Raw genomic sequence first — 115343 nt, forward strand, 5'->3', positions numbered from 1 at the left:
TCCACGAAACCCGGTGTGATTCAGACTGGACCTGCGCGCCTGAATGACTTCCGTGATTCCCGAGCCAGCGGACCGCGTCAAAAAGCATCCTGACGCTCTGCTTATCCTCCGCGAGCATTTCAATCCTCTTAGCAAAAGGTACGTAGCCGTTTCCCGACTGCCGTCGCAAAGGAACCTGTAGTGCACTCAAAATCTCCTCGGCTGCTGCCCTAATGCTGTTGCAGCACACCGCTGGACTTGAAAAATAAAGCGCAAATGCCGTCCTCAAAGGTGCTATGACCTCTTCCGGACAAGCATCAGGAAAATCAAGCAACTGTAGCGCAGGATGAAAATACGAGGGGCGATAATACTCTAAATAGTTCCTATCCACCTCACCATCCGGGCGCTCGTAGTACTCCTCTTCGACCCACCCGTCCCCGACGACAAATACGAGTTCGTCGCATGATGAGCATTTCAAACTACAACTAAAAACAAGCCGGACAAATGTTAGGTCCCAGTACTCTTCATCGTGCTCAGCCTGCGAGGCAATAGTTTCTCTTGAATTTATACTCCCATCTAAACGGAGTTCGCCATTACCGCAGTAAGGACACGAATATTTATTTACCGATGCATTCGTGAAGACCGATATGAGGTTATTTTTGTTCACTTCAAATTCCTTACCTGCTGAGGCCCGGAGCTAGCTGCCGATTCGGAGGGAGCGTCAGAGAAAAGATAAGCCGCATCAGATAGCAAGGCAACCTGATAGCTAACGCAGTCGTGGCTCGATAGCTTCCCCCACCCTCGCCAGGCTAGCCGAGGACAGACAGGGGTGGTTGGCTAATTTCGGAGGACAGGCCGTCGTTTTCTCTGCCTTGGTAGGTTGTGCGATTTTTGTTTCCCGACTATTCGCTCTCCCTTGATTGGCAAGCTCAAGCTCCCTCACGAAACCATCTTGGAGCTCATGCCCAATGTTGCCAAACCGGCAGGGCAGGTCAAACGCCTTCTACTTCAATTCCATGCTCGGCTAACCATGACTTGCGTTGCGCATAGTCGGGCATGGCGCGCTCTAATCGGCGCCAGAACTCCGGCGTGTGATGCGGCTCGTGCAAGTGCGTCATCTCATGCACCACCACATACTCGGCGATGTGCTTGGGCAGCAGAATGGTCTTCCAATGGAAGTACAGCTGCGCGCCTTTACCGCATGATCCCCAACGGTAACCCAGATCCTGCACCCGCACCCCGCCGGGCGCGACGCCCATGCGCGCCTGATAATTTTTGACGCGCACCGCTAGCCAGTTCCGCGCATGCTCGCTATACCAGCGAATGAAATGCTCACGCGCCGCCCCCACTTCGCTGCGAAGCAGACGGAAGCGACCGGCTATCAGTTTCAGTGGAATATCCTGTTCATCGACTAGCTTGAGGCGGTAGCTGCGGCCGAGATAGAGGAAGCCTTCGCCATCCACATACTCCTTGGTCGGGATAGCACGCTGCAGGCGCTCCTTCTCGGCGAGCCGCGAGTAAATCCAGAAGCTCTTTTCTTGCACAAACTGCCGCAGCGTTCCCTCCTCTACCTCAGGCGGGGTCGACAGAATCAAGCTGCCATCGCGCTCGACAGTGATCTGCATCGTCTTGCGTCGAGTGCTGCGCCGAACCGTCAGGTGCAGACCGTCCACTGTCAGCGTCATTTTGCTCACACCGTCATCAACCTCTCGTGGCTGGCCCTTGCCTGATCGATCAACCGGTCAGCCAGCAAACCCGCCGTATCGGTATCCACCAGCGGTGGCCGCAAGCGCATCAGATGATCAAAGAGCTGTCCGGCCAGCTCTTCCTGGGCTGAACGCTTGCGTGGACTCCAGATATCGCGGTGGCTTTGCAACTCATCCACTAACAGATCAACCAGTTCAACTGTCACGTCCTTCAAGCGCAGCAATTCACTGGGCTGCGGGGTCGCATCGGCGCACACCACGTCCAAGAGACTGCGTAGGAAAGGCGCGTAGTGCTCGGGCAAATCCAACGGAGTGTCGTCGTCGCTCAACTGACCGCTACGTAGTTCGTCGATGATTTTCTGCATCTGCACGACCAGTTGATCCCACTGATCGCCCAGCGACTTGAGCAATTCATTCAAGCGTTCGGACAACTTGCGAAACAGCACTGGGTCTTCATCGGCATGCTTGCGCACATGCGAGCGAATGGCGTGTTCCATTTCCGAGGCTTTTGCGCGGTCGTTGACGTTGCGTGCCAGCTGATTCTCAAAATCCGCATCAGTAAGCTGGATCGGCGGGATCTTCGGGTCGATGCCCAGCGAGATAACGTGATCGTCGATCAGCTTGCGCACCTTGGCCCCAACATCCTTGCCCAGTTGCGGCAGGTCTTTATAGAGGCCGCGCGCACGGGCATGAATGTAGGCCAGGCGCTTGGCATCCTTTACGAAGGGCAACCCCTCGGGGCGTGGCAGAACGGTATCCAGGGAGTTGAGAAAGGCTTTGAGTTTCACTGCAAATTCAGCGCGTACTTTCTCCGAAGCGAGCGCCACAATGCAGGCCTCGGCATCCTCCAGCGACTCGACACCTTGGCGGCGCAACACGTCCACCACACGTAAGTGACGATCACGCAGCACCGGTACCTCGTCCTTGATGCTGCTCAGCGCGCCTTCGATATCCTCATCGGCATAAGCGGCCAGCGCCTCGCGCAGATGGTTGGCGACCCCGTAGTAATCGACAACCAGGCCGCAGCGCTTGCCAAAACCCGTCCGGTTGACCCGCGCGATGGCCTGCAGTAATTCGGCCTCCTTGATCGGCCGGTCCAGATACATCACCCCCTCGATGGGCGCATCGAAACCGGTCAACAACATGGATTTGACGATCAGAAAGGCCAGCGGGTCAGCCTTGCTCGGCTGCTCATGGTACAGGGGCTTTTTGAAGCGCTTAATCAGCTGCTCATGCTTGGTGCCATCGGTCCAGGCCTTCCACTCGGATGGATCGTTATTGGCCCCGGAAATGATCGGCGCAAATTCCAGCTTGCTCAGCGTGTCGCGGTAGCGCCAGGCCTGGACCCGCGCCTGCACTTTCGGCAAGCGCTGGCACAGGGCTTCGTCGTCGAGCCCCTTGTCTGTTACTGACAAGGCGTTGGCTTCGGCCAGCAATTCGTCACGAGCAACCTGCAGCGCGTGGAAATAGCGAATCGCCGCGATCCGACTGTAAGCCACCACCTGCGCCTTGTACCCGTTGGGCAAAATATTGGTGACGTAATGGCGAAGGATATCGCGCGCCTTCTCGGCAATCAGCGCCGGTGCGTCGAAGATATGCCCCTTGGTGGCGTACTTCGTCTTGATCAGCTCCAGCTCTTCCTGGCTGTGGTCGCGAAACAGATCCTCGAATAACTCGTCCAGACTGGCGCCGTCTTTTATCGCACCTTGGGCCGTCCGTCCCTCATAGAGCACCGGCACCGTCGCGCCGTCGGCCTCGGCTTCCTTGATGGTGTACTTGTCGATAAAGGCGCCAAAGATCTCATGGGTGCGCTTCTTCTCGCCCATGATGATCGGCGTGCCGGTAAAGCCAATACGTGCGCAATTGGGCAAGCCAGCCAGCAGATTGGCGTGCAGGTCGCCGGCCTGGGTGCGGTGCGCCTCATCCACCATCACCAGAATGCTCTCGTCGTTGTTGAGTACCTCGAAGAGCTTGCTCGCCTGGTAGGTTACGCGCGGTTCCGCCGCCTTGGGTGGAGCGGCGGTTGCCGTTGATTCGGCGATCGTGCCCTCTTCGTCCTGCTCTGGATTGCGGTACTTCTGGATGGTCGCAAACACCAGTCCCGGCCCTTTGCGGCGGGCCAACGCCTTCACGCCTTCGATATTGGCGGCTATTTCCGGAGGCTCGCCGCTCAAGGTCGCCGTGGCGGCCAACTGGTTCTGCAGGTCCTTGCGGTCGGTGACCACGATTACCTTGAAACGCCGCAGTTGCTCGTCGGTGCGCATCTTGCGCACCAGAAACACCATGGTCAGACTCTTACCCGAGCCTTGGGTGTGCCAGACGATGCCGCCCCGCTGATCGCTCTCGCCGTGTTGCGCGCGGGTCTGCCCGCGCTTGAGGCGTGCGATCGAATGGTTTACCGCACGGTATTGCTGATAGCGGCAGACCGTCTTGATGGTCTGCCCGCCTACCTGCATGTAGAGCATGAAATGGCGGATCAGATCGAGTAGATGCGCAGGCGCCAACATTCCCGCCACCAGGCGCTCCTGCTGGGAGAGCTTTGACATGCCCAGCGCCGCAGCGACGGATTGCTCGCTGCCGCTGCCATCCGGGCCAACCACCGTCTTCCACTGGTTGAAATGCGCAAAGCCGGCACCAATACAGCCAACTCGGGCCTCGTCGTAGCTGCTGGCAATCAATAGCTGCACGCTGGCGAACAGCGCCTCGTTACCCTCGTTTTCTTCGACCTCAAAGGCCGCCTTGCGCTGGTTGCTGTAGCGACGCAACTGGTCTACCGCCTCGGCTAGCGGCTCGGGAATGGACGGGCTCTTGCACTCGACCACTACCAGCGGGATACCGTTCACCAGCAACACCAGATCCGGGACGATGAATTTCTTGCCACTGTCGAACCCGGCCGGGCAATCCACCCGATACTGATTGATCACGCTGAAGTGGTTATTGGCTGGCGCATCCCAATCGATGAACTGAATGGTCTGCCCCCGTCCGCCATCCCAACCGGGAAGGCCATCGACGGTGATGCCTTTGAGCAATAGCTCGGTGGCTTTCTGGTTGGCTTCCATGAGCTTCGCTGCACCCAAGCGGGTAATAGCCGCCAGCGCTTCGGCGATGCGCTCATCATCCAGCCAGGGCTGGCCATCGCGTAGATTGATAGCGCGTAATTGTGCGCGCAACACATCGCTCTGAATGACCTCGGCAAAGCTGCTTCGACCGGTTACGGCCGGAATGTCCAGGCTCCCTTCGGTATGTGCCCAACCCAGCGCTTGCAGCTGCGTTACAAAGGGCTTTTCGACATCTTCCAATTCCCATCCCACAGGTTTACTCCTTTAATCCGGTCGGATTTACATCCAATTCAGGCGTGTATGGGCTCATACAGGCTCATAGCGGCTCATAGCGGCTCATAGAATCTTCAGCTGAGCGTATAGACCGCCCAGCGTCTCTCGCCTTGCTGTATCAACGCGCCTTTATCTTTCATTCGTGTAAGCAATTTTGCCGCCTGATCAGGTGAGAGCCGGCACAGGTCCATCACCTCGGCTCGCTTGATCTGTCCATGCTGTTGCACGTAGCTCAGCACCATCTGCTCATGTTGAATCGGCGTAAAGCCAGCCTGACGGGTGTAAGCAGCCTTGTCACCCGAAGCCTGATACAAACTGGCCGACAGCGTATAACTACGCGCCCGTGTTGAGCCGTGCGCTTCCACCAGCCCGGCTTCAGTCAGGGCTTCCAGGGTGCGCTTGGCACTCGCAGTATCGCGCTGTATCTGACCGGCCAGCTCATCGGCAGTCACCCGCTTGGTCGAGCGCAGCGCCGCCAGCGCAATCAGGCTGTCGATAGGCAGTTCAGCGTTGGTCGCCCGTTCATGCTCGACCACCAGGCGCCGGAACTCCATGTCCGCCTCGGCGGTGGGCAGGCGCAGCACCACACTTTGCGCGGTGGTGTAGCCATAATCCGGTGCGGGCCGGCCAAACTTGAGCATGCCGCGGAAGATCTTGTCCACACCACGCCCGGAGCGCTCGACCACACCGATGCGTTTCATGGCGTCCGCCAGCGCAGGGTTGCGCGGGCGCGGCTCGGTGACCAGCAAGTTGGCCAGGGTCACGCCATCCACCAGTCCTCCGGGGTTGCTAACCACCAGCGCCTCGTCCTCAAGGCGCACGTGCACCGCGCCGAGACGGTGATAGTCACGGTGGATCAGCGCGTTGGCCACCGCTTCGCGGTAAGCGCCCATATCGACCTTGGGCACTGGCACGCGGAACAGGCCGACTTGTAGTTCTTCCTCCGGGTTATAGGGGCGGAAGTTGGTTTCGAGCCAGTCTAAGGCCTTGAGCAACGGGAAGCGGCGGAACTCGTTAAAGCGCACCGCCTGCTGGGCCAGCACCTGGAAAGCGAATTCGTGGGTGGGTACTAGCTGGCGTAGCGAGGTTTCCCGGCCAACCAGCAGCAGGCCGGTAAGCGTTGGTACACGTGAACCATCCGGATGGCGCACGGTAAGCATCAGCGCGCCGTCGAGGGCTTCGTCGTCGAGTTCCAGCAACACACGGTCACCGCCAAACTGTTGCACAGCCTGGCGCAGGCGCTCGCGCTCCAACGGGTCAAGGTCTGCCAGAGTGGCGCCGGCCACCGGCTGAGCCGACACGTCGATCAGGCCAAAGCTGGAGGCCCGGCTGGACCGCTCGTGGGGCAGCATGGCCACGCATTCGGGCGTGCCGTCGTGCTTCACGCGGCGGCGCAGGTAAACACCACTGGTGGTCGCTACTTCGCTATGCGCTTTGGGTACCTGAATACACGCCACGGTCACCCCGTTCACCTCAACCGCCTCGGCCTGCACCGACAACGACGGCGAAGTCCGCGCCGCTACCATACCGGCTAGCCCACTCAGCATACGATGTTCGGCATGCAGGCCGGTGGCCGTGCCGTCGTCCTCAACGCCCAGCCACAGCTCGCCGCCTTCTGCATTGGCCAGACAGATCAGCGCTTCGATCAGATCGGTATCGGACAGCTTCTTGCGGTCGCTCTTGAACTCGACGGTGAGGGTTTCGCGGGGCGGCAGGCGCTGGGTCATATCAGGCTTCCGTTTGTGCAGCAGGCTGTTGGACGATTGGTGTAGAGGCTTGCTGCAAAGACTCCAACAGCAGAGTGACGCGGACGCGGCCGGTTAGCAGGTCGTCCATTAAGCCGGATTTTTGCTGACGTAGCTTTTCCAGCTCTGCATCATGCGCGGCCAAACTCAGCTCAGCTTCCATCAGAATGGAGGCCGCCCGGTCTTGCTCCTGGCGTGAAGGAGCTGCAATCTTATAACCCTTGAAGAATGGCAGTCCGATGGTTTTGATCGTGCTTCCCATCGCAATTGCTTCGAACTTAGGCTTTTCTCGCTGTAGGTAGAAGTACAGGAAAAGGTTGTTCAACCCTTCCCCGCAGCGCCATGCCATGAAGTGTTGGCTAACTGCCATTTCACAGCCGAGGATTGCACTTTTCCCGATTCCTGCATCGCGGGACAGGATGACAGTCCCCCCGGGATGAAGAACAGCCGATGAGTTGGCGATGCCAAGCTCGCTGATTTCTTTGTCTGTCTCGTAGATATAGATCTTGTCGAGACGGTGCGAGTCGGCCAGGGAAACCCATTTGATGCCGCCATTCCAGTACGAAGAGACATTCTTACTTGGCGTGTGGCCGCTGCCGCGCACCGCAACAGTATCGAGTGGCAGCGCATCCCACTCCCTCGGAATCCACCCCAGCGGCGACTCCTTGTAGAACTGCGGCGCTTCGCTCTGCGGCGGGCGCAGTTGGCCGTTGGCGTCGATGCCGCGGGTCAGCAGGTCGTGCAGCAGGCCCTGCTTGACGGATTTGAGCTTGCTGATCAGCGCCTCGGTTTCGCGGATGGCGGTGTCGAGGGTGTCGAGGATTTGGGCGATTTTACTCTGCTCAGGCACATCTGGAACTGGCACTGAAACCTTCGCGAGCTCACCTAGGTACAAACCAGCTTGGGCGGTTGCATTGCTTCTGCGAGCAAGCTCTGCAGAAAACCATGGATGCCCCATCCAGTGGAAGAGAAACCGGCTACCGATCTTCCGCTGCTGAGGGCGGATATAGGCCACACTGCGCTGAAACGTGACTCGTTGACCAGAGTAGATTGCCCTTCGACCGAGTGAGCCAACAATTGTGAGTAAGAGGTCGTTCGGTTCCAGCTGAAACGAACGAGTCAAATCCTGATATTCGGCTTCAGAAATCAGGTCATCAGTCTCATCAATTGCGATCTCGCCATTGGCCGTGATGTTCTTCGCACTAAGAAGAGGGACACCTTCGGTTACTCGACGATGCGTGCCGTGCGTGCCGTCTCTGATTGCTGTCACCAGATCAGACAGCGGCTTTATGGGAAATCGCACCTCAGACATACCCCAAACCCTTCAAAAACCCCTGCAACGCCACCGCCGCCGCATCGCGTTTGTGCTCAATCTCGTTCAGCGTCATCCGGTACTTGTCCCACCAGTTCTCGAAGGAGGCGACTACTTGCTTGCGCTGGGCAGCAACATAATGCTCGACGATGGCCTGCATATCGTTGTGTAGGATGGTCAGCAACAGCTCGGCGGCCTGGGGCTCGTCCAATGCATCGACGGCCTTGTTCAGGTGGCTGGCAAAATCTTCCTTGCTGGTCTTGAGCTGCTTCTTCACCTTGGCCAGTTCGGCTTTCCATTCCTTGAGCTGGGCCTCGTCTACTGCGTTTTCCTCGTCGTCGCCGACTTCCGCCTCGCTGTCGGCGTCGTCGCCATCTCCGCGTTTGGCTGGGGTGGCCGCCTTAATCTGGCTCTCCAGTTCGGCTTTCTTCGCTTCCAGCTCGGCCAGCGTGCCAACGAAATCATCGAGCAGGAACTTGACCAGTTTGTGTTCCAGCGGGCTGTGCTTGCTGACCTTGTCTTCCATGGCGGTAACGATGCTGGTGCGCCAGGCGTCCATCACGCCCCGACTGCCGCGTGCCATCAGGCCGAGGAAGTCATATTTACTCTGGTACCAGAAGCCGGCAACGATACCGCGCACCTGGAAGGGATCGAGCAGACCTATGCGTTCCAGCGTCGAGCTGAAGCTGGCCAGCAGCTCGGCGCGCAGATCAACCAGCGCGGCGCTGTCGTCCACCCGCCCGGCCAGGGCGGTGATCCGCGGGCTGTGCTCGCTCCACCATGTCTCGAACGCGTCACGAATCGAGGCCTCCTTGCTCTGCAGACCAGCATTGCCTTCAATGGCTGGCTTGAGGTCGGCGCGGCAGGTCAGCTCATTGCGGAAGTCGAAATACTGCGCATCGCGCTCCACGAAGAGGTCTTGCGGATCGAGACCGTGGGCATTGAATAGAACGGCCTTGGCCTGCACTTCAGCCTTGGGCACACCGCCGAGCAGGTGTGCACGCACATCGTGGGGCTCGGGGGGCGGTGCGTTGTCCACATAACGGCGGATGTTCAGGTTGTAATCGTTGTCGCGCAGGGTAGCGATGTCCACCACGTCGCTGAGGCCGTCGATCTGGCGGAATTCGTCGAATGCAGTGGAGATCTTCTCGATGTGTTCGGGCAGCAGGAAGTTCTGCGCCCGACCCTCGAAGTATTCACGGTCGGCGTTGATGAACAGCACCTTGCCCTGGCGCGCGGCCGACTTGCTGCTGACGCGGTTGGCACCGTCCTGTTTCTGCTGGCGCAGGATCAAGATGCAGGCGGGAATGCCAGTGCCATAGAACAGGTTGGCCGGCAGGCCGATGACCGCTTCGAGCAGGTCTTCCTCGATGATGCCTGCACGGATGCCCTTTTCCTCACCGCCACGGAACAGCACACCATGCGGCAGTACGGTGGCAACCATGCCCTCGTCGTGGCATACGGCGAGCATGTGCTGAAGGAACATCAGATCAGCCTTCTTCGAGCCCAGCGGCACCTCGCCGAAACGGAAACGCTCTTCACGAAAGGACGGAGCCCAGGCCAGGCTGCCATCGGGACTTTTCTCGGTATGCCCCCAGTTGAGGGAAAACGGTGGATTAGTAAGGATGCGGTCGAAACGGCGCAGCTCACCGCCTTCGATATGCCGGGGATCGGCCAGGGTATCTTCGTTCTCCAGCCAGGCATTGCTGATGCCATGCAGCAGCATGTTCATCTGCGCAATGGACCAGACAGTACCGTTGAATTCCTGGCCGAACAGGTTAGCCTTGCGGCCGTCTTCGCCGTGTTCGTCGATATATTCCTTGGCGGCAATCAGCATGCCCCCCGAGCCGCAGCACGGGTCGTACACGTCGTGGGCCAGGGTCGGCTTGAGTAGATTAACCATCAGCCGCACCACCGAGCGCGGCGTATAGAACTCTCCGCCTTTTTTACCGGCAGAGTCGGCGAACTCGGCAATCAGGTACTCGTAGGCCGCACCGAGCAGGTCGGGGAATTCGAAATCACTGTTGCGCAGGCGCACATCGCCGAAGTGGGTGATGAGCTGGCGCAGCTTCTGGTCGGAGATCTTGCTCTGACCAACCTTGCGGGTGAAATCGATATGCTCGAGCACCCCTTCCAGGGCGGCATTATTTTCCTCGATTCCGCCCAAGGCCTTGTTCAGCAGATCGCCGACATTAATATGCGCTTCATTAACCAAGTGCCTGAAGCGCGACTGGCCGGGCACCCAGAAACTGCCGTCGCGCTTGTACCAGCGTGGGTTTTCCGCTGTCAGGAAAGCATCGGCCTGGCTCTTGCCGGCCTTCATCTCATCAGCAACCACCTGCTCGTAGCGTTCCTCGAACACATCGGAACAGCGCTTCAGAAACAGCATCCCGAAGATGTATTCCTTGAATTCCGAGGCGTCCATTTTGCCGCGCAGAATATCGGCGGCCTTGAACAGGTGGCGTTCCAGTTGTTGCAGCGTGAGAGGCATTGCGAATCCCTATGGGCACCCATCGCGGGGGCCTGTCCTGATGGCGTAAATGCCGTCGATTCTACCCCACATTCACGGACAGGATGCTCGATAGGCTGCGGATTCAGCGGAGGGATTGCACACGCCGTGGGTGGGGGGACCGGCGTGGAGCAGTGCGGAGACCCAGTATGCGCATCGGGGTGCCGGTTATACTGTTCTCATTGTGCTCCAAGCCCATCGAGAAGCTGTAACCGAATCGAAGAAAAATAATTCCCTGGTTGCAACCAACCACAAGCTGACTTTTCTGAGACCGACTCAGAATCCATCCAAAGTAGACAGTATTGCTGGGGCCGCTAAGCGCTCACATTCACGTCGAGAAGACCAGAACAGTAATCGACACACTGTGGGGCTTGCCATAACACAGCCGAACAGCAAGGGACCGGCCGGCGACTAGATAGTTACGGCAGGCCGTTGTTGGACAAACAACTTAATAGCCAATCGTCTCCCGTCAATGAATCAAACGTCCTCAACTGCAGCCTCCGTCTCGAGCAAATGAACAACAAAGCCCGGCGGGGGCAAGTTGCGCGGTGGTTTCCGCCAGATCAGCTGCAAGTGCTTTTCCAGCCCCGGAATAGGCAGCGCGACGAGGGTACCGCTCCGAACTTCGTCACACACTGCCGAGGCCAATACCAGCGAAACGCCCAGACCCGCCCTGACTGCCTGCTTGACTGCTTCGGTGCTGCCTAGTTGCATCCCGCTGCGGGGCACGCCCAGCTCACCGAAGTATTCGGTCAAGAGCCGACCGGTTCCGCTACCCGGTTCGCCTCCGAGCATGGGCAACTCGACCAACCTGGCTCGTTCGATAGACTCAGCACCGGCAAGCGGGTCATCCGGACCTACGATTAACACCAGCGGCTCGACCCTCCATTGGCGCTGCTCGAAGTCAGGATGCGGTATCCACCATTCCATCACCGCGGCGTCCAGCTGCCCCGCCAGAAGTTGGTCGGCTACGTCGGGGTTGGCTGCGATGCGCAAGTCCACCTCTCCCCCTTCGGCCCCCGTCCCCAAATAGCTGCGTAGAAAAGGCTGCAGCAGATAGGTGCCGATGTTGGAGCTGGCCCCAACGCGCTGGCGTCTGCCGTGCAGCGCGTCCAATGCTCGGTCGTGCATGTCCAGCAGAGCAGTGGCGTGGCGCATGAAAGCCAAAGCGCGCGTGGTGGGCTGGCAGCCGCTTCGGCTGCGGTGTACCAACGTAACGCCAACCTGCTCTTCGAGCTTCTGTAAGTGTTGCGACACCGTCGGCTGGGCGAGTCCCAACATCCGGGCCGCGCTTTGAAAGCTGCCGGTTTGAACGATCGCCACCAGGCTTTTTAGCCATACCGGATTCAACATGGAGCAGGCTCGGCCTGAGGTAAACGATTCGCAGCGTTAACCGGTAGCTCGCCTGCCAGCGCCTGGATGATATTTTGCGCAGCACAACGTTCGATCTCCAATCGCACGCGATGCACCGCCGACCCTATATGTGGTGTGAACAGGGTCTTGGGATGCTGCAACAGAGCAGGATCGATGCGTCGAGGCCGGTCTGCACGCGCCCAATCTTCCATCTCAAATACATCTGCCGCATAGCCGCCGAGCTGGCCTCGCTCAAGCGCATCAAGCACCGCGCTTTCATCCACTACCGACCCTCGACAGGGATTGATCAGCAAGGTGCCGGGGCGCACGCTGCCAAGCATCTCCGCGTTTACCACATGTTCGGTTTCAGGGTTCAGCGGAAGCGCCAGCAAGATAAAATCCGAACTGGCGAAGAGCTCGTCATACGCCACTTTGCGTAGGCCGAGCCGTTGCTCGACTTCTGCATCCACAGTTTTCGTCTCGTAATACTGGATCGTCGCTCCCCAGCCCTGTAGGCGCTCCGCCATGGCCAGGCCGATGGCACCCATGCCGACTATACCCACTGTCGCACCGTTGAGCCCAGTGCCGTAGAACTGCGGTTGCCAGCCCTGAAAAGCGCCGGAACGCACGAACGCATCCGCCTCCCGCAAATGGCGCCCCAGACCGACCGCGAGGCCAATCGCCAGCTCAGCGGTGGGGACGGTCAGCAGGTCGGGCACAAAGGTCAGCCAGACTCCGCGGGCAGTACAGGCATTCACATCGAAGTTGTCGAACCCCTTCAGCGCACAGCCGACCACGCGCAAGTCAGGACAGGTGTGGAGGAATTCGGCATCAACCCGGTCGGGCATGAATGCCATCATCGCCTGTGCATCACGGCAGCGCTTGCGAATTTCCTCTGGCGGCAGCGTAAGATCGGTCTGATTGGTGATCAGCTCGCAGTGAGGCGCCAGCAGCTGCAGGATTTCATCGTGTACGCGGTGAGTTATAACTAGTTTCGGCAGCATGATATGTCCTATTTGAAGCGTTTGCGCAGAACGCCGCTGAAGGCGTCCACTAGAGTGACCATGGCCAGGATGACCAGCAGAATTGCTGCTACTTCCTGATACTGCATGATGCGCAATGAGCCCATGAGTTCGAAGCCGATACCACCGGCACCCACCATGCCCATCACGGTGGAGGCACGGAAGTTGTATTCCCAGCGGTAGATGGCTACGTCGGCAAACTGCGGCGTCACCTGCGGCAGTACTGCGTGCAGCAGTACCTGCAACGATGTGGCCCCCGCCGCGCGAGCGGCTTCCACCGGCGCTTCATCGACATGCTCGATGGCCTCGGCAAAGAACTTGCCGACCATACCGATCGAATGCAGCCCCAGCGCTAGCACGCCCGGCAAGGCACCAAATCCCACCGCCGCTACGAAGATGATGCCCATGATCAGCTCCGGCACCGACCGCAACGCATTCAGCAACACCCTTGCTATGCCGAAGACGAGGGGATGCGGCGACGTATTGCGCGCCGCGATGAACGCAATCAGTAACGAGAACACCACCGCGATAGCCGTGCCGGCGATGCTCATTGCCAACGTATCGATCAACGGGCTGATCCAGCTGCGATAGCCCGAGAAGTCCGGCGGCATGGCCTCCCCTGCCAGAGTCGCGATGGAAGGAAGGCCGTTCAGCAGTGTCGTTGCGTCAAGCAGCCCAACGTACCAACAGGCCAGCACAACTACCCCGCAGAGGATTGCCACCTGCCCCAACTGGCGCCACCAATTGAGGCCGAAACCGCGCAGTATTCGCTCCCTTTGCTCAGCAGGTAGCGCCTGCACATCATAGTGAGTAGACATCTCGGTCCTCACAGCGTGGCGAAGTCGAGGCCGAGCAGCGATCCCATCTGGCGGATCACGTCGTAATCAGCATCTGTAATGGGTGCGAAGGCTTCGGCTTTGAAACTGCTCAGCACTTCAGGGTCGTCGATACCGACGAACACATCCCGCACCTTCCCCTTGAGCTCGGGGCTCAGGTTGGAGCGCATAGCCCAGGGATACTGTGGATACTCGCCGCTATAGCCAAGTACCTTCACTTTGCTTGGATCAATCAGGCCACGCTCGGCCACGTGATTGAAGATCACCTCGGACAGCCCGCCCGCATCGGCGTTGCCGTTTGCCACGTTGACCGCAACCGAGTCATGAGTACCAACGAAATGCTGCTCATAGTCCTGCCCGCCTGAGAGGCCGGCCGTCTCGAGCAGAACGGTCTTGGGAATCAGATGGCTGGAAGTCGAAGCGCGGTCACCGTAAGCCATCTTCTTGCCCCTGAGGTCGGCATACTCGTTCACGCCCGAGGCGACGTTGGCAATAATCACAGAGCGATACGTGGGCTTGCCATCAATGACCATGGCAGCAAAGGGCTCGATATCGCTTTTACTCTTGGCCATGACATAGGACAGGGGACCAAAGTACGCGAGGTCGATACGGCCAAAGCGCATCGCCTCGATCATCGAGGAATAGTCGGTCGTTACGATCAGCTGTACCTTTTTTTCAAGATGCTTTTCCAGATAATCCTTCAGCGGCTGGTTACGCTTGATCAGCTCGGAGGCGTTCTCGTCCGGAAGCAGCGCGACCTTCAGGACATCCGGATCAGCGTCCGCCGCTATGGCGGATAGACTTGAGACAGCGGCCAGCAAACAAGCGAGTAACATCGTAGTTAAACGTTTCATCGAGACATCTCCAGTGAGGGTGCAAACATTGCGGTAACTTCGGCCGACGGAGTTACTGGCCGAATCGTGGTGCGGCCCGCATAAATGCGGTCGAGTTGTGCATCAGTGAGTTCCGATGGTGCTGCGTCGAAAACGATCTTAGAGTCGGCTAGCCCGACCACCCGATCGGCAAAGCAGCGGGCATATTCGAGCTGATGCAGCGAGACGATGGCGGTGATGCCGTCTTCCTTGCATATGTCGCGGAGCAAGCCGAGAACCCGAACCGAGGTGGCGGGGTCAAGACTGGCTACCGGCTCGTCGGCCAGGATGATCGCCGGTTGTTGGGCCAGCGCACGAGCGATGCCCACCCGTTGTTGCTGACCGCCGGACAGTTTGTCCACCCGGCTCAGTGCCTTGTCTGCCAGACCTACCCGTGCAAGGCATTTGAGCGCAATCTCCTGATCAGCGCGCGGCAGCGGAAACAGTGACCTGAGGGTACTGTGAAATGCCAACCGGCCAGTCAGCACATTGGCCAGCGCGCTCTGACGCTCGATCAATTGATGATGCTGGAAAACCATGGCGGTACGCCGACGGTGCTGCCGGAGGGTGGAGCCACCACCAAGCTCGCCGAGCTCGCTGGATACAGTGCCGTCCGTAGGCATAACCAGTCGATTGAGACTGCGGAGCAGGGTCGACTTGCCTGCACCGGAGAGACCAAGCAGCACCGTAAATTCGCCACGCCGGAAAGCCACCGACGTATCGCGCAGCGCGGTTACCCCGCCTGGATAGACCACACTAAGCCGGTCTACACGCAGCACAGCGTCCTGTATCGGATGGGGTGTCATATGATCACCTTTCGCAATTTTGAAAGCCGCAGGATTGCGGTTCGCAATTCAGAAAGGTACGCAGGGCGTGTTAAAGCATCGCTGCAAGAATGTGACAGCGAGGTGAAGGCTGAGGCTCTCGAGTGTCATGGTGGTCACGCGGAACCGCAGTTCGAGCCGAGCGAAGATATGCTGCGAAGCAGGCTATCACGTGACGAAGCAGCAGTTGGACAGCTCGAACTTTTGATATCGGGAAGCAAACGTTATGGGGACGTGATGAGCCGAGGGACTTGGCTAGGTAGCTTGATCTTCTGGCGTGCGCCGGAGGGCATCTCCCTCCGTGGATGATGTCCTCAAGAGTTATCACTTACCGAGTCACCTGGAGTTGAGCCATCCTATCAGCTCTTTCTCAGACCAACGCGTTAACCGGCCGATCCTGACTCTTCCTGGAAGGGATGGATTGTCTTTCGTCAGTCGCCAAAGAGTCTGACGGCTGACACGTAATATGGCGCAAATTTCATTGGTGGTCTTAAGCACCTCGCTAGTACTCATTGGTCATCTCCGTTTGTGGCTACCTTAGCTTTGAATCCCCGTTTTCTCAGCCTGTCCTGCAGCTGTTCCAGGTGGTACTTGCCAACTTCGCCGCCAGATGCCACCCCTGAAGACTTTCTTTCTTTTGTTAATTCTTGGGGCGACACCCATGCTGTCACCCTCGAGAGTGACAAATCCGACCCGTTGCCGGCTATGCTGGTCTCAGGGGCGGAGGCTTGAGACACCGCGGGAAGCAAAAGATAAAAATTTGATGTCTGACGGCCACCTGCAGCCGTACGAGGGATAATTTCCAACAACCCTTGGGCGACAAGACGCTTAAGTCTTCTTTGTGTCGACCGCAGGGACTGGGAAATTGCCTCCGATATACGAGCCACTCCGGGCCAAGCCAACCCATCTGCATTGCTGCGAAACGCTAAAAAAAGCATTAGGTTCTTGTCGCGGGGGTCACACTCCAGGGCAAAAACGGCCGACATGAGCTCGATATTCATACATGTCCACCTTTGCAAATCGAAATAAAAGTCATCGCCTTCGTCTCCTACGTGAATTGGCGATACCTATGAAATACGAAAGCGAGATGGAGAATGTGCGATAAAACACCGAGTTTCGGTATTTTTTGGCGAAAGGTGTTAGAAGCGGGAAGACGCATGATCGCGGAGAGAAGTGGTACCCAAAGTGGTACCCAAACGCCAGAAACGAAAAAGGCCCGCTTTTGAGGCGGGCCTAAGTCGTTGATTTTGCTGGTGCCGGCACCAAGAGTCGAACTCGGGACCTACTGATTACAAGTCAGTTGCTCTACCAGCTGAGCTATACCGGCGCGGGGTGAATTATATAGATGCGTGCTGAACTGTAAAGCCCTGTGGTGGGTTATCCACTGTTTTTTTGCCGGTGCGGCCATTAATCGCACTTGTGCATGGTTTCTGTCGCGGCACTTGACAAAGCGGGGTTAACCCCTTGTTTTTGTGAAACTATCCACTCCGGTTATTTTTTGATCGGAAGCCTGCAGGCCGCGCAGATCAAGGCTCGCCGCGGTCTATCAAAGTGTCGTCAACATGATTATGCACAGATGCCGGGGATAACAATCCCCAGAACAAATCTGTGGATAACTCTGTGTGCAACCCGTTCACAGGCTGGTGGTGAGCTGTTCAGTTTATTTATGCCCAACGAGCATGAGGTTGCGGGGCGTAAGGCTTGTGGGGCAAAACTGGCCGAGTTGTACACAGTAGCCGGATTCCTGCAGAAACAGGGCGCGGTCCAGCAGCAGCCAGATTTCCAATGGGCGTCGGAACAGCGCTCCAACCAGCTCCAGGTTGCGTACCTGAGCCAGTCGCTGCCAGCCGCGTTTTTCCAGCGCGCTCCAGCTCGCCGGCTCGGGAAGTTGAAGCTGGTGATGCGCGGTGAGAAAGCGGCAGAAGTCTGCGATACCTACATTCAACGCGCTCTGTGGTCTTGCAGGCGTAGGAAGGTAACTATCGACGCCGCGTGCTTCGCGCTGCCATAAATCAAAGGCCAGCCGCCAGGCCATGGATTGATCACGTAGCCGCCGCACCCGCTGGCCGGCTGTGACGCTTTCCAACAGCGGCAGCGCGAGGTCGTCCTTGCTGAGTATGAGTTGCGCGCTTCGGCCGGCGGCGGACAGTGGCTGATAGCGCTCGGACTCGATCCGGTTGTAACAACATGGCGACAGCACCAGTTGTTCACAGCCGCGCGCGACACTCTGGCGCAGCAGGGTCATGTGCAGGTCACCACAGGCGTGCAGGGCAACCGGGGTGTGATGCGATTGCAGAGTCTGCCAGGCCTCATCGCGGAGTACATCCATATCCACATGCGAGGCGGCGACGCTGCACTGCTGGCTGAGCGCCCTGCCCTGCTCATTTAATGCGGGGTCGTATTCCAGACAGGTAAGCGGCTGCCCGCCGCTGAAGCTCAGCAGTCGGCCCAGATGGCCCTTGCCAGCACACCAATCCAACCAGTGTTGCGCGGGCTGCGGCAGGCGTTGCTCGGCAATATCGGCAAAACGGGTAATCTGCTGCCATTTGCGTCCCGGCACATGGCGGGTCAGCAGCTCCGGCCGTTGATTAAGCGGCTCACGCGACCAGTCTTCAACCTGACTCAGCGCCAGCGATTGCTTGGCCAGATCGGCAAAGGGAGCGGGTGCATTGACCAGATGGGGCTGGTTGTGGCTTTGCTCGGCCTGCTCCAGTGAGCGGCCGCGCAGGAAGGCTGCAAGCTCCGGCCACTGGTGTTCCCAGGGCAGGTGCAGATGAGTGAAGGGCCGCACCCGCCAGAGCGCCTGGTGTTGATTCAACCAGGCGTCCAGCTGCTGAAAGCGTTGCAGGTAGTCCATGACTCAGCGCTTGCGGCTGGCCTCGATCTTCAACCAGCGCTCGACGAGCTTGAACACCTGGGTAAACAGGATGGTGATGGTCAGATAAATCAAACCGGCGACCAGAAAGAACAGCTCGAACTGGTAGGTACGCGAGTTGATGGTTCGCACCACGCCCATCAGGTCCATCAGGGTAACGGTGTAGACCACCGCGCTGGCCTTGAGCATGAGGATGACCTCGTTGCCATAGGCCGGCAGACCGATACGGATCGCCCGCGGCAGGATGATGTATTGCAGCGCCTGGCTACGCGACATGCCGAGCGCTCTGGCCGCTTCGACCTCGCCGGGCGGGACCGCCTGGATCGCGCCGCGCAGGATCTCGGCAATGTAGGCGGCGGTGTGCAGCGTCATGGTGATCAGCGCGCACCAGTAGGGCTCGCGCAGGTAGGGCCAGAACATGCTGTCGCGCACCACCGCGAACTGCGACAGCCCGTAATACACCAGAAACAGCTGCAGAATCAGTGGCGTGCCGCGGAAGAAGAAGATGTAGGAATACGGGACGGCGCGTATGTACCAGTGTCGCGATGCCCTGCCCAACCCCAGCGGGATGGCGAGTATCAACCCGATCAGTACCGCCAGCCCGACCAGCTCCAGCGTGACCAGCGTGCCTTCCCAGAGCTGCGGCAGCCAGGGTTGGATCATTGTCCAGCGTTCAGCCCAGGTCATAACTCGGTCCTTGCGTAGCCCTTGTTCGCCCGGCGCTCAAACCAGTGCAATGCGGCCATGATGATGACGGTCAGACCCAGATAGATCAGCGCGGTGGTGAAGTAAAAGGTGAAGGGCTCGCGGGTCGCATTGGCCGCGACCTGAGCCTTGCGTAACACTTCTTCCAGAGTGATCAGCGATACCAGGGCCGTATCTTTCAGCAGGATCAGATACAGATTACCCAGACCCGGCAGGGCGACTCGCCAGAGTTGCGGCAGGGTGATGCGCCAGAATATCCGCAGGTTGGACATGCCCAGCGCCAGCCCGGCCTCTCGTTGCCCAGGGGAGATCGACAGCAGCGCGCCGCGGAACACCTCTGTGGCGTAGGCACCGAAACAGAGCCCCAGCGCCAAGGTGCCCGCCAGGAACGGGCTCAATGTCAGATAGGGATTGCCGAAGTAGCTCCCCAGCAAGTTCATCAGGGAAACGGTACCGAAGTAGGCCATCAGCACCCACAGCGTCTCGGGGATGCCGCGCACTACCGAGGTATAAAAGCCGCCAGCGCCGCGCAGCAGTACGTTGCCTGAAATCTTGGCGCTGGCGCCAAGCAGACCGAGCAACAGTCCCAGCGCCACCGACGCCAGGGACAAACGAATAGTCATCCAGGTCCCTTCGAGAAGGGCTGGACCAAAACCGTGCAAATCAAACATGGGCATCTATCAGTCGCGCCAGGCCCCGCAGGGCCCGGCCGTCGGGTCAGCGAATGCTGAAGGGAAAGTATTTAGCGTTGATCTCTTCGTAGGTGCCGTCTTCGATGATGGCCGCCAACGCTTTGTTCAGACGCTCGCGCAGTGGATCACCCTTGCGCACGGCAATGCCGATCTCGTCATCATCAAATACGGGCTCGCCCTTGAATTCGAAGGCCTGGCCCGCTTCAGATTCCAGCCAGTCATGCTGAACGAATTTATCCGCCAAGGCGCCATCGATACGGCCCGAGTTCAGCTCGAGATAGACGTTTTCCTGGGTGTCATACAGGCGAATGGTGACGACATCACCGAGGTTGTCTTCCAGCCACTGGCCCGCAAGAGTGGCGCGCTGGGTGCCGATGGTCTTGCCTTCGAGGCTGGCTTTATCGACCTTGAAGTCAGACTTTTTCGGCGCCACGAACTGCAGCTTGTTGGTGTAGTACGGCTCAGTGAAATCGACCGCCTGCTTGCGTTCGTCGGTGATCGACATGCCGGCAATCAGGAAGTCGAATCGGCGCGTGTTCAATGCTGGAATCAGACCGTCCCAATCGGAGGTGACCACCGTGCACTCGACGCCCATCTCTTCACAGAGCGCCATGCCGATATCGATATCGAAGCCGACCACCTCACCATCACTATTGATCATGTTGAAGGGCGGATAGGCGCCTTCGGTGCCGATGCGCAACGTTTCCGCCATTGCCGGGACACTCATGAACAGGGACGCCGCAGCGGCCAGCAATACCTTTTTGTAGCTCTTCATGGATACAACTCCTTACCTGTGGCTGGACATGAACTGTTTACAACGTTCGGAAACAGGGTTGTCGAATACCTGTTCGGGCGTACCGATTTCCTCGACCTGTCCCTGATGCAGAAAAACGATCTGACTGGACACATTCCGGGCAAAGCCCATCTCGTGGGTAACCAGCAGCATAGTACGTCCTTCATCGGCCAGCGCACGGATCACGCTCAGCACCTCCTGGACCATCTCCGGGTCCAGGGCAGAAGTAGGCTCATCAAACAAAATAACGCGCGGCTGCATGGCCAGGGTACGGGCAATCGCAGCGCGCTGTTGCTGGCCACCGGACAGTTGTGCGGGGAACGCGTGGCGCTTGTCAGCGATGCCGACCTTCTCCAGAAACAGCTCGGCGGCGGCGATCGCATCGGCCTTGCGGTGACCCAGCACGCGCCGGGGCGCCTCGATGATGTTGTCGAGGATGCTCATGTGCGGCCAGAGATTAAAATTCTGGAAGACGAAACCGATGTTGGCGCGCAAGCGATTAATCTGCTTGTTGTCGGCGGCAACCAGCGCGCCGTCGCGACCGGGCTTGAGTTTCATCTCTTCGCCAGCCACCAGAATCTGCCCCTGATGGGGATTCTCAAGCAGGTTGATACAGCGCAGCAGAGTGCTCTTGCCTGATCCGGAGGTGCCCAGAATGGAAATAACATCGCCGTCACGGGCAGTAAGGTTCACACCCTTGAGTACTTCAAGGTCGCCGTAGCGCTTGTGCAGGTCACGCACTTCCAATGCTGGCGGTGTCACGTAGGGCCTTCCAAGTCGTGCGCCCGCAGACGCGTATACATTGAGCTCGGGGGGCAATATCCCGAACAGATCATTCAGTTAATCAGCAATCATTCTGTTATGCGCGCAAAACTAGCACAGCTCGGTGGCATGACCAAGAGCGCTCATCGGGTCATGTATGGAATATTCATGCAAAAGTCTTTCCATAAAGAGCATGGCTTGCTCAGTTTTACTGCGCCAGGAATCAACAGGGGAGGCTTACCTGATCTCACCGGCGGCGCTCGAACACCACCAGCGTAACGCCGACAACCACCACCCCTGAACCTATTACCTGCACCAGGGTTATTGGCGCGCCCAGCCACCAGAATCCACCAGCCATGGTGACCAGCGGCAGCAGATTCAACAAGACGGCCGAGCGTGACGGACCGACCAGCAGCACCGCCTTGTTATAAGCGACAAACGCGACGAGTGAGGGGCCCAGGCCAAGGTACAGCAACGCCATGAAAGCCTGAGAATCGAGTGTCCAGCGTGGCACGAGGAGCAGATTTTCAACCAGCGCCAGCGGTGCCAGGACCAGCGCCGCGATGGCCATCAAGGGCACCAGGGTGGCGTATGTCGGTAGGCCAACCATCCAGTGTCTGATCGTGAAGGAATAGCCGACCCAAGCGCACACCGCCAGCAACATCAGCACATCGCCGCGGTTCGCCTGCTCAAGCAGCTGGTTCAGGTTGCCGGCGGAGACCACCCATGCCGCACCAGCCACCGACAGGACGATACCAAGCCACTGCCGTCGCCGCAGCCGTTCACCGAAGAACGCGGCCATGCATAAAGCGGTAATCACCGGCACGCCCGATTCCAGCACCGCTACGTTGGTGGCGCTGGTGTACTTGAGAGCGGAATAGACGAAGACATTGAACAGCGCGACGCCGGATACGGCGATCGCCAGCAAACCACGCCACTGCTGCATGAGCAGTGCGCGCTGTCGGTAGGCCGCCGGACCGAACAGGCAAACCACCGCGATCAGCGCCACCAGCACTCGTCCCAGCGCCAGGGTAACCGGCGGCAGACTGCCGGCCACCGCCTTGCCAACCAGAATATTACCGGCGTACAGGATCACTGCCAGCAACAGGTAAATATACGCGCGGATAACCAGCACTCCGGATCGGGGTCAGCATGACCAGATTGTTTCAGGCAATCCAAGCATGCCAAGCGCACCCAATTGGGGCAATGGCGATCTGGTAGCTACGCGAACGCGCCGACGCGATAAGCGTTCTGGTCAGGTGCTCCGTTCAGCGTCGTCTTTAGTGCAACATCGTCGCTCTTCCGGTTCGCGGCAGGAGGCTAAAGCCAGGTCCTGATGCTCTACGCAATAACGATTGAAGGTCAGCCCGGCACATCGAGGCCAAGCACAGGGTTTGAGTTTGTTTTTATCAGTCATCCCGGCCACTACTGCTTAAGGGTGGTTATTCCAACGTACACCACAAATAGGTGGTTCGCTGTGACAGAAACACTTTGAAATATTTAAGAAGCCGGCTAGAACCCGCGTACTAGACACTTCAACACAGTTTCTGCGTACCGCATAGCGGAATTACCAAAATAAGCGGAACTTCCATGGGAGCAGACAACAAAAAAGGCCCACCACAAGGTGAGCCTTTTTGTCTAAATAATGGTGCCCAGAGACGGAATCGAACCGCCGACACGAGGATTTTCAATCCTCTGCTCTACCGACTGAGCTATCTGGGCAACGGGGCGCTATTAAACGGTTTCAGAGGGTATGTGTCAAGCGCGGCCAGGAAAATAATTCCATTTTTTCAGCCGCTTACCAGACGGTCATTGCTCCGGAGGCACGTAACCCTCGGCCTGGGCGTAATCTTCACCGGCGAGGAATTTTTCCATCTCGGCCTGCAGGAAGCGCCGATCCTCGGCATCCATCATGTTCAGGCGACGTTCGTTGATCAGCATCGTCTGATGCGCCTGCCATTCATCCCAGGCCTTTTGCGATACATCGTTGTAGATAGCTTCGCCCTTCGGGCCCGGATAGGGCGGACGCTCGAGACCTGGAAGCTCCTGCTTGTACTTGCGACACATCACCGTGCGGGACATGAGCTACTCCTTCAGAATGAATTGGGAAATCGGCTAGATGATCAGTTCGGCCCGCTTGAGCAACTTCTTGACCGGCGCGGCCAGGCCAAGGCGGGTGGGTTGGCGCAGGTTATACCAGACCTGCCCCGCTTCGGTCACGGCATGACCGGGCTCGACCCGCACTACCAGTGGCTGGATATCCAGATGGAAGTGACTGAAGGTGTGCCGCAGCGGCTCCAGCACCTGTGGCGCCTCTGAATGCCAACCCAGGCGTTCGAACAGCTGCTCCAGCCCCATCAGGTCATCCAGCTGCGGCGGACACCACAGGCCGCCCCAGAGGCCGGAGTCAGGTCGCCGTTCAAGCCAGATATCGCCGTCCGGATTAACCAGCATCGGCATCACACACTGGCGTACGGGTAACACTTTGCGCGGCCTGGCATTCGGATAGCGGGTCGGCTCGCCCAACTGCCGCGCTTCGCATCCCACTTGCAGCGGGCACACCAGACAACTTGGCTTGCTACGCGTACAGAGCGTGGCACCCAGATCCATCATGGCCTGAGTGTAGTGGTTGACGCGCTCAGTGGGCGTATAGCGTTCGGCCATGCCCCAGAGCCGGTCATGCACGGCGCGCTCGCCCGGCCAGCCTTCGACGGCGTGATACCGGGCCAGCACGCGCTTGACGTTACCATCGAGAATGGGCGCGCGCAGGCCCATACTCAGACTGGCGATGGCACCCGCGGTTGAAGGACCTATCCCCGGCAGTTGCGTAAGCCCTTCAACACTGGCGGGAAATACCCCATCAAATTGCTCGACAACGGTCTGCGCCGCCTTGTGCAGATTGCGTGCGCGGCTGTAATAACCCAGCCCCGTCCAGAGGTGCAGCACCTCGTCGGCGGGCGCCTCCGCCAGCGCCTGCACGCTGGGCAAGGCCTGCATGAAGCGCTGGTAATAGGGGATGACGGTGGCCACCTGGGTCTGTTGCAGCATGATCTCCGACACCCACACACGGTAGGGCGTCATATCCTGCTGCCAAGGCAGATCCTTGCGGCCGTGGCGGTCGTACCATTCAAGCACCGCCTGCGAAAAGGCTACAGGACTCACCGGCCTAACAGACCCCGCAGCGCATCACGGACGGCCGGAGCCTGCTCGCCCAGCTTGTCTTCCAGTTTCTCTTCGACCTTGCGCTTGGCTTCATCACCAATCAGGCGCCCGGCAATCTTCGCCACGCCATCACCGTCGACGCCACAGCTGCTGGCGGCGTTGTGCAGGTAGCCTTCACAGCGAACTGGCCATTCGATACCGACATAGCGCTCGTTAACCTGGCAGGCGGGATCCGGCATTTCACGGGTGTCGCCTTCAATCAGCAGACCGAGGCGATAATCCATTGTCTGCTGCGGCAGGTTCACATCACCGCGCCCTTTGACGGCGATGCCCGGTAGCGCTACCACCAGATCATCGTTACGGACCTGGCCGTTTTCAATGTTGAAGCTGCCCTGCAGGCGGCGGAAGGGGGTGTCTTGCGCGCCGCGCGCCTCGGACAGTGCCTTGCGGTTGGCCAGAGCAATGGCGCTGCACAGCTGTTGTTCGAGGTTCACGCCGATCAGCGCGCCGTCATTGACAGTGAAGCTGGCGTTGCCATCAAGCGTGTCCATCCAGCGATTCAGACTGTTGCCCTGAGCCTGCAGGTCGGCATTCAGATCAACCAGACCGCGTATCTGCGGCGGCTGCTCGTAGGCCTCCTGCAGCGCCAACGAATCAATACCGGTGAGTACGGGTTTGATGCTGACGGTAGCAGGTGTGCTGCGGGTGTTGATCTCACCCTCAGCGGTAAACTCGCCGCCAAACACACCGCCACTCAGCTGCCGGAGCTGAACCACGCCGTCATTGGCCAACACGCTGACCTCGAAGGGGCTGATAGTCAGGTCGGTGACGATGACTTCCTGCAGGCTCAACTGACCATCTACGTCCAGGCTGGCCAGCGTTTCCAGCGGCAAAACGGCCTCGTCACTCCAGGCGGGTGGTGCGACGCCCGTGCGGCTACCACCCGAAGGCAATACTGGCTTAGGCGCCGCGTCTTCGGTCGGTTCTTCTTCAGCAGGAAGATACTTGTCGATATTCAGGCTGTTGCCGGTGAGATCAAAGCGCAGTGCCTGACGTTCAAAGTTTGCCAGCCCGGCACTACCGGTCAGCTCGCTACCATCCAGCACCAATGTCAGGTCGTTCAGCATCAGGCTGTTAGCCGTGCCATTGATATTGGCGGACAGCGCGACGGCTTCCAGCGCACGGGGATCGGAAGTTTCCGGCAACTCCTGGCCCAGCGAGGCGATGAACTTGCGACCGTCGAATTCGGCGGCGTCCAGGTTACCGACGAGCTTCATATCGCCATCTAGCTCGGTGGCCTTGAGCTGGCCCGTTGCACGCATATCGGCCACTGTCAGACGCATTTCGTTGAGTTCCGCGATCTGCGCAGTGAGGTCAACCAGGGCGTTGCCCTGCAGCTCCAGATTGACCGCACGCCCGGAGAACGGTGTGCCGCTGGCATCGATCTTGAGATCGATGGCTTCCAGCTCATATCGGTTCAGATCCAGGTCGAAACGCGCGACGCTGTTCAGATCCAGGCGCACCCGCAGCGCCGGATCATCCACAATCAACAGACCCAGAAATTCGACATCAAAGGATTCGCCCTCGATCAGCGCACCGGTGGTCAGGTTTATGTCTTCCATCTGGAGGCTCTGGCCCGCCTGCTCATCGGTGTAACGCACGTTGGCATTAGTGATCCGCACGCTCTCAATGGCAATGTCCAGATCCGTTCCGCCCTGATCCGGCTCCGCCTCGGTGGTTGCGCCTTCTTCCTGAACCTCCTCTTCGCTGGCGCCGATCGACTCCCAGTTACCGACGCCCTCCTGGTTACGGACCAGGTTGAGGGTGACGCTGTCGAGAATGACATCATCCATACGCAGCTGCTTGCGCAACAGCGGCAGCACCTTGACGCCAAGGCCCATGGAACCCACCTGTGCAAGCTGCTGATCAGGCTGCTCGATCGGTGCCACACCCACCTGCTCAAGCTCGATGCCCAGCCAGGGAAACAACGACCAGGCGATGTCGCCATCCAGCGTCAGCTCGACATTGGCGTGCTCCCGGGCGGCCTGCTGGATATTGTCCTTGTAATCATTCGGGTCGAAAATGCGAGTCAGGAAAAACAGCAGCCCCACCCCCAGCACCAGTAAGCCGAACACCACCAGACCAACTATTTTTAGCGCTTTCATGGGTACCCCTTGTTATTCATGCCCGGACCATCGGCCCGCTGTATGTATCGTAAAATGCATCACCTTAGAGCCTGTCCATCCGCCTGGCTACTTCGGCGGCCAGAGCGAGGCTCGAGGTCAGGCCAGGCGACTCGATGCCGAACAGGTTGATCAGCCCGCTGACACCGTGCAGCCGCTCGTCCTGCAGAGTGAAATCGCGCGCCACTTCGCCCGGCCCGCTGAGCTTGGCACGAATGCCCGCATAACCGGGCACCAGACGCTCTGGCTCACACTGCGGCCAATAACGGCGAATGGCTTTGGCAAAGTGGGGCGCCAGAGACGCGTCGACCTGATAATTCAGATCGTCCTGATACAGCACATCCGGCCCAAAGCGCAGCTGACCGCCCATATCCAGCGTAGCGTGTACGCCAAGCCCTGCGGTGTTGGCTTCGGGCATAGGATAAACCAAATGCCGGAAGGGTGAAGGCCCGCTATAGGCGAAGTAGCTGCCCTTGCAGTAATGCATGGGCGGAATAGCCGAGCGGGGATACCCGCTGACGTTGGCCGCCAACTGCTGCGCAAACAGCCCACCGCAATTGATCAGCCAGGCAGTGCTCAGCTCGAAGGATTCGCCTGCGCTGTGACCTGTGACGCGCAAGCCGTCCGCGGTCGGTTCGACAGCTTCGATACGCGCGTTGCAGACCAGCGTTCCGCCATGGGACTGCAGCGCCGCTTCGTATGACTGCATCAGCGCATGACTATCGATGATCCCGGTCAGCGGTGAGAACAGCCCGGCCACGGCGTTGACCTCCGGCTCCAGCGCATGCACCTGCTCGGCATCCAGCCACTGCAGCTCCACACCATTGGCGGTAGCGTTATCATGCAGCGCCTGTAGCGCCGCCATCTCCCCATGTTCGACGGCCACCAGCAGCTTGCCAATACGCCTGTGCGGTACGTTGTGGCGTTCGCTCCATGCATACAGCAGGTCGCGCCCCTGTTTGCATAGCGCCGCCTTGAGCGAGCCCGGCGGATAATAAATGCCCGCGTGGATGACTTCACTGTTGCGGCTTGAGGCGTGCTGCCCCGGCCAGCTTTCCTGTTCCAGCACTATTACAGAGCGGCCCGCTGCGGCCAGATGCTGCGCTATTGCCAGACCGACTACGCCGGCCCCCGCTACCACTACGTCAAAATCATTCATTGCTGTTCCCTTGCTGGAATTACCCTGTTCCACATTCCTGACCCCTGATGTAGCCCGCGCCCCACGCTGTACGTATAATGCTCGGCCTTGATCGTATTACTGGAGAACTGCCATGGCTGAGCGCAAGGCAAGCGTCGAGCGCGACACGCTGGAAACGCAAATCAAAGTCGACATCAATCTGGACGGTACCGGCCAGGCAGACTTCGATATCGGCGTTCCCTTCCTTGAGCACATGCTGGACCAAATAGCCCGGCATGGCCTGATCGACATGAAGATACACTGTCGCGGCGATCTGCATATTGACGACCACCACACCGTGGAAGACGTCGGCATCACCCTGGGCAAGGCTTTCGCCAAAGCCCTTGGCGACAAGAAAGGCGTTCGTCGTTACGGGCATGCCTATGTTCCGCTCGATGAAGCACTGTCGCGCGTGGTGATCGACTTCTCCGGACGCCCCGGCCTGCAGATGCATGTGCCCTTCACCCGTGCAACTGTCGGTGGCTTCGACGTCGATCTGTTCCAGGAGTTCTTTCAGGGCTTCGTAAATCACGCATTAGTGACGCTGCACATCGACACGCTGCGCGGCACCAATACGCATCACCAGATCGAAACCGTGTTCAAGGCCTTTGGTCGTGCGCTGCGCATGGCCATCGAAGAGGACCCGCGTATGGCCGGCATGATGCCCTCCACCAAAGGCTGCCTGTAATCCATGGCGAATACTCACGTAGCAGTTATCGACTACGGGATGGGCAATCTGCACTCGGTCGCCAAGGCGCTCGAGCATGTAGGCGCGCGCCATGTCGAACTGACCAGCGATCCTCAGATCATCCTTGCCGCCGACCGGGTGGTATTGCCCGGCGTCGGCGCGATCCGCGACTGCGTCAGCGAGCTGCGCCAGCTTGGGCTGGATGAAGTGGTGCGTCAGGTCGCGACGCAAAAGCCGCTGCTGGGCGTGTGCGTGGGCATGCAGATGCTGCTTGAGCACAGCGAAGAAAATGGCGGCGTGGACGGCCTTGGGCTGTTTCCCGGCAAGGTCAAATTCTTCGGCAATGAGTTGCAGGAAGAGGATGGCACGCGGCTGAAGGTTCCGCATATGGGCTGGAACCAGGTCAAGCAGACGCTTGATCACCCACTGTGGCACCGCATCGAGCAGGACGCGCGCTTCTACTTCGTGCACAGCTATTACGGTGTGCCGACCCGGCAGACGCAACTGGCCGGCCGTTGCCACTACGGCGTTGATATAGCCGCGGCGCTGGCCCAGGACAATGTCTTTGCTACCCAGTTTCACCCCGAGAAAAGCCACACCAACGGACTGCAATTGCTGCAGAACTTCCTGGCCTGGGATGGACGCTGGTAATCCCGAACATACCGCTTGAGGCAGCAGGCGAGAAAACCGACTCGGTACCTCGCCTGCCAGCCTTGAGCCTTTTGTCTACCGCGATGCCGCACACCAAGGAACATATTCCATGTTGATCATTCCCGCTATCGACCTCAAGGACGGCGCGTGCGTACGTTTGCGCCAGGGCCTTATGGATGACGCCACCGTATTTTCCGATGACCCGGTAGCCATGGCTGCCAAATGGGTGGAGGCCGGCTGTCGCCGCCTGCATCTGGTCGATTTGAACGGTGCCTTTGAAGGCAAGCCAGTCAACGGCGAGGTGGTCACCGCTATCGCGCGCCGTTACCCGAATCTGCCAATCCAGATTGGTGGTGGCATCCGCTCGCTAGAGACCATCGAGTATTACGTTCGCGCGGGCGTCAACTACGTGATCATTGGCACCAAGGCGGTCAAGCAGCCGGAGTTTGTCGGCGAAGCCTGCCGCGCCTTCCCCGGCAAGGTGATTGTCGGGCTGGACGCCAAGGACGGCTTTGTCGCCACCGACGGCTGGGCAGAAGTCAGCAGCATCCAGGCCATCGATCTGGCCAAGCGCTTTGAAGCCGACGGCGTATCGGCGATCGTCTATACCGATATTGCCAAGGACGGAATGATGCAGGGCTGCAACGTTGAAGCCACTGCGGCGTTGGCCAATGCGACCTCCATACCGGTGATCGCCTCCGGCGGTATCCACAATCTGGGCGACATCCAGAGCCTGCTGAATGCCGGCGCACCGGGCATCGTCGGCGCCATTACCGGGCGCGCGATCTACGAAGGCACGCTCAACGTCGCCGAAGCCCAGGCGCTCTGCGACGACGCGCAAGGCTAATCGCCGGCAGCCGGCTTTGTTTTAAGTGAGGATCGGAAGATGGCACTGGCAAAAAGAATTATTCCCTGCCTGGACGTGGAAAATGGCCGGGTAGTCAAGGGCGTGAAGTTCGAGAACATCCGTGACGCCGGCGACCCGGTGGAAATCGCCCGGCGCTATAACGAACAGGGTGCGGATGAGATTACCTTTCTGGACATTACCGCCAGCCACCAGGAACGCGACACCACGCTACATACCGTCGAACGCATGGCCAGCGAAGTCTTCATTCCGCTGACCGTGGGCGGCGGCGTGCGTACCGTCAGCGATATCCGCAACCTGTTGAATGCCGGCGCAGACAAGGTCTCGATCAATACCGCCGCAGTGTTCAATCCGGAATTTGTGGGTGAGGCGGCTGATCGCTTCGGCAGCCAGTGTATCGTTGTCGCCATCGATGCCAAGCGCGTCTCAGCTGACGGCGAGACGCCACGCTGGGAAATCTTCACCCATGGCGGCCGCAAACCCACCGGACTGGACGCCGTCGAGTGGGCGCGCAAGATGCAAACACTCGGCGCCGGCGAGATCCTGCTGACCAGCATGGATCAGGACGGCATGAAGAGCGGCTTCGACCTCGGCGTCACCCGCGCCATCAGCGATGCGCTGCATATCCCGGTTATTGCCTCTGGCGGCGTGGGCAACCTCCAGCATCTTGCTGATGGCGTGCTGGAAGGCGGCGCCGATGCGGTGCTGGCGGCGAGTATTTTTCACTTTGGGGAATACACCGTCGCGGAAGCCAAGGCGTATATGGCTGAGCGTGGGATTGAGATGCGGTTGTAGAACCAACCCCGGGGCGCCCTTCGGCCGCTAATCGCGGCGACGGTTCGGCGCCCCGATCGCCCCTCCCACAGGATTAACCGTCGTAAACGATTGATCTTTTGCTTGGGTCGGGCAGTGGTTAGCTACAAGGCCATCTTCTCGGCTCGGGTGCGCACAACTGTAGTGCCTGACAACAAAATTAATTTGTGGGAGGGGCGACTCGCCGCGATCGGCGGCCGAAGGACGCCTTGTTTTGGGTTCACACCGTCACACCCACTCAGCGCTTACCCTGCCCCACCAACTCTCCAATTGCCACCACCTGCACCCCTTCCCGCTGCTCCAACCCCGGCAACACCTGCTCCAAAAACGCCAGCGTCTGCTCATGCGGATGTCCGATCAGTACCGCCACGCCATTCGTTCGCGCCTCTACCAGCGCCCGATCAAAAGCACTCTGCAAGGCCTGAGGCGTCAGCTCGTTATCCAGAAAAACGTTCCGCGATACATGCGCAACGCCGTGCTCCTGGGCGGCAACGGCGGCCTGGGTCTGCGCTGACGTCCGGCTGTCTACAAAGAACAAGTCGCGCCCGCGCAGCTCCTCCATCAGCCAGTTCATCTGTGGTCGCAGCGTCGTTAGCAGACTGCCCATATGATTATTCACACCGACAATTGGTCCGAAATCATCCAGATTGCCTCGCAAAGTGGCGCTGAAGGTCTCGCGATCCATGTCAGCAAAGAGCGCACCCGGCCCTGGCGACAGGTTGGCGCCGTTCTGCATGGGCAAGTGCAATATCGCAATACGCCCGGCTGCGTTGGCTTCCTTCGCCAGTCGGGCCGCCACGGCGGTGTGCGGCAGGATCGCCAGCGTGACGGGAGCTGGCATATCAATAACCCGCCGACCACGCGAATAGTTATGCCCAAGATCGTCAATGATGATGCCCAGCGTCGGCCTATCACTCGCCTCAGCTGATTCGCTTGCTAGCGCTGGCTTATGCTCGGCTTGCCCCCAACCCCCATGCTCGATACGCATCCACTCAACGCGCAGACGGTCGGCATCCGGAGTCGCCGGCCGGACAGCAGGCGGCGCATCGGCTGATTCACTGACAGGGTCGGGGCTTTCATCATTAACGGCGGTTTCAGGCGCAGGGTCGCTGCAGGCTGCGAGCATCAATGCCAGCAGCCCCAACGCAATGCGTTTCATTGTTTGGCGCGGGTGATATTCAGACCTTTGAGCAGGTTGAGCGCCTGGCTAAGCTGATAGTCGGCTTCTTCCGGATTATCGCCCTGGGTAACGGGCGTTCGGATGGTCGGCCGCTCGTCGCCGTTTTCATTACTCAGATGGCCTTCCAGGTCAGCCTCACGGTAACCGGCTTCCTGCTCATCGCGTATCAGACGTCCGCGCTCGACGCGGATATCCGGAACGATGCCCTGGGCCTGAATCGATCGCCCATTTGGTGTGTAGTACAGCGCCGTCGTGAGTTTGAGCGCGCGGTCATTATTCAGCGGCAGCACCGTTTGCACCGAGCCCTTGCCGAAACTGTCTGTTCCCATGATCACAGCGCGGGAATGGTCCTGCAGCGCGCCGGCGACGATCTCTGAAGCCGAGGCGGAGCCGCCGTTGATCAGGACCACCACGGGCACGTCTTTGCTTGGATTGTTACTGGTCGCGTTGAACCGCATATCGGAGTTACTCAAGCGCCCCTTGGTGTAGACGATCAGGCCCTTATCCAGGAAGCTGTCGGCCACTTCCACGGCGCTTTGCAGCACACCGCCGGGGTTGTTACGCAGATCCAGCACCAGCCCCTTGAACTCGTCGTTCTTGGTCAGAGTGTTGAGGGTGCGGCGTACTTCGTCACCGGTATTGTTCTGGAACTGGGTGATGCGCAGGTAGGTGTAGCCCTTGCCGAGATCTTCGGTGCGCACGCTGGCCACCTTGACCACTGCCCGCTCGAGCTCGACATCAAACGGCCTGCCCTCGCCCCGTACCAGCGTCAGCACCACCTTGGTTCCAGCTTCGCCGCGCATGAGCTCGACGGCTTCCATCAGGCTCATGCCTTTCACCAGCCGGTCATCGATCTTGACGATCAGGTCGCCGGCCTGGATGCCGGCCTTGGCCGCGGGCGTGTCATCGATCGGCGAGATCACCTTGATCATGCCATCTTCCTGACCGACCTCGATGCCGAGACCTCCGAACTCGCCGGTGGTGGTGTCCTGCAAGCCGCGAAAGGCCTCCGGCTCCATATAGGAAGAGTGTGGATCCAGGCCTTCCAGCATGCCCTGTATCGCGTTCTGCAGCAGCGTCGCGTCGTCCACCGGCTCAACATAGGCGGCGCGGATACGCTCGAGCACTTCAGCGAATGTGCGCAGATCGTCGAGGGGCAAGGGTGCAGCTGGCGCCTCGTCCTGGCGCTGGGCATGAGCCGGAACGACAGCCAGAGCAAGGCTCAGGCAGATAGCGGACAAGGTACGCGCAGCGATCATCTAACTCTCCGAACACAGGTTTTATTTGATCTGAGGGACCGCTGGAAAACACCTGCGCCATATCGGCCCGGCTCTTCCGAAACGTCCTTCATTAGCTCGACAGCATACACCAGGCTAACGGGTCCAGCGCACGGCCCTGTTTGCGGATGGAAAAATACAGTGAGGAGCTGGAGAGGCCGCCACTGGTGCCAACGGTGGCAATAGCCTCGCCGGGCTGCACCCAGGTGCCAACGTCGGGCAACAGCGTCTGGTTGTGGCCATACAGGCTGAGATACCCATTACCGTGATCAAGAATCAGCAACAAACCGGAGCCGCGCAACCAGTCGGCAAAGACCACTCGACCACCATGAATAGCATGAACCGTGGTGCCAGCCTTGGCACTGATGACCAGTCCGTCCCACTTCAAGCGCGCGTCATCGCCCCGCTGACTGCCGAACTTGGCCTGAATGGTCCCTTTGACCGGCAAGGGCAACTTGCCCTTGGCATTGGCAAACGGCAGGCTGCCGGCTGGAGTCGGAATGCTGGTGATGGCTTCGTCGAGCTTCTTGATCAGTGCGGCCAGTTCCGCTCGCTCGGACTGACGCTGTTTCAAATGCTGCTCGCTGGTGCGACTTTCGCTTTTCAGACTGGCCAGCAGCTGCGCACGCGTTTCTCGCTGCGCCTCGACGCCCTGCTGCCGCTCCGCCAACTGCTCGCGATGCTCATGCAGCTGCGCCTGTTCACGCACGATCGCCGCGCTGGCCTGCTGGATCTGGGCCAGGGTGTGGTTGTAGGTGGTGATTTCTTCCATGCGCGCGCGACTGACATATTCGTAATAGCGCATCATCCGCGCAACGCGGGAAGGATCATCCTGATTCAATACCAGCTTGAGATAGTCCTGCTGACCGGCCATATAAGCCGAACGGGCCTGCCGGGCAATCTGCTCTTCCTGCTGCTCGAGGGCGGCCTGCAGGGACTCAGCCTGGTCCCGTAGATCATCAATGCGGGACTCGCCTTCTTCTATCTGTTGTTCGAGTGTTTCACTTTCCTTCTGCAGGCGACCAATCTCGGACTCGCTTTGCTTGAGCTCCTGCTCGAGTCCGGACATATCCTGCTTGAGGTCACCCAGCATTTTCTTCAGCCTGGCAATTTCCTGCTCGGTCTGCTTGAGTTCCGCCTTGGCTTCGCGTGAATCCTGCGCGACAGCCGGCGCGGCCAATGCAGCGCCGAATGCCATCAACAATAGCAGCAGGCCGATCCGCATGCCTGACCGCCGGCGCTGGCCGAGTCGCATCGCTGTGGCTCCCTCAGGACGCCAGGCTAGCAATGGAGCGACCTGTCATTTCTGCAGGTTGTTCGAGCCCGAGCAGAGTCAGCATGGTTGGCGCCACGTCGGACAGGATGCCGCCGTCACGCAGGCTGACGTTACGCGGACCTACATAGACGAAGGGTACCGGCTCGCAGGTATGCGCGGTATGTGCCTGTCCGGTGCTGTCATCGGACATCTGTTCAACATTGCCATGATCAGCCGTAATCAGTGCTTCGCCACCGACCTTGGCGAGAGCCTGGGTGATACGGTCGATGCACACATCCAGGCACTCGACCGCCGCTACCGCCGCCTCGAATATGCCGGTATGCCCCACCATGTCACCGTTGGCGTAGTTGACGATGATCACGTCGTAGCGCTGCTGCTCGATGGCTTCGACGATGCGATCGGTTACTTCCGGCGCGCTCATTTCCGGCTGCAGGTCGTAGGTCGCTACCTGGGGCGAGGGAATCAGAATGCGTTCTTCACCTTCGAAGGGCTCTTCGCGCCCACCGGAAAAGAAGAAGGTGACGTGGGCGTACTTCTCGGTCTCGGCGATGCGCAGCTGGGTCTTGCCCTGCTTGGCGAGATACTCGCCCAGCACGTTGTCCAGCGAGAAGGGTGGGAAGGCGCACGGAGCAGGAATGTCTGCCGCGTACTGGGTAAGCATGACGAAACCGCCGAGCTTCAGCTGACGCTGGCGAACAAAACCATCGAAACCGGGTTCGACGAAGGCGCGCGTCAGTTCACGGGCACGGTCAGCACGGAAGTTCATGAAAATCACCGCATCGCCGTCTTCCACCCGCACCGGAGTACCAATGGTGGTGGCCTTGACGAACTCGTCATTCTCGCCGCGCTCGTAGGCGGCTTCGAGCCCTTCGGCCGCGACCACAGCGGAGAAACTTGCCTGCCCTTCGACGACCAGATTGTACGCGGCCTCGACGCGCTCCCAACGGTTGTCACGGTCCATGGCAAAGTAGCGGCCAATCAGGCTCGCGGTTCTGCCCTTGCCCAGTCGACGATAGGTTTCTTCCAGCAGCTCAAGCGACGGTGCCGCGCTCCGGGGCGGCGTATCGCGGCCGTCCAGAAACGCGTGCACATAGATCTGCTCGGCGCCGCGGCGGGCAGCAAGCTCCACCATTGCCACCAGCTGCTGCTCGTGACTGTGCACACCACCCGGTGAGAGCAAGCCCATGACATGCACTGCGCGCTCGGCCTTGACCGCCGCGTCCACAGCCTTGCACAGCTCGGAGTTCTCATAGAAATCGCCGTCCATGATGGACTTGGTGACGCGGGTAAAATCCTGATAAACGACGCGACCGGCGCCCAGGTTCATGTGGCCGACTTCAGAGTTGCCCATCTGACCATCCGGCAAACCGACATCCATGCCCGAGCCCGATACCAGCGTGTGCGGGCAGGTCGACCAGAGTCGATCCCAGACCGGTGTTCTCGCCGCCATGATGGCGTTGGATTCGGGTGATTCGCTATAACCGAAGCCATCGAGAATCATCAGTACCAGAGGTTTTGGGGCAGCTGTCATACGGAGTAGGCTCACAGGTTGTCTTCGTGGAAAGCGTACCCGCCGGCGGCCTCGCAGGACCCGACAGGCGTCTTGGCCACAGTTTACTTGCACCGCACCGGACTGTCATGCGCGGGGGAGGTACTGTGACCCAGACTGGCTGTGTATACTGGCGGACTTTATCGACCCGGAACACGTCCAATGCAGGCTCTTTTGCAGTTCATCCAAAAATTTACCGAGTTTCTCGGCAACCATTATCTGCTCGCCCTCGCGTTTCTGGTGGTAGTGACTTTGCTGATCATCACTGAAGGTCGCAAAGCTGGAAAATCCATCACCACGCAACAGGCGACCAACCTGATTAATCGGGAGAATGCCCAGGTCGTCGATATCCGCCCCAAGAAAGACTATGCGGCTGGCCATATCGTCGATTCGATCAACATTCCCCATGACAGTCTGCCGACGCGTCTGGTAGAACTGGACAAGTACAAGGACAAGCCAATCATCCTGGTTTGCGCCAGCGGTCAACATGCCGGGGCTTACTCCAAACAGCTCAAGGCGGCGGGACACAACAACGTGCACAGGCTTGTCGGGGGCATAAGCGGATGGCGAGCCGACAACCTCCCACTGGTGAAATAACATGCCTGAAGTAACTATCTATAGCAGCAATTACTGTCCATTCTGCATCCGCGCCAAGCAGTTGCTGGACAGCAAGAAAGTCGAGTACAAGGAAATCGTGGTTGACGGTCAGCCAGCGGTCCGCGCCGAGATGTCCCGCCTCGCTGGCGGGCGCACCTCGGTGCCGCAGATCTGGATCAACAAAACCTATGTGGGCGGTTGCGACCAACTGCTTGCACTGGAACGCTCCGGCAAGCTGGATTCCTTGCTGAGCAAATAGCTCCAGCAACCTATACCAGTCATCACAACATTAAAAAACAACATACTTAAGGACCGAATATGGCCGACGATAACCAGAACAAACCCGCTGCCAACGGCGCAGACGACCAACCTGCCGTGCAGTTCAGCCTGCAGCGCATTTACGTCAAGGATCTCTCCTTTGAGTCGCCTAAGTCACCGGCGGTTTTCCAGACTCAGTGGAGCCCCAAGGTCAATCTGGACCTGAACACCCGGCACACCGCGCTTCAGGAAGGCATTCATGAAGTGGTGCTGAGCCTGTCTGCTACCGTGACCAACGGTGAAGACGAAGTCACCTTCATTGCTGAAGTCCAGCAGGCCGGCATCTTCGCCATCACTGGCCTGGACGAAGCAGCGATGCGTCATACCCTCGGCGCCTTCTGCCCGAACATTCTGTTCCCCTATGCCCGCGAAGCGATCGATAGCCTGGTTGGCCGTGGCAGCTTCCCTCCCTTGATGTTGTCGCCAGTCAACTTCGACGCACTCTATGCGCAGAATGAACAGCGTCGTCAGCAGGAAGCCGCCGGTACTGCCTGAACTGGGACCTGGGCACTTATCGCGCACCGCGCAGGTGGGTTACCGCCCACCTCACTCACGGCCGCGATAAACCGCACCAGGGCCGCTCTGCGACCGCTAGGCGCTGTCGCAGTGTGCAGCCAGCACGTGCTTCGCTTGTCAGCCCCCATACCTTGTTCTAAGGTAGGCCACCGCCCGATGCTCTGATGGATTCAAGCATGACCCAACCTGCCTCACGCCCGCTTTATCTGCTGTCTTTCATTCTCTGTCTCGTATTGCTAGCGGTTGCCTTGTACATGGAGCACGTCATGGGGCTTGAGCCCTGTCCGCTGTGCATCGTGCAACGCGTGGTATTCATCGTCCTCGGTCTGATCAGTCTTGCCGCGATGCTGCATAATCCAACGCCCGCCGCATCGCTCAAACGGCCCATCGCCTCGCGTGTATACGGCCTGCTGATCACCCTGACTGGCGCCTTTGGTGTGGCTATCGCGGGCCGCCAGGTCTGGCTACAGCACCAGCCGGCCGATCAATTGCCGTCCTGTCTGCCGAGCCTCGACTACATGATGGATGTGCTGCCCTTTCAGGAAATGCTCCGCCTGGTATTCAGCGGCACCGCCGATTGCGCAGCGGTCACCTGGACGTTCCTCGGTTTGAGCATCGCTGAATATACGCTGATCGCCTTCATCGGCTACGTGGTGTTCGGTCTGCTGCAACTGCTGCGCCAAAATGATTAGCCTCGCAAGCCTGCACACTTTTCTTGACACGCGCGCGCAGCGGCAGAACATACCGACGGATCTCTGGCAGCTTCACCTCTTGATGACGGAGACCGGAGTGGCCTATTCTGTTGGCACAACACGAAACAAGCACTCCGGATCTCGGTCGCCGGTATGACGATCGCTCACTGAAGAGGTGTAAAATGCTGGACAGCTGCACTACAGCCCAGGAACGTTGGGGCGGTGTTAATCAAATGGTCGATCGCTGGCTGGCCGAGCGCAAGCAGGTTGTTCTGGAATTCACTGCCCTGCGTAACCGAGATCCGGCAACTGCTCAGCCGGAGCAGGCACTTGGCTCCTTCTGCACCATTCTGATCGATTATGTCTGTGCTGGTCATTTCGAGATCTATGAGCAGCTGACCCGCGAGGCCGAGGAGTTGCAGGATGTCCGCAGTCTGGATCTCGCTGGCCAGGTGTATCCACGCATTGAGACCACTACCCAGGCCGCGCTGACATTCAATGACCAATATGGCGACACCAGCGATTTCGACGAAGAAACTATGCAGAAGGAACTCAAAGTGCTGGGCGGCTTGCTGCATGAACGTTTCGAATTAGAGGATTGCCTCATCGAAGTGTTGCATAACTGCCATCAGGATCTGCTCAGCACCCCTGAAAAATCGGAGTAATTGTGACAGCCACTTCCCCAGGCAAGAAATCTTCACGGGTGCCAACTCCCCTGCACCTGCTACAGACGCTGACCCGCACGTTGAATGAACAACTGGCCGAGGCATGCGAACAAGCTGAACAGGATGCCGTCAAGGCACTGGAGAAGCTCGACCGCCAGAAAGCCAAGCTCGATGAAAAGCTGAGCGAAGCGCGGGGAAAACTGGCCGCACGCCAGAGCGGTGAAGAGCACAAGTCGGTCAGCAAGGCTCAGGCCCGGGTGGATGAGCTGGAGGCGGCGCTGGTCGAGCTAAGCGACGCACGAAACTCAGCGGATGCCTACGTCAAACAGCTGCGCCTTGATATCCGCCAGACATTGCGCCTGGCCAAGGGCTTTGAGCGGATTGACGGCCAGGTCAGCCAGGCGATTGATAAGCGTGACAATCCCGACCAGGCTCCAGCGCCCCGGCCACGCAGCGGGCCGCGCAGAAGTCGCGCCAAAAGTGCCAACCAGAAGCCAACTACCACCGCCAAAACCGCCTGAGCAACGGGCTGGCGACGCTACCTTCGCGTCGCCAGCGCCGCCAGCCGATCAAGCCGCTCACGCAACCCTGCGCTGGAATCGATGCTCTGCGCATCGCAACAGGCTGCCAGCTGCTCTTCAACCGAATTGTCCAGCCTGATATCCATCGCAATCCCGCGATCATGCCTTTCCAGCCGCTCAAGCTGTAGCCGCTCAGCTTCCAGCTCGCAGCCCTTCACGTTCTGATACAACTCGGCCGAATCTTCTCGTCCCTTCAGAAAGCGCCGCGCACTGCGCAGCGGCGTAACCACTTGCGCCTGCCAGGTCCAATGCCAGTCGGTAACAGCCTCCCAGCGTGCGAAGCAAGCCGCCTCGCGCCGCTGTCCCAGCCAGCAGGCATAGAGCAGTAACAGCACATCGCAGCCATAGTTATCCTGCAGATCGAGCAGCAATCGCTCGACGCCGGGCTGCTCATAGAGTGTTTCTGCGAACCGGCGTAACCCGGCGCCTGATTGAGTCGGTACTGATTCGTTCACGTTCGCCCCCTGCTGGCAGCTCACAGGCCGCCAGTGCGCTGATATACTCCCGCGCATGATCAAAATTGAATCCCTGACTCTTCAGCGTGGCGCCTTGCGCCTGCTGGAAAACGCCGACCTGACCCTCCACCCGGGTCAAAAGGCTGGTTTGCTCGGCACCAACGGCGCCGGCAAATCCAGCCTCTTTGCTTTGCTCCAGGGCGAACTCACGCCCGATGGCGGCAGTTGCACCATACCTGCCGATTGGCGCATTGCCCATATGCGCCAGGAAATAGACAACCTGGATCGCTTGGCGGTGGATTATGTGCTTGATGGCGATCAGCGCCTGCGCCAGATCCAACAGCGGCTGCGTCGCGCCGAAGACGAGCATGACAACCATGCCCTTGGCACGCTGTACGCCGAACTCGAATCGCATAATGGCTTCAGCGCCGACGCCCGCGCCCGCGTGTTGCTCGCCGGCCTGGGCTTTACCACCGAACAGTGCGAATCGCGAGTGGGTGATTTCTCCGGTGGCTGGCGGATGCGACTCAACCTGGCGCAGGCGCTGATGTGCCCGTCGGATTTGTTGTTGCTGGATGAGCCAACCAACCACCTGGATCTTGATGCCATCCTCTGGCTGGAAGACTGGCTCAAGGCCTATCAGGGCACCCTGCTGCTGATTTCCCACGACCGCGATTTTCTCGATGCGGTGGTTGAATATATCGTTCATGTCGAAGCCAAGCAGCTGACGCTGTACCGCGGCGGCTACACCCAGTTTGAGCGGACCCGCGCTGAGCGCCTGACCCAGCAGCAAGCCGCATTCGAAAAGCAGCAGGCGCAACGTGAGCACATGCAGAAGTACATTGCGCGCTTCCGCGCCCAGGCGACCAAGGCCAAGCAGGCTCAGAGCCGACTGAAGGCCCTGGAGCGTATGGAAACGCTGAGCCCGGCCCACCTTGACTCACCCTTCTCCTTCAGCTTCCGCGAGGCCGACAAGCACCCTAGCCCGCTGATCGACATGCATGAAGGTGTGCTGGGTTACGGCGAGCAGGCGATTCTGCGTCAGGTGAAATTGCAGTTGGTGCCCGGGGCTCGTATCGGTGTGCTGGGGCCCAACGGAGCCGGCAAATCCACCTTGATCAAAACCCTCGCTGGGAGCCTGAAGTTGATGGGTGGCGAGATGAAAGCCAGCGAGCATCTGGCGATCGGCTATTTTGCCCAGCACCAACTGGACAGTCTGGATCCCAAAGCCAGCCCCTTGCTGCACCTGGCGCGTATTGCCCCCCAGGAACGCGAGCAGTCGCTGCGCAATTTTCTTGGCGGGTTCGACTTCCATGGCGCGCGGGTGGAAGAGCCTGTCCTGAACTTTTCCGGCGGTGAGAAGGCCCGCCTGGCGCTCGCACTGATCGCCTGGGAGAAGCCCAATCTGCTGCTGCTCGACGAGCCGACCAACCATCTGGATATGGAAATGCGTCATGCGCTGACGGTCGCTCTGCAGGCCTTCGAGGGGGCCATGTTGCTGGTGTCCCACGATCGCGCATTGATCCGCGATACCACCGACGAACTCTGGCTGGTTGCCGACGGTAAACTGGAGACCTACGAAGAGGACCTGGATACCTATACCCGCTGGTTGGCGCGGTTCCGCCAGCAACAGGCGGACGAACTTCGCGCGGCCAACGCGCCAGCAAATGCTGAAACCGAAGGGGAACGGATTGATGCCAAGACCCAGCGACGCCTCGCAGCAGAGGAACGCAAGCGTCTGGCGCCCTTGAGAAAAAGCGTGGAAAAGCTCGAGAAACAAATGAGCGAAGCGCAGGCCGAGCTGCTCCGCATCGAGGCCGAGCTGGCGGACAGCGACATCTATTCCGCAGCCATGAAAGATCAGCTCAAGGCATTACTGAGCAGACAGGCCGCTTGCCGGCAGCAGATCAATCAACTGGAAGAGCAATGGCTGGAAGCAAGCGAAGAACTCGAGAGCCATTCCGTCTGAGCTGCTCAACTGACAGGAAATCAAAATGACGCTGTGGATTGATGCCGATGCCTGCCCGCGCCCGGTTCGCGATATCGTGGTGAAAGCTGCCCGTCGCCGGCAAATCGAACTGGTGCTGGTCGCGAACAGCGCACAACAACTCCCCCCTGGGCCAGGTGTTCGGCAGGTGATAGTCCCTAGCGGGCCGGATGTTGCCGACCAGTACATCATTGATCACTCGCGACCCGGCGATCTGGTTGTCACCGCCGACATTCCGCTGGCGGCCGGTCTGGTTGAGCGCAAGGTGACCGCGATCAACCCGCGAGGCGAGATCTATGATGAGTCGAGCGTTGGCGAACGGCTGGCCGTTCGCAATCTGATGGATGAGCTGCGCGGCGCCGGCCTGGCCGGTCGCAGCGGCCCTGCCCCCTACAACGATCGAGACAAGCAAGCCTTCGCCAACGCGCTGGATCGCCTACTCTCCAGGCTCTGATTGTTCGATGTCGCACAGGCAGGACACCGTATCCTGCCGCGTGATATCGACCTGCCGGCCAGCCAGCAACGCGCGGATCACCGGCTCGACAAAACTGCTGTCCTCACTGCAGCTGGCGCCATCGCTATAGGGCCCGACATAAGCGAGACGCCCGTCGGCTCCCCAGATTGCTACAGCAGGCGCACCCGGCCAGGCAGACCAGGCTGTCGGCATTGGCCAGTAAGGCAACTGACGCAACGCCTGGGGCAAGGCATCCAGACCCCGCTGTCCTGAACGCGCAAAGAGCACCCCCTGCTGTGCAAAGCGCTCGGTCATCTCGTTTACGTAAGCCTGATGTCCGCCATTACAGGGACAGCCAGCTTGCCAGACATGCAGCACCTGTACCGCGGCAGCCTCAAACGGCGGCGCCACCGAGACACCATCGAACAACGCCGGACGCTCAAAAGGCTTTATATAGCGGCTCTCGTACCATGTCAGCGCCCACACCAGCCCCGCCACCCAGCACGCCAGCAATAACACCACCCAAACATTACGATGAACTTTATGCATGCTCCGAGTATCTCAAAAGGCCAGCACTGGAAGTTGATGCCAGGCTCCACCTCACCCGCTTGAGCGAGGCACGGGGAGCACCGGCACAAATCACTACCTCCAGGCCAGATTAACTGCCGACTTGACCACAGTTCCAAATGGAACCGATCCAGCGCGCAATGGTCTGCTGGTATGGTTGTAACTCCAAACAGATCCTAATTTGGATATCCGAAGTAGCACCCGGCCACCTCCGCCGGACAAGGACGATAGTCTCACATGCCCGCAGAACTTGACCTCATCACGCTAGGCGTAACCCTGTCTCTGGTTACGCTATGCATGACGCTGCTATTGTCGATAGCGGCGTGGCACGCGGGTCCCGATAAAGGGCTGCGCCACTGGGCCGTGGGCAATTTCGCGTTGATGCTTGGTCTGCTGCTCAGCGCTAATCTCGACGTCGTCAATGATAGCCTCTCGGTGATCATTGCCAATGCTCTGATGGCGCTTGGCATTGGTATTTCCTGGCTCGGAATTCGCGCATTCAAGGGTTTGAGTCAGCCGCAAGCTGGCCCCATTGGCGCGGCCGTCTCGATGATCGTGCTGATGTCGATCTTCAGCTTTCAACAGGAAAGCTACGCTGCGCGCCTTGCCGTCTCGTCGATCATTCTCGCCGGCATGAGCATGCTCTGCGCCTGGGAGCTACTGGTTCCCGCGGAGCGCCCTCTTCGCACCGCCTACTGGTTCACCGGGGGTGTTGCCCTGTTCTGCGCTGTCGGCCTCACCCTGCGCGCCCTGTCCAGCTTGAAGCTGGGCATTGACGGAAATGCAGTCCGCACGCCAATGCAAACCGTTACCCTGCTTGGCGCCATGGTCGCGCAGATAGGACTGGTTAGCGGTTTCATTCTCATGACGCACTATCGCACTACGATGGCGCTGCACACCCTGTCTCAACGCGATGCGCTGACGGACACCCTGAACCGTCGCAGCCTGCAGGAGCAGGCGTCCCGTGTATTGCAGGTGGCCAACGAGCAATCCTATCCTGTCACCCTGCTGATGCTGGACGCAGATCACTTCAAGCGTATCAACGATGAGTTCGGCCACCAGACCGGGGATGCCGTGCTCTGCCATATGGTTGCGCGTATCCGCCAGCAAATGCGCTCGAACGACTTGCTCGGCCGTTTCGGTGGAGAAGAATTCATTCTGATATTGCCCGGGCTGGATACTGAGAGCGCGCGACAGGTAGCAGAGCGCATCCGCCTCGGCCTGTGCCGCGAGCCCTGGCAGTCGGCGAGCACCCCGGTCAAGCTGAGCGCAAGCCTGGGCGTCGCTTGCACGGACCAGCAAGGCTTCACCTTTGATACTCTGGTTGCCGCCGCCGATGCTGCCTTGTACCGGGCAAAGGCGCTCGGCCGGAACCGTGTCGAACTGGCCCCTGAGCCAGCCGAAAATCTACAAGACCAAATGGCATTACGCTTACTGTCGCAATTCCGTCATAATCTGGACGTATAAATGTAACCAGATGGGCGCTTTGTTTGCGCCACGGGAGTCTACGTGAGTTTTGCCAATACCAGTCGTCAGTATCCACTCAGCCGTCCTCGTCGCCTGCGCCGCGATGATTTTTCGCGCCGCCTGGTACGTGAAAATCAGCTGAGCGCTGATGATCTGATCTACCCGGTCTTTGTTCTTGAAGGCACTCAGCAGCGTGAGCCCGTCGCCTCCATGCCCGGAATCGAGCGACTGTCCATCGATCTGTTGTTGGAAGAAGCCGCTGAAATTGTTGAATTGGGAATCCCCGCCATTGCACTGTTCCCAGTCACCCCGGTTGAGTCCAAATCGCTGGATGCGGCCGAAGCCTGGAATCCCCAAGGCCTCGCGCAGCGTGCGACGCGCGCGCTCAAAGAGCGCTTTCCGCAGCTGGGCATTATCACCGATGTAGCCCTGGACCCCTTTACCACCCATGGTCAGGACGGAATCATCGATGCCAACGGCTATGTACAGAACGACATCACCATCGAGGCACTGGTAAAGCAGACGCTGTCGCATGCTGAAGCCGGTGCCGACATCGTCGCACCTTCGGACATGATGGATGGCCGCGTCGGCGCCATGCGCCAGGCACTCGAATCGGCCGGCTATGTGCACACCCGGATCCTTGCCTATTCTGCAAAATACGCCAGTGCCTACTATGGCCCCTTCCGCGATGCGGTGGGCTCTGCAGGCAACCTCGGCAAGAGCGACAAGGCTACTTACCAGATGGATCCGGCCAACAGCAACGAGGCCCTTCAGGAGGTTGCTCAGGATATGGCCGAAGGCGCGGACATGGTAATGATCAAGCCGGGCATGCCCTACCTGGACATCATTCGTCGGGTGAAGGACACCTTCGGCGCGCCTACCTTCGTGTATCAAGTGAGCGGCGAATACGCCATGCATCAGGCCGCCATCGCCAACGGCTGGCTCAGCGAAGCCGTGATTCTTGAGTCACTGATTGGCTTCAAGCGCGCCGGTGCCGACGCCATCCTGACCTATTACGCCAAAACCGCAGCACGCCAGTTACGCGAGCGCAACTAACGAGGAAATAATGCAGCAGCCCAACAGCGTACGCGAAGACGACCCGATTGCCGCGTCCGATCATACCCCGCAGGACAGTCTCATCATCGCTGAAACCGAGAGCAGCGAGACGCGACTGATGCCTGTCGTGCAGCCGGCGGTGCCGACACCCTTCGCCGCTGACATCAACGCGCCGGAGCTGTTTATCCATCGCGAGTTGTCGCAACTGCAGTTCAATATCCGCGTGCTGGAACAGGCGCTGGATGAGTCCTATCCGTTGCTGGAACGGCTGAAATTTCTGCTGATCTTCTCCGGAAATATGGATGAATTTTTTGAGATTCGCGTGGCGGGGCTGAAGAAGCAGATTACTTTCGCCCGTGAACAGACGGGTCCCGATGGCCTGCAGCCGCAGCAGGTATTGAGCCGAATCAGCGAGCTGGCCCACGAGCAGGTCAGCCGTCAGTATTCGATCCTCAACGACGTGCTACTACCTCAGCTTGCTGCTGAGGGCATCCGCTTCGTGCGCAGGCATCAATGGACCCACAAGCAGACCATGTGGGTGCGCCGTTATTTTCGTCAGGAAGTAGCACCTATCATCAGTCCCATCGGGCTGGATCCCACGCACCCCTTCCCGCTGCTGGTGAACAAGAGCCTCAATTTCATCTGCCAGCTAGAGGGTACCGACGCCTTCGGCCGCGATTCGGGCCTGGCGATCATCCCGGCCCCGCGCTCCCTGCCCCGGCTGATTCGTTTGCCGCAGGAGCTATCCAGTGGCGAAGACGACTTCGTGTTCCTCTCCTCGGTGATTCACGCACACGCCGACGACCTGTTCCCCGGCATGAAGGTGCTCGGGTGTTATCAGTTTCGTTTGACGCGTAACGCGGATCTGATTGTTGATCCCGACGAGGTGGATGACCTGGCGCGCGCTTTACGGGGCGAGCTGTTATCGCGTCGCTACGGTGATGCGGTGCGCCTGGAAGTCGCCAGCAATTGTCCGAAACCGCTGACCGACTTCCTGCTCAAGCAATTTGGTCTGAGCGATCAGGAGCTATACCAGGTCCAGGGGCCGGTAAACCTCACGCGACTCTTTTCGGTCACGGCGCTCGAGAACCACCCGGAATTGCAGTTTCCGCCGTTCAGCTCTGCTCTGCCGAAGGTTCTGTCTAACTCGGACAACCTGTTCCAGGCGATCAGCAAGCAGGACATCCTGCTGCTGCATCCCTATGAGTCCTTCAGTCCGGTGACGGATCTGTTGCGCCAGGCTGCCCAGGATCCGAACGTTCTGGCGATCAAACAGACCCTGTACCGCACCGGGGCCAACTCGGAGATCGTCAACGCCCTGGTCGAGGCAGCGCGCAACGGCAAGGAGGTCACGGTGGTGATTGAATTGCGCGCGCGCTTTGACGAGGAATCCAACCTGCAGCTGGCAAGCCGCTTACAACAGGCCGGCGCGGTGGTGATTTATGGTGTGGTCGGCTACAAGACGCACGCCAAGATGATGCTCATCCTGCGCCGCGAAGATCGCATCCTGCGCCGCTATGCGCACATGGGAACGGGTAACTATCATGCGGGTAACGCCCGCCTTTATACCGATTACAGCATTCTGACGTCGGATCTGGCGATGACCGAGGATGTGCACAAGCTGTTCAACCAGCTGATCGGCATGGGCAAGATGCTGCGCATGAAAAAACTGCTGCAGGCGCCCTTCACCCTCAAGAAGCGTCTGCTGGAGCTGATCAACCGCGAAACGCTGGCGGCACAGGCTGGCAAACCTGCGCATGTCATTGCCAAGGTCAATTCGCTGACCGATGCCAAGATCATCAAGGCGATGTACAAGGCGTCGCAGTCCGGCGTGAAGATCGACCTGATCGTGCGCGGCATGTGTTGCCTGCGCCCCGGCATTCCCGGGGTGTCGCATAACATCACGGTGCGCTCGATCATCGGGCGCTTCCTTGAACACAGCCGCGTGTATTACTTCCTCAATGGAGGGGTCGAACAGGTGTGGTTGTCCAGCGCGGATCTGATGGAGCGCAACCTGGATCACCGTGTGGAGACCTGCTTCCCGCTCGAGGGCAAGAAACTCATCTCCCGGGCCAAGCAGGAACTGCAGGTATTTCTAACCGATAACACCCAGAGCTGGATTCTGCAGCCGGACGGCACCTATGTGCGCAGCACCCCAACCGGTAACCAGATCCCGCGCAGTGCACAGAGCGCACTGCTGGAGAAATTGAGCAATTCGCCTCAGCGCACCGTCAGCGTGTAGCCGACCTTGGCCCAGAACTGCGCTTCCTGATCGAAGTCAGCCTGGGTCAACGGATTGCGATCCAGCCAGCCAGACGGAAATTCGAGCACCAGAAAATCATCCCCTGCCTCAGCCTTGAGCGCGGGCATTTCCTGATAACCGCGGATATGGTGATAAAGAATCGCCAGTCGCAGCAGCATGCACAGCCGCAGCATCAGCACGCTTTCCTCACCAAACTCGCTGAGCCGTTCCTTGCCCGGCAAGCCACGCTTCTGCGCGCGGATAAGCAGAGCCAGAGCATGCTGCTCCTGCCGAGAGAATCCAGCCAGATCAGAGTGCGCCAACAGGTAGGCGCCGTGCTTGTGATATTGGTTGTGCGCGATGCCCTTGCCCACCTCGTGCAGCCGCGCCGCCCAACCCAGCAAATCGGCATGCTTGCCGTCTTCGAAGCCCCAGGCTTCAGCCACCTTACCGTGCAGACTCAATGACTTGCGCTCGACACGGCAGGCCTGACCAGGGTCCACATGGTAACGCTCTGCCAGCGCGCCAAGCGTGCGTTCGCGGACGTCTTCATGGCGGTGCCGACCCAGCAGGTCATAGAGCACCCCTTCGCGCAACGCACCTTCGGAGTGTCCCATGCGGTCAACATCCAGCGCGTCGAAGATCGCCTCGAGAATGGCTACGCCAGCGGGCAGAATAGGACGACGATCTGTCTTCAGTCCCGGCAGTGACAGCTTGTCGACCGAGCCAACCTTGATCAGTCTGCGCTTGAGGCGCTGCAACCCTTCACGGGTGACTTCGCCTTGCCCCTGGCCGGCGGCCTCCAGACATTGGCCGATGGAGCGGATGGTGCCCGAGGCGCCAACTGCTTCGCGCCACCCCAGGCGTTGAATACTTTGCTCGATCTGCATCAAATCGAGGCGTGCCAGCGTATAGGCGCGCGAATAGTTACTGGCGGATATATTGCCATCGGCGAAAAATTTGCGGGTGTAACTGACACAACCAATCGGCAAGCTTTCACGCAGTAGCGGCTCGAAACGTTCACCTACTATGAACTCAGTACTGCCGCCCCCAATGTCCACTACCAGGCGTTTGCCTTCATCATCCGACAGGGTATGCGCAACGCCGAGGTAGATCAGCCGCGCCTCTTCACGTCCGGAGATCACATCAACCTGATGTCCGAGCAGCTGCTGCACCTGATAGATGAATTGGCTGCGGTTGCGCGCGTCACGTAGCGCACTGGTGCCAACTATTCTCACGGCGCCAACCGGCAGACCATTGATCATCTGGGCGAAGCGTCGAACGCAATCGAGCCCCCGCTGCATGGAGTCTTCGTCGAGTTCGCGTTCCTCGCTCAGCCCCGCAGCCAGCTGGACTTTCTCGCCCAGGCGTTCGAGGATTCGCATCTCGCCGTGTTCAACCCGGGCCAGTGCCATGTGGAAACTGTTCGAGCCCAAATCAATCGCGGCCACCAGCGGAAAATCGGACCTTTGCTTGTTCGCCATGCGGCACCTCGGATTGTCGTCTGCGAATTCTAGCATCCCAAGCCTCGCTTATGCCCGGCCAGCGATCGTGTCACGCGATGAATACCACCGGCTTTTGCTATGCTGCGCGGTGGTGCTATCATGTCTGCCATTCCTGCCTGCTTACTACAAAACTCCCTGGAGAGACTCATGAGTGATTCGATCGTGCATGTCACCGATAGCAGCTTCGAGACTGAAGTGCTGAAGGCAGATAGCCCTGTATTGGTTGACTACTGGGCTGAATGGTGTGGCCCATGCAAGATGATCGCCCCGGTCCTGGACGAAATCGCCAAGGACTATGCTGGGAAACTGAAGATCTGCAAGCTGAACATCGACGAGAATACGGACACTCCGCCCAAGTATGGCGTGCGCGGCATTCCTACTCTGATGCTGTTCAAGGATGGCAATGTAGAAGCGACCAAGGTCGGCGCCCTGTCCAAGTCTCAGTTGTCGGCATTTCTTGATAGCAACATCTAATACTTACACTCCCTGGACTTTTCGTTCGGGGAGCGTTTTTTCTCGGCGTTTTCTCTAGACGCAACCGCATTGCAGTGCTAGATTTGCATTCCAACTCCCTGTCGCCCCCCGCGGCAATGGCTTCCCTACTTCAGCCAAATCCATCGCCCCATCCTCACGTGGCGGCCTATTACTAACCGTCCTGCCGAAAGAATCATACTCATCGAACCTATGAACCTGACCGAACTCAAACAAAGACCAATTACCGAACTGTTAGAAACTGCAGACCAGATGGGCCTTGAAAACATGGGCCGATCGCGGAAGCAGGATGTGATTTTTGCCATCCTGAAGAAGCACGCCAAAGGTGGAGAAGATATCCACGGCGACGGTGTTCTGGAAATTCTGCAAGACGGTTTTGGCTTCCTTCGATCGGCTGACTCTTCTTATCTCGCCGGCCCGGACGATATATATGTTTCCCCCAGCCAGATTCGCCGCTTCAACCTGAGAACAGGTGATTCGATCGCTGGCAAAATTCGCCCCCCCAAGGATGGTGAACGGTATTTCGCGCTGCTCAAGGTTGATTCGATCAACTTCGATCGGCCGGAAAATACCAAGAACAAGATCCTGTTTGAAAACCTCACGCCGCTTTTCCCTGATGACCGATTGAAGATGGAAGCCGGTAACGGTTCCACTGAAGATCTTATGGCGCGGATCATTGATCTGTGTGCGCCTATCGGCAAGGGTCAGCGGGGCCTGTTGGTAGCGCCACCGAAGGCCGGTAAGACGTTGATGTTGCAGAACATCGCCTCCAACATCGCGCGGAATAATCCTGAGTGTCATTTGATTGTTCTGCTGATTGACGAGCGTCCGGAAGAAGTGACCGAGATGCAGCGCACCGTGCGCGGCGAAGTGGTTGCCTCCACCTTCGACGAGCCACCCAGCCGTCACGTGCAGGTCGCCGAGATGGTGATCGAGAAGGCCAAGCGCCTGGTCGAGCACAAGAAGGATGTCATCATTCTGCTTGACTCCATCACCCGTCTGGCGCGCGCCTATAACACCGTGATTCCGAGCTCCGGCAAGGTCCTCACTGGTGGTGTCGATGCCCATGCCCTCGAAAAGCCCAAGCGTTTCTTCGGTGCTGCGCGCAACATCGAGGAAGGCGGCAGCCTGACCATCATCGCCACGGCACTGGTGGATACCGGCTCGAAGATGGACGAAGTGATCTACGAGGAATTCAAGGGCACCGGTAATATGGAGATCCACCTGGATCGCAAGATTGCCGAGAAGCGTGTATTCCCTGCCATCAATATCAACCGTTCCGGTACCCGTCGCGAAGAGCTCCTCACCAGTGAGGACGAACTGCAGCGGATGTGGATTCTGCGCAAGATTCTTCACTCCATGGACGAAATCGCTGCAATCGAGTTCCTGCTGGATCGTCTGAAGGACACCAAGACCAACGACGAATTCTTCCAGTCGATGAAGCGCAGCAAGAACTAAGCTGCCGTACTGCTTCAGGCGGAGCCTTTGCGGGCTCCGTCTGAAGCTGCCTGGCACCCTCCCACGAGCAGCAACATCACCTCCTTAGATTGCCGCTTGCAGATTGAGGCATAAAGCTCAGATGCAATATTCCGACCTCCGTGATTTCATCAAGGGCCTGGAAGAGCGCGGTGAGCTCAAGCGTATCCAGACCCCTGTATCCCCCGTTCTCGAGATGACCGAGATTTGCGACCGCACCCTGCGCAAGGCCGGCCCCGCTCTGTTGTTTGAAAACCCTACCGGTTTTGACATGCCCGTGCTCGGCAACCTGTTCGGTACCCCCAAGCGTGTAGCGCTGGGCATGGGTGCTGAGGATGTCAGCGAACTGCGCGAAATCGGCAAGCTGCTGGCGTTTCTCAAGGAGCCTGATCCGCCAAAGGGTTTGAAGGACGCCTGGTCCAAGCTACCGATATTCAGAAAGATCATCTCCATGGCGCCCAAGGTCCTGCGTGACGGGCCCTGTCAGGAAGTAGTGCTGGAAGGCGAGGATGTCGACCTGGGCACCATACCCGTACAGACCTGCTGGCCCGGCGATGCGGGCCCGCTGATCACCTGGGGTTTGGTGGTCACCAAGGGGCCGCACAAGGATCGCCAGAACCTGGGCATCTATCGCCAACAGGTCATCGGCCGCAACAAGGTCATCATGCGCTGGCTGAGCCATCGGGGTGGTGCGCTGGATTTCAAGGAGTGGTGCGATAAGCACCCTGGCCAGCCATTCCCGGTGGCCGTGGCGCTGGGCGCTGATCCGGCGACCATTCTTGGCGCCGTCACGCCTGTGCCAGACAGCCTCTCCGAATATGCCTTTGCCGGCCTGCTGCGCGGCCAGCGCACCGAACTGGTCAAATGCCGCGGCTCTGAGCTGCAGGTCCCGGCGGGTGCCGAAATTGTTCTGGAAGGGGTAATTCATCCCGGCGAAATGGCCGAAGAAGGCCCCTTTGGTGATCACACCGGTTACTACAATGAGGTGGACCGCTTCCCGGTATTTACCGTCGAGCGTATTACCCGCCGCGAAAAGCCCATTTACCACAGCACCTATACCGGCCGCCCGCCGGATGAGCCTGCGATTCTGGGCGTGGCACTGAACGAAGTGTTCGTGCCCATTCTGCAAAAGCAGTTTCCCGAGATCACCGACTTCTATCTGCCGCCCGAAGGGTGCTCGTATCGAATGGCTGTCGTCTCGATGAAGAAGCAGTACCCGGGCCATGCAAAACGGGTCATGCTCGGCGTCTGGTCCTTCTTGCGCCAGTTCATGTATACCAAGTTCGTTATCGTTACCGATGATGACATCAACATTCGTGACTGGAACGACGTGATCTGGGCCATTACCACGCGCATGGATCCCAAGCGCGATACCGTGATGATCGACAATACCCCTATCGACTACCTTGATTTTGCCTCGCCGGTATCCGGTTTGGGCAGCAAGATGGGCCTTGACGCCACCAACAAGTGGCCCGGTGAAACGACCCGCGAATGGGGTGTCGCGATCAGCCAGGACCCGGCTGTTGTGCAGCGCGTTGATGCAATGTGGGCCGAGCTGGGAATTGATTCATGAAAGTCACGCTACAACCCTCCGGGCATATACTCGAATTGATGCCCGGCGAGCGCATTCTGGATGCGGCCAAACGTTTGGGCTTCGATGTCCCGCAGAGTTGCCGCAACGGAAACTGCCATATTTGCGCAGCCAATCTGATCAGCGGCTCCGTTCGCCAGACTGGTGACGACGCGGTGCAGCACAGCGGTGAACTCTATACCTGCGTTACCGAACCGCTCAACGATTGTGAGCTGTACTGGGAGAATGTGTTAGGTCCGGGGGAGCTGCCACTGCGCAATCTGGCGTGCCAGCTGATCGATGCAGAACTGATTGGCGCCGACGTCTGGCGGATCCGCCTGCGCCCGCCGGCGGGCAAGCCGCTACGCTATCACGCTGGCCAGTATCTTCTGCTGGAGCGCCCGGACGAGCAGGCCTCGGCCTTCTCGATCGCGTCCGATGTGGGCGAGGAGCGCGTCATCGAACTGCATATCTTGGTGCGCGAACACTCCGCGTGGACGCTGGTGGAACATATCCGCCGCGAACGCATGGCGCGCGTCAGGATGCCCTTTGGTGACGCCCACCTGGGAGACCTGCCAGACCGGCCGTTGGTGATGATTGCTGCCGGCACCGGCCTGGCGCAGATGCAAAGCATGATTCAGCACGCCATCCGCACCGGCTTCACACATCCGATTCATCTGTATTGGGGTGTGCGCAACGGCGCCGACTTCTACCAGGCGCCGTACTGGAATGATTGGCAGGCCGCGCCGAATGTCTACCTGCACAAAATCGTCAGCGATGACCCGGGATGGTCCGGGCGTCAGGGTTTGTTGCCTGAGGCAGTGTGTGAGGATCTGTCTGATCTGGAATGCTACGAGTTCTACGTCAGTGGCTCGCCCGGAATGGTCTATGCCACGCTGGACGCGCTGGTAGCAGCAGGGATGCCGGAGCAGCAGATGCACTCCGATGTATTTGCCTACGCGCCTCGGGACTGAAACATCAGCTGCAGCGCCTGCGCCGCAGCCACGTCAGCGCCATCAGCACCAGCAGAGCCACTATCAGTAAAACGGCAGTCGCCAGCGTCAACGGATAGCGCTGGGTCAGATGGTTGAAGATGGCTTGATGTGGCTCCTGTGGATCGAGCAGCACCTGTACCTGACTCCCTTCGGCCAGCTCGTTGAGCCCACTCAGCCTATCCAGTGCTCCCACCGGAATAAAGACCAGATACTGACTGGCCTGCCAGCGGTAACGCACGCCCAGTTCACGGACCTCGCCGAACAACGCACCAGGGCCCAGGCGCTCCGTCACCACCGTTGCTTCGGCTGGCTGATAACCAATGCGCTGGCGGCTTTCCCACGAGCCGATCAGCAGCAGGAACACCACCAGAATAATCAGGCCACGCCGCACTGCCCGCCGCAGAACGACATTTGATCCATGCGTCTGCACCCTGCCTAGTCCGCAGTGCTGGTGCCCAGGCGCGGCAAGGGCAGCGCTGGCAAATCATGCATCATCAAACCAAAACCCTTGCGCTGGGCCAGCCGGCTAGCTGCGTCATCGCCCATATGCTCGAGTAGACGCACCAGTTCTGCACAGGTCTGGATATCCGGCTTGCTGGCGAAACTTGCCTCGAGGTAGGTTCTCGCCTTGCCCCACAGGTTATTGCGCAGCGCCAGCCGGCCCAGCGCAAGCAATAGCGTGGCATCGTGCGGATGTTCGTTCAGCCACTGCTCAGCCGTCGCCAGCTGGCGCGCCGGATCTTTCCCAGCCACCAGACCATAGTGGTGTACCAGACGATCGCTGAAGGCGTGCTTCAGCGCAGCGCGCAGAATCTCTTCCGCCTGAACACCGTTACCGATGGCGTGCAGCTGCAAGGCGTAGACCTCCACCAGCCTCGGATCCTGGCGCAGCGGCTTGGGCATCTGATTCCAGATTTCGTTGAGCGGGTTGTCCTTGCCCGGCTCATAGTGAATGCCACGCAGACCTGCCTGGGTGAGCAATTCGGTATAGACGCGGTATTCAAGCAGCTTCAGCTCTTCAGGACGCAACACCTCGTGCTTGCGCAACTCGGGTAGCAGCTGCTGCAGGCGCTCCCAGTCCTCGAGCCGGGCATACAGCTGGCTCATCAATTTGAGCGCATAGAGATGACGCGGATGGTCCTTGCGCACGCGCGTCAGGGTAGCCAATGCCTGCTCCAACTGTCCGCGCGCCATTTGCAGCTGGGCTTGAGTCACGGCAATGGCGACGTCCGCCTGGGGCGTTGTCTCATGCGCTTCGCGCAGTAGGTTGTCACATTCGGTAAAGTCTTCCAGCTCATTGGCGGCGCGGGCGGCAGCGAGGTAATTGATCAGCGGCTGCTCGGCGTGGGGTGCGGAACGTTTGAGCAAACGCAGTGAATTGGCCCAATGCCCCTCAGCGAACTCAAGCAGACCACGGGTGGTCACCACGCCGGCTCGGCGATGCCGATTCTGTCGCGACCAGGGATTGATCCGCCTGCCAGAGGCGCTCAGCAGCCGGAATACGGAGCGCAACAACGCAACGAGTAACCAGAGTCCCACGATGAACGCGACACCTACCCAGACACTGGTTTCAATCGACAGGTTGCGCCAGGCGATCAGCAGATAGCCGGGATCTTCGGCAACCGCCATGCCCAGCACGGCGGCCACCAGCAGAACGACCAGAATGGCAATGTAGCTCTTACTCATTGCCGCTCTCCCCGGCGCTATCGCCACGCTCGCCATTGCCGCCATTGCCGCCGCGCTCACCGTTGGACTGACTCCGGCGGCTATCCATATAACTCGCCAGGGCTTGCTGCACGGGCGCGACATCCGGCGGTGTCAGCGCTACATCCTGTTCGGCAACCGCTGCGAGCTGCTCTCGCAGTGTGCTGACTTCCGGATTATCCAGCTCGAAGAAGCGCTCCAGCACCGAATCGGCCTGTTCAAGACTGGACTGGAAGATCTCGGCTTCGCCACGAAGTGCAGCCCATTGCGCTTGCTCGATAGCCAGTTGAAGTGTGCGCCGGACCCGGTTCATCTCGGCGGCAGTAAGCTGAGGTGTGATGACCTTGCCGCGCTGGAAATCAACCCGCACATACCGCTCAAGGCGCGCCATCACACGGTCAAACCGGCTCTCCCCGTTGATTGAATCCTGCTCAGCGGCTGCCTCCTCAGGGCTGAACTCCCGAACCGGCAGCGCGACAATCTCATTGACGCGATCATGCAGCGCTGCCAGACGCAGGTAGATGCCTGGGCGGTCAATCTCGGGCAGGTTTTCCAGCTGCGCCTGGAATCGCGCGAGCTCTTCACGCACAGCAAAAACGCCGCTGTCAGGCTGCTCGCGGAGAATCCGGTCTACCAGCTGCAACAGCTCACCGGCGGACTTGACGTCCTGCGCCGCGAGCAGCCGCAGCGATGCCAACCGCAACATGTATTCCGCTTCATCCAGCTTCCAATTGGCGTCGGCATCGCCCTGCATCTCCTCTAGCTGCTGGGACAGGGCCTGCTGGCTGCGCTGCAGATCAGCCGCCAGACGCCGCGTTTCGTCAACCTCAGCGCTGGATGGCACATCCTGCAACTGCTTTTGCGTTTGCTCGCGCAGCTGTCGGAGCGACTGCTCCTGATCGGCGGCGAGCTCATCGAACCGTGAGTCCAGGGTCGCGGACATATCCGGCTCTGCTCGATCCTGATACCACTGCCAGCCACTCAGCCCGAGCGCACTCAAAGCGACCAGCAACGCCAGCGCGGAGAGACCGCGACCGCCACCGGAGCCAGACGTTGAGGTATCCCGGGGTTTGACCGGCGGCGGCTTACCCGCGCCACCGTCCTTGGCCTTGACGCTTGGCTCTGCGGGTTTGGCTGCGGCGGTTTTTTCCGCTTTGGAGGCATCGTCCTTGGCAGGTGCGGCGTTAACAGGATCTGTTTTAACAGGGTCTGTTTTGACAGGGTCTGTTTTGACAGACTCTGTCTTCGCGGCCGCCGTGACAGGGGGTTCGGATACCGCTGAAGACGCTGGCGAGTTGCTCGGAGCGGATACCGGGGGTGAACTGGTTCCGGTTGCAGCCTGCTCGGGTTTGCCGGCAATCGTTGTTTCCGACACCTGTGGTTTTTTTGTCCCGGCTTCATCGCTCCGGTCGTTCTTGTTAGGTCCTGTCGGTTCCACGCTTGTTCCCCTTATCGCGTCAGCGGATGAGCGGCTACTGCCGCCAATACTGCGGAATCGTCCGCGCCGTCGCATACTATGATGTCGTTGCAGCCAAGTGTTTGTGCCCGGTCGGCAACGCGTTGGCTCGGCACCCAGCAACGCCAGGTGCTCTGCTCACGCCAATGCTCGCCCGCCGCCGTGTACCAATGTTCAAGTCCTTGCCCGCTCGTCAACACGATGCCTCGTGCGCCAGCCTGCTCGGCAGAAGCAAGCGCCGCGGCCAAGCCGTCCGGCGACTCGCGTCGATACAATTCAAGATAATCCACTTGTCCGCCCGCTGCCCGGACATGATCGGCCAAATGTTCACGGCCGCCGACGCCGCGCCAGACAAGTACTTTGAGTCCCGGGCGGGCCAGCAATTCATTCCAGATGGGCAGACGCAGCAAGGCTTCGCTGTCCTGACCTGCTTCGGGAGTATGCACCGGCATACCATAGGCGCGCAGGACGCTGGCAGTGGTCTCACCGACAGCGAACCATTCGATCCCTTCCGGCAGCTGCGGCCAGCAGGCATCGAGCCGTTCCAGACCCAGACGGGCCGCGACCGGACTCACCACCATCACCGCCTGATAGCGGTCGATGTCGAGCATCAGTCGCTGCTGATCCGGTGTCTCGTCCAGCGCGTCGATACGCAGCAAAGGCACGCTCAGCGCAGGAATACCAAAGCGTGCAAGTTTGCTCGCCAGACGCTGATTGTCAGCGTCCGAGCGGGTCAACAGCACCGCTGCGCTCACTCCGGCGCAGCCCCCAGATAGACCGCATCAAGAATGGCCTGGGCGCCCTGGGACAGCAGATCTTCCGCGACGGCTATGCCCAGTTCTTCCGGCGTACCCTCCGGGCCGCGAGCCTCAGCGGTCAGCAGCTGCGTGCCATCCGGATCACCGACCATGCCTCGCAACCAGATCTCGCCGTTCTGACGCTCTGCATAACAGGCGATCGGGACCTGACAGCCGCCGTTCAAGCGGCTGTTCAGCGCGCGCTCAGCACGCACCCGCAGTGCGCTGTCTTCGTCGTTGAGCGGTGCCAGCAGCGCGTGCAGCTCGGTATCATCGGTACGGCATTCGATACCCACCGCGCCCTGACCACCTGCTGGCAGGCTCTCTTCCGGCGGCATGGCATACCGGATGCGATCGTGGAAGCCCAGCCGCATCAGACCTGCAGCGGCAAGGATAATGGCGTCATAATCACCGGCATCCAGCTTGGCCAGACGGGTATTCACGTTACCGCGCAGGAAATTTACCTTCAGATCCGGACGCCGCGCCATCAGCTGTGCCTGGCGGCGCAGACTGGAGGTGCCGACGATGCTGCCATGCGGCAGGCTGTCGACGCTCTCATGATGGTTGGAAACAAAGGCGTCGCGGGGATCTTCACGCTCACAGATGACGTACAGGCCCAGCCCCTGGGGGAACTGCATAGGAACGTCTTTCATGGAATGGACGGCAAGATCGGCTTCGTTCGCAGTCAGCGCCGCTTCGAGCTCCTTGACGAACAGGCCCTTGCCGCCAATCTTGGCCAGCGGCGAGTCCAGCAGTTTGTCGCCGCGACTCACCATGGGAACCAGCGATACGCTCAGTCCGGGATGTATTGCTTCAAGACGTGCCTTGACGTATTCGGCCTGCCACAGGGCCAGTGCGCTCTTGCGGGTGGCGATTCGCAGTTGTCGACTCATGGGATTCTCTTTCAATGCCAGCCTGCATGATACGCCATGGCTGTACGGGCATCCATGCAGAAGGGATCCGCGTCACAGCTGCTCCATCAATTTGCGCACGCCCGGCACATGTCGCCGGCTCACGGTAAGGGTTTCGTCCGGCAAACCTTTCAATTGAAGATGGAAGTGGCCCATGGCACTGCGCTGCAGCCGCTCGATACGATTGCGCGCGACCAGTGCGTTGCGGTGGATGCGCACAAAGTAGTCGCCGAACTCGTCCTCAAGGGACTTCAAGGGCTCATCCAGCAATACCTCGCCCTCGAGGTGCCGCAGGGTTACGTATTTGTGATCGGCAATGAAATACAGCACGTCTTCGATGGGCACCAGCTCCACACCGCGGCGCGTGCGCGCACTGATATGACTGCGCGCCTGATGGGTCGCGTCAGTCACGGCAGCCTTGCCCAGGTTGGCCAGCTGCAGCCGGTTGGGCTTTTGCGCCTTGGCCAGGGCATTGGCCAGATCCTCGCTGCGCACTGGTTTGAGCAGATAGCCGACGGCACTGACCGCGAATGCATCCAGCGCGTACTCACCGTGGGCCGTACAGAACACCACAGCTGGCGGATCGCTGAGCTCGCACAGTTTCGCCGCCGTTTGCAGCCCATCCAGTCCAGGCATCCGGATATCGAGCAGCGCAATATCCGGGTGATGCTCTGCGATGAGCTTCAGCGCCTCCTGTCCATTGGCGGCCATCTCGGGCACCACACTGTACTCCGGCAGCGCAGCGACCAATCTGGCCAGACGCTCGCGGGCTAGGGGTTCATCATCGGCGATAAGTACTTTCATGCCTTAATGACTTCTCTGGTGAGTTGGCGTTTGGTTAATACAAGGATAGACCAGCTTGCTGAAGAAGCGCGGACCGTCTCGCCAGATCTCGACTTGGGACTGAGGACCAAAGAGTGCAGCGAGACGTGCTCTTATATTCTGTAGTGCCATGCGCGCCCCCTGGTGGCTATCTAGTACCTCTGGACAACTATTGGAGACTTCCAGTTCAACCCGACCATTGACATAGGCCGCATAAATACTGATGTCACCGCCCTCCAGACGGGGCGATAACCCGTGCAGGATGGCATTTTCCAGTAACGGTTGCAGTGTTAGTAATGGCATCGGCGTGTCCAGCGGCAGCGAGTCGGTGCGCCAATGCACCGCCAGGCGCGGCCCCAGGCGGTACTTTTCGATGCGCAGATACCCTTCACACAGACGCTTTTCCTGCGCCCAGGTGGCGACACCCTCGGCCTCGGAAAGGTTGGCACGGAACAGGTCAGCGAGGTCCAGCACGGCATTCTCCGCCTGCTGCGGCTGACTACCGATCAGGCTGACAATGCTGTTGAGGCTGTTGAACAGAAAGTGCGGCCGAATGCGCGACTGCAAGGACTGCAGGCGCGCCTGCAATTCCGCCTGCACCTGCAATTGCCGCTGCTGATGCAGATAGAAATAACGCAACAGCAGGCTGGTCATGATCAGGGCAATCAGACCGTGGCGAAGCAGCAGATCGACACGCAGGGGTGGCGCACCGGTCATGCCGTGCTGCAATACCCATTCGGCCAGCACAGTGAACAGCAAAGTCAGACCAATCACCACTGCGTAGCAGGCAGCAATCGCCAGCCACAACGGGCGTCGTTGCATCCAGGGCCGCAGCCGACACAGCAGCGCAGCGGACAGCAGCACGATCCACTGCACGAACAGCGACGCCATGGCCAGCTGCAACCAGTCGAACCCGCCCACCCCCGGTTGCGCCAGCACCCAGAGCATCACCACCAATTCGGCCAGTACCACCAGGGTGAAGACCGCCATCGATGAACAAAGGTCCGGAAGGAAGAAATCATCCCCCCCGTGGGGCTTTTTCAGCAACGACCAGATTCCATTCTTCATTTGGCGCGTCTCCATTAGCAACCAACAACCATCAGCCGACCGGCATCGTCCAAGCCTGTGATGGTATGCTATGCGTCTTCAAATTGTCAGCGGATCGATCCGACACATGAGCCAAGATCAGACTACCAACCAATCCTGGGGTGGCCGTTTCAGCGAACCGGTCGACGCCTTCGTGGCCCGTTTCACCGCTTCGGTGGATTTCGACAAGCGCCTCTACAAGCACGACATTCAGGGCTCCATTGCCCACGCTACCATGCTCGCCCGCGTTGGCGTGCTCACCGATGCCGAGCGCGACACCATCATCGAGGGTCTTGAGGCGATCCGCAGCGAAATCGAGGCCGGTGAATTCGCCTGGAGCGTCGAGCTTGAAGACGTGCACATGAACATCGAGGCCAGACTGACGGCCCGTATCGGCACCACCGGCAAGAAACTGCACACTGGCCGTTCACGCAACGACCAGGTTGCCACTGACATCCGTCTCTGGCTGCGCGATGAGATCGACTCGATTCTCGGGGAACTCAAACGTCTGCAGACCGGCCTGCTTGATCAGGCAGAAAAGCATTCAGCGGTCATCATGCCGGGCTTTACCCATCTGCAGACTGCCCAGCCGGTCACCTTTGGCCATCATTTGCTGGCCTGGTACGAGATGCTGGTGCGCGACAGCGAGCGCCTGCTCGATTGCCGCAAGCGCGTCAACCGCATGCCTCTGGGCAGCGCGGCTTTGGCTGGCACCACCTATCCGATCGACCGCAGCGTCACCTGCGAGCTGTTGGGCTTTGACGCCGTTTCCGGTAATTCGCTGGACGGCGTGTCTGATCGCGATTTCGCGATTGAATTCTGCGCTGCGGCGAGCGTGGCGATGATGCACCTGTCGCGCTTCTCCGAGGAACTGGTGCTGTGGACCAGCTCGCAGTTCAACTTCATCGACCTGCCGGACCGCTTTTGCACCGGCTCCTCGATCATGCCGCAGAAGAAGAACCCCGACGTGCCCGAACTGGTGCGCGGCAAGACTGGACGGGTGTACGGCCACCTGATGAGTTTGCTGACGCTGATGAAAAGTCAGCCGCTGGCATATAACAAGGACAATCAGGAAGACAAGGAGCCGCTGTTCGACGCAGTGGACACTCTGCGTGACAGCCTGCGCGCCTTCGCCGACATGATTCCTGCGATCGAGCCCAAGGCAGACGTTATGCGCGAAGCGGCGCTACGTGGCTTCTCCACGGCCACCGATCTGGCTGACTATCTGGTTCGCCGCGGTCTGCCCTTCCGCGATTGCCACGAGATTGTCGGGCATGCCGTGAAGTACGGCGTGGACAACAAAAAGGATCTGGCCGAGATGAGTCTGGACGAGCTGCGCCAGTTCAGTGACCAGATCGAACAGGACGTGTTCGAGGTGTTGACACTGGAAGGCTCGGTGAATGCCCGCGATCATATCGGCGGCACCGCACCGGCTCAGGTATTGGCAGCAGTTCAACGTGGCCGGGAATTGATTGGCCGCTAACCTGTCTCAAGACCATACAGCCCCTGGAGGATGTGTCATGTCAGAACAGGACCGACCACGTTATCGCGTCAGCGCCGACCGGGGCTCAGCCAGCCGGCGCGTACGTTACGTTGAAAGTAGCCATCCGGATGATGGTGCCTGCACTATCTGTCAACTGGATGAGCTGGCTGAAGCTGAAGAGCAGGAAGCGAAAGCCGCCAGTAAAAAAAGCGATACAAGCGGCTCCAAGGCTCCTGGCACGAAATCCGAGCCCTGAAAAACAACTGGCGCTAACGCGCCGGTTGCTGCTGGGTGATGCAATGCACATTACCACCGCCAAGCAGAATTTCCCGCCCGGGCACCATCACCACCCGCCGCTCCGGAAACAGCTCCTGCAGAATGTCCAGTGCGGCCTGATCCTCGGGCTCATCGAAACCGGGGACCACTATCCCATCGTTCACGATCAGAAAATTAACGTAGGATCCGGCCAGGCGAATGGACGGATCGCGCGGCTGCGTACCCGTTACCCGATCAACGCCGACACATTCCTCAGCGGTCGCATATAGCGGACCGGGAATCGGCATGCGGTGCACGACCAGGTCTCTGCCCTGCGCATCACGGCTGGCTTGCAACACTTTAAGCGCCGCGTGGCAGCGCTGATAGTTCGGATCATCCTCATCGTCAGTCCAGGCCAACAGCACCTCGCCGGGGCGTATAAAGCAGCAGAAGTTGTCGATGTGGCCGTCGGTCTCGTCATTGAACAGGCCATAGGGCAACCAGATGACCTTTTCGATATTCAGATAATCCGCCAGCATGAGCTCAATTTCCTGACGCGCCAGCTCGGGATTGCGGTTGGAATTCAGCAGGCATTCCTCGGTGGTCAGTACCGTTCCTTCACCGTCCACGTGAATCGCGCCGCCCTCCAGCACAAAGCCCTCAGTGCGGTAACGCGGGCAGCGCTCCAGGCCGAGGATCTTGTCCGCCACCTGATCATCGCGCTGCCAAGGCCAGTACAGCCCGCCGTTAAAGCCGCCCCAGGCGTTGAACGTCCAATCGACGCCGCGTAAACCACCCTGCCCGTTAATGACAAAGGTCGGACCGGTATCACGCACCCAGGCGTCATCCGAGCTGATTTCGATCACGCGGATACCGGGATGATCCAGCTGCAGACTGGCATTTTCATACTGCGCCGCGGACACACAAACGGTAACCGGCTCGAAACTGGCGATAGCCCGTGCCACCTCGGCAAAGGCAGCCTGCGCCGGCTTCGCACCCATACGCCAATTGTCGGTGCGCTCCGGCCAGACCATCCAGGTCTGTGCATGGGGCGCCCATTCGGCGGGCATGTGAAAGCCATCGTGACGCGGCGTGCTGTGCAAACTGTACATAAGCGATCAGGACTCCAGTGAACCATCCAGCGACTTGATGGGCCCGTACAGATTCGGGCGGCGGTCGCGGTATACACCCCAGGCGCTGCGGACATGCTCCAGCTGGTCCAGATCGAACTGCTGCACCAGCACCGCTTCGTCCGTCTCGTTGGCTTCCTGGACCTTCGCGCCAAACTGATCGGCAATGAAGGACGAGCCATAGAAGGTAATGTCGTAGCCGTCCTGTTCTTCCAGCCCGATGCGGTTGCTGGCGACCAGCGGCATCAGGTTGGCGCCAGCGTGACCCTGCTGCACGCGCTGCCAATGATCGCGCGAGCTGATGGTCGGATCATGTGGCTCGCTGCCGATCGCGGTCGGGTAAAACAGAATTTCCGCGCCCATCAGCGCCATGCTGCGGGCCGTTTCGGGGAACCACTGATCCCAGCAGATCCCCACACCAATAGTGGCATAGCGGGTCTTCCACACCTTGAAGCCGGTATCACCGGGATTGAAGTAATACTTCTCGTGATAGCCGGGACCATCAGGAATGTGGCTCTTGCGGTACACGCCCAGATTGCGACCGTCCGCATCAATGATCGCGATGCTATTGAAACGCGCGCGACCAGCCAGCTCGAAAAAGCTGATCGGCAGCACCACTTCCAGCTCCTTCGCCAGTGCCTGGAAATGCGCGATCGCAGGATTCTGGTCGACTTCTGTCGCAAGTTGCAGGTATTCCGGATTGGGTTTCTGGCAAAAATAGGGCGTCTCGAACAATTCCTGAATCAGAATAATCTGCGCGCCCTTGGATGCGGCCTCACGAACCAGGCGCTCTGCCTTGGCAATATTGTCCTGGCGATCCCAACTGCAGCTCATCTGGGTAGCGGCGACGGTAACAAGGCGGGACATGGCTTTCTCCGGCAAATGACTGAATGAACAAAGCATAACTCATCGGGCTAGCCAGGACCGAGCGATCGGACGCGCCATTGGCGATTGTCCGGCTGCTTGGCGCAGACGCCGCAAGCGCTCGTTACCCGGGAAATGCTGGGCACCGCGTCACACCCAGACGTCAAACGGATTGTTCACTTCCAGCAATGTCCCTAGGGTCTAGCCTTCTGCAGTAATACCCGCCAAAAGGAGCTTGGCATGTCAGGCAAACCCGCCGCCCGGATGGGCGACCCCACCCAGTGCCCAAAAGACGGTCACGGCAGCAATGCCATTGTCACCGGCTCGACAGATGTACTCTTCGACGGCCAGCCCGCCGCCCGCCAAGGCGATCAGACGGCCTGCGGAAGTGCCATCGAAGGGGCAGTGATTCCCTCAGTGTTAATCAACGGGCGTCCGGCTGTGGTGCTGGGCAGTACCGGCAGTCATGGCGACGTGGTAATTGGCGGCTCCGGCACCGTGATCATAGGGGGCAATGTCACTACGACAACCGCTACCGGCGTGAGCGACGCAACCTCCGCTCCATTGGCCGCTGCGGGTGCTGCCAGCCTGCTCGCCCCGGACCTGAACGACACCGCCGGGCCACTCAGAGAAGACACGCTCATCGACGGCGTACCCTACTCTCGGGATGAGGAAGAAGAGGCGGAAGAACGCGAGCTTCCCGTGCAGCAGCGCATCACCTTACGCGTGGGCATGTTTTTCGACGGCACCGGCAACAACCTTGGCAACGCGGCGCTCACCGCAGAGTGCCGACGCCAGGATCTGCAGGAATTCGACGAACAGACGCTGAGCCATATCCGCCAGCTCTGCGAGACTTATGACTACCGTGACACCACTGGTGACGGTCGCTTCGACCAGTTACCCGGTAGCAGTTACGGGAACGAGCAGAGCAATGTGGCGCTGTTGTATGACCTGTATGAGGACCAGAGCGATGCGGTGGTGGAGCCAACCGCCGTACAGGCAAACCTGAAGGTCTATATCGATGGAATTGGCACCAAGGGCGGCAGTGAGGATTCCACTTGGGGATTAGCCTCTGGGAAAGGCAAGACGGGCATAGTCGCTCGGGTTGCGGAAAGCCCTTCTTTGGTGACCGGAACGTTGCGTAGATTAGTCAATGGCAACCCGAATCTCCTGATTGAGAAGATCGAGTTCGATATTTTCGGATTCAGCCGTGGCGCCGCCGCGGCACGGCATTTCGCAAACGAAGTGCTTAAACCCAATGGCGGAGTACTCGCCGCCCATCTGAATCATGACTTACCAGCCCTGGCTCCCGAGTTCGGCTGGCCGACCCACGCCTGCATTAATTTCATCGGTCTTTTCGATACGGTAGCAGCCATCGCCGATCCACTGCGCGGCAATATAAGCGTGGGGGACAGCCGTAACCCCGGAGTGAACCTTTATTTGCCACCCGGTTGCGCCCGAAAAGTAGTGCATCTGACTGCAGCCGATGAACATCGCCACAATTTCAGCCTTAACCGCGTGAATGACGCGCATGAGGAATTGGCACTGCCCGGCGTGCATTCTAATCTCGGTGGTGGCTACCCACTTCTAATTCGGGAACGTATCTTGATCGGCAGGCCCCGTCTTTTTCGCGATGCCTATTATTCAATGCAAAGCATCGACAAGGCGAGGCTTGAACGATCTAGAGAGTGGCGGGCTCGCGCAGAAGAAGAGCGTCAGCTTCTAGAGAGAGGATTGCCTGGAGAAGGTGAACTGATTCCTCTGAATGTTCGTTTGCCAGTGCCTGGAAATGGCCGTAACAGCCAGGGATCAGAAAATATGCTTCTGGCGTTAGGCCTTGATAGACCAGTACATGGAGAATTATCAAGAATTGCGTTGCGGGTAATGCATGCGAAAGCCACGCAGAACAACGCACCGCTGGGTGCTATTGATGACGACGACCAACGAATGACTATACCCAGCGACTTGCAGCATATAGCCAACAAGGTGATGGCTTCAGTAATCGCAAGTGAAAACGTGCTTTTGAATGACTTAGAAAAGCAACTGTTGCACAGCAAATATATTCACTGCTCTGCCAATTGGACCCCTGTCAGCGGGTTACTGGTGAATAAGCCAAGAAAGCAGAACAAGCGGGCCGTCTATCCAGACCGGCCACAGAGGGGCTACCCGGCATGAGGAAGATCCTGATTGTAGTTGGGCTCCTGATCAGTTTGACCGCCTGCGCCAGTAAACCCGCACCCAACCCTCTGCGGCCGCCAGCACCTGAGCTGCCATACCGGACCTGGGAGATAGGCTTGTTAGCACCCAATTATATGGAGGTCTGGGCCGAAAGCGTGGATGTGCTGGATCAGCGCGGGTTGGCCTATTTCCGAGTGCACGGGGGCGTTTCGGCCATTCAGAACCCTCCGGGTAATCGTGGCAATCCAAAGGGTTGGCCAGCCAGACCAGGAGCCGGAGCAACCCGCCCTATGACCGGCATCGATCTACCAGAAATCGTCTTTGTACGCTGGCAATCATTAGCCGAACCGCAAACCTACCGCGTAGCAATTCCTATCTCTGAAGAAAATCGACAGGAGATGCTCACCCCCTACACCGCTTTCTGCCGCTTTGATGGCAAGCACATTCAGGATTACAGGAAAATCATAACTATCGGCCTGGCTCCCGGAGGCATTGCCAAGGCATGGTTGAGCGGTGATTGTCTTGAGCCTCTAGAACTTGGCCGATTCACGGGTTCAATCCACCCGGAGGGCCCCTATGATGGCACATCAAACGGACGACACCGACCCCTTTCGCCCATAGCGAAAGATTACGTTGATACTCATGAAATCCCGTTCGGCAGCTGGTAAATCACAAGCGCCATATCACCAACCAGCTGGTGCTCGGCAAGCCATCGCTGATCAACGTCTGCAGCCGAACGGCGAAAAGATTCTGCTAAGTCAGCTCCAACGGGTTCTGACGATAAAACGCGACCAGATGGCCATACACCGCCGGCCAGGCAGATTGCAGTGAGCGCGGTGACTCGAAGAAGGTTTCGGAGAGCACAGCAAAGAATTCGGCGGGGTCTTCCAGTGCGTAGCTGTCTATGGGCAACCGCTGGCCGAGTTCGGCACGGTGCGCCAGGTCATTCCAGGCGGCGGACAGGTCGCACTTCCAGGCTGCAGCGTCCATATCGGCATGCAGCGGTGGCGCGCCATTAGCGGAGGCGCTGCGCATGTCGAGGGTATGCGCCAGCTCATGAATAACCACGTTGTAACCCTGGTGTCGGCCGGCGGCCAACACATCCTGTAGAGACAGCACGACCGGCCCGCGTTGCCAGGCTTCACCGCTACGCGCGCTGGTCTCTTGATGAACGATGCCAAATTCATCCTGCCAACTGTGATCGGCCACGAACGGGCCGTCGTAGAGGATCAGGGTCTGCCAGCCGTCGTACCACTCCAGACCCAGCCCCAGAACCGGTACCGCAGCCATGCCTGCGATCCGAAGACGCATGACGTCACTGATTTCTACTCCACCCACCCCTACCAGATGTTTGCGCAGGAGCAGTCGCAGCGCCGTTTCACGCAACCAGTTACGTTCCGATTCCGAATAACGGCGGTATACGGACCAGTCCCCGAGCGCTTCGTGCCAGAGGTTGGCGGAGATATCCAGAAGCCTGAGCTTTCGGTCCTCGCGCCACTGGCTCAACCGTCGCCACACGCCTGGTGGTGGGCGCTGCGCCAATGCCATGTCTTTGATAATCAAGGTTTCAACCGTCCGGCCTTTATCGCAGAGACCATAGCACGCGCATACAAAAATCCCGCCACGGAGGCGGGATTCAGGTCGCGATGTTCAGCGCTCAGACGGTGTGCAAGTACCACATGTATTCAAGGTCTGAGATAGTCCGCTCGAACTCCTCCTGCTCGCTTTCCTTGCACAACACGAACACATCCAGATACTCCTCGCCGATGTATTCCTGCATGACCTTGGAGTGCTCCAGCAAGCGCAACGCGTCGCGCAGGTTGGTTGGCAACGAGGCCTCGTGCTGATCGTAGGCGTTGCCTTCGGTCATCGGCGGCGGCTCGATCTTGTTGGTGATGCCGTAGTGGATCGCCGATAACAGTGCTGCCATCAGCAGATACGGGTTGGCATCAGCGCCAGCCAGACGATGTTCAATACGCATGTTCTCCGGATCGCCGCCGGGAACGCGTACCGCTACGGTACGGTTGTCGACACCCCAGGTCGGCGCGCAGGGCACGAAGAAGCTGGGGCTGAAACGTCGGTAGGAGTTCACGTTGGGGCACAGGAACGCCATGTACTCCGGCAGCGTTTGCAGCAGGCCACCAATTGACCAGCGCAGCCTGTCGCTGAGGCTGCCATCGGGGTTCGACGCAAAGATATTCACACCATCCTCGTCGATAAGGCTGACGTGCACGTGCATGCCGTTGCCGGCCTGATCGTAATACGGCTTGGCCATGAAAGTGGTGTCCATCTCATGGTCATAGGCAACGTTCTTGATCACGCGCTTGAGCAGAACGTTGTAATCACAGGCCACCACTGGATCGTCGACGTGGTGCAGATTGACCTCGAACTGGCCCGGTGCGGATTCGGCCACAATGGCGTCAGCGGGGATGCCCTGTTCATGGGCAGCTTCGATGACGTCCTGCAGGAATTCGGCGTACTCGTCCAGGTCATCCATGGAATAAACCTGTACCGAATTCGGCCGCTTGCCAGACATGGGCGAGCGCGGCGGCTGCGGCCGACCGGTAATGTTCTCCTGATCGATCAGATAGAACTCCAGCTCGAAGGCCGAAACCGGCTTCAGGCCCAGCTCGCTGAAACGCTTGACGATGCGCTGCAGCACATAACGCGGGTCTGCGAAAAACGGCGTCTTGCGGTCCAGCTCATACATGGTCATCAGCAGCTGGGCGGTCGGGCGCTTCTGCCAGGGTTCCATATACAGCGTGCCGGGGATCGGCAGACAGATGCGGTCGGCATCGCCCATCTCCAGTCCGAGTCCGGTTTCCTCGACGGTCGTGCCTTGGATGTTCAGGGCGAATACAGAGGCGGGTAACGCGATGCCTCTTTCAAAGGCTTTCATCAGAGCAGAGCGATCAATACGCTTGCCGCGGACGATGCCATTCATATCGGCAATCAGCAGATCAATAAAGTGGACTTCCGGATGCTCGGCAAGAAATGCCTCAGCTTCCTGGATACTGGTTACCGTTTCAGTTATCGGCACCAAAGTATCCGCTCCGGGTTGGGGTTGCATGGGTTGTCACCTGTTGTTTGTAAAATATATCAACCACAGTGGTTATAGGGTCAGAGTAAATCCGAAAGGCCAGATCGAGTCAAGCGAGCCAGGGCCTTGTAATCAGGGCGTGACACCCTGTTTTCCCCGCTATTTATGCGGGCTGGACGGGGTGTTTCGGGTAACGAACAAAGGTGCTGAGAGGGCTTTTGTACCGGCTACTTTTGTTGCTATTGTATGAAAAATTGAACAACAATCCGCACACGGCCACCAGCTCAGAGCCTAACCATGTCGCCTCAGCACAAACCTCTTATCGGTATTTCCTGTTGTACAGACAAGACGGGGCTGCATCCATTCCATATCGCCGGAGAGAAGTACATCCTCGCGGTAGTCAATGGAGCCGACGGCCTGCCCCTGCTGATACCCGCACTCGGTAGTCGCATTGATACCAGCCAATTGCTGGACACCTTTCATGGCCTGCTGTTTACCGGCTCGCCGTCCAACGTTGAGCCGCATCATTATAAGGGTGCTCCGAGTGCCGAGGGTACCCATCATGATCCGCAGCGCGACGAAACGACACTGCCTCTGCTGAGGGCTGCGATTGAACGTGGCGTACCAGTGCTCGGCCTGTGTCGGGGCTTCCAGGAAATGAACGTCGCCTTCGGCGGCACCCTGCATCCGCGCCTTCATGAGGTGACGGGCTATATTGAACACCGCGAGGACAAAAGCCAGCCGGTGGACATGCAATATGCTCCGGCACATGACGTGCGCATCGAGCCGGGGGGCCTGCTTCATCGAATCTCCGGCTGCAGCACGGCTCAGGTCAACTCCCTGCATACACAGGGCGTGAAGGATCTGGCGCCCGGGCTGCGGCCTGAAGCATTCGCACCCGATGGCCTGATCGAAGGCTTCTCTGTCATTGACGCGCCCGGCTTCGCGCTGGGTGTGCAATGGCATCCGGAATGGAAAGTAACCGAAAACCCTTTCTACTCCGCTATATTCAATGCGTTTGGCGACGCCTGCCGGGCCTACGCTGCCCGGCAACTCTGAGGATTTTATGGATCACATCGAAAGCTGGTTGAAGGAACGCAAGATCACCGAAGTCGAATGCATGGTCAGCGACCTGACCGGCATTGCCCGTGGAAAGATCGCACCGACACTCAAGTTCATTTCGGAAAAGGGCATGCGTCTGCCCGAAAGCATTCTGTTGCAATCGGTTACCGGCGACTACGTCGAGGACGAGATCTATTACGACCTGCTGGATCCCGCCGATATCGACATGATCTGCAAGCCGGATCACACCGCTATCTATCTGGTGCCCTGGGCCATCGAGCCGACCGCGCAGATCATCCACGATTGCTACGACAAGAAAGGCGTACCGATCGAGATGGCGCCGCGTAACGTGCTGAAAAAAGTGCTGAAACTGTACGAAGAGAAAGGCTGGCAGCCTATTGTGGCGCCGGAGATGGAGTTCTATCTGACCAAGCGCAACGAGGATCCGGACCTGCCGCTGCAACCGCCAATCGGCCGTTCCGGCCGCCAGGAAACGGGCCGCCAGTCATTCTCCATTGATGCGGCCAACGAGTTCGATCCGCTGTTCGAGGACATGTACGACTGGTGCGAAGCCCAGGGGCTGGATCTGGATACATTGATCCATGAAGAAGGCACCGCGCAGATGGAAATCAACTTCCGTCATGGCGACCCGCTGCACCTGGCTGATCAGATACTGGTATTCAAGCGCACCATGCGTGAGGCGGCGCTCAAGCACGATATTACGGCCACCTTCATGGCCAAGCCGATCACCAACGAACCCGGCAGCGCGATGCATTTGCACCAAAGCATTCTTGACCTGAAAACCGGCAAGAACGTGTTTTCCAATGCTGACGGCTCGATGAGCAAGCTGTTCCTGTATCACATCGGCGGCCTGCAACGGTACATACCCGAAGTGCTGCCGTTGTTTGCGCCTAACGTGAATTCCTTCCGCCGCTTCCTGCCCGATACCTCCGCGCCGGTTAACGTCGAATGGGGTGAAGAAAACCGAACTGCCGGGCTGCGCGTACCTGACTCGGATCCGCAGAACCGGCGCGTCGAGAACCGCCTTCCAGGCGCGGACGCCAACCCCTATATCGCTATCGCCGGCAGCTTGCTGTGCGGCTATCTGGGCATGATTGGCAAGATGGAGCCGTCCGCGCCGGTCAAGGGCCGCGCCTACGAGCGACGCAATCTGCGTCTGCCCTTTTCGCTCGAGGCCGCGCTGGAACGCATGGAGCAATGCACGGAAATATCCGAGGTACTGGGTGAGAAATTCTGCCGTGGTTACGTATCGGTCAAACGCGTGGAGCATGAGAACTACAAGCGGGTCATCAGCTCCTGGGAACGTGAGTTTCTGCTATTGAGTGTCTGATGAAATCAACCGCTGCAGCCACCACCATGATATCGCGCGGACTCCCCAGATCAGGGCCGCGCCAGCACGCAGTAGAGGATTTTGCATGAGCTCTGAGAGCACTTACACCACCGCGCAACTTCAGGCGCTGGACACCGCGCATTACTTGCACCCCTTTACCGATCACAAGGATCTGGGAGAGCGCGGCACGCGGATTATCGAGCGCGCCGAGGGTGTCTATCTATGGGACAGCGAGGGGCGTCAGATACTGGACGCCATGGCTGGCCTGTGGTGCGTCAATATCGGTTACGGCCGCCGGGAGCTGGCCGAAGCCGCCTTCAAACAGATGATCGAGCTGCCCTACTACAACAGCTTCTTCCAGTGCGCCAATCCGCCCGCGGTAAAGCTTGCCGCGGCGATCGCCGAACTCGCGCCGCCGCACATGAACCACGTGTTCTTCACTGGTTCAGGCTCGGAAGCCAACGATACCGTGCTGCGCATGGTGCGCCGTTACTGGGACCTCAAGGGCAAGCCCGGCAAGAAGACCATCATAGGCCGGATCAATGGTTATCACGGCTCCACCGTCGCCGCTGCGAGCCTGGGCGGCATGGCGCCGATGCATGCCCAGGGTGATCTGCCGATCCCCGGAATTGTGCATATCGCGCAGCCCTACTGGTTCGAAGAAGGCGGCGACATGACGCCAGACGAATTCGGCATCTGGGCGGCGCGGCAGCTGGAGGAGAAGATTCGCGAGCTGGGCGAAGACAAGGTCGCGGCTTTCATTGCCGAACCCATTCAGGGCGCCGGCGGCGTGATTGTTCCACCGGCCACCTACTGGCCGGAGATCAAGCGCATTCTCTCCGAACACGACATTTTACTGGTTGTCGACGAAGTCATCTGCGGCTTCGGCCGCACCGGCGAATGGTTCGGTAGCCAGTATTTCGACCTGCAGCCTGACCTGATGCCGATTGCCAAGGGCATGACCTCAGGCTACCTGCCCATGGGCGGCGTGATCGTTGGCGACCGGGTCGCGCGTACCCTGATTGACGAAGGCGGCGAGTTCTTCCACGGCTACACCTATTCCGGCCATCCGGTGGCTGCTGCAGTGGCGCTGGAGAACCTGCGCATCTTGCGCGACGAGAAGATCGTCGATTACGTGAAAAACGAAGCGGCACCCTATTTGCAGAAGAAAATTGCCGAGCTGGCCGATCACCGGCTGGTGGGTGAAGTGCGCGGCGTAGGGTTGCTCGGTGCGATCGAGCTGGTGAAGAACAAGGCAACCCGCGAGCGCTTTGCCGAAAAAGGCAGCACCGGCTCGCTGTGCCGCGACATCTGTGTCAGTAATGGCCTGGTGATGCGGGCGGTAGGCGATACCATGATCATGTCGCCACCACTGGTGATCAGTATTGCCGAGATTGATGAGCTGGTTGCCAAGATCCGGCTGTGCCTGGACCTGACCGCAGAGCAATTAGGGGTCTGACACACGCATACGAGTATCGGAATACAGGCGCGTCGCATAGAATCCTCAGCCCGGCGCTGCACGGAAAAAAGGCAAAGAACGGCTAAGCTGCTCATTGCCGGTTCGGTTTGATACCGACACCGTAGGAAAGGAATTGATAATCGAGGTCGGACGCGTGTCCGGCTTATAACAAGGCAGGCAACATACTGTGGCTGGAGCCTGCACAGGAGGCGCTATGAAAAACCCGATGCAAAAAACGTTTCTGGCCCTGGCTACGGCTGCCCTGTTTGGCGGCGCTGCGACTGCGCAGGCGGACGGACAACTGAAGATCTTCAACTGGTCTGACTATATCGCTGAGGACACCATTGCCAATTTCGAGAAGGAAACCGGCATCGATGTGACCTACGACGTCTACGACTCGAATGAAGTGCTCGATGCACGCCTGTTGACCGGCCGCTCCGGGTTTGACCTGGTGGTGCCCTCCAATCACTTCCTCAGCAAGCATATCGCTGCCGGCGTCTACATGGAGCTGGACCACGACAAGCTGCCGAACATGAAGAACCTTGACCCCCAGTTGATGAAGCAGGTAGAAAGCATCGATCCGGGCAGCAAGCACTCCATTCCCTACATGTGGGGTACTAATGGCATCGGCTACAACGTCGAGAAGGTAAAGGCCGCGCTGGGTGACGATGCGCCGACCGATTCCTGGGATTTGGTGTTCAAGCCCGAGGTCGCCAGCAAGCTGGCCAGCTGCGGTATCACCATGCTGGATTCCGGCGACGACATGATCACTTCGGCGCTCGGCTATCTGGGGCTGGATCCGAACAGCACCGACTCGGCTGACCTGAAAAAGGCCGAAGAGTTGTTGTTGAGCGTGCGCGAATCGGTGCGTTACTTCCATTCCTCGCGTTATATCAGCGACCTTGCCAATGGCAACATCTGCGTGGCAGTCGGCTTCTCCGGTGACATCTTCCAGGCGGCTGCCCGCGCCGAGGAAGCGGAAAACAACGTCGAGATCGCCTACACCATCCCCAAGGAAGGCACACAGCTGTGGTTTGACATGATGGCGATCCCGAAGGATGCGCCCAATCCTGACAACGCCCACGCCTTTATCAATTACGTCCTGCGCCCCGAGGTGGTTGCGCCGATCACTGACTACGTTGCCTATGCCAATCCGAACAAGGCCGCCAACGAGCTGGTCGATCCCGAAATCCTCAACGATCCGGCGATCTATCCGACCGAAGAAGTCATGAGCAAACTCTATGTTGCCGAGCCGCGGCCGCTAGCGGCGCAGCGTATCGTTACCCGCTCCTGGAACCGGATTAAATCCGGCCGCTGAGCACCACAGGACCTGTTGAGGCGTCGTAGCCTTACGTCACCTCAACAGCTCGCTGCGCCCCTTCATTGAATACCGAGCACGGAGAACACTATGGTTGGCGCTGCAGGAGCCATGAAGCAGGCGATGGCCAAGGCCAAGCCTGACGAATTCGTCAAGATTGAGCGGATCAGCAAGCGCTTCGACGATGCCCTGGCGGTTGACGATGTCAGCCTGACGGTCAACCGGGGCGAGATTTTTGCCCTGCTCGGCGGGTCCGGCTCCGGCAAATCCACCTTGCTACGTGTGCTTGCGGGCTTCGAGCGGCCCAGCGAAGGCCGAGTGCTCCTCGACGGCCAGGACATCACCGATCTACCGCCGTACCAGCGACCGATCAACATGATGTTCCAGTCCTATGCACTGTTTCCGCACATGACGGTCGAGCAGAATATCGCCTTCGGTCTCAAACAGGACAAAATGTCGAAGGCTGACATCAGCGCGCGGGTGGCGGAAATGCTCAAGCTGGTTCGCATGAGTGAATTCGCTCGACGCAAGCCACACCAGCTCTCCGGTGGCCAGCGCCAGCGCGTGGCCCTGGCCCGTTCCCTGGCAAAAAGCCCCAAGTTACTACTGCTCGATGAACCCATGGGCGCGCTGGACAAGAAGCTGCGCTCGCAAATGCAGCTTGAGCTGGTCGAGATCATCGAACGCGTCGGCGTGACCTGCATCATGGTGACCCATGATCAGGAAGAAGCCATGACCATGGCCCAACGCATCGCCATCATGCACCAGGGATGGATCGCTCAGGTCGGCACACCCATGGATATTTACGAAAGTCCGGCCAATCGTCATGTGGCGGAGTTTGTTGGCAGCGTGAATATCTTCGAGGGCGAACTGGTGGTCGACCTGGAAGACCACGCCATTATCGAATGCCCGCAACTGGACCGCCCCATCTATATCGGACACGGCATCAGCACACGCGCAGAAGACCGGCATACCATCTTCGCCCTGCGTCCGGAGAAGGTCTGGGTCAGCCCTGACAAACCCGACCAGGAATACAACTGGGCGCATGGCGAAGTGCATGACATCGCCTACCTCGGCGGGCACTCGGTGTACTACATCAAGCTCGACAGCGGCCTTATCGTGCAGGCGTTTTTCGCCAACTCCGAACGCCGCATGCCGCGCATGACCTGGGACGACAAGGTCTACATAAGCTGGGAAAACGACAGCGGAGTAATCCTGCCCTCATGAGCAAGCTGACATCTCGCCTTATGCCGAGCGGACGCTTTTGGGTAATCAGCGCGCCCTACCTGTGGCTGTTTCTGTTTTTCCTGGCGCCCTTTGCCATTGTGCTGAAGATCAGCTTCTCTGAAGCGGCCATCTCCATTCCGCCCTATCAGCCGCTACTGGAATACGCCGAACAGTCGCTGAGCATTGCCATCAACCTCGGCAATTACATTTTTCTCAGCGAGGACACGCTCTATTACGCGGCCTACCTCGGCTCGCTGAAGATCGCGCTGATTTCAACGCTCGTCTGTCTGCTGTTGGGCTATCCCATGGCCTACGCGATCAGCCGCGCGCCGCGTGACAAGCAGCTGATCTATCTTCTGCTGATCATGATGCCCACCTGGACCGCCATACTGATTCGCGTCTACGCCTGGATGGGCATTCTAAGCACCAACGGCCTGCTCAACTCCGCGTTGATGTGGATCGGTCTGATTGACACGCCGTTACAGATACTCAACACCGATACCGCGGTGTATATCGGCGTTGTCTATGCCTATCTACCCTTCATGATCCTGCCGCTGTACGCCAATCTGGTTAAGCATGACGATACCCTGCTGGAGGCGGCCATGGATCTGGGCGCCGGCAAGATCAAGGCGTTCTGGAAGATCACCGTCCCGCTATCGAAAAGCGGCATCATTGCCGGCTCCATGCTGGTGTTCATCCCGGTGGTCGGCGAGTTTGTGGTTCCTGAGCTGCTGGGCGGACCGGAGACGCTGATGATCGGCCGGGTACTCTGGCAGGAATTCTTCAATAACCGTGACTGGCCGGTAGCCTCCGCGCTGGCCATCGTCATGCTCGCACTGTTGCTGATTCCGATCATTCTGTTTCACTACAACCAGTCACGGGCCATGGAGCGAAACGCATGAACCGGCGTCCGGCGTTCTCCACTCTCATGCTCTGGCTGGGCCTGGCATTCATTTATCTGCCGATGATCATCCTGGTCATTTATTCGTTCAACGCTTCACGGCTGGTGACGGTCTGGGGCGGCTGGTCGGTGCATTGGTATATCGGCCTGCTGGATAACACCACGCTGATGAGCGCGGTCAAGCGCAGCCTGCAGATTGCCTTCTTCACCGCCACCGCAGCTGTGGCGCTGGGCACATTGGCTGCCTTCGCCATGACGCGCATCAAACGCTTCCGTGGCCGGACGCTTTTCTCAGGTCTGGTTACCGCGCCGCTGGTCATGCCTGAGGTGATTACCGGTCTCTCATTGCTGCTACTGTTCGTGGCCATGGCGCAGGCCGTCGGTTGGCCAGCCGAGCGTGGCATGATCACCATCTGGATCGCCCATACCACCTTTGCCACCTCCTACGTGGCCATCGTTGTCAGCAGCCGACTCGGGGAAATCGACCAGTCCATCGAGGAAGCCGCTCTGGATCTTGGCTGCCCGCCATGGAAGACTTTTCTGCAGATCACCGTGCCCATGATCGCCCCGTCGATTGCCGCTGGCTGGCTGCTGGCGTTCAGCCTGTCGCTGGACGACCTGGTGCTCGCCAGCTTCGTGTCAGGCCCGGGCGCCACCACGCTGCCGATGGAAGTCTTCTCGTCGGTGCGCCTGGGCGTCAAACCTGAAATCAATGCTATCGCCAGCGTCATCCTGCTGGCTGTCGCGCTGTGCACCCTGCTGGCCTGGCTGATCGTACGCAGCGCCGACCGGCGAGCCCGCCCCACGAACGCGGCTTCCTGAGTCTTACGAACGTCTGGTTCTCTGTTGCGCCATGCCGCAGAGAACCAGACTCACGGTACGGCTATGCCTTTGCGCCGCCAGCAACCATCGAACTCCGCTGCCGCCGCTTTCAACCCTGTCGAAGCTTCCACACCTGAGAGGACTGCAAAGTGTGAGCAGTTGCCATTAGAATGCCCAGATGAACAATCATTCGAAGGACAGCAAGGCACCCCGGCCACGGATCAAGGACAAGCGCAGCGCAATTCTGCGCGCGGCGCTGACGGTATTCGCCGAAGGCGGGGTCAATGGTGTGCCGATGCCCATACTGGCTGAACAGGCTGGCGTAGGCACCGGTACGATCTATCGCTACTTTGTCAGCAAGGAGGTGCTGGTCAACGAGTTGTTCCGTGCAGAAAAACTCGCCATGAGCAAGCGCCTGTACGGCGAGTTGGACGAAAGTCTGGCTCCGCAGCGACAGTTCGCGATCATCTGGCAGCGCATGATCGATTTCACCCGGGAAGCGCCTGACTCTTACCGTTTCATGGAGCTACAGGATCACCGCCCCTACCTCGATCACGCCAGCCGCGAGCTCGAACGCACCATATTGGCCCCGGTGCTCGCCTATTACCGCAGCATGCAGAAGAACGGCATTTACCATAACGATATTCGTGCCGAAGTGCTGATGGCTCTGGTGTGGGGCGCCTTCGTCAATCTGGTGAAGGCTGAGCGCGATGGCCATCTGAGGCTGGATCAAACCGATATCGATGCCGCGCGGGATGCCTGTTGGAGTTTGTGTACGGGGTGATGGGTGTGGATGAGGCGGTCCATCGGTCTCAGATGGATGCAGAACACCGGGCACCCTTCGGGTGCCATCGCCGCGAGTCGCGCCTCCCACAAAAGCCGACCCTCGCCGCCGTGTTGATTGTGGAAGGGCCGACCCGGCGCGATTAGGGATTAGGGATTAGCCAGCTACGTCTGAGGCATGTCTATCAATCACACTGCAAACCAGAACGGGTGCAGTTAAGCATCACCGGTAAATAATCGCTCAGATCAGGTAGCATAGAGGTCTTTGGCGCGTCGGCCCGGTCCGGCGCTACCTTCCGCCTGATTTGGAGAACCTGCCGTGTCCAGCCTGCACCCAAGCGTCGATCCCGACGGTCTACTTGAATACTCTGTGGTCTTCACTGACCGCTCGCTCAATCACATGTCTGCCGCCTTCCAGCAGGTCATGCGGGATATTTCCGGTACGCTCAAGGATGTCTACCAGGCCGCCGGCGTGGCGGTGGTTCCGGGTGGCGGCACCTACGGCATGGAAGCAGTCGCCCGTCAGTTTGCCCAGGACAAACGCTGCCTGGTTATCCGCAACGGCTGGTTCAGTTACCGCTGGAGTCAGATATTCGAAGCAGCCCGGCTACCGGCTGAAGAAATTGTGCTCAAGGCGCGCCAGACCGGCGCTGATGAACAATCGCCTTTCGCTCCTGCGCCGATCGACGAAGTAGTCGCGACGATCCGCGAGCGCAAACCGGATCTGGTTTTTGCTCCACACGTGGAAACCGCCTCCGGCATTCTGCTGCCGGACGATTACCTGCGCGCCGTCGCCGATGCGGTGCACGAAGTGGGTGGTCTGTTCGTGCTCGACTGCGTTGCCTCCGGTACCCTCTGGGTTGATATGCAGGCCTGTGGCATCGACGTATTGATCAGCGCCCCGCAGAAGGGCTGGAGCGCCTCACCCTGCAGCGCGCTGGTCATGTTCAGCCCGCTGGCCCTGGAGCGCATAGCCGAAACCAGCAGCAACAGCTTTGCCTGCGACCTGAAGAAGTGGCTGCAAATCATGCAAGCCTACGAGAACGGCGGTCACGCCTATCACGCCACCCTGCCCACCGACGCATTGAAGCAGTTCCGCGACACCATGTTGGAGACGCGCGACTACGGTTTCGACAAGGTCAAGCAAGAGCAGTTAGCGCTGGGCAAGGCGGTACGGGCGTTGTTGGCCGAGAAGGGTTTCAAGAGCATTGCTGCGCAAGGTTTCGAGGCCTCTGGCGTAGTCGTCAGTTACACGACCGACGACGGCATCCAGAGCGGCAAGGCATTCATCGAGCACGGCTTGCAGACGGCGTCTGGCGTGCCGCTGATGTGCGACGAGCCGGCCAGCTTCAAAACCTTCCGGATTGGCCTGTTCGGCCTGGACAAGTTGCACAACGTCGAGCAGACCGTTGCAACATTGCGCGGAGCGTTAGAGCAGATGTAACGCGAACAGAGGAAGCCGCCATGGCTTCCTCTGATCTTATTTCGGCGGGTGCGCGACGATGTCTTCCATCTTCAGGCCAGTCAGGCCATGGATGGTCCGCCAGATATAGAACAGGATCGCCATCATCATGACCATGGAGGGTATGGCGATCACTGGGTAGCTGAGCAGTGTCATACGCCCCAACTCCTCGTTGAACGCACTGGTACCCGCCGGGCTGACCACTATCCATTTGGCCAGCGTGTAGTTGGCCAGTGACGAGAAGAAGAAGGTGCCTGCCAGAAAGTAGGTGGCTTTCAGCAACCTCAGCTCGAATATGTCCGTCAGACCACGCTCTTCCAGTCGCTGATTGACCCGACGTACATCCAATACCCTGTCGTTGTACAGCAGCGTGCGGATCAGCGGGTAGGAGGTGCGGGTGGACACCAGCACAGCAATGCCGATCAGACCCGGCACCGCCGCTTCCTTGATCGCCAGCCATTTGGGATCGAGCTCCATCAGACCGATGCCGCCAGTCAAAATCACACTGATCACGCCAAGCAGGGCGATAAAGTTGAATTTGCGATAGCGCACCAGCTCGAACAGACCCCAGCAGATGGGAAAAGCCAGCGCGAGCAACAGTGCCTGAGCCGCACCGAGGTCATCCTCGCCGCTGAACTTCATCAGTATCACCGAGGGGATGAGGATACTGACCAGTAGGTCGACCATCGGCCGGGGCTTGTGCTGCGGTACTTTCTGTTGCGTTACGTCGGTCATGATGGCTCTGAGAATTCCGAGTGGTCTGGCCATGTTACACGGAACGCGCTCACTCAGAGCCCGACCCGAGTGGATTTTTTGAAAGCAGGTCTTATCCCGGATTGATCATGGTATAGACGAGATAGCCGGTGTAGCTGACATAGGCCAGCATCAGCGCACCCCCTTCCAGCCGGTTGATACGCCCCTGCTTGCCCTTCAGGCCAATACACATTACCAATAGCGCCAGGGTCAACGCGGCCATCACCATCCAGTCGCGATACAGCACCACCGGCTCGACCGCCATGGGCATGATGCCCGCAGCAATACCCACCACGGCAAGCGTGTTGAACATACCCGAGCCGATGACGTTACCCAACGCCAGGTCGTGCTCGTTCTTGCGCACCGCCGCCAATGCGGAGGCCAGTTCCGGCAGGGATGTGCCGATGGCGACAACGGTAAGGCCGATGATCAGGTCGCTGACGCCGAGGCTCTGGGCGATAAACACCGCGCCCCAGACCAGCACTCGGGAGCTGACCACCAGCAATACCAGGCCGAGGATCAGCCAGAACAGCGCCTTCTTCAGCGGCATTGCATGCTCTTTGAGCTCGCTGTCGTAGTTCTCTTCGAGCTTGTCACCACGGCTGCGCATGCCCTGCACGATGGACCAGCCCATGAGCAGGGCGAATGCGCCCAGCAGCACCCAAGCGTCCATCCGACTCAGCTCGCCGTCGATCAACTGGTAACCGGCCAGCAGGGTGATGCCGAGTAATACGGGAAGCTCTTTGCGTACCACCTGGGAGTGCACAACAATGGGACTGATCACCGCCACCAGGCCGATGATCAGTGCAATGTTGGTAATATTGGAGCCGTAAGCATTGCCCAGCGCCAGGCCGGGGTTGCCCTGCGAAGCCGCCAGCGCCGACACCACCATCTCGGGTGCCGAGGTACCGAAGCCAATCACCAGCATACCGATCAACAGCGGCGGCATACCGGCGTGGGTAGCGGTGGCTGAGGCGCCGTCAACGAAGCGGTCGGCGCTCCAGACCAAGAGTGCGAGTCCGGCGATTACTGCGAGCAGTGCCATGAGCATGAAAGGGAAACCTTGCGTTCTATGAATGAAATGGAGCCTGTCGGGCCGGCATTATCCGATAAAGCCGGCGCCCATTCATAGGCCGTTCAGGCGGTCTGACTGGCCAGTTGCACCCGCTCCTCTTCGTATAACTCCTTCTTCGACAATTTGCCGACCGGTGTTTTCGGTAAGGCATCGCGCAGAGCCATTGCCTTTAGCCGTTCGTGGCGTCCGAGACGCGACTCGAGAAACGCCTGAAGCGCTTCGAAGGTAAAGGGCTCGGCGCCTGCCTTGAGCTTGATGAACGCCTTCGGCGCCTGACCCCGGTAGGCATCGTCCACACCGATTACAGAGACCTCCTCGACCGACGGATGTTCATAAATCGCTTCTTCTATGGTGCGCGGATAGACGTTGAAGCCGCTGCACAGAATCATGTCCTTGGTCCGGTCGACGATATAGAGATAGCCGTCCTCATCCATATATCCGATATCACCGGTACGCAGGTAACCATCGGCGGTCATTGACTCAGCGGTTGCCTCCGCACGCTTCCAGTAGCCCGCTGTCACATTCGGCCCACTGATGCAGACTTCCCCCCGCTCGCCCGGTGCCAGACTGCCCGGTGAACCGTCCAGCGGAGCAATGCGGATACGGGTGCCTGGCATTGGAATACCGCAGGAACCCGGCCGCGGCTCAGCGCCCATGGGTGAAAAGGTGCCCGTGGTGGTCGTCTCGGTCATGCCCCAACCCTCGCGTAGGCTGCAGCCGGCGATGGTGAGATAGCGCTGTTGTACCTCGGTGGGCAGTGGTGCCCCACCTGAATTGCACATTTTCAGGGAGGTCAGATCGTGTTGCTGCGTATCCGGATGACCAAGCAGGCCGATAAACATGGTCGGCACACCCGGGAAAGTGGTGATCTTGTTCCGGCTGATCTCCCGCAGCACCGTCGGTGCATCAAAACGTGGGTGCAGATAAACCTCTGCGGCCATGCTCAGGCCGAATACCATATTGATCATCAGGGCATAGATATGAAACGGCGGCAGCACCGCCAGCACCCGTTCCTGGCCGGGGGCCAGCGCCACATCGAGAATTTCCTTGAGCTGCGCGCAGGCCGACGCGATGTTGCCATGGGTGAGCATCGCGCCCTTGGGCGCACCCGTCGTGCCGCCGGTATATTGCAATACAGCCAGGGTCGACTCGGGGTCGCCCAGCGCAAAGGCACGATAGTCGCCGGCATTGTTCAGCAGCGCGTTGAACGCCAGGCAACTGGAATCGAATTCAACCTCCACCGACGGGCCAAGCTGATCAGCGCCGGCAACCACTCCCGGCCCGCAAAAATCTGTCAGGCCACCGACCACCAGCGTCTGCAACCGGGTGCGCTGACGCAGACTGGCCATCTTCGGATAGAAAGCGGCCAGATCCAGCGTCACCATCACGTCGGTCTCGCTGTCTTCGATCTTGTGCTCGAGTGTACGCTCGGCGTCCAGCGGTGAATAATTGACCACAATGCCGCCAGCCCGTAGCACCGCGAAAAAGCTGATGTAATAGTGCGGCGAGTTCGGCAGGTACAGGCCAACGTGCACGCCCGGGCCCACGCCCAGATGCTGCAAGCCCGCCGCAGCCTGGGAGATCAGGTCATCCAGCTGACGATAACTGAGCCGGTGCCCGAGAAAATTGATGGCCGGGTTGTCGGGGAAAAGGCGTACCGCATCGGACAGCAGTTCATATACCGGCCGGGCCGGCAAGGACGCGTTCCAGTCGACATTATCCGGGTAGGATCGCAGCCAGGGCATTTCGCTATTCACAATGGCACTCCGCGTATTGTTCTTGTAAGTATGAAACTAGCCTGAGGCTGACACTTCAGAAACGTGCATCCACCGCCGATATATCACGCTATAGGCGGCGTTGAGCCACAGCGAGAGCGCGGTGATGGGCTGCTTCGTTCATCAGCGGGTCACCTGCGTCACTGCAGCTATTGCTACGAATGCCCGCAAAAGGCTATACAGAGCCACTGATTTTTCCGCCTGAGATCCACAATGCGCAAGCGTCTCGTACCTATAACAATTATTGCCATCGGCATTCTCGGCTTCATCCTGCTCAAAGTGACCAGGCCGGTCCCCGAAGCTGTCACACCCACCGAGCGTAGCTGGCGGGTAGAGACTCTGCCCATCGCACCCGACGCCTTCCAGCCCAGCCTGACGCTGTATGGACAACTCGAATCACCTTTGCGCTTTACCAGCGTGGCGCCGATGGCGGGCCGTATTGGCGAATTGCCGGTCCGTGACGGCGATCTGGTCAGCGAAGGTGAACTGCTGGTTGCACTGGATGATGCGGACGTAATACCCCGATTGCAGCAGGCGCGCGCCGATCTGGCCGATGCCGAGTCGCAGCTCGAGAGCGAGCGCCTGGCCCACGAAAATGATCAGCGCGCCCTGACGCTGGAACGGCGCATCCAGGCCAACGCCGACAAGGCGCTGGCGCGCATGCAGCAGCTGGTCGATCGCGGACTCTCGCCGCGGGCCGAGCTGGACGCCGCCACTGATGCGCTGGATCGCTCCGCGCTCACCGTCGCTATTCGCGAACGCAACATTCAAGGTCATCCCAGCCGCATTGCCGGCCTGGAAGCACGGGTCACACGTGCGCGCGCCGAACTGGAGAGCACGCAGCGAGACGTCGACCGCAGCCGCTTCCGCGCGCCCTTCGATGGTCTGGTCGGTGAGGTCCGCGTTGCGGTTGGCGATCAGGTCGCCGCCAATGCGGCATTGCTGGATTTCTATCCGCTGCGCAATATGGAGCTGCGCGCCACGCTGCCACAAATCTACAGTCAGGCTTTCATCAACGCACTGAACAGTGGCAAACGCCTGCCCGCCACGTCCCTGAATACCGATCCGCCAGTGGAGTTGACCCTGCAACGTATTGCTGGTCAGGCCGATGCCCGCGGGGTCGAGGCACTGTTCACTCTGGATAAGCCACACCCCGGCCTGCGGGCCGGCAACCTGCTGGCTATCAGCGTGGCGCGACCGGCCAGTGACAACAGCGTGGCGCTGCCCTACAGCTCCATCTATGGCAATGACACCATTTATCAGCTGCAGGATGGCCGTATGCACCGACTGGCCGTTCAGCAGGTAGGTGAGATCCTCATGGAAACCGGCGAGCGCTGGGTGCTGGTGCGTTCGACCGAGCTGGAACCCGGCATGCAGATCATCACTACCCACCTGCCCAACGCCATGCAGGGTCTGAAGGTCGATGTCGTCGAGGCAGACAGCCCGTATCCGCCGGAGCCGGCGCAATGAGCGGCACGTCGAGCCCGATCAGCTTCTTCGTCCGACACAAGGTTGCCGCCAACCTGCTGATGCTGATGATGCTCGGCGGTGGCGTGCTCGGCCTGATGCGCATGAATATCCAGTTCTTCCCGACCTTTGCTCTGGATTTTGTCACGGTCAGGGTGATCTGGAGCGGCGCTGCCGCCGAAGACGTCGAGCAGGCCATCACCCAGCCGTTGGAACAGCGGCTGCGCAATATCGAAAATCTCAAGTCGATGACCTCGACCTCTGCACAGGGTGTTTCGAGTATTACCCTGGAATTTCGCGAGGGCACCGACGCCATCGTGGCACTGGACGATGCACGCCAGCAGGTCGACGAATTTCGCAATCTGCCGGGCGATGCTGAACGCCCGGAAGTGACCCGCGTCGCCCGCTACGAGCCAGTGGCCAAAATTCTGCTATACGGCCCACTGGTTGACCATGAACTGCGCAGCGCCGCCAATCGACTGGAAATCGATCTGCTCGATCACGGCATCGACCGGGTTGAAATTCGCGGGCTGCCGGAACAACAGATCAGTATCGAGATATCCAACCAGCGGCTGCAGGAGCTGGGCATGTCGCTGGATCAGGTGGCCGAACGGGTCGCCGCCGAATCCCGGGATTTGCCAGCCGGTCTGGCCGGTGAGCTGGATGCTGCCCGCGAACTTCGCGCGGTCGAGCAACGCCGCGCACCTGAGCAGTTTGCCAACCTGCCGCTGGAGCCGGGTGACGGCAACCACCTGCGCTTGGGCGATGTGGCGAACATCCGCCAGGAGGCCATGCGCAATCAACCGGAGCTACGCTTCAAAGGCTACCCGGCGGTGGAGCTGATATTGCAGCGCGCCGAAAATGGCGACTCCCTGGTAGCGGCGGAGATCCTCAATGACTGGCTCGCCGAAGTGCGGCCAACCTTGCCGCCAGACCTCTCATTACATGTGCACGATCAGGCCTGGGAAGCCATCGATGAGCGCATCAGTCTGCTCATCAATAACGGCATCGGCGGGCTGGCACTGGTTATCCTGCTGCTGTATTTCTTCCTGCCCGGGAGAGTGGCGCTGTGGGTGGCGGTTGGCATTCCCACCGCTTTTCTTGCGGCGCTGGCGGTGTTCTGGCTGATCGGTGGGTCGATCAACATGATCTCGCTGTTTGCATTGATCATGGCGCTGGGTGTGATTGTCGACGACGCCATTGTGGTCGGTGAAGACGCCGACGCGCATTATCGCAATGGCGAGCAGCCCGGTCTGGCGTCGGATGGCGCAGCGCACCGCATGCTCTGGCCGGTTGTCGCCTCGTCACTGACCACCATCGCCGCCTTTATGCCGTTGCTGATGATCGGTGGCATCTACGGCAGCATTCTCGGCGACATCCCGACGGTGATGATCTGTATTCTGATCGCCTCGCTGCTCGAGTGTTTTCTGGTCCTTCCGCATCATCTGCGCAACGCCTTCCAACCGAAGCCGATCAACACCGGCACCGGCTGGCTGCGCAGCGCCGGGAATCGGGTCGAAGCGGTCCGCGCGCGGTTCGATGCCGGCTTTGATCGTTTCCGTCAGCAGCGATTTCGACGCCTGAGTGAGCTGTCGCTGCGTCATCGGGGCGCCACCCTCGCCTGCGCGCTGGTCAGCGTCATCCTCGCTGTCGGGTTGATCAGTGGCGGACGTATTGGCTTCAGCTTCTTTCCAACGCCGGAGCCGCAGGTGCTCAATGCCGGCGTGAGCTTCGTGGCGGGCACGCCGCGCGAGCAGGTCGATCAATTCCTGATTCATCTGCAGGAAACCCTCAACGACACCGATCAGGCCCTCGGCGGAGACCTGATCCTGACGGCAGTGGTGAGCCTGGGCGAAGTAACCGGCCCTTCGGGCATGGGCCGGGCCGGAGACCAGCTCGGGTCGATCATGGTCGAGCTGGAGTCGCCGGATCACCGCGAGGTTCGCAACCAGCAATTCATCCGCGCCTGGCGCGAACGCATCAAACTCCCAGCCGGTATTGATCGGCTGGTAATCAATGAGCGCACCGGGGGCCCCCCCGGCAAGGACATCAATGTGCGCCTGACTGGCGACGATCCGGCCCAGCTGAAAGACGCCGCCGACGCCCTGGGCGTGATGGTTGCGTCGATCGGCGGGGTCATCAGCACCGAAGACGATATGGCCTGGGGCCGCGAGCAATTGATCTATAGCCTGACGCCCTACGGTCAGGCGCTGGGACTGAGCACTGAAAGCCTGGGACGGCAGCTGCGCGCCGCCTATGACGGCCGCCTGGCGCAGATTTACCAGCAGCGCTCGGATGAAATCGAAGTACGCATCCAGTTGCCGCGTGACGAGCGCGAACAACTGGCCAGCCTCGGCGATATGACTATTCGGCTGAATGACGGTCGCTTCGTCCCGCTAGGCCAGGTTGCCACCTTCAGCGCCGGACAGGGATTTGAAGCCCTGCGCCATGCCGAAGGCCACCTGGCGGTGGAAGTCACCGCCGATCTTGACCCGACGCAAACCACTGCCGGTGAAGTAATGGAGGTCATCAATGGCGTACTGCCGGACCTCGCCGCCGCGCACAACGTGCGCTACAGCTTCGAAGGGCGTTCGGCGGACCAGCGCGAAACCATGGCCGACATGAAGGCAGGCCTGGTGATTGGTCTGCTGCTGATGTACGCGGTGCTGGTCTGGGTATTCACCTCCTGGAGCACCCCGCTGATCGTCATGTCGGTGATTCCACTCGCACTGGTCGGCGCGCTGCTTGGGCACTGGTTCATGGGTCTGCACATGACCATTCTGTCGATGTTCGGTCTGTTCGGCCTGTCCGGGATTGTGGTCAACAACTCGATCATTCTGGTGAGCTTCTATCAGGATCAGCGCAAGCGCGGATTGGCCATAAACGAAGCGATCAGTGAAGCGGTCGTCCAGCGACTGCGCGCCGTGCTATTGACCTCCCTGACGACCATTGGCGGCCTGCTGCCCCTGCTGTTCGAAACCTCGCTGCAGGCGCAATTTCTGATTCCCATGGCGACATCCATCGCCTTCGGCCTGGGCTTCTCGACCATGCTGGTACTGCTGGTTATTCCGGCGTTGCTGTCGGTACTGGAGGGGTATAAAGAGAATCGCGGCAAGGCCGCTACAGTTGGAGCTGAGGGATAAGACGCTGAGGAATTAAAACGGGAATGCTGCTGCAGCGCGCAGCGCACCGGCATGCCGGTGCGCTGGCCGACCAGGTTAAAGGTTAGGTTGTTTAACCGTATCCAGAGTCTTGGTGATCGCCGCGACGGCAGCGCCAATATTGCTCAGCTCCGCCGGCAGGATCATGGTGTTGTTGGTCTTCGCCAGCTTGCCGAATTCAGTCACATATTGCTCAGCAACCCGCAGTGCAACCGCATCCTTGCCGCCCTGGGTATTGATCGCCTCGGCAACCAGACGCAAGCCCTGCGCGGTGGCTTCAGCAACCAGTTCGATCTGACGTGCCTTACCTTCGGCTTCGTTGATCTGACGCATCTTGTCGGCTTCGGAGAGGTTGATGGTTTCCTGCTTGATACCCTCGGAAACGTTGATCTTCGCCTGACGCTCACCTTCGGACTGTGCCACAACCGCACGACGTTCCCGCTCGGCACGCATCTGCTTCTCGAGCGCATCGAGAATGGTTGCAGGCAACTCGATATCCGCGATCTCATACCGCATGACCTTCACGCCCCAGGGCCGAGCAGCTTCGTCCAGCGCATCGACTACCTGCACGTTGATGGTCTCGCGTTCCTCGAAGGTCTTGTCCAGATCAATCTTGCCCACCACCGAACGAAGCGTGGTCTGCGCCAGCTGCATGGCGGCATAGCGATAATCGTTGATGCCATAACTGGCCGCCTTGGGATCGACTACCTGCAGATAAATCACGCCGTTGACTACGACCTGGATGTTGTCCTTGGTCACACAGGCCTGACGTTCTACATCAATGGCTTCTTCCTTGAGGGTATGGCGATAGGCGATCCGGTCGACGAAGGGAATCAGCAGGTGAAAGCCCGCGTCCAGTGTCTTGGTATATTTGCCCAACCGTTCGACCACGTAGGCTGACCGTTGCGGCACGATCTGCGCCGTCTTGGCGATGGTGATGACAATCAGGGCCAGGAAGGCCAATGAAATGATAGTTGCGATTTCCATGCATTTACTCCGTTGTGTGTTCGTTATTCAGGGAACCTCTGAAACCTACTGCGCTCGGTCATGCTGCGTTTTCAAAGGCTCCCTGGTGTCTGCGGGGCGATTGGCGGTCACTTTCAGAACGATGCCGCGGTGGGCCGAGACCCACGCTGCGTCGCCGGTCTTCAATGGCTCGTCAGACTCGGCATCCCATTTGGCGCCGTTCAATTGCACTGTGCCCTCGCCCTGCTCAAAATCTTCCAGCACGGCAACCCGCGCGCCGATCAGATCGCCCTCATCATGTCCGTTGGCACGGTCGGACACGTCACCGTGCAACCAGCGGTGAAATCGCCGACGCAAGCCGAACAGCGCCAGCAGGCTCACCAATGAGAAGCACAAAAGCTGTATGGGCAGGCTATCGATCACGCCAGCAAGGGTCAGCAGACCCACCACCAGCGCGCCGATCCCGAAAAACACGGCGATGACGCCCGGCGCAGCCAGCTCCGAAATCAACAGGAGCAAACCAAGCACCAGCCAGAAGCCGTAGCTGCTGAATAGATCAATCGTAAGCATCAAACTCATCCCTTAGATATGCCGGCAAAGGCGAAAGACTAGCAGAATGCACTGGCCGTTGGGCGAGTTTGCATTGCGATGACCTGTCCCGCCGGTCAAGGTACCGCAGATGGATTGCAACAGTGCCTCATTCGGCTTGTCTGAGGGATAACCACACTGGTTTCTGTCGACTCTTGCGGAGGTTATATGCGCGCCGACGAATATCTGAAAAAGCACGGACTGGAAGAAGACAAGAAGGACGAACTAAAGGATTCGAGCCTGAAGGGCAAATCTCTGGAACGTGCCACCCACCCCGAGCCACCCAAGGCCGGCACGCCACATGACTGGGAGGACTGGGAAAACTTCAAGAAGGATGAGGAACGCAAGGAGGATGCGGACGCTGACAAGTAGGCCCAGCCGACCCCTGACAACCGGCGCGTTGGTCTAGCATCGGCATGATCGCAGCATCAAGTACAGCAGTCTCGTTTAAACATCGGCGTGACAGCAGAATCAACTATGCTCGTGCCTGAGACACTGGCCGACCACCACGCCGACCAGTCCCCCTCTTTGACAAAGAGGGGTTAGGGGAGACTCAAAGCAGCGATTCACCAGGCCAGATGGAGGCCAGTCGCCCACCGGCGTGATGTAGAAAAGATCGTTTTGGGGGTGCCATCCGGCAACTCAGATGTTCATGCGAAGCGAGGCGACGGGGCTGAGCCGACCGTGCGATGACAGGGATGTCATCGACGAGCTTACAGGGACGTACTTGCAGCGTGTCGGCGCAACCCTGCCGGCTCGCGCCAGCTAACGCCGACGTAAGACATACTCAGGGACGGTTGAGATGAACCGTCCCTGAGTCACATCACTTCTTCATCCATACCCCATTGAGCATTATGTACTGCCCTGGCGCAGTACGCTCGATGGCCTTTTTACCGGCCATCGATTCGACGTCGCTCTGCTGGATGCCATTCTCCTTGGCCAACTTCTGATACTCGTTGCGTCGCGCCTGATTGATCTGGCTGGCAATTTCCGCCGCCTCACCACCCGGATTCACCACGCCGAGATAACCGTTCGGTTGCTCGCCAAGCTGACCTGACGCCTTCGCTGAGGGCAAGGCCGACATTGCCTCGTTCAGGCTCATCGCCAGCACCGGCATACTCATCACCAGCGCCAACAAAAGGCCGCCCATTCTGATACTCATACGCATGTCATTCCCCCGGATCGTTAGAACAACCCACTCGATTCACTGAAAAGCTCATCGAGCTCCTTATCGACCCTGACGTAGATCTCATGCTGGATCTTGACGTTCAGGTTGATGTTGATTGGTTCACTGGGCGCTTCCAGCTTTACTGTAGGTGTGCAACCCGCCATGAACACCACAGCCATTGCCGCTATCGGAAACAATCGCCAACGCATGAGGCTCTCCTCTACTGGGTCAGCGCCGCTGCAGCAGCCGCTCCTGAACCCGTTTCTGAATGATATCGCTGACCTGTCCGCTCAGTTGAAGGCTGGCCAGCAGCGCCGGGATATCTTCTTCCAGACGTACATTGAGGTGCACCGGACGGCCCTGCTGCAGCGCCGGATTATGACCCTCAAGACGCAAACCGAGTACGAGTATGCCGTCCTCGGCATAATCAAGATCACTCGCGAGCACACTGTACCGGAAATCATCGAGCGCCAGCACCAGTTCTCGCATGCCGGGGTTAGTACCCAGCGCGGCCAGCTTGTCCGAGCGATACTGCAAGGTCCCGCCCGGCTTACGCGCACTGAGTGAACCCTTCTCGATAATCACACCATTGTCCGTCAGGACCACCGGCAACTGACCATCGATAATGCCCTGTCCACCAAGGCCTTCCGCCGGATAGGCCTCGAACAGTTTGCTCAGCTCGATGCCTTCCAGCCGCACCGTAAGGTTCTGCCGCGCCTGGGCAAAATCCAGAACGCCCGGCTGCAGCAGAAACCTCCCGCCAAGCAAGCCACTGGAGGCCTGTGTGATGTCCAGCTTGCCAGCCAGCATCTCGTCCAGCGTCGCGCGATAGCGTCCGGCAAAGCTGGCCGGGCCAATCGGTAGGCCGGGATTGATCGTCTGCAATTTAGTGTCGGCAGTTTCCAGGGTGAGCGTGTCGCCGATCAGTGCAACTCCCAGCGGCAAGTCCAGCCCGCTGAACTCGGTGCGGTCGTAGATGCCGCTGGCACCGGATAGATTGACCCGCCCAGTCAGCCGCTCAAGCCCTGGATTGCCAGTGAGATCAAAGTGGGCGGTCAGCTTGCCAGCGCTCAGATCAAGCAACGCGGGCCAGTCGGTCAACGTGAGCGCGAGAGGATTGGCTGCGCGCAGGAATATGTTTTCCGGTGTCAGGCTCGCGCGCCACCCGGCGTCGGGCGGCCAGGTCATATCCAGATCAAACTGCAGCCCACTCGCCGCAGCAGCTACCCCTTTCCAGTCCAGCCCCTTTTCGCCGTAACCCAGCTGGCCAACCAGGCTCCAGCCCTGCGGGCGTAATACGGCATGTTCCAGCCGGGAAGCGTCAAGGCGGATGGGCGCGTCGAGCCGCATCGCGCCCTCAGCGTCAAAAGGGATATCAAGCTCGAGTCCGGCCAGATCGAGTCGCGTGTCGGTTAATGACACGCCCGCGTCGACCAGCTGCAGTGCAGCCGAGGTCAGGTGCGCCGATTTACCCAGGGTGAGACTCAGACGCTGCTGATCGACCTGGCCTTCAAAGGACAGATCGGCTTGCAGATCCCGGAACTGGATACCCGCGTAGTCGATACGGCCACCTGTGAGTTGCAGACGGCCCTGCTGCACGTCAGCGTGCAATGCGGGGGCGTTGGTCAGACTCAGTTTGGTATCGAGCGTACCGGTCACCGGGCCATCCAGCGTTGCGTTGACTGTCAGCGGTAAGGCGGCACGCCAGCCTTCAGTGGAACCGGGTTCCGGTTCAATGATGACCTGCATGCCAACCGGGCGCACCTCGATAGGCAGGCTCGCCAAGGCCGGCAGACTCAGCCGTTCAACCTGCAGGCTGGCCGTGCCTTCATGGAGTAGCCAGGCGCCCTGATCACCCTGAAAATCGAACGTGGCGACGCCACTTACCGCGCCAACGTCCTCCACCTCCCATGGCTGAGACAGGCCTAATCGGCCGTCCAGCCGGACGGCGCCAGCCAACAGATCGGTCAACTCGACAGGTGTCATGCCAGGCTGCAGCGCCCACTGTGCCTTGAATTGCAAGCCAGTTGGCAGCGCCATAACTGGCAGCGTTCCCGGCTCCAACCAGGGCTCGATGAACACGAACAACCAGTTCGCATCCGGCCAGCTGGGCATGCTCAGATTGCCTTGCCACTGCGGGGAATCCACTGCGCCGCGCCAGTCGGCAACCATATCCAACGCGGGCTGATCCGACAGGGCAAGGCTACCGGTCAGCGCAAGGACTTCGGCGTCATCGTGCAGCGCGACGTCCAACGTCAGGCTATCTGCCCCGCTCAGCAGTGATAGCTGCGCGGCGAGTGAATTCGCTGAGCTGGCATCACGCTGTGCATTGAATGATCCGCTGAGCTCACAGGTCTCCTGCTGACAGGGCGTGCGCAGACTCAGATCCCGAATCGCGGCCTTGGCGGGAAACCAGTGCGGCACGTGCAGCCAATCCCGCGGGTCCAGCGGCTGCGGCGACTGATCCACCGAGGCGGGTGCCGGCGAGCCCGGGTTCGGATCCAGCATGGGGTCTTCGATGGCCATCCCCGGCGTCGGGCGCCAGTCCAGATCCAGATCACGGATATCGATCAGTTCCAGACGCGGCCCCGCATTCCACACCAGCTTGACCTGAACGCCCCAGGCGGCAAATCCCAGTTTGCCCTGATCGCCGACATACCGGCCGCTGATCTCGTCGACGCTCAACTGCCAGTCTGACCAGCTCACGCCTCGCCAATCGAGCTGTTCGACACCAGCGTCCCGCAGCGATCGCTGCGCTGATTGCACCGCGAAAATACCGGCGAGCATTATCAGCGCAAGCACAACGATCAGGATCCGGAACGCGGTCCGCATCAGCAATCTCCTCAAAGGTCTGTTCTCAGGTTAGCATGGTGCCGGACATCACACGCTTGGGCATGGAGCTGATACATGGACGCATTGGCGCGGTTGAACCGCCCGCGACGCCACAGAGGATTGTGCCGCACCCTGGCACTGATATGCCTGCTGCTCTGGATAGCCCTCGCGCTGTATCAGGCATTGCGGCCGCTGCCGCCCGGTATGTCGGTCACTGGCCCATTGCGCCCGGCAGACGATCTGGCCCTGCTGACTGATCAGACCTACCGCTCCGCCGATGGCGAGCCGGCCAGCGAGCAGCAGATATTCGATGAAGTATTCAGACTGATCGGCCAGGCGCGCAAGCTTATCGTGATCGACATGTTTCTGTTCAATGAGTTCGCCGCCGAGAACAGTTACCGGCCGCTGACCGCGCAAATGACCGAAGCGCTGATTGCCGCGCGGCAGGCACAGCCGAACATCGAAATAGTGCTGATCACCGACCCCTTCAACCATCTTTATGGCGGACTGCGCTCAGCACATTTCGAGCGGCTGGCCGAATCCGGCGTTCAGGTGGTATATACCGATGTTAGCCGGCTTCCCGCCTCGAACCCGGTATGGTCAGGGGTGTGGATGCTGTGTTGCAGCTGGGTCGGCAACAATCCGGACGGCGGCTGGCTGCCCAATCCGGTAGCCGACAAGGACGTCACACTGCGCTCCTATCTGCACCTGCTCAACTTTCGCGCTAACCACCGCAAGACGCTGGTGGTGGATCAAGGCGATGATTGGGTTGGCCTGGTCACCTCGGGCAACCCCCAGGATGCGAGCAGCCGCCATAGCAACAACGCCCTCCGCTTCAGCGGCGCCGCCGCGCTGGATCTGCTGCAGACAGAACGCGCGGTATTGGCAATGTCCGGCGCCGCCACAGGCGCTGACTGGCCGCAGCCACCAGAGCCGAGGACCGAATCTGCCGACCCAGCGATACAGATACTGACCGAGGGTGCCATTCGCGACGCGTTATTGGAAATGATCGACTCATCGGCACGTGGCGACCGCCTGGATATGGAAGTGTTCTATCTATCCCACCGCCCGGTAATCAACGCGCTGATCCGCGCCCATGAACGCGGCGTAACAATCAGAGCGGTGCTGGACCCCAACCGTGACGCCTTCGGCCGCGAAAAGAACGGCATCCCCAACCGCCAGGCCGCCTGGGATCTGCACAAAGCCGGCATCGACCTGCGCTGGTGTTTCACCCAAGGCGAACAATGTCACCGCAAGTGGATCCGACTGGAACGGGCCGATGGCCGCGCCGAACTGATCAGCGGCTCAGCCAACTTCACCCGGCGCAACCTTGACGATCTCAACCTGGAAACCAGTGTGCGGATAGTCGCTACCCAGCATCCGATACTGGACAGCAGCCGCGAGTCATTTGAAAGGGTATGGTCCAACGCAGAAGGCGCAACCTACAGCCTGCCCTACGAGGATTTTGCCGATCACTCGTGGGCTCGCTACGGGTTGTATCGGTTGATGGAAGCGACAGGGATGTCGACGTTCTAAGGATAGCGGGGCGGCCGACAAACGAGCCCCGCTTGAGCTGTTCAGCTCTGAATATAAGCGACCTGGGTGTGCGTGTACTCGTACAGGCCATGCTTTCCGTCAGCACCGCCGATACCTGAACGCCGCACTCCTGCATGGAAGCCCTGGATAGCCTCGAAGCTCTCCCGGTTGACATAGGTCTCGCCAAACTTCAGACGGGACACAGCACCCATGGCCGAGTTGAGGTCATTGGTGAAGATGGAGGAGGTCAACCCGTACTCGCTTTCATTGGCCAAGGCAATGGCCTGATCCAGATCATCCACTGGCTCGACCATTAGCATCGGTCCGAAGATCTCCCGCTTGAGTACTTCCATATCTGCGTTGACATTGGTCAGCACTGTGGGCTCGAAGAAGCAGCCGGCCCCTGCATCGTAGCCTTTCCCGCCGGTCAGAATTTCTGCCCCTTTGCTGCGTGCATCGGTCACCTGGGCGGACAGCCTGTCTACCGCGGCGCGGTTGATCAGCGACCCCATGTCGACGTTGTCGGCCATCGGATCGCCCATGCGGATGGTGCCGAAGTCCGTTTGCAAGCGCTCGCAGAACTCCTCATATACCTGCCGCTGTACGTAAATCCGCTCGGAGCAGTTGCAGGCCTGGCCGCTGTTCATGGTCTTGGCCCAGCGCAGAGCTGCCACTGCGATATCCAGATTGGCGTCGGCCAGTATGATCGACGGCGCCTTTCCGCCCAGCTCCAGGCTGACCTTGGTGATGTTCTGCGCCGCACCTGCCATGATCGCCGAACCCGCCGCCGAGCTGCCGGTGAAGCTGATCATGTCCACATCCGGACTAGTTACCAGCTGCTGGCCAACCGTGTTGCCCGCGCCGATGACCAGGTTGAATACTCCCGGGGGCAACTCGGCCTGCTCGACCAGACGGGCGAATTCATAGGCGCAGAAAGGTGTTTCCTCGCTGGGCTTAATGACAATGGTGTTTCCGGTGAGCAGTGCCGGCGCCACCTTGCGCACGATCATGAAGAAGGGGAAGTTCCACGGCAGGATGCCGGCCACCACCCCTAGCGGGCGGCGGAACAGGAACATGTTTTCCCCCGGCCGGTCGCTGCTGATGATCTCGCCCTCGATGCGGCGACCCCACTCGGCGTAGTAGTCCAGATACTCGGCCGCCAGCCCGACCTCCATCTGAGCCAGCGCCAATACTTTGCCTTGTTCCTGGGCGATGATCTGGGCAATTCGCGGCGCCGCTTCGCGGATACCGGCAGCGATGCGGCGTAAATATTGTGCCCTGGCGTTCGCCGGCTGCGCGGCCCAGGCATCCTGTGCCGCCCGCGCAGCTCCAATGGCCGCTGCGGTGAGCTCGCTGCCAGCATCCAACACCCCGCCTAGGCTCTGCTCGGTAGCCGGATTGATCACGTCGATAAGACTGCCGCGGCCCTCGACAAACTGGCCGTCGATATAATGTTGAAAGTGCAATGAACTGGTCATGAATAGGCTCCTGAGCGCTGTGCGCCAGTGAATGCGGACGCAGCCCGATGGACTGGCTGCGAATCAAGATGAGTAAGAGCGCTGCGGTCGAGATCATCGATATGCGGTACCCCGACCAACCCCAAGGTGCGCTCGGTTTCGCGCCGTAGCAGTTCGAGCATGCGTGCCACGCCCGGCTGCCCGTAGGCGGATAGTGCATACAGATAGGGACGCCCCACCAGACAGGCGCGAGCACCAAGGGCCAGCGCCTTGACGATATGGCTGCCGCGGCGTATCCCGCCATCAAGCACCACCTCCAGGCGACCGTCGACTGCATCGACAATATCGGCGAGCAGATCCAGTGCCGCCGGGCTTCCGTCGAGCTGCCGGCCGCCGTGATTGGAAACGACGATTCCGGTCACACCCGCCGTCACCGCATCCCGCGCATCGGCGACCGACTGCAGCCCCTTGATGATGAAGGGCCGCCCCCAGTACTGCTGCAACTGCTCGACCCGCGCCCAGGTAATGTTCTGTTCCATTTTAGTGGCGAAATAGCTGGTCAGCGTGCCCAGCGAGTTGGAGCCATCCGGCGTCGGCACGTTGGGCAGGGTAATCCCACCGTGCGCCAGATATCGCATACCCCATACCGGCTTTTGCACGAAGGACAAGATATTCCGCCGATTAAGCTTCGGCGGCACCGTCAGACCGAAGCGCAGATCGCGCTCACGGTTTCCCGCCACGGCGCAGTCTACCGTCAGGCAGATCGCGTCGTAGCCAGCCCTCTTGCAGCGGTCGATGATGGCCCGGTTCAGGCCATCATCGTTTAGCAGGTAGAGCTGGAAGATCTTCGGCCCGGTAGCGCAGTCCGCCACCTCTTCCAGGCTGGTGGTGGCCATGGTCGACAGCATGTATCCTGCGCCCAGCCGCGCCGCCTCCTGGGCCACTGCCCGTTCGCCAGAGGGGTGAAACAGCCGGGTCATGCCGGTGGGCGCCATGAACACCGGCCAGTCCAGATCACAGCCGAAAACCCGCCGGCGCATGTCTATCTGGCGGATATCCCGCAACTGACGCGGCACCAGCTGATGGCGCTCGAAGGCCTGGGTGTTGGCGCGGACCGTCAGTTCATCATCGGCGCCCCCTTCGATATAGTGGTACAGCGAGCCGGGCAGCCGGCTCCGGGCGACCCGGGCGAAGTCTTGCGAATTGAAACAATCATGCAAACGAGTCATGGCGCGATTCCGTGTGACAGGTCGGCTCAGCGGGCCTTGAAACGCACCTGCAGATTATGCGGGCCGCGCGCGAAATAGGAATCCAGCCAGACGACGTCTTCAGCTTCAGCTATCGGGTCGACTGTCTCCAGGCGCGAGAAGACCACTTCAAGCGCGACCCGGGCTTCCATCCGTGCGAGGAAGCTGCCCAGACAGAAGTGCGGCCCCTGACCAAATGACATCATCGCCACTTCGGGCTTGCGGTCGATATCGAAGACATTCGCGTCTGAGAACTTGGTCTCATCCCGGTTGGCCGACCCCAGCAGCGGCATCACCGCCTTGCCCTTGGGAATCTTGACGCCGCATAGCTCGGTATCCTCGACGGTGTGTCGGAACAGCATCTGCACCACCGGGTTGAACCGTAGCGTTTCTTCCAGCAGCTGCGGAATTAGACTGTGATCGGCGCGCACCCGGGCGTAGACCTCAGGGTGACGACGCAACTCGACCATGGTGCACCCCAGCAGATTGGTGGTGGTTTCTACGCCGCCAATCAGCAGCAGGGTCGCCATCTGCAGCACCTCCAGGCGGGTCATCGTCTCGCCATTGACCTCGGCGTTGATGAAGGTGGAGATCAGATCGTCCTGGGGGTTCTGCTTGCGCTCGTCGTAGAGGTCCTCAAAGAAACGACGCAATTGGTCGGAGTGCGCCCGAATCTCGGCCAGACGCTCGGGACCATAGGCGTGGCGGTTGGCCGCTGCCAGCAGATCGTCAACCCAGACCTTGAATTCAGCGCGGCGAGCGGTGGGCACACCCAGCACTTCGCTGATCACCGTCACCGGATACAGCGCAGTGAATTCCCAGACCCAGTCGAACTCCCCTTCCTTACCGTGCTTGGCAATCAACCCCTCCACCAGCTCAGTGGCGATCGCGCGGGCCCGCTCTTCCAGCGCCGCAACTTTAGTGGGCATGAACGCCTTGTTGGCCAGCTTGCGCAGGTGCACGTGATTCGGTGGATCCATGGAAATCATCGGAGCAACTTCGGGTACCGGGTCATACTCCCCCAGCAGCTCCGGCCAGAAGAATTGCGAACTGAACAGCTTATGGTCCTTGAGTACCTTGTCGACGCCTTCATAACTGGCCACCGCATAGGCGTCCATCTGCGGCAGATACATCACCGGCTCGTTCGCGCGCATTTTCGCATAGTAGGGATAGGGGTTCTGTTTCACCTGCTCGTTCAGGGGGTCGTACTGATCAGGCAGGCTAGTGGCGACGGCATTGGATACAGACATAACGGCTCCCTCAGTTCTTGTTCTAGATATTTGAGTAGTGCCCAGGCTATGCATATCCGGACACTCGGGTTCAACGTGGCCCTAACGCTAGACCCCGGCCGCATCGCCCTCAATGACATATCGTGACAGCGAGGCACCCCCCGTGCCATTCGCTGGAATCGGCGCCTGGCAAATCTGTGGGGGGACATGATTGGCGCGAATGGTTCAGGCGTGACCTGAAAAGCGCTGGGCCATGCCCGGGCCGGGCGCTATAACACCAGGACGGTGACATAACGCTAAAAACAATTATCTGGAGTGTCTTATGTACGGTCTCTATTCAAAGCAATTGGGTGAGAACCATCTCGATGCACAGCAACGCAAATACCTGCAGCAGCTGCGTGTCGGTTCAGCCCTGAACATTGAAGGCGCTGGCGGCATGGCGGGCGGCAATACCCGCAAGAATTTTGCCAGCGGCAGTGCCTGGTTATCCGGTTTCTTTGATATGGGTGCCCAGAACATCGTCGACATGTATGCCGATGAATTTGTCTGGGAAGACATGGAGTTCGACCTGACGATCACTGACAAGGAAGAACTATTCAAGTTCTTTACCGTATTCGATGATGCCGGTCCGGATTCTCCGCATGGTGTTCATGTCTTCAACCTAATCAGCTATGACGGTCATCAGGTGTCGCCTTCCCACGCTACCATTTGCCCCGAAGGCGTGCCCGAGGGGTGGGACGAGGCTGAGTATCAGCGCCTGGCAGGGCCGATCAAGATCGGAAGCGACTTCGAATACGACGAATGGGGCTATATGCAGTGGGTATGGCGAGCCCAGCATAATTCCGACTTCTTCGGCATCCCGGCCGCCGGCAAGACTACGTTCACGCGTGGCACTTCAACCCAGTTCTATCGCAACGGCAAGATCGTACGCTGCCGCACGCACTGGAACTTCCGTGAGTTCGCCATACAACTGGGCGTCGTACCACGCGTCTGAACGCAGCGAGGCAGATAGCCCATGCAATATTCCATTCTTGGCCGTAGCGGCCTGCGGGTGTCCAGGCTTAGCCTGGGCACCATGACCTTTGGCCCGGGCGCGGAGTGGTCGCGCTCGGAAGCCGAAAGTCGGGCGGTGTTCGACACCTATGTCGAAGCCGGCGGCAATTTCATCGATACCGCCAATATGTACACCGGCGGCGAGAGTGAACGCATCGTCGGTCGGCTGGTTGCAGCCGACCGCGAGCGTTTCGTCATCAGCACCAAATACACCAATGCGTTGCCGGGCAGGTCAGATCCCAATGCCGCCGGCATGCATCGCAAAAGCCTGACTCAGTCGCTGGATGCCAGTCTCCAGCGGTTGGGCGTGGATTACATTGATCTGTACATGGTCCACTGGTGGGACTTCACCACCCCGGTGGAGGAGGTGCACCGCGCGCTGGATGACGCCATCAGCGCCGGCAAGATCCTGCATGTCGGGCTCTCCGATGTGCCAGCCTGGGTGGTGTCCCGGGCTCAGGCGTTCCATGAATTGCGCGGGTTGTGCCCGATCAGCTGCATGCAGCTGGAATACAGCCTGGTGCAACGCTCCATCGAACGGGAACATCTGCCGCTGGCGCAGGCCTACGACATCGGCGTCACGGCCTGGTCCCCACTGGCCGGCGGCATACTCAGCGGCAAGTACACCCGTAAGGCGCAATCAGGTGGCCCCAGACGGGTCGACTCGATGCAACTACAGGCGCTGGATGATCGTAACCGGGGCATTGCCAAGGCCCTGGATCAGGTAGCTGATCGTCTGGGTGTGACCTCATCCCAGGCGGCCCTGGCCTGGGTCATGTCACGCGGAGTCATACCCATTGTCGGCGCTACCCGTGCAGAGCAGATGCGCGAAAACCTCGCCGCTTGCTCGGCTCAGCTGGATGCACAGTCGCTAGCGGAACTGGACAAGATCAGCGACTTCGACAAGGGCCATCCGTACAACATGCTCGACTGGGAGATGCCAGTCAGCCTTGGCTATGGCGGCATGTTCGATCAGATCGACATACCCCGCTTCCCTGGCCGCCGTCCGTAACAACAATGAATGAGGAGAGCACCATGAGCACAGCAGACGCTGAACTGATCGCAAGTAGTCTGGTTTTTCATAAAGTTGGCTCTGCCGAAGCCCTGCGCAACGGCGAGCCTATTGGCGCAAAGGTAGGAGACCAGGCCGTTGCGGTGTTTCTGGTGGATGATGACATCATCGCCACCGAGGGCATCTGCCCCCACGCCACGGGCCCTCTGCACGAGGGCGAAGTCGAGGGCCGGGTTCTGACCTGCCCCTGGCACGGCTGGAGTTTCGATCTGGATAGTGGCGTCTGTGTGGACGACCCATGCCTGCACCTGAAACGCTTCCCGGTCCAGGTCAAGGGCGATGACATCCTAGTCGGACTTTAGGCCGATCAAAGCAATCCCAGGGCGCCTACGGGCGCTCTTTTTTGTCCGGAAAAACAGGCCTGTCGCCTGTCCCGATACACTTTTCCTTCCTTAGAAATGACAAGGCCGACACCGCTATAACGGTGCCGGCCCTGTGCGGCTTGCCTTGACGGTCAGCTGGCTCGGGCCAGTGGCTGGTGCGACCGCGTCTGCTCCTCACGCACCTGCGAATGGAGCGGCTGCTGCACCTCTGCCGTCTTGCGATCCGGCATCAGGAAGGTCATCAGACTCGGTACGATGATCAGCGCGCCCAGCATGTTCCAAAGGAACATGAACGCAAGCAGTATGCCCATGTCTGCCTGGAACTTGATCGGTGACCAAGCCCAGGTGATGACCGCCGCCGACAGGGTGATGCCGATCAACGCCACCACCTTACCGGTGGAGCCCAGTGCAGCCAGATAGGCTTCACGTACAGAGTATCCGCGGCGGTAGAAGACCAGATGCATGGTCAGCAGGTAGAGTGCGTAATCCACGCCAATACCCACACCCAGTGCGACCACCGGCAAGGTAGCCACCTTTACGCCAATGCCCAGGATAACCATTAAGGCTTCGCAGAAGATGGTCGTCACCACCAGTGGAATGACCGCCGAAACCACCGCGCGCCAGCTGCGGAAGGTGATGAAGCACAATAGAATCACCGATGCATATACATACAGCAGCATGGTGACGTTGGCTTTCTTCACCGCAATGTTGGTCGCCGCCTCGATACCCGAGGAGCCGGCTGCCAGGAGGAATTGCCGTTCAGGCGTATTGTGTTCGGCTGCGAACGCCTCGACTGCCTCTACCAGCCCGGTCAGGGTCTCTGCTTTGTGGTCGGACAGAAAAGCGACGACCGGTGCTACCGATCTACCGTCGTTGAACATTTCCGGGTTGGAGTCGTAAACGGTATTGAGCGCATCCTGTATGACAAAGGGATCACGGTTGATGGTCTCCCATTTTAGCGACCCTTCGAATCCCGCTGATGTGTAGCGCCGGGCCAGACTGGCTGCAGATACTGTGGTCTGCACACCAGGCAGTTCCCTCAATATCTGCTCCAGACGCTCCATTTCCCACAGGGTTTCATAATTAATGAGGCCTTGGGGCGGAGTGGAGACAATTACCGCGAACTGGTCGCTGGACAGCTGGTAATGACTGGTGATGTACGCGTTGTCCCGGTTGTACTCCGAGTCGGCACGCAGCTCAGGTGCGCCCGGGTCCAGGTCGCCAATCTGGATATTCAGGCTGACGGCAAACGCGCCCGCCGTAAAGATGGCAGTGAAGATCAGCACACCCGCTGCCCTACGACGGTCCGTGAAGCCACCGAACCAGCGGATCACCGGATGTATTTTCTGCTCTCCATCGGCATCGATGTTCCTGCTCTTGCGGACTCCGGTATACGACAGCAGTACCGGCAACAGAATAAGGTTGGTAAAAATCAGCACACCGACCCCGATACTCGCCGCAGCCGCCAGCCCGCGGATGACCGGGATATCGATCACTGCCAATACCGCGAAACCGACTGCGTTGGCCAGCAGCGCAGTAAGTCCCGCAAGAAACAGGCGGCGGAACGTATAACGAGCGGCAACATATTTATGCGTGCCACGGGCGATATCCTGAGTTACCCCATTCATTTTCTGGGAGCCGTGGGACACGCCAATGGCAAAAATCAGAAAGGGCACCAGAATGGAATAGGGGTCCAGGGCAAACCCCGCGATCTGCATCACACCGAGCTGCCAGACTACCGCCACTGCCGAGCAGCCAGTCACCAGAAGGGTGCTGCGCCAGCAGCCTGTGTACAGCCTGATGATCGCCACTGTTATCAGCGCTGCCAACAGGAAATAGTTCAACACCTGCCCCAGGCCGCGGATCAGGTCACCTACGAGCTGCGCAAAGCCGATCACATGGATGGTCACGCCCTGCTCCTCAAAGCGCTTGAGGCCCTCGATCTGATCGCGGAACGCCCGGTAATCGAGCGTGTCGCCGGTAGTGGGATCACTATCCACCAATGGCACGAACAGCATGCTTGAACGATGGTCGTTGCTTACCAGCGAGCCGGCAATCCCAGCACGGCCGATATTGCGTCGCAGCTTTTCGATGCTCTGCTCCGAGCCGTCAAAACTGTCCGGCATAACCGAACCGCCCTGATAACCATCAGCGGTAATCTCGGTCCAGCGCACCACGGGCATCCACAGGGATTTCATGAAGGATCTGTCCACTCCGGGGATCAGAAACACCTCATCGTTGATCTCCCGCAGTGTATTGAGATATTCCGCGTCATAGATGTCGCCGTCCTTATTGCTGACCACGATGCGCACGGAATTGCCCAGGCCCTTGAGCTCGCCGGCATGTTCCATGTAGTTGCGAATGAACTCGTGGGACTGCGGCATCATGTCTTCGAAACTCACCTTCATTGGCAAGCGGACCGCAAAGAAGCTCAGCGCCAAAGTAATGAACAGGCACAACGTCATCAGCAGGGTTCGGTGGTTGAACACCAGCCGTTCAATAAGACCACCAGTACTTCTGTCAAACTCGCTCGGGTTGGATATGACTGGCATATCCGGATTTTTTATAATTTGTTTCATCTGCTTAATCCCGGATCGGTTGATTAACTATCTGCGGACAGACAACGTCTGCACGGCCTCGGACCGGATTCCTTCCAGGCTGGTTATCAGCAATCTCTTTCCGTCCAGTGAAATCACTCCGGTATAACGCGCATAGCCCTTGCCTGACTTAAGCTGCAGGACATCTGTAGCCGCGTTGCCAAACAGCATGTCGCCGCGGGCATTGACCAGAACGAAATCACCCTCGTCCGACAACGTGGCGCCCGCTGTCAGCGAAATGCTGGAGGGACCCTCCAAAGGCATCCAGTTGAGACCTTCATCATCGCTGCGATAGGCCGCGCCGCTTAGACCGTATGCGATGATGCTATCGCCCACGCCAAGCAAGCCGAAAAAGCTCCCGTCATATCCGGTTTCGATTTTTTCAAAGCGCTGTGTCTGTGGCTCCAGCTTGAACACAACGCCACGTTCAGCGGCGATGTATACGGCATCGCCTACGCCCTGAATGGCGTTCAGATTCAACAGCTCTTCATTATCTATGCGATGCAGCCACGGCTCCCAGGTCTCTCCGCCATCGCTGGTGACAGCCAGAGTGCCAAACGATCCGACAACAAAACCGCGCTCAGCATCAGCGAACCACACGTCCAGCAAGGGTAGTGCCGGCCCTGCGGCATAGTTCAAGGAGATGGCCGACTGTGCTGCCTCCAGAGCCTCTGGCTCGATCTGCAGGCCTGCGTAATGTTCAGTGAAGCGTTCGCCGGCAAGCCGGCCATCCAGCTGCTTCTCCCAACTGACTCCGGCATCCTTGCTATGCAGGATCACGCCGTCATGACCCACTATCCAGCCTTTCTCGGGGGTTGGAAAATGCAGCGCGAGCAGATCGCTTTGCACCGGCGAAGGACTTTGCGTCCATTGATTGCCATCCGTGGACGTGGCGATCAACCCTTGGGCGCCTACCGCCACCATTATTTCGCCGGCCTTAGCTACAGCCTGTGTCGGGCGCTCTGCCAGGCGCGTAATCTCGTGGGCAGGCCAGTCAAGCGGGTCGCGAAACTCGGCATGGGTGTATAAGGAAAGAGGCATCAACATCAGCAGCATCAAAAACTGTGCAGGCTTAGGTCTTGCACTCAGATATACGCGATGAAAAACAGTGCTCATTGTCATCTCCTGCCAGCTTGCAATTCGGATCCACATGATCTGCATACCAGAACCTCCGATCCGAAAAGGGTGGGGGGCAAAAGCCAGGCTTCTGCCCCATTCTCGGTCAGCGCACACTGGCTCCGGACATTGCTCTTGGTGACAGCCTCAGCACCAATCCTTCACTATCGCTGTAGCCCCGCAAGTAGTTACCAGGCTCTTCGGCTCCGACGTTGATCAGTACGTAATTACCTTTGATCAAGTCGTTGGCAACAAAAGAGTTATTGATCATGCCGCCGGTATCGTAGGCAGGAAAATTGTACAAATCCTGCACTTTCCATAGCGCGCCGCTGTTGTCATAGGACTCCGTCTGCACCAGACACCAGCAGTCCTCTTCAATAAGGAATACCCGCTTACTGTAAGCGTGCCGGGCGCCATCCTTGCGGTCTGCTTCAACTACCCATATGCGACGCTTCTCCCAGCGCAACACATCCGGGTTAACGTGATTGTCCGCAAGAACTTTTTCGGAACTTAGCTGCTGACCAAAAACGTTGTACGGAACGATCATTTCTTTCTTACCCACCAGCTTGAAATCAAACCTGTCCATACGACCAGTGAAGCCCCACGGCTCATCCCAGAACAGCACGCCGGCGTAGGCGGTCATGGGAATGTCGTAGGCAAATTCGGGCGCCTTGCGCACGCGGCGCTGCCCGGGGGTATAGATCCAGATGGGCGCAGGCGCGGCTGAATCAGGCGTGTAATAGTTCAGGAACTGAGTACCGGCCGAGGTAGGAGGAGAGTAAAGAAGGGTATTGAAACCAAACACCGCATCGTAAGTATCTTCACGGAGTTCACCGGTTTTTTCTGACCAGGGATGCAGGTAAGAAGCATCGTTACCCGGCAACGGATTGCGCGCCCCGCCGTGATCGACGAGCCAGCTCTTGCTGCGGAACTGCGTTACAGCCGGGGCGAAACGGAAGAGGTGATTCCACATCGCCTCATAGCCTGTCTTCGGAACCGGGAAGGGAATGCCCTGAAAGGGCTTGCCGTCGTCAGCTGCGCCTTCAACCTTGTCACCTTCTACGGCTCCGGCGAGCTTGGCGGTAGTGGCATTCTTCACAGTGTTGTCCAGGAACCACTCCGGATATCCCATACTACGGCGAGTTGGGTAGACGTCCAGCCGATAGCTTGGAAAACGCTCCAGCATTGCCTTGGTGCCCGCGCCTAGCTGGTCCTCATACTCCGCCAGGTTTTCCGAAGTAATGCTATATAGCTTCTCATCGCCAGCGAATGGGTCATCGTAGATATCCGGATTGGCCTTCTGCTGGCCGATCAGCCCCCCCTCATAAGCAGGAATGGAGCCATCGGCATTGGCCTTCTGCTCAGCGCCAAAACGGGTCAGGCTCTGGCCGAGCTGCTCCGCTTCTTCTGCAGCCACTGCCGCATAGCCGGTGCTACTCGCCAGAACAGTGATGGCGATTGCCAGCGCGGAGTGGTAGAACGCATTGATCTTGTTGTTTTTCATAATCATATCCTCAGACTGTCCGTAGAGCTCAAAACGAAGTTTTGTACATCAACGCAACCCAACCTTTATCATTCAAAGCAACCGGGCCATTACCGCCAAAGCCGGAGTAGGATTCCCCCAACCCAGGCACCGTTGTCTTGGGACTTGTCTTCCAGTTGTAACCGTTGTATTGCAGCGTCACGGTATGCTTCTGTTGATAAGTCCCCTTGATGCCTATCGAATAGATCTGCGTGTCTTCGGCATAAAAGGCGCCAGCAGCGTAGGCAGGGTTACCGGAGATACCGTAAGTCAACGAAACCGGCATGCTCATATCCAGTCCCGGCGCTACCTGCATCCACTGCGGTTCGAACAGCAGGGCAATAGCCAGTGAATTGCGGGTCGCACAACCATCCCACTTGTCGCCAGATTGAGTGCCGTCTACGCTGTCAACACAACTGCCGTAACCCTCACCATTGAAGAACTGTTCGTTCTCGGTTACTCGATCGAGGTGGGTGTAGGACAGCTCGGCCAGCAAAATACCGGTATCCCAGAGAGCATTCTGCTGCAGGCTCATCAGACCGTTTGCGATGACGTTGATCACATTGCCCCGGGCGCCCTCGCGGTAGGCTACCCCGGGTTGGCCATTGGAAAAGGCGCTGTTCAAGGCAGTGTCAGTACGGTAGGAAATTTCGAGGCCCGTACTCAAAGTCCCAAACGTACGTTCATAGCTCAGGCCATAGAGCTTGACCTTGTCGGCATAATTGAGGTGTACCTCCCCACCTCCGCCGGCATAGATACTACCGCCTGGCCACGGCTGAACCTCATCGAACTGGCGATAGTAGAAGCCCAGATCGCCCTTGGCCCAATCCGGCGCCCAGTCCACCTTGATACCAAAATTGTCGTTGATATCGTCGGGCTCGTATTCATTGCCGGCCGAGACGGGACCGCCAAACATGCCAGCCACTGCGCCGCCGCTAGTGGGCCCGCTGTAGAGAATGTCAAAAGGCGCGAGATATGTGCCCCCTTCTGGAAAACGGTTGGCACGAAACTCCAGGAAATACTGTGCAGAGACCGACAGCGTATCGGTCAGGTCAGCCGTCGCCATAAGCTGGGTACGGGGAAGAAACAGCTCCTTTACCTCGGAGCCGGGCTGCGTAAAGGCCTTAAGGAAATCGATCGGATGCTGCGAATAACCGATATTGGAGAAACCGAAGAACAGTGCGTTCCCCCATTGCTGCGTGAACCGGCCGGCACGTAGATAAACCGGAACATCCCCTACTTCCGTGTTGTGAAAGACGAAAGCGTCGAGTATCTCGCCACCCTGGATGTGGTAACGCTCGGTCTTGCTCGAGTAATTACCGCTCGGGTAGCTGAGAATCGCATCGAAGTTGGGGTTCGGGTTGGTTTCGACATCATCGTCGTAGGCGAAATCCTTCCAGACCGAGCCCGATAACCGGAACCCGGTGCGGCCTTTGTAGACGCCCTGAAGCTCGCTAAGCGCCTGGAACCGGTTGGTGACCATGTCACCCTGGTCGAATTTGTAGTTGCTCGAGGCGTAGAACGGATGGTTGCCGATACCGTCATCCCTGTCCTGGGCGCGCCAACCAGCAGTGTATTGCACAGTAGTATCCAGACTGACATTCCAGTCCGGATGAGCGTGGATCTGAAACGCATGGGCTTGAGGTATAACGCTCGCCGCGAGTATGGCCACTGGCAAAAGTTTTAATGGCGGTAGAGCCAGGTTTCTTATCATCTTTCGCATGACACACCTTCTTGGATTTATTATGAGGTTACTGTCGTAGAGCCCATATCGATAACGGGCTGTTGAATGCTCCATGGCACTTGCTTTACATAGATTCTTTCACGGGCGACTCCTCTTCAGGTATCTGGCGAGCAGGGATAAAGTCACCCTCTTTCCCAGCTGCAGGATCATTGAAGGTAGCTACCAACCCTGAATGCGATAACCGTACTAGCCGACAACCACTACCGACTCATACTGCATCTAATAATATGCATATTATTTGCTCTCCCACCCATCAAACTGAGACTCTTGAAACACTCGAAACAGCTATCACATTAATTTTCTTAGGACACCTGCTCAATGGCTTTACGCGCCACAGGAAAGCAAGCCATGCCAATTGCACATGAAGTCGCCTCATACTTAACAAATTGAGGAAAATGCAATATTCGTCATATAAGTAGCCTCAGGCTGATAATTCGAATTTCCGCTGGTGCGCCATCCAGTAGCCCTGTAGCGTCCAGCACAGAACCCGAAATTCAAACGTCTTGGTTAGAATTGAAGCTTGGCTGGGGCTGGCAGCCCAAGCTGCTGCAAAAGCGCAGCCGTGTCCCACAAGCTTCTTTCCAGGATGATTTTCTGGTCACGGAATTTATGAATGGTAATTCCCGTTACCTTAGTGACTTTACCGGCGGCAGGAAGCCCAAGAAAATCAGACTTATGCTCGATTTCCCAAGTCCACTCGAGTGCGCCTCCATTTTCATCTCCATGATAGCGGCTGGCGTTAAAATAGTGCAAAGAGGCATCGGGGCTTCTATTCTCAAAGGTTCCGAAAAGCTCTCGCAACTTATTTTTGTCATTTACTATACGCACACCCAGGTTCATATCTTCGTATTCAAAATCGTTCGGGTAATGAGCCATCAGCGCTTCGAGATTGTCATCAAATAGTTCCAACCAAGACTGTTCCCATTCGATATTCATAATTATCCTCCAAAGCCATTATTAGCAAAGTAAACCCCGAAATTACTTACCGGGTTCGCCAGTAGCTTGTCCGGTCTGGTTGGCGTCTGGAGTTAATCCAGCGCCTTATTTCAAGGCTTCCAATAGAACGTTGCCCATGCTGAAAACCATTGCTTTACATAGGTTCCTTCACCGGCGACTTCTCGACAGGTATCTGGCGTACAGGGATAAAGGTGCCCACCTTTCCGGCTGCAGGATCGTTGAAAGTGGCCAACAAGTCCGGCTCCAGCCCCCTGACTTTCTCGACATTGGCTTCCTTCACATGACCAAAGCCGCGAATCTGTGTGGGCAGTGATGCGATCTGCACTGCAATGGCATGATTGGCCGGAGTCAGCCGAGCGCTCAGATCTACCAGGCGTTGTTCATACTGCTCAATCAGCTGACGCTCCATTTTCCGTTCGGCCGTATGGCCAAAGGGGTCCAGAAGCGTGCCGCGCAGCCCTTTGAAGCGGGCCAGCACCGAAAATACACGACCAACCCAGGGACCAAATTCGCGTTTCTGGAGATGACCCGTTTCCGGATCCCGCTTGGAAAACAGCGGCGGCGCCAGGTTGTAGCGGTAATGCGCGCCATCAGCGAAGGTCTCTCGCAATGTGGCCTGGAATGCCGGATCGCTGTGCAACCGTGCGACTTCATATTCGTCCTTGTAACTCATCAACTTGGCAAAGTTGCGGGCTACGGCCACTGCGAGCGAATCGGTACCCGGCACTGCGCGCTGCTCGGCCTGGGCGACCTTTTCCACCAAATTGCGGTAGCGCTTGGCCCAGGCTGCATTCTGATATTTGGTCAGCAGTGCTACACGGTGGCTGACGATATCGTCCAGCGCGGTCAACGGCTTGAATTCGGTTTCGGGCAAACGGTTACTGGCGGCGCGAGTGATCCGCTCCGGGTCCACCGCTTGAAGACGCCCGAGCGCAAATGCTTCCTTGTTGAACTGGATGGCAACGCCATTTATCTCGACCGCGCGCTCGATAGCCTCTGGCGACACTGGCAGCAGCCCGAGTTGACTTGCATAGCCAACCAGAAACAGGTTGGCTGCGATGCTGTCGCCCATCAGTGCGAGGCCCAACCCTGAGGCATCGATCTGATGCACTTCCCTTGACGACCTGCTCAACTGATCGACAAGCGAATGGCTGTCAACGACCAGGTCTGGATTGCGCTGGAATGCCGGGGTCGGCGTTACCCTTCCGTTCATCACAGTCTGGGTGCGCTGTGGATCGTAGGTGATGGCCGGCTCCTTGGAGAGCGCCGCAACCGCGTCAAAGGCCAGCGCCAGATCCGCTTCACCGAGGCCCAGCTTTTGCGAACCGAGATCCCGCTGTGAGCGGGCAATTCGCAGGTGGCTGAATACGGCGCCGTTCTTCTGACTCAGTCCGGTCATATCGAAAACAGAGCAGCTTTTATCTTCAAGGTGAGCAGCCATGCCCAGCAGAGCGCCAACCGTCACCACCCCGGTGCCACCGATGCCAGAAATCATGATATTGAAAGGCTCGTCGATGGCCACCAGCTGGGGCGCGGACAGGCCCTGGATCAGGTCAGCAATCTGCGAGGATTTTTCCGGCTTGCGCGGCTCTGCATCCAGCACAGTGATAAAGCTGGGGCAGAAGCCCTTCACGCAGCTGTAGTCCTTGTTGCATGTGGACTGGTCGATCTGCCGCTTGCGGCCCAGCTCCGTCTCCTTTGGCCAGACGCTGACGCAATTCGATTGAACCGAGCAGTCGCCACATCCTTCGCAAACGTCCGGGTTGATGAACACGCGCTTGGCCGGGTTGGGAAACTGACCACGCTTGCGCCGGCGGCGCTTCTCAGCGGCGCAGGTCTGCTCGTAAATGATGACGGTAACGCCCTTTGTGTCCCGCATGTCGCGCTGGACCGCCGTATAGTCATCTCGGTGATGTACCGTGACCCCTTGGGCCAGACCACTGTGACGGTCATAGTTATCAGGGTTGTCGGTCACCAGCACGCAGCGTTCTACCCCTTCTGCCAGCACCTGGCGCGAAATATCACCGGGCGTGAGGGGACCATCGACAGGCTGTCCACCAGTCATAGCCACCGCGTCGTTGAAGAGGATGCGGAAGGTCATGTTGACCTTGGCTGCCACCGCACCCCGGACCGCCAATAGACCGGAGTGGTAATACGTGCCGTCACCCATGTTCTGGAAGATGTGCGGCATATCCGTGTAATGCGACAAGCTGTACCAATGGGCGCCTTCACCGCCCATCTGGGTGTTCGGCAGCATTTCCGGACCGCTGTACATCGCCATGGCATGACAGCCGATACCACCGGCAGCCATGCTGCCGTCGATGGTTTTGGTGCTGGTGTTGTGCGGGCAACCGGAACAGAAATACGGAGAGCGAGCTACGTCGGAGGGGGCGCTATCGGCAATGCGCTGCATCTCCTGCTCCAGGCGGCCTTTACGCTCAGCCATCCCGCTATCGGTCACACCCAGGCGCCGCAACCGCTCGGCTATTACCAGCGCCAGCTGAATCGGCTCAAGCTGGACATCCGACGGGATCATGAACTCGCCGTTTTCATCCTGCTTGCCCACGATCAGCGGGGTGTCCTGGCGCCCATAAAGAATGGCCTTGGCCTGATTCTCGGTGAGACCATCCTTTTCTTCGATGAACAGCAGCTCGTCCTGGCCCCGGGCAAAACCGATCAGTCCGCTGGCCTCTACCGGATAGACGCAGCCCAGTTTGTAGAAAGAGATGCCCAGCGACTCGGAGGCGGCCCGATCCAGACCCAGCAGGTGCAACGCCTGAATAACATCCTGAGCTGCCTTGCCGCTTGATACGATGCCTAGACGACGCTGGGGTGCATTGATGCGCACTTCGTCAAGCCCGTTGGCAGCCACGAATTTCCCGATCAGCGGCCAGCGGTACCGTTTGGCGATGATTTCTGACTGCTGACGGTCGATATGCGTCGGGAAGTTATGAATGCCCCCCGGGGGCAGCTCACCCCTATCCGGCAATACGACAGAGGGGATAGCCTCACCGATATCGATGGTCATGGTCTGCTCAAGCGTTTCGTTGGACGTCTTGAAGCCGGTGTACAGACCGGTGTAACGAGACATGGCAAAGCCGAGCAAGCCGAAGCGGATGACATCATGTACGTTGGAAGGAGCGAGGATCGGCATACCGCAATGCATCAACGCGACTTCGCTCTGGGCTGCCAACGTCGACGACTTGCCCGAGTGGTCATCCCCCGCAACGATCAGCACTCCGCCGTTCGGGTCGGTACCGGCGATGTTGCCGTGCTTGAAGGGGTCGCCGGAGCGATCTACACCCGGCGCCTTGCCATACCAGATGGCAAACACACCGTCCTTTTTTGGCCTGGGCGTCGACCTGAGAATTTGGGTACCCCATACAGCAGTGGCCGCGAGGTCCTCATTGACGCCCGGCTGGAACAGGATGTCATGCTCCTCCAGCAGTTTTTTGACGCGCCAGAGTTCCAGGTCATAACCACCCAGGGGTGAGCCGCGGTATCCGGAGATAAAGCCCGCCGTGTTGAGCCCCGCCCTGCGGTCAAGCTCGCGTTGAAGTAGTGGCAGACGTACCAGCGCCTGGGTACCGGTCATCAGTACCTGGCCGGACTCCGCGGTGTATTTGTCCTCTAGCTTCACGTCTCGCATCGTTATTGTTTTCATCTGATCCTTAACCTCTGACGGATGGGAGTTCGGGTGGCAGCCGACTCATGTCCTGGTCTGACGACCGGACGGAATAAGTCGCTTTTTTGTCCATCAGGTACGCGCTGAAAGCCTGTGCAAAGGCGTCCAGCACAATTTTTGAACTCTGGCGCTGCGTCATCAGCTGCGCCCACTCATTCAGGCCGAGCTCGTGCAACAGAGAACGGTCATAAACATGGCGGCTGACCCGCTCGGCCAGATCCAGGCAATAAAACGTAAACAGGTCTGCCTGGCCGACTGTGCGGCCAGCAAGGTAGGGCTGCGGTTGCGCCAGGCTGCGCAGTGCTGCAGTGGAGCGATCCAGCGTCTGCCGTGCGGCGTCGATGGCGGCACTGGTGTTGGTCGAGCCCATGAACACGCCCGGATATAACGAACGCATTGGCAATTCGATGTACACCTGCACGAGGTTGATCAGCTGACGCTCACGTGCGCGCAGGAAGGGGTCAGTTGGCGACAGGCCCGGATAGCAGTCCTCGATGTAGCCGAGGATCGCCACGGTCTCGGCAATCCAACCTTGGGTCGTTTCAAGAACCGGGATCTTGCCCATAGGGCTGATACGCAGGAATTCGGCGTCCTGGCTGGCTCGGCGTTCGACTATCTCGAAGTTCGCTCCGCTTTCCAGCAGGGCAGCGTGGGCAACGTTGAAGTAGTTGCTCACGGCATAACCATGCAGGCGCAGCTTGGGGCTCTGCGCAACGGCGTTCATCATGCGGCACCTTCGGAAAGATCAAGCACCTTGCCTGGGTTGAGGATCCCCTTGGGGTCCAGCATGGCCTTCATCGAATGCATGATGCTGCGTTCGATGGGAGTACGGCTAATGGGAAACCAGCGTTTCTTCTCCAGGCCGATACCGTGCTCGGCTGACACGGAGCCGCCATACTGGGCTAGCGGCTCGTACACGCAGGCCTCGACCTGCTCGCGGTCCGGCTCTTGACCGGCACCTATGGCGATGTGCAGGTTGCCGTCGCCAACATGACCCAAGAAGGCGATCAAGCCCTCCGGCCATTGGCCGTGCAGCCGCTCGGTTACCAGCTGCATGTACTCTTCCATGTCACCCACCGGCAGGGAGATATCGAAGGCATAAAAAGGCTGGAAATCGTGAACGACGTGCTCAAGGTCCTCACGGATATTCCAGATACCCTGCTTGTCCCGTTCAGACTGGGCAATCACCGCGTCATCGATCATGCCCAGCTCGATACCCTTTTCCAGGGCTCGGGCGAACATCTCGGCATCGTGCTGCTGATCAGAGCCCAGGGACTCGATGATTGCGTAGAAGGGTTTGTCCGAGGGCAGCGGCGGCTGATGCCGGCCAGCTGCGGTGTTAACGCTATAAAAGTTGTTATCGAGCAATTCGAAGGCGCTCAGCTGTCCGCCGAGGGCGCCGTCCATATGTCTTAACAGCCGCGCTATTTGATCGAAACTGCTAGCACAGACCATCGCCGTATTGCTGCTGGATGGCTGTTCACGCAGGCGCAGAACCAGACGGGTAATCACGCCGAGAGTGCCTTCACTGCCAATGAACAGCTGCTTGAGGTCGTAGCCGGTATTGTTCTTGATCATATGGTTGAGCGAAGACACCACCCGGCCGTCGGCCAGCACGGCTTCGATCCCCAGCACCTGCTCACGCATCATTCCATAGCGGATCACCCGCACGCCGCCTGCGTTGGTCGCCGCATTGCCGCCCAACTGGCAGGAGCCGCGGCCACCAAGATCCAGAGGAAAGATCAGACCGAACTGCTGCAGATGATCCTGCAGCGTTTCCAGCACCACACCGGCCTGTACAACTGCCGTGCGATTGGCCAGGTCGACCGATTCGATCTGATTCATACGCTCCAGCGACAGCGCCAGATCCCCCGGTCTGGTCTGGGTAGCCCTCACCCAGCCAGACATACCGCCCTGCACCACAACTGGCTGGGCGTATTCATTACACAAGGCGAGGATCTGCGAGACCTGCTCAACCGTAGTCGGACGAACAATTACGTCCGCTTCGATCCGGGACATGAACACGCCGGGATGGCGCGAACGGACATCCTCGCCGAGAAGCAGACCCGCCTCGTCAACCAGGCTGCGCAGCGCGGATAACAGTTGTGGATCCATCTCGGCATGGCCAGCTCCGGC

At 59.1% G+C, this 115343-nt stretch carries 99 protein-coding genes and 2 tRNA genes (1 of these 101 running past the window's edge); 39 read left to right on the top strand and 62 right to left on the bottom strand.

The window, feature by feature from the left end:
• From FHK95_RS11220 to FHK95_RS11345, 25 genes are all read right to left on the bottom strand, one after another.
• On the bottom strand, nucleotides 1-646 hold a 646-nt coding region (locus FHK95_RS11220), incomplete at its 3' end, for a DUF4145 domain-containing protein (protein WP_150304721.1).
• Between the two features lie 325 nt (nucleotides 647-971).
• Nucleotides 972-1673 (bottom strand): M48 family metallopeptidase, encoded by a 702-nt coding sequence (locus FHK95_RS11225; protein ID WP_150304722.1) that lies wholly within the window; start codon nucleotides 1671-1673, stop codon nucleotides 972-974.
• Nucleotides 1670-4996 (bottom strand): type I restriction endonuclease subunit R, encoded by a 3327-nt coding sequence (locus FHK95_RS11230; protein ID WP_150304723.1) that lies wholly within the window; start codon nucleotides 4994-4996, stop codon nucleotides 1670-1672. Before FHK95_RS11230 ends, FHK95_RS11225 begins: the two co-directional genes overlap by 4 nt.
• 95 nt (nucleotides 4997-5091) lie before the next feature.
• Complete coding sequence (locus FHK95_RS11235; RefSeq protein WP_150304724.1) at nucleotides 5092-6744, bottom strand: ATP-binding protein; 1653 nt, start codon at nucleotides 6742-6744, stop codon at nucleotides 5092-5094.
• Nucleotide 6745: 1 nt separating this feature from the next.
• A complete protein-coding gene (locus FHK95_RS20030) occupies nucleotides 6746-8074 on the bottom strand; it encodes a restriction endonuclease subunit S (RefSeq protein WP_178114765.1) in 1329 nt (442 codons plus the stop codon).
• Complete coding sequence (locus FHK95_RS11250; protein WP_150304725.1) at nucleotides 8067-10565, bottom strand: type I restriction-modification system subunit M; 2499 nt, start codon at nucleotides 10563-10565, stop codon at nucleotides 8067-8069. The genes FHK95_RS20030 and FHK95_RS11250 overlap by 8 nt, the downstream gene beginning before the upstream one ends.
• Nucleotides 10566-11060: 495 nt before the next feature.
• Entirely contained in the window at nucleotides 11061-11936 is an 876-nt protein-coding gene (locus FHK95_RS11255) for a LysR family transcriptional regulator (protein ID WP_150304726.1), read from the bottom strand.
• Nucleotides 11930-12940, bottom strand: coding sequence for a phosphonate dehydrogenase (locus FHK95_RS11260; RefSeq protein WP_150304727.1), 1011 nt, complete (start codon nucleotides 12938-12940; stop codon nucleotides 11930-11932). Before FHK95_RS11260 ends, FHK95_RS11255 begins: the two co-directional genes overlap by 7 nt.
• A gap of 8 nt (nucleotides 12941-12948) precedes the next feature.
• Nucleotides 12949-13776, bottom strand: coding sequence for a phosphonate ABC transporter, permease protein PhnE (phnE, locus tag FHK95_RS11265; protein ID WP_150304728.1), 828 nt, complete (start codon nucleotides 13774-13776; stop codon nucleotides 12949-12951).
• 8 nt (nucleotides 13777-13784) lie between these two features.
• Nucleotides 13785-14648 carry a phosphate/phosphite/phosphonate ABC transporter substrate-binding protein gene (gene phnD, locus FHK95_RS11270; protein ID WP_150304729.1) on the bottom strand — a complete coding sequence of 288 codons (864 nt, stop codon included), beginning with the start codon at nucleotides 14646-14648 and terminating at the stop codon, nucleotides 13785-13787.
• Entirely contained in the window at nucleotides 14645-15472 is an 828-nt protein-coding gene (gene phnC, locus FHK95_RS11275) for a phosphonate ABC transporter ATP-binding protein (protein ID WP_150304730.1), read from the bottom strand. The genes phnD and phnC overlap by 4 nt, the downstream gene beginning before the upstream one ends.
• 354 nt (nucleotides 15473-15826) lie before the next feature.
• On the bottom strand, nucleotides 15827-16003 hold the full coding sequence (locus FHK95_RS20465) for a helix-turn-helix transcriptional regulator (RefSeq protein WP_150304731.1): 177 nt from the start codon (nucleotides 16001-16003) through the stop codon (nucleotides 15827-15829).
• Nucleotides 16000-16491, bottom strand: coding sequence for a helix-turn-helix domain-containing protein (locus tag FHK95_RS11285; RefSeq protein WP_150304732.1), 492 nt, complete (start codon nucleotides 16489-16491; stop codon nucleotides 16000-16002). The genes FHK95_RS20465 and FHK95_RS11285 overlap by 4 nt, the downstream gene beginning before the upstream one ends.
• Nucleotides 16492-16741: 250 nt before the next feature.
• Nucleotides 16742-16817, bottom strand: a tRNA-Thr gene (locus FHK95_RS11290).
• Between the two features lie 333 nt (nucleotides 16818-17150).
• The gene (locus FHK95_RS11295) at nucleotides 17151-18347 is read right to left on the bottom strand and encodes a methyltransferase (protein ID WP_150304733.1); all 1197 of its coding nucleotides are present in this window, start codon (nucleotides 18345-18347) and stop codon (nucleotides 17151-17153) included.
• A 3-nt stretch (nucleotides 18348-18350) separates the two neighbouring features.
• Nucleotides 18351-19028 carry an ABC transporter permease gene (locus FHK95_RS11300; protein ID WP_408003617.1) on the bottom strand — a complete coding sequence of 226 codons (678 nt, stop codon included), beginning with the start codon at nucleotides 19026-19028 and terminating at the stop codon, nucleotides 18351-18353.
• A 20-nt stretch (nucleotides 19029-19048) separates the two neighbouring features.
• A complete protein-coding gene (locus FHK95_RS11305; RefSeq protein WP_150304735.1) occupies nucleotides 19049-19741 on the bottom strand; it encodes an ABC transporter permease in 693 nt (230 codons plus the stop codon).
• 46 nt (nucleotides 19742-19787) lie between these two features.
• Nucleotides 19788-20537 carry an ABC transporter substrate-binding protein gene (locus FHK95_RS11310; protein WP_150304736.1) on the bottom strand — a complete coding sequence of 250 codons (750 nt, stop codon included), beginning with the start codon at nucleotides 20535-20537 and terminating at the stop codon, nucleotides 19788-19790.
• A 12-nt stretch (nucleotides 20538-20549) separates the two neighbouring features.
• Nucleotides 20550-21317: an ABC transporter ATP-binding protein gene (locus FHK95_RS11315; RefSeq protein ID WP_150304737.1), complete on the bottom strand. Its 768-nt coding sequence runs from the start codon at nucleotides 21315-21317 to the stop codon at nucleotides 20550-20552.
• A 247-nt stretch (nucleotides 21318-21564) separates the two neighbouring features.
• A complete protein-coding gene (locus tag FHK95_RS11320; protein ID WP_150304738.1) occupies nucleotides 21565-22452 on the bottom strand; it encodes a DMT family transporter in 888 nt (295 codons plus the stop codon).
• 511 nt (nucleotides 22453-22963) lie between these two features.
• A tRNA-Phe gene (locus tag FHK95_RS11325) sits at nucleotides 22964-23039 on the bottom strand.
• Between the two features lie 87 nt (nucleotides 23040-23126).
• Complete coding sequence (locus FHK95_RS11330; RefSeq protein WP_150304739.1) at nucleotides 23127-23399, bottom strand: oxidative damage protection protein; 273 nt, start codon at nucleotides 23397-23399, stop codon at nucleotides 23127-23129.
• A gap of 33 nt (nucleotides 23400-23432) precedes the next feature.
• On the bottom strand, nucleotides 23433-24479 hold the full coding sequence (gene mutY, locus FHK95_RS11335) for an A/G-specific adenine glycosylase (RefSeq protein WP_150304740.1): 1047 nt from the start codon (nucleotides 24477-24479) through the stop codon (nucleotides 23433-23435).
• The gene (locus FHK95_RS11340) at nucleotides 24476-26644 is read right to left on the bottom strand and encodes an AsmA family protein (protein WP_150304741.1); all 2169 of its coding nucleotides are present in this window, start codon (nucleotides 26642-26644) and stop codon (nucleotides 24476-24478) included. Before FHK95_RS11340 ends, mutY begins: the two co-directional genes overlap by 4 nt.
• Nucleotides 26645-26708: 64 nt before the next feature.
• Nucleotides 26709-27821 carry an NAD(P)/FAD-dependent oxidoreductase gene (locus FHK95_RS11345; protein WP_150304742.1) on the bottom strand — a complete coding sequence of 371 codons (1113 nt, stop codon included), beginning with the start codon at nucleotides 27819-27821 and terminating at the stop codon, nucleotides 26709-26711.
• A 112-nt stretch (nucleotides 27822-27933) separates the two neighbouring features.
• On the opposite strand from FHK95_RS11345, the gene hisB reads away from it, so the two are divergent.
• The 4 genes from hisB (at nucleotide 27934) to hisF (ending at nucleotide 30838) form a co-directional block, all read left to right on the top strand.
• Nucleotides 27934-28527, top strand: a complete 594-nt coding sequence (gene hisB / locus FHK95_RS11350; protein WP_150304743.1) for an imidazoleglycerol-phosphate dehydratase HisB — start codon at nucleotides 27934-27936, stop codon at nucleotides 28525-28527.
• A 3-nt stretch (nucleotides 28528-28530) separates the two neighbouring features.
• Entirely contained in the window at nucleotides 28531-29178 is a 648-nt protein-coding gene (hisH, locus tag FHK95_RS11355; RefSeq protein ID WP_150304744.1) for an imidazole glycerol phosphate synthase subunit HisH, read from the top strand.
• Nucleotides 29179-29287: 109 nt separating this feature from the next.
• The gene (gene hisA, locus FHK95_RS11360) at nucleotides 29288-30025 is read left to right on the top strand and encodes a 1-(5-phosphoribosyl)-5-[(5-phosphoribosylamino)methylideneamino]imidazole-4-carboxamide isomerase (protein WP_150304745.1); all 738 of its coding nucleotides are present in this window, start codon (nucleotides 29288-29290) and stop codon (nucleotides 30023-30025) included.
• A 39-nt stretch (nucleotides 30026-30064) separates the two neighbouring features.
• Nucleotides 30065-30838: an imidazole glycerol phosphate synthase subunit HisF gene (gene hisF, locus FHK95_RS11365; protein WP_150304746.1), complete on the top strand. Its 774-nt coding sequence runs from the start codon at nucleotides 30065-30067 to the stop codon at nucleotides 30836-30838.
• A 256-nt stretch (nucleotides 30839-31094) separates the two neighbouring features.
• Here the strand turns inward: hisF and FHK95_RS11370 are convergent, their stop codons facing one another.
• The 4 genes from FHK95_RS11370 to gpmI form a co-directional block, all read right to left on the bottom strand.
• Entirely contained in the window at nucleotides 31095-32015 is a 921-nt protein-coding gene (locus FHK95_RS11370; RefSeq protein WP_150304747.1) for a divergent polysaccharide deacetylase family protein, read from the bottom strand.
• Nucleotides 32012-33295, bottom strand: a complete 1284-nt coding sequence (locus FHK95_RS11375) for a S41 family peptidase (RefSeq protein ID WP_150304748.1) — start codon at nucleotides 33293-33295, stop codon at nucleotides 32012-32014. The genes FHK95_RS11370 and FHK95_RS11375 overlap by 4 nt, the downstream gene beginning before the upstream one ends.
• A gap of 91 nt (nucleotides 33296-33386) precedes the next feature.
• Nucleotides 33387-34568, bottom strand: a complete 1182-nt coding sequence (locus FHK95_RS11380) for a murein hydrolase activator EnvC family protein (protein WP_150304749.1) — start codon at nucleotides 34566-34568, stop codon at nucleotides 33387-33389.
• A 13-nt stretch (nucleotides 34569-34581) separates the two neighbouring features.
• Complete coding sequence (gene gpmI / locus FHK95_RS11385; protein WP_150304750.1) at nucleotides 34582-36120, bottom strand: 2,3-bisphosphoglycerate-independent phosphoglycerate mutase; 1539 nt, start codon at nucleotides 36118-36120, stop codon at nucleotides 34582-34584.
• Nucleotides 36121-36300: 180 nt separating this feature from the next.
• Between gpmI and FHK95_RS11390 the strand changes: the two genes are divergently transcribed.
• The 6 genes from FHK95_RS11390 (at nucleotide 36301) to FHK95_RS11415 (ending at nucleotide 39447) form a co-directional block, all read left to right on the top strand.
• Nucleotides 36301-36735 (top strand): rhodanese-like domain-containing protein, encoded by a 435-nt coding sequence (locus tag FHK95_RS11390; protein ID WP_150304751.1) that lies wholly within the window; start codon nucleotides 36301-36303, stop codon nucleotides 36733-36735.
• Between the two features lies 1 nt (nucleotide 36736).
• Nucleotides 36737-36994 carry a glutaredoxin 3 gene (gene grxC / locus FHK95_RS11395; RefSeq protein ID WP_150304752.1) on the top strand — a complete coding sequence of 86 codons (258 nt, stop codon included), beginning with the start codon at nucleotides 36737-36739 and terminating at the stop codon, nucleotides 36992-36994.
• A 59-nt stretch (nucleotides 36995-37053) separates the two neighbouring features.
• Complete coding sequence (secB, locus tag FHK95_RS11400) at nucleotides 37054-37548, top strand: protein-export chaperone SecB (protein WP_150304753.1); 495 nt, start codon at nucleotides 37054-37056, stop codon at nucleotides 37546-37548.
• 197 nt (nucleotides 37549-37745) lie between these two features.
• Nucleotides 37746-38261 carry a disulfide bond formation protein B gene (locus tag FHK95_RS11405; protein WP_150304754.1) on the top strand — a complete coding sequence of 172 codons (516 nt, stop codon included), beginning with the start codon at nucleotides 37746-37748 and terminating at the stop codon, nucleotides 38259-38261.
• Nucleotides 38262-38443: 182 nt separating this feature from the next.
• Nucleotides 38444-38926: a sigma D regulator gene (rsd, locus tag FHK95_RS11410; RefSeq protein ID WP_150304755.1), complete on the top strand. Its 483-nt coding sequence runs from the start codon at nucleotides 38444-38446 to the stop codon at nucleotides 38924-38926.
• Nucleotides 38927-38928: 2 nt separating this feature from the next.
• A complete protein-coding gene (locus FHK95_RS11415) occupies nucleotides 38929-39447 on the top strand; it encodes an AlgP family protein (protein WP_150304756.1) in 519 nt (172 codons plus the stop codon).
• A 17-nt stretch (nucleotides 39448-39464) separates the two neighbouring features.
• On the opposite strand, the gene FHK95_RS11420 is transcribed toward FHK95_RS11415, so the two are convergent.
• Entirely contained in the window at nucleotides 39465-39962 is a 498-nt protein-coding gene (locus FHK95_RS11420; RefSeq protein WP_178114766.1) for a TIGR02444 family protein, read from the bottom strand.
• A gap of 55 nt (nucleotides 39963-40017) precedes the next feature.
• On the opposite strand from FHK95_RS11420, the gene FHK95_RS11425 reads away from it, so the two are divergent.
• Together FHK95_RS11425 and FHK95_RS11430 are read left to right on the top strand one after the other, a co-directional pair.
• Nucleotides 40018-41931 carry an ATP-binding cassette domain-containing protein gene (locus FHK95_RS11425; RefSeq protein WP_150304758.1) on the top strand — a complete coding sequence of 638 codons (1914 nt, stop codon included), beginning with the start codon at nucleotides 40018-40020 and terminating at the stop codon, nucleotides 41929-41931.
• A 25-nt stretch (nucleotides 41932-41956) separates the two neighbouring features.
• Nucleotides 41957-42403: a YaiI/YqxD family protein gene (locus FHK95_RS11430; RefSeq protein WP_150304759.1), complete on the top strand. Its 447-nt coding sequence runs from the start codon at nucleotides 41957-41959 to the stop codon at nucleotides 42401-42403.
• Here FHK95_RS11430 and FHK95_RS11435 read toward each other — a convergent pair.
• Complete coding sequence (locus FHK95_RS11435) at nucleotides 42386-42952, bottom strand: DUF6436 domain-containing protein (protein ID WP_150304760.1); 567 nt, start codon at nucleotides 42950-42952, stop codon at nucleotides 42386-42388. The two genes, FHK95_RS11430 and FHK95_RS11435, sit on opposite strands and share 18 nt — an antisense overlap.
• 255 nt (nucleotides 42953-43207) lie before the next feature.
• Here FHK95_RS11435 and FHK95_RS11440 point away from each other — a divergent pair, with 255 nt between their 5' ends.
• The 3 genes from FHK95_RS11440 to ppk1 are packed head-to-tail and all read left to right on the top strand — an operon-like array spanning nucleotide 43208 to nucleotide 47735.
• Nucleotides 43208-44437, top strand: a complete 1230-nt coding sequence (locus FHK95_RS11440; RefSeq protein ID WP_150304761.1) for a GGDEF domain-containing protein — start codon at nucleotides 43208-43210, stop codon at nucleotides 44435-44437.
• A 42-nt stretch (nucleotides 44438-44479) separates the two neighbouring features.
• Nucleotides 44480-45493 (top strand): porphobilinogen synthase, encoded by a 1014-nt coding sequence (gene hemB / locus FHK95_RS11445; protein WP_150304762.1) that lies wholly within the window; start codon nucleotides 44480-44482, stop codon nucleotides 45491-45493.
• A gap of 10 nt (nucleotides 45494-45503) precedes the next feature.
• On the top strand, nucleotides 45504-47735 hold the full coding sequence (gene ppk1 / locus FHK95_RS11450; protein ID WP_328592943.1) for a polyphosphate kinase 1: 2232 nt from the start codon (nucleotides 45504-45506) through the stop codon (nucleotides 47733-47735).
• On the opposite strand, the gene ppx is transcribed toward ppk1, so the two are convergent.
• The gene (gene ppx / locus FHK95_RS11455) at nucleotides 47714-49219 is read right to left on the bottom strand and encodes an exopolyphosphatase (RefSeq protein ID WP_150304763.1); all 1506 of its coding nucleotides are present in this window, start codon (nucleotides 49217-49219) and stop codon (nucleotides 47714-47716) included. The genes ppk1 and ppx overlap by 22 nt on opposite strands.
• A 168-nt stretch (nucleotides 49220-49387) precedes the next feature.
• On the opposite strand from ppx, the gene trxA reads away from it, so the two are divergent.
• The 4 genes from trxA to FHK95_RS11475 all read left to right on the top strand — a co-directional run bounded on the left by trxA (nucleotide 49388) and on the right by FHK95_RS11475 (nucleotide 53752).
• Nucleotides 49388-49714 carry a thioredoxin TrxA gene (gene trxA / locus FHK95_RS11460; RefSeq protein ID WP_150304764.1) on the top strand — a complete coding sequence of 109 codons (327 nt, stop codon included), beginning with the start codon at nucleotides 49388-49390 and terminating at the stop codon, nucleotides 49712-49714.
• Nucleotides 49715-49924: 210 nt separating this feature from the next.
• On the top strand, nucleotides 49925-51190 hold the full coding sequence (gene rho, locus FHK95_RS11465; protein WP_150304765.1) for a transcription termination factor Rho: 1266 nt from the start codon (nucleotides 49925-49927) through the stop codon (nucleotides 51188-51190).
• Nucleotides 51191-51311: 121 nt separating this feature from the next.
• Complete coding sequence (ubiD, locus tag FHK95_RS11470; protein WP_150304766.1) at nucleotides 51312-52781, top strand: 4-hydroxy-3-polyprenylbenzoate decarboxylase; 1470 nt, start codon at nucleotides 51312-51314, stop codon at nucleotides 52779-52781.
• On the top strand, nucleotides 52778-53752 hold the full coding sequence (locus FHK95_RS11475; RefSeq protein WP_150304767.1) for a 2Fe-2S iron-sulfur cluster-binding protein: 975 nt from the start codon (nucleotides 52778-52780) through the stop codon (nucleotides 53750-53752). Before ubiD ends, FHK95_RS11475 begins: the two co-directional genes overlap by 4 nt.
• 4 nt (nucleotides 53753-53756) lie before the next feature.
• Here FHK95_RS11475 and FHK95_RS11480 read toward each other — a convergent pair whose 3' ends face one another.
• The 7 genes from FHK95_RS11480 to FHK95_RS11510 form a co-directional block, all read right to left on the bottom strand.
• Nucleotides 53757-54203 (bottom strand): DUF3592 domain-containing protein, encoded by a 447-nt coding sequence (locus tag FHK95_RS11480; RefSeq protein ID WP_150304768.1) that lies wholly within the window; start codon nucleotides 54201-54203, stop codon nucleotides 53757-53759.
• A gap of 5 nt (nucleotides 54204-54208) precedes the next feature.
• Complete coding sequence (locus FHK95_RS11485) at nucleotides 54209-55459, bottom strand: heme biosynthesis HemY N-terminal domain-containing protein (RefSeq protein ID WP_178114767.1); 1251 nt, start codon at nucleotides 55457-55459, stop codon at nucleotides 54209-54211.
• Nucleotides 55452-56915, bottom strand: coding sequence for a uroporphyrinogen-III C-methyltransferase (locus FHK95_RS11490; protein WP_178114768.1), 1464 nt, complete (start codon nucleotides 56913-56915; stop codon nucleotides 55452-55454). Before FHK95_RS11490 ends, FHK95_RS11485 begins: the two co-directional genes overlap by 8 nt.
• Before the next feature lie 11 nt (nucleotides 56916-56926).
• Nucleotides 56927-57688 carry a uroporphyrinogen-III synthase gene (locus FHK95_RS11495; RefSeq protein ID WP_150304771.1) on the bottom strand — a complete coding sequence of 254 codons (762 nt, stop codon included), beginning with the start codon at nucleotides 57686-57688 and terminating at the stop codon, nucleotides 56927-56929.
• The gene (gene hemC / locus FHK95_RS11500) at nucleotides 57685-58623 is read right to left on the bottom strand and encodes a hydroxymethylbilane synthase (RefSeq protein WP_150304772.1); all 939 of its coding nucleotides are present in this window, start codon (nucleotides 58621-58623) and stop codon (nucleotides 57685-57687) included. The genes FHK95_RS11495 and hemC overlap by 4 nt, the downstream gene beginning before the upstream one ends.
• 72 nt (nucleotides 58624-58695) lie before the next feature.
• The gene (locus FHK95_RS11505) at nucleotides 58696-59445 is read right to left on the bottom strand and encodes a LytR/AlgR family response regulator transcription factor (protein WP_150304773.1); all 750 of its coding nucleotides are present in this window, start codon (nucleotides 59443-59445) and stop codon (nucleotides 58696-58698) included.
• A gap of 3 nt (nucleotides 59446-59448) precedes the next feature.
• Nucleotides 59449-60531 (bottom strand): sensor histidine kinase, encoded by a 1083-nt coding sequence (locus FHK95_RS11510; RefSeq protein ID WP_235906768.1) that lies wholly within the window; start codon nucleotides 60529-60531, stop codon nucleotides 59449-59451.
• A 106-nt stretch (nucleotides 60532-60637) separates the two neighbouring features.
• Between FHK95_RS11510 and argH the strand changes: the two genes are divergently transcribed.
• Both argH and FHK95_RS11520 read left to right on the top strand, forming a co-directional pair.
• A complete protein-coding gene (gene argH / locus FHK95_RS11515) occupies nucleotides 60638-62032 on the top strand; it encodes an argininosuccinate lyase (protein WP_150304775.1) in 1395 nt (464 codons plus the stop codon).
• A gap of 37 nt (nucleotides 62033-62069) precedes the next feature.
• Nucleotides 62070-62288, top strand: coding sequence for a hypothetical protein (locus FHK95_RS11520; protein ID WP_150304776.1), 219 nt, complete (start codon nucleotides 62070-62072; stop codon nucleotides 62286-62288).
• Nucleotides 62289-62301: 13 nt separating this feature from the next.
• Here FHK95_RS11520 and aguA read toward each other — a convergent pair whose 3' ends face one another.
• Together aguA and aguB are read right to left on the bottom strand one after the other, a co-directional pair.
• A complete protein-coding gene (gene aguA, locus FHK95_RS11525; RefSeq protein ID WP_150304777.1) occupies nucleotides 62302-63399 on the bottom strand; it encodes an agmatine deiminase in 1098 nt (365 codons plus the stop codon).
• A gap of 6 nt (nucleotides 63400-63405) precedes the next feature.
• Nucleotides 63406-64284 carry an N-carbamoylputrescine amidase gene (aguB, locus tag FHK95_RS11530; protein ID WP_150304778.1) on the bottom strand — a complete coding sequence of 293 codons (879 nt, stop codon included), beginning with the start codon at nucleotides 64282-64284 and terminating at the stop codon, nucleotides 63406-63408.
• Nucleotides 64285-64521: 237 nt separating this feature from the next.
• Between aguB and FHK95_RS11535 the strand changes: the two genes are divergently transcribed.
• Complete coding sequence (locus FHK95_RS11535; protein WP_150304779.1) at nucleotides 64522-66456, top strand: PAAR domain-containing protein; 1935 nt, start codon at nucleotides 64522-64524, stop codon at nucleotides 66454-66456.
• On the top strand, nucleotides 66453-67127 hold the full coding sequence (locus FHK95_RS11540) for a DUF2931 family protein (RefSeq protein ID WP_150304780.1): 675 nt from the start codon (nucleotides 66453-66455) through the stop codon (nucleotides 67125-67127). The genes FHK95_RS11535 and FHK95_RS11540 overlap by 4 nt, the downstream gene beginning before the upstream one ends.
• Nucleotides 67128-67212: 85 nt before the next feature.
• Here the strand turns inward: FHK95_RS11540 and FHK95_RS11545 are convergent, their stop codons facing one another.
• Complete coding sequence (locus FHK95_RS11545) at nucleotides 67213-68022, bottom strand: M90 family metallopeptidase (protein ID WP_206668570.1); 810 nt, start codon at nucleotides 68020-68022, stop codon at nucleotides 67213-67215.
• Nucleotides 68023-68116: 94 nt separating this feature from the next.
• Nucleotides 68117-69529, bottom strand: a complete 1413-nt coding sequence (locus FHK95_RS11550; RefSeq protein ID WP_150304781.1) for a glutamine synthetase family protein — start codon at nucleotides 69527-69529, stop codon at nucleotides 68117-68119.
• Between the two features lie 267 nt (nucleotides 69530-69796).
• Between FHK95_RS11550 and FHK95_RS11555 the strand changes: the two genes are divergently transcribed.
• From FHK95_RS11555 to FHK95_RS11595, 9 genes are all read left to right on the top strand, one after another.
• On the top strand, nucleotides 69797-70558 hold the full coding sequence (locus FHK95_RS11555) for a gamma-glutamyl-gamma-aminobutyrate hydrolase family protein (RefSeq protein WP_150304782.1): 762 nt from the start codon (nucleotides 69797-69799) through the stop codon (nucleotides 70556-70558).
• Nucleotides 70559-70565: 7 nt separating this feature from the next.
• Nucleotides 70566-71912: a glutamine synthetase family protein gene (locus tag FHK95_RS11560; RefSeq protein WP_150304783.1), complete on the top strand. Its 1347-nt coding sequence runs from the start codon at nucleotides 70566-70568 to the stop codon at nucleotides 71910-71912.
• 85 nt (nucleotides 71913-71997) lie between these two features.
• Nucleotides 71998-73371: an aspartate aminotransferase family protein gene (locus FHK95_RS11565; RefSeq protein ID WP_150304784.1), complete on the top strand. Its 1374-nt coding sequence runs from the start codon at nucleotides 71998-72000 to the stop codon at nucleotides 73369-73371.
• Between the two features lie 226 nt (nucleotides 73372-73597).
• Nucleotides 73598-74689, top strand: coding sequence for a polyamine ABC transporter substrate-binding protein (locus FHK95_RS11570; protein WP_178114778.1), 1092 nt, complete (start codon nucleotides 73598-73600; stop codon nucleotides 74687-74689).
• A gap of 90 nt (nucleotides 74690-74779) precedes the next feature.
• Nucleotides 74780-75916, top strand: a complete 1137-nt coding sequence (locus FHK95_RS11575) for an ABC transporter ATP-binding protein (RefSeq protein ID WP_150304786.1) — start codon at nucleotides 74780-74782, stop codon at nucleotides 75914-75916.
• Nucleotides 75913-76818: an ABC transporter permease subunit gene (locus FHK95_RS11580; protein ID WP_150304787.1), complete on the top strand. Its 906-nt coding sequence runs from the start codon at nucleotides 75913-75915 to the stop codon at nucleotides 76816-76818. Before FHK95_RS11575 ends, FHK95_RS11580 begins: the two co-directional genes overlap by 4 nt.
• Complete coding sequence (locus tag FHK95_RS11585; RefSeq protein ID WP_150304788.1) at nucleotides 76815-77639, top strand: ABC transporter permease subunit; 825 nt, start codon at nucleotides 76815-76817, stop codon at nucleotides 77637-77639. The genes FHK95_RS11580 and FHK95_RS11585 overlap by 4 nt, the downstream gene beginning before the upstream one ends.
• 178 nt (nucleotides 77640-77817) lie before the next feature.
• Entirely contained in the window at nucleotides 77818-78423 is a 606-nt protein-coding gene (locus FHK95_RS11590) for a TetR/AcrR family transcriptional regulator (RefSeq protein WP_150304789.1), read from the top strand.
• 318 nt (nucleotides 78424-78741) lie between these two features.
• The gene (locus FHK95_RS11595) at nucleotides 78742-79866 is read left to right on the top strand and encodes an aminotransferase class V-fold PLP-dependent enzyme (RefSeq protein WP_150304790.1); all 1125 of its coding nucleotides are present in this window, start codon (nucleotides 78742-78744) and stop codon (nucleotides 79864-79866) included.
• Nucleotides 79867-79902: 36 nt separating this feature from the next.
• Here FHK95_RS11595 and FHK95_RS11600 read toward each other — a convergent pair whose 3' ends face one another.
• The 3 genes from FHK95_RS11600 to FHK95_RS11610 form a co-directional block, all read right to left on the bottom strand.
• Nucleotides 79903-80619, bottom strand: coding sequence for a VC0807 family protein (locus FHK95_RS11600; protein WP_150304791.1), 717 nt, complete (start codon nucleotides 80617-80619; stop codon nucleotides 79903-79905).
• Between the two features lie 91 nt (nucleotides 80620-80710).
• Nucleotides 80711-81688 carry a calcium/sodium antiporter gene (locus FHK95_RS11605; RefSeq protein ID WP_178114769.1) on the bottom strand — a complete coding sequence of 326 codons (978 nt, stop codon included), beginning with the start codon at nucleotides 81686-81688 and terminating at the stop codon, nucleotides 80711-80713.
• A gap of 86 nt (nucleotides 81689-81774) precedes the next feature.
• Nucleotides 81775-83469: a long-chain-fatty-acid--CoA ligase gene (locus FHK95_RS11610; RefSeq protein ID WP_235906769.1), complete on the bottom strand. Its 1695-nt coding sequence runs from the start codon at nucleotides 83467-83469 to the stop codon at nucleotides 81775-81777.
• A 231-nt stretch (nucleotides 83470-83700) separates the two neighbouring features.
• Between FHK95_RS11610 and FHK95_RS11615 the strand changes: the two genes are divergently transcribed.
• Nucleotides 83701-84957: an efflux RND transporter periplasmic adaptor subunit gene (locus FHK95_RS11615; protein ID WP_150304792.1), complete on the top strand. Its 1257-nt coding sequence runs from the start codon at nucleotides 83701-83703 to the stop codon at nucleotides 84955-84957.
• Complete coding sequence (locus FHK95_RS11620; RefSeq protein ID WP_150304793.1) at nucleotides 84954-88097, top strand: efflux RND transporter permease subunit; 3144 nt, start codon at nucleotides 84954-84956, stop codon at nucleotides 88095-88097. Before FHK95_RS11615 ends, FHK95_RS11620 begins: the two co-directional genes overlap by 4 nt.
• Before the next feature lie 75 nt (nucleotides 88098-88172).
• Here the strand turns inward: FHK95_RS11620 and FHK95_RS11625 are convergent, their stop codons facing one another.
• The gene (locus tag FHK95_RS11625; RefSeq protein ID WP_150304794.1) at nucleotides 88173-89102 is read right to left on the bottom strand and encodes an SPFH domain-containing protein; all 930 of its coding nucleotides are present in this window, start codon (nucleotides 89100-89102) and stop codon (nucleotides 88173-88175) included.
• A 45-nt stretch (nucleotides 89103-89147) separates the two neighbouring features.
• Entirely contained in the window at nucleotides 89148-89651 is a 504-nt protein-coding gene (locus FHK95_RS11630) for an NfeD family protein (RefSeq protein ID WP_150304795.1), read from the bottom strand.
• A 186-nt stretch (nucleotides 89652-89837) separates the two neighbouring features.
• Here FHK95_RS11630 and FHK95_RS11635 point away from each other — a divergent pair, with 186 nt between their 5' ends.
• Complete coding sequence (locus FHK95_RS11635; protein ID WP_150301730.1) at nucleotides 89838-90041, top strand: hypothetical protein; 204 nt, start codon at nucleotides 89838-89840, stop codon at nucleotides 90039-90041.
• Nucleotides 90042-90492: 451 nt separating this feature from the next.
• Here the strand turns inward: FHK95_RS11635 and FHK95_RS11640 are convergent, their stop codons facing one another.
• The 3 genes from FHK95_RS11640 to FHK95_RS11650 are packed head-to-tail and all read right to left on the bottom strand — an operon-like array spanning nucleotide 90493 to nucleotide 93669.
• Nucleotides 90493-90837 (bottom strand): YdbL family protein, encoded by a 345-nt coding sequence (locus FHK95_RS11640; RefSeq protein WP_150304796.1) that lies wholly within the window; start codon nucleotides 90835-90837, stop codon nucleotides 90493-90495.
• 17 nt (nucleotides 90838-90854) lie between these two features.
• Nucleotides 90855-91046 (bottom strand): YnbE family lipoprotein, encoded by a 192-nt coding sequence (locus FHK95_RS11645; protein ID WP_150304797.1) that lies wholly within the window; start codon nucleotides 91044-91046, stop codon nucleotides 90855-90857.
• 19 nt (nucleotides 91047-91065) lie between these two features.
• Nucleotides 91066-93669, bottom strand: a complete 2604-nt coding sequence (locus FHK95_RS11650; RefSeq protein ID WP_150304798.1) for an intermembrane phospholipid transport protein YdbH family protein — start codon at nucleotides 93667-93669, stop codon at nucleotides 91066-91068.
• 75 nt (nucleotides 93670-93744) lie between these two features.
• Between FHK95_RS11650 and FHK95_RS11655 the strand changes: the two genes are divergently transcribed.
• Nucleotides 93745-95205, top strand: coding sequence for a phospholipase D-like domain-containing protein (locus tag FHK95_RS11655; protein ID WP_178114770.1), 1461 nt, complete (start codon nucleotides 93745-93747; stop codon nucleotides 95203-95205).
• A gap of 41 nt (nucleotides 95206-95246) precedes the next feature.
• Here the strand turns inward: FHK95_RS11655 and aldA are convergent, their stop codons facing one another.
• From aldA to FHK95_RS11670, 3 genes are read right to left on the bottom strand one after another with little or no spacing between them, the layout of a single operon-like run.
• On the bottom strand, nucleotides 95247-96683 hold the full coding sequence (gene aldA / locus FHK95_RS11660) for an aldehyde dehydrogenase (protein ID WP_150304799.1): 1437 nt from the start codon (nucleotides 96681-96683) through the stop codon (nucleotides 95247-95249).
• Nucleotides 96680-97891 (bottom strand): alpha-hydroxy acid oxidase, encoded by a 1212-nt coding sequence (locus FHK95_RS11665; protein WP_150304800.1) that lies wholly within the window; start codon nucleotides 97889-97891, stop codon nucleotides 96680-96682. Before FHK95_RS11665 ends, aldA begins: the two co-directional genes overlap by 4 nt.
• A 26-nt stretch (nucleotides 97892-97917) precedes the next feature.
• Nucleotides 97918-99159: a cytochrome P450 gene (locus FHK95_RS11670; RefSeq protein ID WP_178114771.1), complete on the bottom strand. Its 1242-nt coding sequence runs from the start codon at nucleotides 99157-99159 to the stop codon at nucleotides 97918-97920.
• 301 nt (nucleotides 99160-99460) lie between these two features.
• Here FHK95_RS11670 and FHK95_RS11675 point away from each other — a divergent pair, with 301 nt between their 5' ends.
• Genes FHK95_RS11675 through FHK95_RS11685 form a run of 3 tightly spaced genes read left to right on the top strand, consistent with a single transcriptional unit; the run spans nucleotide 99461 to nucleotide 101565 of the window.
• Complete coding sequence (locus FHK95_RS11675; protein WP_150304802.1) at nucleotides 99461-100132, top strand: nuclear transport factor 2 family protein; 672 nt, start codon at nucleotides 99461-99463, stop codon at nucleotides 100130-100132.
• 21 nt (nucleotides 100133-100153) lie between these two features.
• Nucleotides 100154-101203: an aldo/keto reductase gene (locus FHK95_RS11680; RefSeq protein ID WP_150304803.1), complete on the top strand. Its 1050-nt coding sequence runs from the start codon at nucleotides 100154-100156 to the stop codon at nucleotides 101201-101203.
• Nucleotides 101204-101226: 23 nt separating this feature from the next.
• Nucleotides 101227-101565: a Rieske (2Fe-2S) protein gene (locus FHK95_RS11685; protein WP_178114772.1), complete on the top strand. Its 339-nt coding sequence runs from the start codon at nucleotides 101227-101229 to the stop codon at nucleotides 101563-101565.
• A 152-nt stretch (nucleotides 101566-101717) separates the two neighbouring features.
• Here FHK95_RS11685 and FHK95_RS11690 read toward each other — a convergent pair whose 3' ends face one another.
• The 8 genes from FHK95_RS11690 to FHK95_RS11725 all read right to left on the bottom strand — a co-directional run.
• Entirely contained in the window at nucleotides 101718-104165 is a 2448-nt protein-coding gene (locus FHK95_RS11690; protein ID WP_150304805.1) for an efflux RND transporter permease subunit, read from the bottom strand.
• 27 nt (nucleotides 104166-104192) lie between these two features.
• Nucleotides 104193-105299, bottom strand: a complete 1107-nt coding sequence (locus tag FHK95_RS11695) for a WD40/YVTN/BNR-like repeat-containing protein (protein ID WP_178114773.1) — start codon at nucleotides 105297-105299, stop codon at nucleotides 104193-104195.
• Between the two features lie 106 nt (nucleotides 105300-105405).
• Complete coding sequence (locus FHK95_RS11700; RefSeq protein ID WP_178114774.1) at nucleotides 105406-106803, bottom strand: DUF1329 domain-containing protein; 1398 nt, start codon at nucleotides 106801-106803, stop codon at nucleotides 105406-105408.
• A gap of 28 nt (nucleotides 106804-106831) precedes the next feature.
• A complete protein-coding gene (locus FHK95_RS11705) occupies nucleotides 106832-108544 on the bottom strand; it encodes a DUF1302 domain-containing protein (protein ID WP_178114775.1) in 1713 nt (570 codons plus the stop codon).
• A gap of 528 nt (nucleotides 108545-109072) precedes the next feature.
• Nucleotides 109073-109501, bottom strand: coding sequence for an ester cyclase (locus FHK95_RS11710; RefSeq protein WP_150304809.1), 429 nt, complete (start codon nucleotides 109499-109501; stop codon nucleotides 109073-109075).
• 154 nt (nucleotides 109502-109655) lie between these two features.
• Entirely contained in the window at nucleotides 109656-113186 is a 3531-nt protein-coding gene (locus tag FHK95_RS11715; RefSeq protein ID WP_206668571.1) for an indolepyruvate ferredoxin oxidoreductase family protein, read from the bottom strand.
• Between the two features lie 7 nt (nucleotides 113187-113193).
• Nucleotides 113194-113934 carry a glutathione S-transferase family protein gene (locus tag FHK95_RS11720; protein ID WP_150304810.1) on the bottom strand — a complete coding sequence of 247 codons (741 nt, stop codon included), beginning with the start codon at nucleotides 113932-113934 and terminating at the stop codon, nucleotides 113194-113196.
• Nucleotides 113931-115343 carry the 3' portion of an FAD-binding oxidoreductase gene (locus FHK95_RS11725; protein ID WP_235906770.1) on the bottom strand. The gene runs 51 nt beyond the window's last position, so 1413 of the gene's 1464 nt are visible here — the last part of the coding sequence; its start codon lies off the right edge, out of view — the gene reads right to left on this strand; its stop codon occupies nucleotides 113931-113933. Before FHK95_RS11725 ends, FHK95_RS11720 begins: the two co-directional genes overlap by 4 nt.

Origin of the sequence: Pseudomonas saliphila (genome assembly GCF_008638345.1) — a bacterium.
Classification (GTDB): domain Bacteria; phylum Pseudomonadota; class Gammaproteobacteria; order Pseudomonadales; family Pseudomonadaceae; genus Halopseudomonas; species Halopseudomonas saliphila.

Excerpts from the sequence above, each read along its gene's own strand:
- FHK95_RS11235 (WP_150304724.1), bottom strand. The coding sequence starts at position 6,744 with ATGACCCAGCGCCTGCCGCCCCGCGAAACCCTCACCGTCGAGTTCAAG.
- FHK95_RS20030 (WP_178114765.1), bottom strand. The coding sequence starts at position 8,074 with ATGTCTGAGGTGCGATTTCCCATAAAGCCGCTGTCTGATCTGGTGACA.
- FHK95_RS11250 (WP_150304725.1), bottom strand. The coding sequence starts at position 10,565 with ATGCCTCTCACGCTGCAACAACTGGAACGCCACCTGTTCAAGGCCGCC.
- FHK95_RS11255 (WP_150304726.1), bottom strand. The coding sequence starts at position 11,936 with ATGTTGAATCCGGTATGGCTAAAAAGCCTGGTGGCGATCGTTCAAACC.
- FHK95_RS11260 (WP_150304727.1), bottom strand. The coding sequence starts at position 12,940 with ATGCTGCCGAAACTAGTTATAACTCACCGCGTACACGATGAAATCCTG.
- phnE (WP_150304728.1), bottom strand. The coding sequence starts at position 13,776 with ATGTCTACTCACTATGATGTGCAGGCGCTACCTGCTGAGCAAAGGGAG.
- phnD (WP_150304729.1), bottom strand. The coding sequence starts at position 14,648 with ATGAAACGTTTAACTACGATGTTACTCGCTTGTTTGCTGGCCGCTGTC.
- phnC (WP_150304730.1), bottom strand. The coding sequence starts at position 15,472 with ATGACACCCCATCCGATACAGGACGCTGTGCTGCGTGTAGACCGGCTT.
- FHK95_RS20465 (WP_150304731.1), bottom strand. The coding sequence starts at position 16,003 with ATGAGTACTAGCGAGGTGCTTAAGACCACCAATGAAATTTGCGCCATA.
- FHK95_RS11285 (WP_150304732.1), bottom strand. The coding sequence starts at position 16,491 with ATGAATATCGAGCTCATGTCGGCCGTTTTTGCCCTGGAGTGTGACCCC.
- FHK95_RS11295 (WP_150304733.1), bottom strand. The coding sequence starts at position 18,347 with ATGGACTACCTGCAACGCTTTCAGCAGCTGGACGCCTGGTTGAATCAA.
- FHK95_RS11300 (WP_408003617.1), bottom strand. The coding sequence starts at position 19,028 with ATGATCCAACCCTGGCTGCCGCAGCTCTGGGAAGGCACGCTGGTCACG.
- FHK95_RS11305 (WP_150304735.1), bottom strand. The coding sequence starts at position 19,741 with ATGTTTGATTTGCACGGTTTTGGTCCAGCCCTTCTCGAAGGGACCTGG.
- FHK95_RS11310 (WP_150304736.1), bottom strand. The coding sequence starts at position 20,537 with ATGAAGAGCTACAAAAAGGTATTGCTGGCCGCTGCGGCGTCCCTGTTC.
- FHK95_RS11330 (WP_150304739.1), bottom strand. The coding sequence starts at position 23,399 with ATGTCCCGCACGGTGATGTGTCGCAAGTACAAGCAGGAGCTTCCAGGT.
- FHK95_RS11340 (WP_150304741.1), bottom strand. The coding sequence starts at position 26,644 with ATGAAAGCGCTAAAAATAGTTGGTCTGGTGGTGTTCGGCTTACTGGTG.
- FHK95_RS11345 (WP_150304742.1), bottom strand. The coding sequence starts at position 27,821 with ATGAATGATTTTGACGTAGTGGTAGCGGGGGCCGGCGTAGTCGGTCTG.
- hisB (WP_150304743.1), top strand. The coding sequence starts at position 27,934 with ATGGCTGAGCGCAAGGCAAGCGTCGAGCGCGACACGCTGGAAACGCAA.
- hisH (WP_150304744.1), top strand. The coding sequence starts at position 28,531 with ATGGCGAATACTCACGTAGCAGTTATCGACTACGGGATGGGCAATCTG.
- hisA (WP_150304745.1), top strand. The coding sequence starts at position 29,288 with ATGTTGATCATTCCCGCTATCGACCTCAAGGACGGCGCGTGCGTACGT.
- hisF (WP_150304746.1), top strand. The coding sequence starts at position 30,065 with ATGGCACTGGCAAAAAGAATTATTCCCTGCCTGGACGTGGAAAATGGC.
- FHK95_RS11370 (WP_150304747.1), bottom strand. The coding sequence starts at position 32,015 with ATGAAACGCATTGCGTTGGGGCTGCTGGCATTGATGCTCGCAGCCTGC.
- FHK95_RS11375 (WP_150304748.1), bottom strand. The coding sequence starts at position 33,295 with ATGATCGCTGCGCGTACCTTGTCCGCTATCTGCCTGAGCCTTGCTCTG.
- FHK95_RS11380 (WP_150304749.1), bottom strand. The coding sequence starts at position 34,568 with ATGCGACTCGGCCAGCGCCGGCGGTCAGGCATGCGGATCGGCCTGCTG.
- gpmI (WP_150304750.1), bottom strand. The coding sequence starts at position 36,120 with ATGACAGCTGCCCCAAAACCTCTGGTACTGATGATTCTCGATGGCTTC.
- FHK95_RS11390 (WP_150304751.1), top strand. The coding sequence starts at position 36,301 with ATGCAGGCTCTTTTGCAGTTCATCCAAAAATTTACCGAGTTTCTCGGC.
- grxC (WP_150304752.1), top strand. The coding sequence starts at position 36,737 with ATGCCTGAAGTAACTATCTATAGCAGCAATTACTGTCCATTCTGCATC.
- secB (WP_150304753.1), top strand. The coding sequence starts at position 37,054 with ATGGCCGACGATAACCAGAACAAACCCGCTGCCAACGGCGCAGACGAC.
- FHK95_RS11405 (WP_150304754.1), top strand. The coding sequence starts at position 37,746 with ATGACCCAACCTGCCTCACGCCCGCTTTATCTGCTGTCTTTCATTCTC.
- rsd (WP_150304755.1), top strand. The coding sequence starts at position 38,444 with ATGCTGGACAGCTGCACTACAGCCCAGGAACGTTGGGGCGGTGTTAAT.
- FHK95_RS11425 (WP_150304758.1), top strand. The coding sequence starts at position 40,018 with ATGATCAAAATTGAATCCCTGACTCTTCAGCGTGGCGCCTTGCGCCTG.
- FHK95_RS11430 (WP_150304759.1), top strand. The coding sequence starts at position 41,957 with ATGACGCTGTGGATTGATGCCGATGCCTGCCCGCGCCCGGTTCGCGAT.
- FHK95_RS11435 (WP_150304760.1), bottom strand. The coding sequence starts at position 42,952 with ATGCATAAAGTTCATCGTAATGTTTGGGTGGTGTTATTGCTGGCGTGC.
- FHK95_RS11440 (WP_150304761.1), top strand. The coding sequence starts at position 43,208 with ATGCCCGCAGAACTTGACCTCATCACGCTAGGCGTAACCCTGTCTCTG.
- ppk1 (WP_328592943.1), top strand. The coding sequence starts at position 45,504 with ATGCAGCAGCCCAACAGCGTACGCGAAGACGACCCGATTGCCGCGTCC.
- ppx (WP_150304763.1), bottom strand. The coding sequence starts at position 49,219 with ATGGCGAACAAGCAAAGGTCCGATTTTCCGCTGGTGGCCGCGATTGAT.
- trxA (WP_150304764.1), top strand. The coding sequence starts at position 49,388 with ATGAGTGATTCGATCGTGCATGTCACCGATAGCAGCTTCGAGACTGAA.
- rho (WP_150304765.1), top strand. The coding sequence starts at position 49,925 with ATGAACCTGACCGAACTCAAACAAAGACCAATTACCGAACTGTTAGAA.
- ubiD (WP_150304766.1), top strand. The coding sequence starts at position 51,312 with ATGCAATATTCCGACCTCCGTGATTTCATCAAGGGCCTGGAAGAGCGC.
- FHK95_RS11475 (WP_150304767.1), top strand. The coding sequence starts at position 52,778 with ATGAAAGTCACGCTACAACCCTCCGGGCATATACTCGAATTGATGCCC.
- FHK95_RS11485 (WP_178114767.1), bottom strand. The coding sequence starts at position 55,459 with ATGAGTAAGAGCTACATTGCCATTCTGGTCGTTCTGCTGGTGGCCGCC.
- hemC (WP_150304772.1), bottom strand. The coding sequence starts at position 58,623 with ATGAGTCGACAACTGCGAATCGCCACCCGCAAGAGCGCACTGGCCCTG.
- FHK95_RS11505 (WP_150304773.1), bottom strand. The coding sequence starts at position 59,445 with ATGAAAGTACTTATCGCCGATGATGAACCCCTAGCCCGCGAGCGTCTG.
- FHK95_RS11510 (WP_235906768.1), bottom strand. The coding sequence starts at position 60,531 with ATGAAGAATGGAATCTGGTCGTTGCTGAAAAAGCCCCACGGGGGGGAT.
- argH (WP_150304775.1), top strand. The coding sequence starts at position 60,638 with ATGAGCCAAGATCAGACTACCAACCAATCCTGGGGTGGCCGTTTCAGC.
- FHK95_RS11520 (WP_150304776.1), top strand. The coding sequence starts at position 62,070 with ATGTCAGAACAGGACCGACCACGTTATCGCGTCAGCGCCGACCGGGGC.
- aguA (WP_150304777.1), bottom strand. The coding sequence starts at position 63,399 with ATGTACAGTTTGCACAGCACGCCGCGTCACGATGGCTTTCACATGCCC.
- aguB (WP_150304778.1), bottom strand. The coding sequence starts at position 64,284 with ATGTCCCGCCTTGTTACCGTCGCCGCTACCCAGATGAGCTGCAGTTGG.
- FHK95_RS11535 (WP_150304779.1), top strand. The coding sequence starts at position 64,522 with ATGTCAGGCAAACCCGCCGCCCGGATGGGCGACCCCACCCAGTGCCCA.
- FHK95_RS11540 (WP_150304780.1), top strand. The coding sequence starts at position 66,453 with ATGAGGAAGATCCTGATTGTAGTTGGGCTCCTGATCAGTTTGACCGCC.
- FHK95_RS11550 (WP_150304781.1), bottom strand. The coding sequence starts at position 69,529 with ATGCAACCCCAACCCGGAGCGGATACTTTGGTGCCGATAACTGAAACG.
- FHK95_RS11555 (WP_150304782.1), top strand. The coding sequence starts at position 69,797 with ATGTCGCCTCAGCACAAACCTCTTATCGGTATTTCCTGTTGTACAGAC.
- FHK95_RS11560 (WP_150304783.1), top strand. The coding sequence starts at position 70,566 with ATGGATCACATCGAAAGCTGGTTGAAGGAACGCAAGATCACCGAAGTC.
- FHK95_RS11565 (WP_150304784.1), top strand. The coding sequence starts at position 71,998 with ATGAGCTCTGAGAGCACTTACACCACCGCGCAACTTCAGGCGCTGGAC.
- FHK95_RS11570 (WP_178114778.1), top strand. The coding sequence starts at position 73,598 with ATGCAAAAAACGTTTCTGGCCCTGGCTACGGCTGCCCTGTTTGGCGGC.
- FHK95_RS11575 (WP_150304786.1), top strand. The coding sequence starts at position 74,780 with ATGGTTGGCGCTGCAGGAGCCATGAAGCAGGCGATGGCCAAGGCCAAG.
- FHK95_RS11580 (WP_150304787.1), top strand. The coding sequence starts at position 75,913 with ATGAGCAAGCTGACATCTCGCCTTATGCCGAGCGGACGCTTTTGGGTA.
- FHK95_RS11585 (WP_150304788.1), top strand. The coding sequence starts at position 76,815 with ATGAACCGGCGTCCGGCGTTCTCCACTCTCATGCTCTGGCTGGGCCTG.
- FHK95_RS11590 (WP_150304789.1), top strand. The coding sequence starts at position 77,818 with ATGAACAATCATTCGAAGGACAGCAAGGCACCCCGGCCACGGATCAAG.
- FHK95_RS11600 (WP_150304791.1), bottom strand. The coding sequence starts at position 80,619 with ATGACCGACGTAACGCAACAGAAAGTACCGCAGCACAAGCCCCGGCCG.
- FHK95_RS11605 (WP_178114769.1), bottom strand. The coding sequence starts at position 81,688 with ATGCTCATGGCACTGCTCGCAGTAATCGCCGGACTCGCACTCTTGGTC.
- FHK95_RS11615 (WP_150304792.1), top strand. The coding sequence starts at position 83,701 with ATGCGCAAGCGTCTCGTACCTATAACAATTATTGCCATCGGCATTCTC.
- FHK95_RS11620 (WP_150304793.1), top strand. The coding sequence starts at position 84,954 with ATGAGCGGCACGTCGAGCCCGATCAGCTTCTTCGTCCGACACAAGGTT.
- FHK95_RS11625 (WP_150304794.1), bottom strand. The coding sequence starts at position 89,102 with ATGGAAATCGCAACTATCATTTCATTGGCCTTCCTGGCCCTGATTGTC.
- FHK95_RS11630 (WP_150304795.1), bottom strand. The coding sequence starts at position 89,651 with ATGCTTACGATTGATCTATTCAGCAGCTACGGCTTCTGGCTGGTGCTT.
- FHK95_RS11635 (WP_150301730.1), top strand. The coding sequence starts at position 89,838 with ATGCGCGCCGACGAATATCTGAAAAAGCACGGACTGGAAGAAGACAAG.
- FHK95_RS11640 (WP_150304796.1), bottom strand. The coding sequence starts at position 90,837 with ATGCGTATGAGTATCAGAATGGGCGGCCTTTTGTTGGCGCTGGTGATG.
- FHK95_RS11645 (WP_150304797.1), bottom strand. The coding sequence starts at position 91,046 with ATGCGTTGGCGATTGTTTCCGATAGCGGCAATGGCTGTGGTGTTCATG.
- FHK95_RS11650 (WP_150304798.1), bottom strand. The coding sequence starts at position 93,669 with ATGCGGACCGCGTTCCGGATCCTGATCGTTGTGCTTGCGCTGATAATG.
- FHK95_RS11655 (WP_178114770.1), top strand. The coding sequence starts at position 93,745 with ATGGACGCATTGGCGCGGTTGAACCGCCCGCGACGCCACAGAGGATTG.
- aldA (WP_150304799.1), bottom strand. The coding sequence starts at position 96,683 with ATGACCAGTTCATTGCACTTTCAACATTATATCGACGGCCAGTTTGTC.
- FHK95_RS11665 (WP_150304800.1), bottom strand. The coding sequence starts at position 97,891 with ATGACTCGTTTGCATGATTGTTTCAATTCGCAAGACTTCGCCCGGGTC.
- FHK95_RS11670 (WP_178114771.1), bottom strand. The coding sequence starts at position 99,159 with ATGTCTGTATCCAATGCCGTCGCCACTAGCCTGCCTGATCAGTACGAC.
- FHK95_RS11675 (WP_150304802.1), top strand. The coding sequence starts at position 99,461 with ATGTACGGTCTCTATTCAAAGCAATTGGGTGAGAACCATCTCGATGCA.
- FHK95_RS11680 (WP_150304803.1), top strand. The coding sequence starts at position 100,154 with ATGCAATATTCCATTCTTGGCCGTAGCGGCCTGCGGGTGTCCAGGCTT.
- FHK95_RS11685 (WP_178114772.1), top strand. The coding sequence starts at position 101,227 with ATGAGCACAGCAGACGCTGAACTGATCGCAAGTAGTCTGGTTTTTCAT.
- FHK95_RS11690 (WP_150304805.1), bottom strand. The coding sequence starts at position 104,165 with ATGAAACAAATTATAAAAAATCCGGATATGCCAGTCATATCCAACCCG.
- FHK95_RS11695 (WP_178114773.1), bottom strand. The coding sequence starts at position 105,299 with ATGAGCACTGTTTTTCATCGCGTATATCTGAGTGCAAGACCTAAGCCT.
- FHK95_RS11700 (WP_178114774.1), bottom strand. The coding sequence starts at position 106,803 with ATGAAAAACAACAAGATCAATGCGTTCTACCACTCCGCGCTGGCAATC.
- FHK95_RS11705 (WP_178114775.1), bottom strand. The coding sequence starts at position 108,544 with ATGCGAAAGATGATAAGAAACCTGGCTCTACCGCCATTAAAACTTTTG.
- FHK95_RS11710 (WP_150304809.1), bottom strand. The coding sequence starts at position 109,501 with ATGAATATCGAATGGGAACAGTCTTGGTTGGAACTATTTGATGACAAT.
- FHK95_RS11715 (WP_206668571.1), bottom strand. The coding sequence starts at position 113,186 with ATGAAAACAATAACGATGCGAGACGTGAAGCTAGAGGACAAATACACC.
- FHK95_RS11720 (WP_150304810.1), bottom strand. The coding sequence starts at position 113,934 with ATGATGAACGCCGTTGCGCAGAGCCCCAAGCTGCGCCTGCATGGTTAT.